This is a genomic window from Massilia litorea, from assembly GCF_015101885.1.
Taxonomy (GTDB): Bacteria; Pseudomonadota; Gammaproteobacteria; order Burkholderiales; family Burkholderiaceae_D; genus Telluria; species Telluria litorea.
Window position 1 is genome coordinate 2,734,220 of record NZ_CP062941.1, and the last position, 114,901, is coordinate 2,849,120.

Annotated in this window: 104 protein-coding genes and 1 tRNA gene (2 of these 105 cut by a window edge); 69 read left to right on the forward strand and 36 right to left on the reverse strand. The window is 65.0% G+C overall.

Annotated features, from left to right (window positions below; translation table 11 throughout):
• Positions 1-1,084, forward strand: the 3' portion of a protein-coding gene (locus tag LPB04_RS12180) for an outer membrane lipoprotein (protein WP_193684849.1). It extends 35 nt beyond the left edge of the window; 1,084 of the gene's 1,119 nt are visible here — the last part of the coding sequence; the start codon falls outside the window, past its left edge; the stop codon is at positions 1,082-1,084.
• Between the two features lie 79 nt (positions 1,085-1,163).
• On the opposite strand, the gene LPB04_RS12185 is transcribed toward LPB04_RS12180, so the two are convergent.
• The 3 genes from LPB04_RS12185 to LPB04_RS12195 form a co-directional block, all read right to left on the reverse strand.
• Complete coding sequence (locus LPB04_RS12185; protein WP_056332926.1) at positions 1,164-1,961, reverse strand: Crp/Fnr family transcriptional regulator; 798 nt, start codon at positions 1,959-1,961, stop codon at positions 1,164-1,166.
• A gap of 434 nt (positions 1,962-2,395) precedes the next feature.
• Positions 2,396-3,040, reverse strand: a complete 645-nt coding sequence (locus LPB04_RS12190) for a response regulator (protein ID WP_056332929.1) — start codon at positions 3,038-3,040, stop codon at positions 2,396-2,398.
• A gap of 78 nt (positions 3,041-3,118) precedes the next feature.
• Positions 3,119-3,586, reverse strand: a complete 468-nt coding sequence (locus tag LPB04_RS12195) for a universal stress protein (protein ID WP_193684850.1) — start codon at positions 3,584-3,586, stop codon at positions 3,119-3,121.
• A 386-nt stretch (positions 3,587-3,972) separates the two neighbouring features.
• On the opposite strand from LPB04_RS12195, the gene LPB04_RS12200 reads away from it, so the two are divergent.
• The 20 genes from LPB04_RS12200 to LPB04_RS12290 all read left to right on the forward strand — a co-directional run bounded on the left by LPB04_RS12200 (position 3,973) and on the right by LPB04_RS12290 (position 27,035).
• On the forward strand, positions 3,973-4,842 hold the full coding sequence (locus LPB04_RS12200) for a protein phosphatase CheZ (protein WP_193684851.1): 870 nt from the start codon (positions 3,973-3,975) through the stop codon (positions 4,840-4,842).
• Positions 4,842-6,719, forward strand: a complete 1,878-nt coding sequence (locus tag LPB04_RS12205) for a chemotaxis protein CheA (RefSeq protein ID WP_193684852.1) — start codon at positions 4,842-4,844, stop codon at positions 6,717-6,719. Before LPB04_RS12200 ends, LPB04_RS12205 begins: the two co-directional genes overlap by 1 nt.
• A gap of 231 nt (positions 6,720-6,950) precedes the next feature.
• Positions 6,951-8,351, forward strand: a complete 1,401-nt coding sequence (gene leuC, locus LPB04_RS12210; RefSeq protein ID WP_193684853.1) for a 3-isopropylmalate dehydratase large subunit — start codon at positions 6,951-6,953, stop codon at positions 8,349-8,351.
• 26 nt (positions 8,352-8,377) lie between these two features.
• A complete protein-coding gene (locus LPB04_RS24295) occupies positions 8,378-8,500 on the forward strand; it encodes a hypothetical protein (protein WP_267878188.1) in 123 nt (40 codons plus the stop codon).
• Positions 8,501-8,527: 27 nt separating this feature from the next.
• Positions 8,528-9,175 (forward strand): 3-isopropylmalate dehydratase small subunit, encoded by a 648-nt coding sequence (leuD, locus tag LPB04_RS12215; RefSeq protein WP_193684854.1) that lies wholly within the window; start codon positions 8,528-8,530, stop codon positions 9,173-9,175.
• Positions 9,176-9,191: 16 nt separating this feature from the next.
• Complete coding sequence (leuB, locus tag LPB04_RS12220) at positions 9,192-10,265, forward strand: 3-isopropylmalate dehydrogenase (protein ID WP_193684855.1); 1,074 nt, start codon at positions 9,192-9,194, stop codon at positions 10,263-10,265.
• Between the two features lie 25 nt (positions 10,266-10,290).
• The gene (gene asd / locus LPB04_RS12225) at positions 10,291-11,418 is read left to right on the forward strand and encodes an aspartate-semialdehyde dehydrogenase (protein WP_193684856.1); all 1,128 of its coding nucleotides are present in this window, start codon (positions 10,291-10,293) and stop codon (positions 11,416-11,418) included.
• Between the two features lie 449 nt (positions 11,419-11,867).
• On the forward strand, positions 11,868-14,900 hold the full coding sequence (locus LPB04_RS12230) for a FimV/HubP family polar landmark protein (RefSeq protein ID WP_227496386.1): 3,033 nt from the start codon (positions 11,868-11,870) through the stop codon (positions 14,898-14,900).
• Positions 14,897-15,697: a tRNA pseudouridine(38-40) synthase TruA gene (gene truA, locus LPB04_RS12235; protein WP_193684857.1), complete on the forward strand. Its 801-nt coding sequence runs from the start codon at positions 14,897-14,899 to the stop codon at positions 15,695-15,697. The genes LPB04_RS12230 and truA overlap by 4 nt, the downstream gene beginning before the upstream one ends.
• Positions 15,698-15,709: 12 nt before the next feature.
• Complete coding sequence (locus LPB04_RS12240) at positions 15,710-16,435, forward strand: phosphoribosylanthranilate isomerase (protein ID WP_193684858.1); 726 nt, start codon at positions 15,710-15,712, stop codon at positions 16,433-16,435.
• On the forward strand, positions 16,386-17,663 hold the full coding sequence (gene trpB, locus LPB04_RS12245; RefSeq protein WP_407943859.1) for a tryptophan synthase subunit beta: 1,278 nt from the start codon (positions 16,386-16,388) through the stop codon (positions 17,661-17,663). The genes LPB04_RS12240 and trpB overlap by 50 nt, the downstream gene beginning before the upstream one ends.
• A 51-nt stretch (positions 17,664-17,714) precedes the next feature.
• Entirely contained in the window at positions 17,715-18,512 is a 798-nt protein-coding gene (trpA, locus tag LPB04_RS12250) for a tryptophan synthase subunit alpha (RefSeq protein ID WP_193684859.1), read from the forward strand.
• 195 nt (positions 18,513-18,707) lie between these two features.
• Positions 18,708-19,580, forward strand: a complete 873-nt coding sequence (gene accD / locus LPB04_RS12255; protein WP_193684860.1) for an acetyl-CoA carboxylase, carboxyltransferase subunit beta — start codon at positions 18,708-18,710, stop codon at positions 19,578-19,580.
• Positions 19,581-19,663: 83 nt separating this feature from the next.
• Entirely contained in the window at positions 19,664-20,962 is a 1,299-nt protein-coding gene (gene folC / locus LPB04_RS12260; protein WP_193684861.1) for a bifunctional tetrahydrofolate synthase/dihydrofolate synthase, read from the forward strand.
• 11 nt (positions 20,963-20,973) lie between these two features.
• Positions 20,974-21,975, forward strand: coding sequence for an SPOR domain-containing protein (locus LPB04_RS12265; protein ID WP_193684862.1), 1,002 nt, complete (start codon positions 20,974-20,976; stop codon positions 21,973-21,975).
• A gap of 25 nt (positions 21,976-22,000) precedes the next feature.
• Entirely contained in the window at positions 22,001-22,489 is a 489-nt protein-coding gene (locus LPB04_RS12270) for a CvpA family protein (RefSeq protein ID WP_193688979.1), read from the forward strand.
• Positions 22,490-22,554: 65 nt separating this feature from the next.
• A complete protein-coding gene (purF, locus tag LPB04_RS12275) occupies positions 22,555-24,081 on the forward strand; it encodes an amidophosphoribosyltransferase (protein ID WP_193684863.1) in 1,527 nt (508 codons plus the stop codon).
• A 15-nt stretch (positions 24,082-24,096) separates the two neighbouring features.
• The gene (locus LPB04_RS12280; RefSeq protein ID WP_193684864.1) at positions 24,097-25,338 is read left to right on the forward strand and encodes a cystathionine gamma-synthase family protein; all 1,242 of its coding nucleotides are present in this window, start codon (positions 24,097-24,099) and stop codon (positions 25,336-25,338) included.
• 7 nt (positions 25,339-25,345) lie between these two features.
• The gene (locus tag LPB04_RS12285; protein WP_227496387.1) at positions 25,346-26,212 is read left to right on the forward strand and encodes a tetratricopeptide repeat protein; all 867 of its coding nucleotides are present in this window, start codon (positions 25,346-25,348) and stop codon (positions 26,210-26,212) included.
• Positions 26,213-26,240: 28 nt separating this feature from the next.
• Positions 26,241-27,035 (forward strand): SEL1-like repeat protein, encoded by a 795-nt coding sequence (locus LPB04_RS12290; RefSeq protein ID WP_227496388.1) that lies wholly within the window; start codon positions 26,241-26,243, stop codon positions 27,033-27,035.
• A 51-nt stretch (positions 27,036-27,086) separates the two neighbouring features.
• On the opposite strand, the gene lexA is transcribed toward LPB04_RS12290, so the two are convergent.
• Positions 27,087-27,722, reverse strand: coding sequence for a transcriptional repressor LexA (gene lexA, locus LPB04_RS12295; RefSeq protein WP_193684866.1), 636 nt, complete (start codon positions 27,720-27,722; stop codon positions 27,087-27,089).
• A gap of 231 nt (positions 27,723-27,953) precedes the next feature.
• Here lexA and rpsF point away from each other — a divergent pair, with 231 nt between their 5' ends.
• The 8 genes from rpsF (at position 27,954) to LPB04_RS12335 (ending at position 35,606) form a co-directional block, all read left to right on the forward strand.
• Positions 27,954-28,349, forward strand: coding sequence for a 30S ribosomal protein S6 (rpsF, locus tag LPB04_RS12300; RefSeq protein ID WP_193684867.1), 396 nt, complete (start codon positions 27,954-27,956; stop codon positions 28,347-28,349).
• Between the two features lie 30 nt (positions 28,350-28,379).
• On the forward strand, positions 28,380-28,673 hold the full coding sequence (gene priB / locus LPB04_RS12305; protein ID WP_193684868.1) for a primosomal replication protein N: 294 nt from the start codon (positions 28,380-28,382) through the stop codon (positions 28,671-28,673).
• Between the two features lie 35 nt (positions 28,674-28,708).
• Positions 28,709-28,999 (forward strand): 30S ribosomal protein S18, encoded by a 291-nt coding sequence (gene rpsR / locus LPB04_RS12310; protein WP_091874943.1) that lies wholly within the window; start codon positions 28,709-28,711, stop codon positions 28,997-28,999.
• A gap of 36 nt (positions 29,000-29,035) precedes the next feature.
• Positions 29,036-29,488, forward strand: a complete 453-nt coding sequence (gene rplI / locus LPB04_RS12315; protein ID WP_193684869.1) for a 50S ribosomal protein L9 — start codon at positions 29,036-29,038, stop codon at positions 29,486-29,488.
• Between the two features lie 116 nt (positions 29,489-29,604).
• Positions 29,605-30,990 (forward strand): replicative DNA helicase, encoded by a 1,386-nt coding sequence (locus tag LPB04_RS12320; RefSeq protein ID WP_056336142.1) that lies wholly within the window; start codon positions 29,605-29,607, stop codon positions 30,988-30,990.
• Positions 30,991-31,073: 83 nt separating this feature from the next.
• Positions 31,074-31,700 carry a DUF47 domain-containing protein gene (locus LPB04_RS12325; protein ID WP_193684870.1) on the forward strand — a complete coding sequence of 209 codons (627 nt, stop codon included), beginning with the start codon at positions 31,074-31,076 and terminating at the stop codon, positions 31,698-31,700.
• Positions 31,701-31,724: 24 nt separating this feature from the next.
• Positions 31,725-32,735: an inorganic phosphate transporter gene (locus LPB04_RS12330; RefSeq protein ID WP_193684871.1), complete on the forward strand. Its 1,011-nt coding sequence runs from the start codon at positions 31,725-31,727 to the stop codon at positions 32,733-32,735.
• A 123-nt stretch (positions 32,736-32,858) separates the two neighbouring features.
• Positions 32,859-35,606, forward strand: coding sequence for a bifunctional diguanylate cyclase/phosphodiesterase (locus LPB04_RS12335; protein WP_193684872.1), 2,748 nt, complete (start codon positions 32,859-32,861; stop codon positions 35,604-35,606).
• A gap of 131 nt (positions 35,607-35,737) precedes the next feature.
• Here the strand turns inward: LPB04_RS12335 and LPB04_RS12340 are convergent, their stop codons facing one another.
• The 3 genes from LPB04_RS12340 to LPB04_RS12350 form a co-directional block, all read right to left on the reverse strand.
• On the reverse strand, positions 35,738-37,519 hold the full coding sequence (locus LPB04_RS12340) for a PhoH family protein (protein ID WP_193684873.1): 1,782 nt from the start codon (positions 37,517-37,519) through the stop codon (positions 35,738-35,740).
• Between the two features lie 234 nt (positions 37,520-37,753).
• Positions 37,754-38,224, reverse strand: coding sequence for a peroxiredoxin (locus tag LPB04_RS12345; RefSeq protein ID WP_227496389.1), 471 nt, complete (start codon positions 38,222-38,224; stop codon positions 37,754-37,756).
• Between the two features lie 170 nt (positions 38,225-38,394).
• Positions 38,395-38,781 carry an Mth938-like domain-containing protein gene (locus LPB04_RS12350; RefSeq protein WP_193684875.1) on the reverse strand — a complete coding sequence of 129 codons (387 nt, stop codon included), beginning with the start codon at positions 38,779-38,781 and terminating at the stop codon, positions 38,395-38,397.
• Between the two features lie 179 nt (positions 38,782-38,960).
• Between LPB04_RS12350 and LPB04_RS12355 the strand changes: the two genes are divergently transcribed.
• Positions 38,961-40,187 carry a pyridoxal phosphate-dependent aminotransferase gene (locus LPB04_RS12355; protein WP_193684876.1) on the forward strand — a complete coding sequence of 409 codons (1,227 nt, stop codon included), beginning with the start codon at positions 38,961-38,963 and terminating at the stop codon, positions 40,185-40,187.
• 22 nt (positions 40,188-40,209) lie between these two features.
• Entirely contained in the window at positions 40,210-41,529 is a 1,320-nt protein-coding gene (locus LPB04_RS12360) for a homoserine dehydrogenase (RefSeq protein WP_193684877.1), read from the forward strand.
• On the opposite strand, the gene LPB04_RS12365 is transcribed toward LPB04_RS12360, so the two are convergent.
• On the reverse strand, positions 41,526-41,723 hold the full coding sequence (locus LPB04_RS12365; RefSeq protein ID WP_193684878.1) for a hypothetical protein: 198 nt from the start codon (positions 41,721-41,723) through the stop codon (positions 41,526-41,528). The genes LPB04_RS12360 and LPB04_RS12365 overlap by 4 nt on opposite strands.
• Before the next feature lie 212 nt (positions 41,724-41,935).
• On the opposite strand from LPB04_RS12365, the gene LPB04_RS12370 reads away from it, so the two are divergent.
• Positions 41,936-42,496 carry a hypothetical protein gene (locus LPB04_RS12370; RefSeq protein ID WP_193684879.1) on the forward strand — a complete coding sequence of 187 codons (561 nt, stop codon included), beginning with the start codon at positions 41,936-41,938 and terminating at the stop codon, positions 42,494-42,496.
• A gap of 89 nt (positions 42,497-42,585) precedes the next feature.
• On the opposite strand, the gene LPB04_RS12375 is transcribed toward LPB04_RS12370, so the two are convergent.
• Both LPB04_RS12375 and LPB04_RS12380 read right to left on the reverse strand, forming a co-directional pair.
• Positions 42,586-44,037: a sensor histidine kinase gene (locus LPB04_RS12375; RefSeq protein ID WP_193684880.1), complete on the reverse strand. Its 1,452-nt coding sequence runs from the start codon at positions 44,035-44,037 to the stop codon at positions 42,586-42,588.
• Positions 44,038-44,041: 4 nt separating this feature from the next.
• A complete protein-coding gene (locus tag LPB04_RS12380) occupies positions 44,042-44,734 on the reverse strand; it encodes a response regulator (RefSeq protein WP_193684881.1) in 693 nt (230 codons plus the stop codon).
• 169 nt (positions 44,735-44,903) lie between these two features.
• Here LPB04_RS12380 and LPB04_RS12385 point away from each other — a divergent pair, with 169 nt between their 5' ends.
• From LPB04_RS12385 to LPB04_RS12420, 8 genes are all read left to right on the forward strand, one after another.
• A complete protein-coding gene (locus LPB04_RS12385; RefSeq protein ID WP_193684882.1) occupies positions 44,904-45,965 on the forward strand; it encodes a porin in 1,062 nt (353 codons plus the stop codon).
• A 24-nt stretch (positions 45,966-45,989) separates the two neighbouring features.
• Entirely contained in the window at positions 45,990-46,937 is a 948-nt protein-coding gene (locus LPB04_RS12390) for a Bug family tripartite tricarboxylate transporter substrate binding protein (protein ID WP_193684883.1), read from the forward strand.
• A 27-nt stretch (positions 46,938-46,964) separates the two neighbouring features.
• Entirely contained in the window at positions 46,965-48,065 is a 1,101-nt protein-coding gene (locus LPB04_RS12395; protein ID WP_193684884.1) for an ABC transporter substrate-binding protein, read from the forward strand.
• Positions 48,066-48,146: 81 nt separating this feature from the next.
• The gene (locus LPB04_RS12400; protein ID WP_193684885.1) at positions 48,147-49,961 is read left to right on the forward strand and encodes an ABC transporter permease; all 1,815 of its coding nucleotides are present in this window, start codon (positions 48,147-48,149) and stop codon (positions 49,959-49,961) included.
• Between the two features lie 32 nt (positions 49,962-49,993).
• A complete protein-coding gene (locus LPB04_RS12405; protein WP_193684886.1) occupies positions 49,994-51,058 on the forward strand; it encodes an ABC transporter ATP-binding protein in 1,065 nt (354 codons plus the stop codon).
• Positions 51,059-51,060: 2 nt separating this feature from the next.
• Positions 51,061-52,101 carry an AbrB family transcriptional regulator gene (locus LPB04_RS12410; protein ID WP_227496391.1) on the forward strand — a complete coding sequence of 347 codons (1,041 nt, stop codon included), beginning with the start codon at positions 51,061-51,063 and terminating at the stop codon, positions 52,099-52,101.
• A gap of 176 nt (positions 52,102-52,277) precedes the next feature.
• Positions 52,278-54,164, forward strand: a complete 1,887-nt coding sequence (locus LPB04_RS12415) for an MFS transporter (RefSeq protein ID WP_193684888.1) — start codon at positions 52,278-52,280, stop codon at positions 54,162-54,164.
• A gap of 98 nt (positions 54,165-54,262) precedes the next feature.
• Positions 54,263-54,339, forward strand: a tRNA-Pro gene (locus LPB04_RS12420).
• A gap of 50 nt (positions 54,340-54,389) precedes the next feature.
• On the opposite strand, the gene LPB04_RS12425 is transcribed toward LPB04_RS12420, so the two are convergent.
• The 8 genes from LPB04_RS12425 to LPB04_RS12460 all read right to left on the reverse strand — a co-directional run bounded on the left by LPB04_RS12425 (position 54,390) and on the right by LPB04_RS12460 (position 63,252).
• Positions 54,390-55,502, reverse strand: a complete 1,113-nt coding sequence (locus LPB04_RS12425; RefSeq protein ID WP_193684889.1) for a glycosyltransferase family 9 protein — start codon at positions 55,500-55,502, stop codon at positions 54,390-54,392.
• The gene (locus tag LPB04_RS12430; protein ID WP_193684890.1) at positions 55,495-56,058 is read right to left on the reverse strand and encodes a D-glycero-alpha-D-manno-heptose-1,7-bisphosphate 7-phosphatase; all 564 of its coding nucleotides are present in this window, start codon (positions 56,056-56,058) and stop codon (positions 55,495-55,497) included. Before LPB04_RS12430 ends, LPB04_RS12425 begins: the two co-directional genes overlap by 8 nt.
• 1 nt (position 56,059) lies before the next feature.
• Positions 56,060-56,887 carry an SDR family oxidoreductase gene (locus LPB04_RS12435; protein ID WP_193684891.1) on the reverse strand — a complete coding sequence of 276 codons (828 nt, stop codon included), beginning with the start codon at positions 56,885-56,887 and terminating at the stop codon, positions 56,060-56,062.
• Positions 56,884-58,221, reverse strand: a complete 1,338-nt coding sequence (locus LPB04_RS12440; protein ID WP_193684892.1) for a glycosyltransferase — start codon at positions 58,219-58,221, stop codon at positions 56,884-56,886. The genes LPB04_RS12435 and LPB04_RS12440 overlap by 4 nt, the downstream gene beginning before the upstream one ends.
• Positions 58,218-59,186: a glycosyltransferase family 4 protein gene (locus tag LPB04_RS12445; RefSeq protein WP_193684893.1), complete on the reverse strand. Its 969-nt coding sequence runs from the start codon at positions 59,184-59,186 to the stop codon at positions 58,218-58,220. Before LPB04_RS12445 ends, LPB04_RS12440 begins: the two co-directional genes overlap by 4 nt.
• A 7-nt stretch (positions 59,187-59,193) precedes the next feature.
• Positions 59,194-60,213, reverse strand: coding sequence for a glycosyltransferase family 2 protein (locus LPB04_RS12450; protein WP_193684894.1), 1,020 nt, complete (start codon positions 60,211-60,213; stop codon positions 59,194-59,196).
• A gap of 46 nt (positions 60,214-60,259) precedes the next feature.
• Positions 60,260-62,035 carry an ABCB family ABC transporter ATP-binding protein/permease gene (locus LPB04_RS12455; RefSeq protein ID WP_193684895.1) on the reverse strand — a complete coding sequence of 592 codons (1,776 nt, stop codon included), beginning with the start codon at positions 62,033-62,035 and terminating at the stop codon, positions 60,260-60,262.
• A gap of 341 nt (positions 62,036-62,376) precedes the next feature.
• Positions 62,377-63,252, reverse strand: coding sequence for a hypothetical protein (locus tag LPB04_RS12460; protein WP_193684896.1), 876 nt, complete (start codon positions 63,250-63,252; stop codon positions 62,377-62,379).
• A gap of 345 nt (positions 63,253-63,597) precedes the next feature.
• Between LPB04_RS12460 and LPB04_RS12465 the strand changes: the two genes are divergently transcribed.
• The 5 genes from LPB04_RS12465 to LPB04_RS12485 all read left to right on the forward strand — a co-directional run bounded on the left by LPB04_RS12465 (position 63,598) and on the right by LPB04_RS12485 (position 67,329).
• Positions 63,598-63,888, forward strand: a complete 291-nt coding sequence (locus tag LPB04_RS12465) for a KGG domain-containing protein (RefSeq protein WP_056333040.1) — start codon at positions 63,598-63,600, stop codon at positions 63,886-63,888.
• Positions 63,889-64,086: 198 nt separating this feature from the next.
• A complete protein-coding gene (locus LPB04_RS12470; protein WP_193684897.1) occupies positions 64,087-64,449 on the forward strand; it encodes a hypothetical protein in 363 nt (120 codons plus the stop codon).
• A 121-nt stretch (positions 64,450-64,570) separates the two neighbouring features.
• Positions 64,571-65,692, forward strand: a complete 1,122-nt coding sequence (locus LPB04_RS12475) for a M14 family metallopeptidase (protein WP_193684898.1) — start codon at positions 64,571-64,573, stop codon at positions 65,690-65,692.
• A gap of 3 nt (positions 65,693-65,695) precedes the next feature.
• Positions 65,696-66,172: a CYTH domain-containing protein gene (locus LPB04_RS12480; protein WP_193684899.1), complete on the forward strand. Its 477-nt coding sequence runs from the start codon at positions 65,696-65,698 to the stop codon at positions 66,170-66,172.
• A complete protein-coding gene (locus tag LPB04_RS12485) occupies positions 66,169-67,329 on the forward strand; it encodes a serine hydrolase domain-containing protein (RefSeq protein ID WP_193684900.1) in 1,161 nt (386 codons plus the stop codon). Before LPB04_RS12480 ends, LPB04_RS12485 begins: the two co-directional genes overlap by 4 nt.
• Before the next feature lie 66 nt (positions 67,330-67,395).
• Here the strand turns inward: LPB04_RS12485 and LPB04_RS12490 are convergent, their stop codons facing one another.
• The gene (locus LPB04_RS12490; RefSeq protein ID WP_193684901.1) at positions 67,396-68,658 is read right to left on the reverse strand and encodes a DUF2863 family protein; all 1,263 of its coding nucleotides are present in this window, start codon (positions 68,656-68,658) and stop codon (positions 67,396-67,398) included.
• Positions 68,659-68,976: 318 nt separating this feature from the next.
• Here LPB04_RS12490 and LPB04_RS12495 point away from each other — a divergent pair, with 318 nt between their 5' ends.
• The 3 genes from LPB04_RS12495 (at position 68,977) to LPB04_RS12505 (ending at position 72,699) form a co-directional block, all read left to right on the forward strand.
• Positions 68,977-71,310 (forward strand): TonB-dependent receptor, encoded by a 2,334-nt coding sequence (locus LPB04_RS12495; protein WP_193684902.1) that lies wholly within the window; start codon positions 68,977-68,979, stop codon positions 71,308-71,310.
• A 95-nt stretch (positions 71,311-71,405) separates the two neighbouring features.
• On the forward strand, positions 71,406-72,086 hold the full coding sequence (locus tag LPB04_RS12500; protein WP_193684903.1) for a Fe2+-dependent dioxygenase: 681 nt from the start codon (positions 71,406-71,408) through the stop codon (positions 72,084-72,086).
• Positions 72,087-72,165: 79 nt separating this feature from the next.
• Positions 72,166-72,699 (forward strand): GNAT family N-acetyltransferase, encoded by a 534-nt coding sequence (locus LPB04_RS12505; RefSeq protein WP_193684904.1) that lies wholly within the window; start codon positions 72,166-72,168, stop codon positions 72,697-72,699.
• A 94-nt stretch (positions 72,700-72,793) separates the two neighbouring features.
• Here LPB04_RS12505 and acnA read toward each other — a convergent pair whose 3' ends face one another.
• The 4 genes from acnA to LPB04_RS12525 form a co-directional block, all read right to left on the reverse strand.
• Complete coding sequence (gene acnA / locus LPB04_RS12510; RefSeq protein WP_193684905.1) at positions 72,794-75,502, reverse strand: aconitate hydratase AcnA; 2,709 nt, start codon at positions 75,500-75,502, stop codon at positions 72,794-72,796.
• A 74-nt stretch (positions 75,503-75,576) separates the two neighbouring features.
• Complete coding sequence (locus tag LPB04_RS12515; protein WP_193684906.1) at positions 75,577-76,095, reverse strand: hypothetical protein; 519 nt, start codon at positions 76,093-76,095, stop codon at positions 75,577-75,579.
• Entirely contained in the window at positions 76,095-77,084 is a 990-nt protein-coding gene (locus LPB04_RS12520) for an HpcH/HpaI aldolase/citrate lyase family protein (protein WP_193688981.1), read from the reverse strand. The genes LPB04_RS12515 and LPB04_RS12520 overlap by 1 nt, the downstream gene beginning before the upstream one ends.
• Positions 77,085-77,217: 133 nt before the next feature.
• Positions 77,218-78,207, reverse strand: a complete 990-nt coding sequence (locus tag LPB04_RS12525) for a malate dehydrogenase (protein WP_193684907.1) — start codon at positions 78,205-78,207, stop codon at positions 77,218-77,220.
• A 261-nt stretch (positions 78,208-78,468) separates the two neighbouring features.
• Here LPB04_RS12525 and LPB04_RS12530 point away from each other — a divergent pair, with 261 nt between their 5' ends.
• The 8 genes from LPB04_RS12530 (at position 78,469) to rnk (ending at position 85,522) form a co-directional block, all read left to right on the forward strand.
• Positions 78,469-79,233, forward strand: coding sequence for a GntR family transcriptional regulator (locus LPB04_RS12530; protein ID WP_193684908.1), 765 nt, complete (start codon positions 78,469-78,471; stop codon positions 79,231-79,233).
• A gap of 213 nt (positions 79,234-79,446) precedes the next feature.
• Positions 79,447-79,872, forward strand: coding sequence for a succinate dehydrogenase, cytochrome b556 subunit (gene sdhC / locus LPB04_RS12535; RefSeq protein WP_193684909.1), 426 nt, complete (start codon positions 79,447-79,449; stop codon positions 79,870-79,872).
• 2 nt (positions 79,873-79,874) lie between these two features.
• On the forward strand, positions 79,875-80,243 hold the full coding sequence (sdhD, locus tag LPB04_RS12540; protein ID WP_193684910.1) for a succinate dehydrogenase, hydrophobic membrane anchor protein: 369 nt from the start codon (positions 79,875-79,877) through the stop codon (positions 80,241-80,243).
• A gap of 2 nt (positions 80,244-80,245) precedes the next feature.
• Positions 80,246-82,027 carry a succinate dehydrogenase flavoprotein subunit gene (gene sdhA / locus LPB04_RS12545; RefSeq protein ID WP_193684911.1) on the forward strand — a complete coding sequence of 594 codons (1,782 nt, stop codon included), beginning with the start codon at positions 80,246-80,248 and terminating at the stop codon, positions 82,025-82,027.
• A gap of 56 nt (positions 82,028-82,083) precedes the next feature.
• The gene (locus tag LPB04_RS12550) at positions 82,084-82,794 is read left to right on the forward strand and encodes a succinate dehydrogenase iron-sulfur subunit (RefSeq protein WP_193684912.1); all 711 of its coding nucleotides are present in this window, start codon (positions 82,084-82,086) and stop codon (positions 82,792-82,794) included.
• Between the two features lie 285 nt (positions 82,795-83,079).
• Complete coding sequence (locus LPB04_RS12555) at positions 83,080-83,358, forward strand: FAD assembly factor SdhE (protein ID WP_193684913.1); 279 nt, start codon at positions 83,080-83,082, stop codon at positions 83,356-83,358.
• 56 nt (positions 83,359-83,414) lie between these two features.
• A complete protein-coding gene (gltA, locus tag LPB04_RS12560) occupies positions 83,415-84,716 on the forward strand; it encodes a citrate synthase (protein WP_193684914.1) in 1,302 nt (433 codons plus the stop codon).
• Between the two features lie 398 nt (positions 84,717-85,114).
• Positions 85,115-85,522, forward strand: coding sequence for a nucleoside diphosphate kinase regulator (rnk, locus tag LPB04_RS12565; RefSeq protein WP_193684915.1), 408 nt, complete (start codon positions 85,115-85,117; stop codon positions 85,520-85,522).
• A gap of 8 nt (positions 85,523-85,530) precedes the next feature.
• On the opposite strand, the gene LPB04_RS12570 is transcribed toward rnk, so the two are convergent.
• Positions 85,531-85,908 (reverse strand): hypothetical protein, encoded by a 378-nt coding sequence (locus LPB04_RS12570; protein WP_193684916.1) that lies wholly within the window; start codon positions 85,906-85,908, stop codon positions 85,531-85,533.
• Positions 85,909-86,031: 123 nt separating this feature from the next.
• On the opposite strand from LPB04_RS12570, the gene LPB04_RS12575 reads away from it, so the two are divergent.
• On the forward strand, positions 86,032-86,526 hold the full coding sequence (locus tag LPB04_RS12575) for a nuclear transport factor 2 family protein (RefSeq protein ID WP_193684917.1): 495 nt from the start codon (positions 86,032-86,034) through the stop codon (positions 86,524-86,526).
• A gap of 46 nt (positions 86,527-86,572) precedes the next feature.
• On the forward strand, positions 86,573-87,493 hold the full coding sequence (gluQRS, locus tag LPB04_RS12580) for a tRNA glutamyl-Q(34) synthetase GluQRS (RefSeq protein ID WP_193684918.1): 921 nt from the start codon (positions 86,573-86,575) through the stop codon (positions 87,491-87,493).
• Here gluQRS and LPB04_RS12585 read toward each other — a convergent pair.
• The 10 genes from LPB04_RS12585 to LPB04_RS12630 form a co-directional block, all read right to left on the reverse strand.
• Entirely contained in the window at positions 87,471-87,932 is a 462-nt protein-coding gene (locus tag LPB04_RS12585; protein ID WP_193684919.1) for a DUF421 domain-containing protein, read from the reverse strand. The genes gluQRS and LPB04_RS12585 overlap by 23 nt on opposite strands.
• A gap of 75 nt (positions 87,933-88,007) precedes the next feature.
• Positions 88,008-88,448, reverse strand: coding sequence for a hypothetical protein (locus LPB04_RS12590; protein WP_193684920.1), 441 nt, complete (start codon positions 88,446-88,448; stop codon positions 88,008-88,010).
• A 91-nt stretch (positions 88,449-88,539) separates the two neighbouring features.
• Positions 88,540-89,205, reverse strand: coding sequence for a response regulator (locus LPB04_RS12595; RefSeq protein WP_193684921.1), 666 nt, complete (start codon positions 89,203-89,205; stop codon positions 88,540-88,542).
• The gene (locus LPB04_RS12600; protein ID WP_193684922.1) at positions 89,202-90,737 is read right to left on the reverse strand and encodes an ATP-binding protein; all 1,536 of its coding nucleotides are present in this window, start codon (positions 90,735-90,737) and stop codon (positions 89,202-89,204) included. Before LPB04_RS12600 ends, LPB04_RS12595 begins: the two co-directional genes overlap by 4 nt.
• 64 nt (positions 90,738-90,801) lie before the next feature.
• Positions 90,802-93,069 carry a catecholate siderophore receptor Fiu gene (locus tag LPB04_RS12605; protein WP_193684923.1) on the reverse strand — a complete coding sequence of 756 codons (2,268 nt, stop codon included), beginning with the start codon at positions 93,067-93,069 and terminating at the stop codon, positions 90,802-90,804.
• A gap of 347 nt (positions 93,070-93,416) precedes the next feature.
• Positions 93,417-94,754 carry a sulfite reductase subunit alpha gene (locus tag LPB04_RS12610; RefSeq protein ID WP_193684924.1) on the reverse strand — a complete coding sequence of 446 codons (1,338 nt, stop codon included), beginning with the start codon at positions 94,752-94,754 and terminating at the stop codon, positions 93,417-93,419.
• Positions 94,751-95,752 carry an FAD:protein FMN transferase gene (locus LPB04_RS12615; RefSeq protein ID WP_193688982.1) on the reverse strand — a complete coding sequence of 334 codons (1,002 nt, stop codon included), beginning with the start codon at positions 95,750-95,752 and terminating at the stop codon, positions 94,751-94,753. The genes LPB04_RS12610 and LPB04_RS12615 overlap by 4 nt, the downstream gene beginning before the upstream one ends.
• Before the next feature lie 20 nt (positions 95,753-95,772).
• Positions 95,773-96,615 carry a DUF4198 domain-containing protein gene (locus tag LPB04_RS12620; protein WP_193684925.1) on the reverse strand — a complete coding sequence of 281 codons (843 nt, stop codon included), beginning with the start codon at positions 96,613-96,615 and terminating at the stop codon, positions 95,773-95,775.
• 12 nt (positions 96,616-96,627) lie between these two features.
• Positions 96,628-97,140 (reverse strand): DUF2271 domain-containing protein, encoded by a 513-nt coding sequence (locus tag LPB04_RS12625; protein WP_193684926.1) that lies wholly within the window; start codon positions 97,138-97,140, stop codon positions 96,628-96,630.
• 31 nt (positions 97,141-97,171) lie between these two features.
• Positions 97,172-97,840 (reverse strand): PepSY-associated TM helix domain-containing protein, encoded by a 669-nt coding sequence (locus tag LPB04_RS12630; protein WP_193684927.1) that lies wholly within the window; start codon positions 97,838-97,840, stop codon positions 97,172-97,174.
• A gap of 291 nt (positions 97,841-98,131) precedes the next feature.
• On the opposite strand from LPB04_RS12630, the gene LPB04_RS12635 reads away from it, so the two are divergent.
• The 6 genes from LPB04_RS12635 (at position 98,132) to LPB04_RS12660 (ending at position 106,187) form a co-directional block, all read left to right on the forward strand.
• Positions 98,132-100,996 carry a 2-oxoglutarate dehydrogenase E1 component gene (locus LPB04_RS12635; protein WP_193684928.1) on the forward strand — a complete coding sequence of 955 codons (2,865 nt, stop codon included), beginning with the start codon at positions 98,132-98,134 and terminating at the stop codon, positions 100,994-100,996.
• Positions 100,997-101,090: 94 nt separating this feature from the next.
• On the forward strand, positions 101,091-102,347 hold the full coding sequence (gene odhB / locus LPB04_RS12640; protein WP_193684929.1) for a 2-oxoglutarate dehydrogenase complex dihydrolipoyllysine-residue succinyltransferase: 1,257 nt from the start codon (positions 101,091-101,093) through the stop codon (positions 102,345-102,347).
• A gap of 69 nt (positions 102,348-102,416) precedes the next feature.
• Positions 102,417-102,755 carry a PspC domain-containing protein gene (locus tag LPB04_RS12645; protein WP_193684930.1) on the forward strand — a complete coding sequence of 113 codons (339 nt, stop codon included), beginning with the start codon at positions 102,417-102,419 and terminating at the stop codon, positions 102,753-102,755.
• A gap of 15 nt (positions 102,756-102,770) precedes the next feature.
• Positions 102,771-104,204, forward strand: a complete 1,434-nt coding sequence (lpdA, locus tag LPB04_RS12650; RefSeq protein ID WP_193684931.1) for a dihydrolipoyl dehydrogenase — start codon at positions 102,771-102,773, stop codon at positions 104,202-104,204.
• Between the two features lie 170 nt (positions 104,205-104,374).
• Entirely contained in the window at positions 104,375-105,472 is a 1,098-nt protein-coding gene (gene zapE / locus LPB04_RS12655) for a cell division protein ZapE (RefSeq protein WP_193684932.1), read from the forward strand.
• Positions 105,473-105,494: 22 nt separating this feature from the next.
• Positions 105,495-106,187: a hypothetical protein gene (locus LPB04_RS12660; protein ID WP_193684933.1), complete on the forward strand. Its 693-nt coding sequence runs from the start codon at positions 105,495-105,497 to the stop codon at positions 106,185-106,187.
• Between the two features lie 113 nt (positions 106,188-106,300).
• Here LPB04_RS12660 and LPB04_RS12665 read toward each other — a convergent pair whose 3' ends face one another.
• On the reverse strand, positions 106,301-107,098 hold the full coding sequence (locus LPB04_RS12665; RefSeq protein WP_193684934.1) for a PP2C family protein-serine/threonine phosphatase: 798 nt from the start codon (positions 107,096-107,098) through the stop codon (positions 106,301-106,303).
• 208 nt (positions 107,099-107,306) lie between these two features.
• On the opposite strand from LPB04_RS12665, the gene LPB04_RS12670 reads away from it, so the two are divergent.
• Together LPB04_RS12670 and LPB04_RS12675 are read left to right on the forward strand one after the other, a co-directional pair.
• Positions 107,307-107,507 (forward strand): YdcH family protein, encoded by a 201-nt coding sequence (locus tag LPB04_RS12670; RefSeq protein ID WP_056333185.1) that lies wholly within the window; start codon positions 107,307-107,309, stop codon positions 107,505-107,507.
• 50 nt (positions 107,508-107,557) lie between these two features.
• Positions 107,558-109,588 (forward strand): ATP-dependent DNA helicase, encoded by a 2,031-nt coding sequence (locus LPB04_RS12675; RefSeq protein ID WP_193684935.1) that lies wholly within the window; start codon positions 107,558-107,560, stop codon positions 109,586-109,588.
• A gap of 177 nt (positions 109,589-109,765) precedes the next feature.
• Here LPB04_RS12675 and LPB04_RS12680 read toward each other — a convergent pair whose 3' ends face one another.
• Positions 109,766-110,740, reverse strand: a complete 975-nt coding sequence (locus tag LPB04_RS12680) for an NADPH:quinone oxidoreductase family protein (protein WP_193684936.1) — start codon at positions 110,738-110,740, stop codon at positions 109,766-109,768.
• 181 nt (positions 110,741-110,921) lie between these two features.
• Here LPB04_RS12680 and LPB04_RS12685 point away from each other — a divergent pair, with 181 nt between their 5' ends.
• The 3 genes from LPB04_RS12685 to surE all read left to right on the forward strand — a co-directional run.
• Positions 110,922-111,530, forward strand: a complete 609-nt coding sequence (locus tag LPB04_RS12685) for a toll/interleukin-1 receptor domain-containing protein (RefSeq protein ID WP_193684937.1) — start codon at positions 110,922-110,924, stop codon at positions 111,528-111,530.
• A gap of 7 nt (positions 111,531-111,537) precedes the next feature.
• A complete protein-coding gene (locus LPB04_RS12690; protein ID WP_193684938.1) occupies positions 111,538-114,207 on the forward strand; it encodes a tetratricopeptide repeat protein in 2,670 nt (889 codons plus the stop codon).
• A gap of 306 nt (positions 114,208-114,513) precedes the next feature.
• Positions 114,514-114,901: the 5' portion of a 5'/3'-nucleotidase SurE gene (gene surE, locus LPB04_RS12695; protein ID WP_193684939.1), read on the forward strand. The gene runs 350 nt beyond the window's last position; only the first 388 of its 738 coding nucleotides appear in the window; it begins with the start codon at positions 114,514-114,516; the stop codon falls past the right edge of the window.

Below are 114,901 nucleotides of genomic sequence, written 5' to 3' on the forward strand. Positions count from 1 at the left end.
CGCGCTGTTGCCGCTGTGCTCCCTGACGCTGGCGCCGACCGTGGCCCATGCCCAGCAGTATGAGCGGCAGGATCGCTCGGGTCCGGTCATCCGCGGCTTCAATGTCGAGGAAGTGCGACGCCTGGCGCCCGGCGTCGAGCTGCATTTCGACATGTACGGCACGCCCGGCGGCAATGCCGTGCTGCGCATCGACGGCGCCACGCGCAATCTGCACATGACGGAAACCGAACCGGGCCAGTATGTCGGTACCTACACCATCGGCACGCGCGACCGCATCACGAACAACAGCAGCGTGACCGCCAACCTGCGCGTGGGCAACCGCGTGGCGACCGACGTGCTGGCCGAATCGGTGGTGCGCAATGGCGCGCCGCGTCCGAACCGCCGTGGCGACCTGGCCGCCATGCCGCGCATCGAGCGTTTCGAAGTACGCGGCAGCGAGGACCTGAGTCCGGGCAATGACATCGGCTTTGTCGTGTTCGGTACCCCGGGTTCACGTGTCGAGCTCTCCATCGCCGGCGCGCGCGGCGTGTTCTTCCTGCCGGAAGTGCGCCCTGGCGAATATGCGGACGACTATACGATCCGCCGCGACGACCGCATCGCTCCCGACAGCCGTGTAACGGCAACCATCCGCTCCAACGGCCGCTACACCTCGCAGGTGCTGGGCCGTCCGCTGCTGTCCGCCGCGCCGCGCCAGGTCGCCGCCGCCAGCGCGCCGGTGGCGCCCGCACCCCGTACCGCACGTTACTGCACCAATTGCGCGACGGTGGAAGCGGTGAACGTGGTTGAAGTCAGCGGTGAGGGCAATTACCTCGGCACCGGGGTCGGCGCCGTGGTCGGCGGCCTGCTCGGCAACCAGGTCGGCGGCGGCGATGGCCGCAAGCTCGCCACCGTGGCCGGCGCTGTCGGTGGCGCAATGGTGGGACGCAACGTCGAACGCAACCAGCGCCGTACCCAGCGTTATGAAGTGGTGGTGCGCTATGCGGGCAACGGCGCGACCCAGACGCTGCAGTACGAGAACGATCCGGGCTTCCGCCAGGGCGACGCGGTGCGGGTCAACAATGGGGTGTTGTCGCGGGATCAATAAAGCAAGGACAAACGGCTCCGACATGCGATTGCACGTCGGAGCCGTTTTTCATTCGCCGGCTCAACCGGCATTCAAAGCATCAGGCCGTCGCCAGCACCTGATCGTCCCCGGCGGCATCGAGCTCGGCCTTTTGCTTGGCGCCGGCAGCCTTGGTGCGCGAGCGCGAGGGTGGCAGGCGGCGCAGGGTTTTCAGGGCTTCCGGATCCTTGATGCCGATGGTGCGCTGGTCGACCGTGATCAGGCCGATTTCGTTAAAGGCGGACAGGGTGCGGCTCACCGTTTCCAGCGTCAGGCCCAGGTAGCTGCCGATCTCGTGGCGCGTCATGCGCAAGTTGAACAGCTTGCTCGAGTAGCCCATGGCGGCGAAGCGGTCGGCCAGCGAGACCAGGAAGCGCGCCACGCGTGCCTCGGCGGAGAGGGCGCCGAGCATGCCGATCATGGCCTGCTCACGCACCAGCTCGCGGCTCATCACGCCGTACATCAGGTTTTCCAGCTCCATGTGCACCCGGCCCAGGGCGGTGAGTTTCTTGAACGGCAGCAGGATCAGGTCGCAGTCGGACAGGGCCACGGCCTCGGAAGCGTAGTGGCGGGTGTGGATGCCGTCGACGCCGAGCATGTCGCCCTTCATCGGGAAGCTCAGCACCTGTTCGTTGCCGAATTCGTCGATGAGGACGGTTTTCAGGAAGCCGGAGTTGACGATGTAGAGGGTGTCGAAGGCCTGGCCGATGGTGTGGACGCGTTGGCCGGTCTTGAATTGTACGTGCTGGAACAGTAACTCTTCGGAATTGATGGAGACGGCGGCCGGGATGTGGAGCAGGTCGCAGACTTCCTTGAGGTTGGACCACAGGCGGCCCTGGCGCTGGCGGCCTGCTTCCATTGGAGTGGAATGCATGGTCGACGAGGCGTTGCGTTGTTCTGGCGTTTGCTGGGACTGCATGCTTTTCTCCAGTGAAGAATTCGAGCTGGAGCGGCTGGTGGTGGGGTGCCGCTACCGGGTGCTTCAATAGGATTCATCAAGCGGCAGGCTTGGCTTACGGAGAAAAATTAGATCGCAAGCAAGTCGATACGCTGAATTCAGTATGCCAACACGAGTTCGGCATTGGTATCAGCAATGGCTGAATGTGTAGGTAGGAGTGGGGCTAGGACTGTAGGAATATTCTTACTGATACGGGGCGTCAGCGAGTGGGAGCCCTGGGACTGCGTTTGCGCCAGTGCCGGTAGGGCAGGGGAAGTGCGTGGCGCACATGGCACAAATTGGGGCATGACGCTGTCAAAAGTCTTTGGCCCGGAGCGAGCGCGCCGGGCCGGGCCTCAGGCCTTCAGCGGCGCCAGCAGGCGGTGCGCCACGGCGTACTGCACCATTTCGGACAGCGAGGTCATCCCCATCTTCTGCATGATGCGCGTTTTATGGGTGCTGACGGTCTTCACCGACAGGTGCAGGTTGTTGGCGATCTCGGTGATCGATTTGCCGCCGACCAGCAGCGAAAACACCTCGAATTCGCGATCCGACAGCTGCTTGTGCAGCAACTGCTCGTTCGGCGCCATGATGTTCAGGGCCAGCTGCTCGGCCACCTCGGTACTGATATACGGACGCCCCGAGGCCACCTTGCGGATCGCGCCCACCAGCTGGGTGCCCGCGCTCTCCTTGGTCAGATACCCCTGGGCGCCGGCACGGATCGCCCGCACCGCATATTGCTCTTCCTCGTGCATCGTGAGGATCAGGATCGCGAGCTTGGGCGCCTCGCTGCGCACCTGGCGGATCAGGTCGACGCCGCTGCGTCCGGGCATCGACAGGTCGAGCAGCAGCAGGTCGAATCCGCCCTGGCGCACCAGCGACAACACCTCGAAGCCGTTGGTGGCCTCGCCGACGATCTCGACGTCGAGCGCGCCGTCGAGGATGCGCTTGAGCCCCTCGCGCATGATCGTATGATCATCTGCAATGACGATTCTTATCATGACATCCCCCCGCGCCACGGGCGAACCGTGGCTGCTCTGTATAGTGCACGCCGCGCAGGCGGCGTGCCGGCGCCCGCATCAGGTCGCTGCAGGCTCGTGGATCAGCCGGTGCACCAGCACCGGCTTGGTCGTATGCGACAACACCTTATTCGTGACGCTGCCCAGCAGGATCTGGCCCCAGCCGCTGCGTCCGTGCGACCCCATGAAGATCAGGTCGCAGCCCTCCTGTTCGGCGATGTCGACGATTTTCAGGGCCGTGGCATCGGAAAAAGCGGTCATGCAGCTGTGTTTCAGCCCGGCGTCCGCGCATGAGCGCATGATCCTGCCCATGTAGTCTTCGCCGGTGCGCCGCATCTGGGCGATGTATTCGTCCTCGCTGGGATAAGAGGGCGGAATGATCTCGACATACACGGGGTACTGGTATTCCGGTGCGACGAACAGGGCCAGCACCTCGGCCCCCATCTGGTGCGCGAACTTGACGCCGGCACAGGCCGTGTGCTGGGACACGGCCGAGCCGTCGGTGGTGATCAGGATTTTCCGGTACATGATGAGCCCCCTCCATACGCCACGGTATTGTGGCTGCTACTTCGTGTTCCGGGCTTGCGATAGCGCAACCTGTTGACCTTGCTCAAACACGGGTTCGCCTCAGCCGGAACGCCTCGAAAAACGATGCACAATCGACGCGACCACAAAACAACACCTGACTTGTGAAAATATTCAGGAACCGCACGGTTTTATTGTCGCGGAATTAAGATTCCTTGTCCATTTCGTCGTATTGCTTTTTCCGAGATTTACCTACGGCAACTACGCTGCTAAACTGGTTCACTGAATTTTGGGGCTTCCAGCGACCGCATGACGCGCGCGGAAGTCCGCATCCACCGGACCGAAGCAAGCAGATTGCGACACATTCATATCATGGAGAAGCAGGAATTATGACCGACGCCGCCGACGATTTCGACGCATTATTCGAGGAAGTGGCAGCCCAGCGCGCCAGCGCGCCAGCCGCCGCCTCGGCTCCGGTTGCCGCCGCCGCGCCGGCACCTGCCGCCGCCGATGAGGACGACCTGGAAGCCCTGTTCGACCAGGTCGCCTCCAGCCAGCCGGCCGCTCCAGCCAGCGCATCCACCGCTGCCGTCGCCGCGCCTGCCGTGGCCAGCGTCGCCATGGCACCGGTTGCCGCCGGCGAAGGCGAGACCGACAAGAACATGTACGAGCGCCTGGGCGGCATCGTGCGCCTGCTGCACGACTCGCTGCGCGAACTCGGCTATGACCGCGCGCTGACCGAGGCATCCTCGCAGATCAACGATGCCCAGGACCGCCTGGAATACGTCGCCACGCTGACCGAGCAAGCCGCGAACAAGGTGTTGAACACCCTCGACGAAGGCATGCCGGCGCAAGACAAACTGTCGAAGCAGGCCCAGGACATGGAAGGCCGCTGGACGGCCCTGTTCGCAGGCAAGCTGAGCCTGGACGAGTTCAAGGCCCTGGCCGGCGACTCGCGCCAGTTCGCGCAGGCCGTGCTTGACGCGACCGAGGCCGAGAAAGCCCGCCTGCTGGAAATCATGATGGCCCAGGACTTCCAGGACATCACCGGCCAGCTGATCAAGAAAGTCGTCATGATCACCAAGACGGTCGAGAACGAACTGGCCCAACTGCTGCGCGACAACGCACCGCCGGAAACGCGCGCCAAGCTGGCCGAAAAGGAAACTGCACCAGTGCAGCTCATGTCCGGCCCGTCCGTGCCATCCGCGGCGCTGGACCAGGATAACGTCGACGACCTTCTTGCCGATCTGGGATTCTAATGGACGATATGCTCAAGGACTTCGTCGTCGAGGCGATGGATCTGGCAGTCAATGTTGAAGAGCACCTGCTGCGCCTCGAACGCGATCCGGAGAACAAGGAAACGCTGAATGCGGTGTTTCGTTCGTTCCACACGATCAAGGGCGGTGCCGGCTTCATGGGCCTGCCCGCGCTGGTCGCGGCCTGCCACCTGACCGAAAACCTGTTCGACGCGCTGCGCACCGGCGCCGCGCCGGTCACGCCGCTGTCGATCGAGGCCGCGCTGCAGGCCTCGGGCTTCGTCGCCGACCAGTTGAACGACCTGAACAACGGCGCGACGCCGGAACAGCTGGCGCCGATGCCGCAGGATCTCGAACGCATCCTCACCGATGCGATCGAAGGCAAGACGCAAGCGGCGCCGGTTGCAGCGCCGGCGCCGGCGGCCGCACCGGTGGCTGAAGTTGCAGCGCCTGCCGCGGCCCCGGCCGCCGGTGAAGACGGCCTCGACTGGCCTGCGATGTACAACGCCGTCGTGCCTGCCGGCTTCGCCATCGCGGCCGGGCCCGCCACCGCCGTGTCGGACAATGCCGCCGCCGCCGTCCAGCCGGTCTCCGCGCCGGCCGCGCAAGCCGAGACCGTCGCCGCACCGGCCGCCAAGGCGGGCTGGGACGGCGTCGACCGCCGCAGCGATGCCAAGGCCGCCGCAGCCGCGCCGGCCAAGGACGAAAGCATCCGTATCGATGCCGTGAAACTCGACGCGCTGCTGGAAGTGGCCGGCGAATCGGTGCAGGCCGCCAACCAGGCCGCCGTGCTGCTCGAGCGCCTGGCCCAGTTCAAGTTCGAAGGGCAGGCCGCCACCCTGATGGCCACGCTCACCGAAACGCTGGAACGCGCTTCCCGCTATTCGGCCGAACTGCAGCGCGCCACGCTGGCGACCCGCATGCAGCCTGTGGGCCGCCTGTTCCAGAAGTTCCCGCGCCTGGTGCGCGAACTGGCGAAAGACCTCGGCAAGGACGTCGAGCTGACCATCGAAGGCGCCGAGACCGAAGTTGACCGCGTCGTCGTGGACAGCCTGTACGATCCACTGGTGCACATGCTGCGCAACGCACTCGACCACGGCGTCGAGTCGCCGCAGGAGCGTGTCGCCGGCGGCAAGCCGGCCAAGGCTTTCATCCTGCTGAAAGCCTGGCAGGAAGCCAACAGCGTCATGATCGTGCTGCAGGACGACGGCAAGGGCATGGACCCGATCAAGCTGCGCCGCAAAGCCATCGACAAGGGCCTGATCGGCGAGAACGGCGCCCAGACCGACGAGGATGCGTATCAACTCGTGTTCCTGCCGGGCTTCTCGACGAAGGAAGTGGCATCGTCCGTCTCGGGCCGCGGCGTGGGCATGGACGTGGTCAAAACGGCGGTGGAAAAGAACCGCGGCGCGATCCGCATCGATTCCTCGCTCGGCCACGGCACCAAGTTCGCGATCCGCCTGCCGATTGAACTGTCGATCGTGCCGACCATGCTGGTCTCCACCTCGGGCGCCTCGCTGGCGCTGCCGATGGCGGTGGTCGAGCGTGTGGTCGAGCTGCCGGAGACCTTCTCGATGGTCGGCGGCGCCCCGGTGCTGAAGGACCAGGGCCGTCCGCTGCCGGTGCGCTCGCTGGCCGGCTCGCTCGGCTACGAGGAAGCCGTCGAGCGCGTCGGCATCGTCATCAATGCGCCACAGCCGTATATCCTGGCGGTGGAAGCGGTCGACGGCACGGCCGACCTGGTCATCAAGCCGATGACGGCGCTGACGGTGGAAGGCATCACCGGCACCGCGCGTTCGGCCGAGGGCGAGCTGGTGCTGGTCGTGGGCCTGTCCTTCCTGATGGACGGTTGCCGCAGCACGGTGCGCATGGCAGCATAAAGTGCACTGAACAAGTGAAAAAGGGCGGAGTCTGCCCTTGCAATAAAAGCCTGCGCATCCGATGTGCAGGCTTTTTTTATTCAGACATTCGGCGCGAAGGGCAAATCTTGTTTGTTTGAGGCGGTTGGTATTGGCAGAATGATGCAAAACGACCCCATTACTGCCGCAGTGCACAAATATGGCATAATCAAAATCCCCCACCCAAGCGGGTCGGTTCGACAGGACACTAGCATGTTAAAAACGCTCTACGACAAACTCTGGGAATCGCACGTCGTGCGTGCCGATGCCGACGGCACGACCGTGCTGTATATCGACCGCCACCTGGTGCACGAGGTGACCAGCCCGCAAGCCTTCGAGGGCCTGCGCGAAGCCCATCGCGGCCTGTGGCGCAACGCCGCCAATCTGGCCGTGGCCGACCACAACGTGCCGACCACCGACCGCCGCGAAGGCATCGCCGACCCGACCTCGCGCCTGCAGGTCGAGACCCTCGACGCCAACGCGAAGAGCTTCGGGCTTACCTACTTCAACATGAACGACAAGCGCCAGGGCATCGTCCACGTGATCGGGCCGGAGCAGGGCGCGACGCTCCCCGGCATGACCGTGGTCTGCGGCGACTCGCATACTTCCACCCACGGCGCCTTCGGCTGCCTGGCGCACGGCATCGGCACGTCCGAAGTCGAGCACGTGCTGGCGACGCAGACCCTGCTGGCCAAGAAATCGAAAGCGATGCTGGTGCAGGTCGACGGCGCATTGCCTGCCGGCGTCACCGCGAAGGACATCGTGCTGGCCGTGATCGGCAAGATCGGCACCGCCGGCGGTACGGGCTACGCCATCGAATTCGGCGGCTCGACGATCCGCTCGCTGTCGATGGAAGGACGCATGACGGTCTGTAACATGGCGATCGAAGCGGGCGCGCGCGCCGGCATGGTCGCCGTGGACGACACCACGATCGATTACGTCAAGGGCCGTCCGTTCTCCCCTAGCGGTCCGCACTGGGAGCAGGCGGTGTCCTACTGGCGCACGCTGCACACCGATCCGGGCGCGAAATTCGACATGGTCGTCACCCTCGACGCGACGCAGATCCGCCCGCAGGTCACCTGGGGCACCTCGCCCGAGATGGTCACCTCGATCGACGGCCGCGTGCCCGATCCGGACCAGGAAAAGGATGCAGTGCGCCGCGACGCGATGGAAAAGGCGCTGGTCTACATGGCCCTGACCCCGAACACCCCGATCGAGAACATCCGCATCGACAAGGTCTTCATCGGCTCCTGCACCAACTCGCGCATCGAAGACCTGCGCGAAGCGGCCAGCGTCGTGCGCGGCCGCCAGCGCGCCTCGAACGTGAAGCTGGCGATGGTCGTGCCGGGTTCCGGCCTGGTCAAGGAGCAGGCCGAGCGCGAAGGCCTGGACAAGATCTTCAAGGCCGCCGGCTTCGAATGGCGCGAGCCGGGCTGCTCGATGTGCCTGGCGATGAACGCCGACCGGCTGGAGCCGGGCGAACGATGCGCCTCGACCTCGAACCGCAATTTCGAAGGCCGGCAAGGGCAGGGCGGACGCACCCACCTGGTGTCGCCGGCCATGGCCGCCGCGGCCGGTATCGCGGGCCACTTCGTCGACGTGCGCGCACTCTAAATCAACAACCGAACCACGGATTCAACATGAAAAAAGCATTCGCCCTCTCCCTGATCGCCATCGTTCTCGCAGGCTGCAACACGATCTCCGGCATCGGCCGCGACGTGCAGAAGGTCGGCCAGGTCGTCACCGGCGCCGGCGGCAAGTAATTACCCAATCGCGAACCGGGACAGGACATGGATAAATTCACCGTACACGAAGGACTGGTGGCGCCGCTCGACCGCGCCAACGTCGACACCGACGCCATCATCCCGAAGCAGTTCCTGAAATCGATCCGGCGCACGGGCTTCGGCCCGAACCTGTTCGACGAGTGGCGCTATCTCGACCACGGCGAGCCGGGCCAGGACTGCACGAACCGTCCGCTCAACCCGGACTTCGTGCTGAACCAGCCGCGCTACCAGGGTGCATCGATCCTGCTGACCCGCAAGAACTTCGGCTGCGGCTCCTCGCGCGAACACGCGCCCTGGGCCCTGCAGCAGTACGGCTTCCGCGCCATCGTCGCGCCGAGCTTCGCCGACATCTTCTTCAATAACTGCTACAAGAGCGGCCTGCTGCCGATCGTCCTCACCGAAGCGCAGGTCGACCAGCTCTTCAACGAGGTCAAGGCGACCACCGGATTCAAACTCGTGGTCGACCTCGAGAACCAGGTGCTGCGCACGCCGGATGGACGCATCGGTTTCGAATTCGCGATCGACGACTTCCGCAAGTACTGCCTGTTGAACGGCCTGGACGACATCGGCCTGACCCTGCGCCACGCCGACGAGATCCGCGCCTTCGAAGAGCGCCACCTGGCGCGCCAGCCCTGGCTGGCCAACACCATCTAAGAAAAAGAAAACGCACATGTCGAAAATTGCAATCCTGCCGGGCGACGGCATCGGTCCCGAAATCACGGCGCAAGCCGTGCGCGTGCTGGACGCCCTCGGCGAATCCTTCGAGATGGAGCAGGCGGAAGTCGGCGGCGCCGGCTATGCCGCGCACGGCCATCCGCTGCCGGAATCGACCCTGAAACTGGCGAAGCAGGCCGACGCCGTGCTGTTCGGCGCGGTCGGCGACTACCAGTACGACACGCTCGAGCGCGCGCTGCGCCCGGAGCAGGCGATCCTCGGATTGCGCAAGGAACTCGGCCTGTTCGCCAACCTGCGTCCCGCGATCCTGTATCCGGAACTGGCCGGCGCCTCCACCCTGAAGCCGGAAGTGGTTTCCGGCCTCGACATCCTGATCATCCGCGAACTGACCGGCGACATCTATTTCGGCAAGCCGCGCGGCGTGCGCGAATGCCCGGACGGTCCCTTCAAGGGCCAGCGCGAAGGTTTCGATACGATGCGCTACGCCGAAGGCGAGATCCGTCGCATCGCGCACGTCGCCTTCCAGGCTGCGCGCAAGCGTGACAAGCGCGTCACCAGCGTCGACAAGGCCAACGTGCTCGAGACCTTCCAGTTCTGGCGCGACATCGTGACCGACGTGCACAAGGAATACCAGGACGTCGCCCTCGAACACATGTATGTCGATAACGCGGCGATGCAGCTGGTGCGCGCGCCGAAGAAATTCGACGTCATCGTCACCGGCAACATGTTCGGCGACATCCTGTCCGATGCGGCGGCGATGCTGACCGGCTCGATCGGCATGCTGCCGTCGGCTTCGCTCGACGCCAACAACAAAGGACTGTACGAGCCTTCGCACGGTTCGGCGCCGGACATCGCGGGCAAGGGCATCGCAAACCCGCTGGCGACGATCCTCTCGGCTGCGATGATGCTGCGTTTCTCGCTCGGCAAGCTTGAACAGGCCGACCGCATCGAGACCGCCGTCAAGACGGTCCTCAAGCAAGGATTGCGCACAGCGGATATATTCGAGGATGGCACGCAGCGTGTAAGTACGGAACAAATGGGCGACGCCGTGGTGCGGGCGCTCCGGTAATTTTGACAAAACGACGGGGAATAAAATGAAATTGGTAGGCCTGGTAGGTTGGCGCGGCATGGTGGGTTCGGTCCTGATGCAGCGCATGCAGGATGAGGGCGATTTCGACCACATCGAGCCGGTGTTCTTCACCACCTCGAACGCGGGTGGCGCGGCGCCGAAGATGGCGAAAAACGAAACCACGCTCAAGAGCGCGCACGACATCGCCGAGCTGTCGAAATGCGAGATCATCATCTCCTGCCAGGGCGGCGACTACACCAGCGACATCTTCCCGCAGCTGCGCGCCAGCGGCTGGAACGGCTACTGGATCGACGCCGCCTCGACGCTGCGCATGAACGACGACGCCGTCATCGTGCTCGATCCGGTCAACAAGGACGTGATCAAGAACGCGCTCTCGCGCGGCGTGAAGAACTACGTCGGCGGCAACTGCACCGTCTCCTGCATGCTGATGGGCCTGGGCGGCCTGTTCGAGCAGGGCCTGGTCGAGTGGATGACCTCCATGACCTACCAGGCAGCGTCCGGCGGCGGCGCCCAGCACATGCGCGAACTGCTGACCCAGTTCGGCACCATCAACGGCGCGGTGAAACCGCTGCTCGACGATCCGGCATCGGCCATCCTCGAGATCGACCGCACCGTGCTGGCGACCCAGCATGGCTTGACGGCTGAGGAGACGAAGCAGTTCGGCGTGCCGCTGGCCGGCAACCTGATCCCGTGGATCGACAAGGACCTGGGCAACGGCCAGTCGAAGGAAGAGTGGAAGGCCGGCGCCGAGACCAACAAGATCCTGGGCCGCGGCGAAGGTTTCGGTAGCTCGGCGATTCCTGTGGACGGCCTGTGCGTGCGCATCGGCGCGATGCGCTGCCACTCGCAGGCGCTGACCATCAAGATGACGAAGGACGTGCCGCTCGACGAAATCAACGACATCATCGCTTCGCACAACCAGTGGGTGAAGGTGGTGCCGAACACGCGCGAAGCGTCGATGCGCGACCTGTCGCCGGCAGCCGTCACCGGCAGCCTGACGATTCCGGTGGGGCGCCTGCGCAAGATGTCGATGGGGCCGGATTACCTGTCGGCCTTCACGGTCGGCGACCAGCTGCTGTGGGGCGCGGCTGAGCCGCTGCGCAGGATGCTGCGGATCGTGCTGGACAAGTAAGAACGAACGCCGCGATCTTCGCGGCGTTTTTGTAGGGGTCCTTGATGCCAATGGCATCAAGGACGGTTTCACCGGGCTCTCCGAGCCCACGCGGTGATACGCGCCGGCGAGATCGTCGAGCACGAAATCGGAGCCGGTACGTACCACCGCGTGGGCGGAGCCCACCCTACAGTTCTTGGTGATTCGACCAGACTCGTTAACGCCCCGATAATCAAGCATCGCAACAGTCGATATCGAAACATTATCGATCACTCATCCATCCCACAGAATCGCAAGCCTACGCCCCGCAGAGCTTGCATGCTCCAGTGCATGATGATATGTTGAGACTTCCGGGAAACCGTCCTTTCCCTCCTGCCAACCCTCTCGCATCCAACTCTATGCCACTGAACCGCCGCCCTCAGATCATGTCGTCCGCGTTGAAAACGCTTACCGCCGCGGTCGCCAGTGCAGTGCTTCTGTCTTCGGTGGCAAATGCGGCGGGACTGGGCAAGCTGACCGTCCTTTCGGCGCTGGGCCAGCCGCTGCGCGCCGAGATCGAACTGACCGCCGTCTCGAACGACGAAGCCGCCGGCCTGGTCGCGAAACTCGCGACGCCCGACGCCTACCGCGCCGCCAACGTCGAATTCAATCCGGCCCTGCTGTCGCTGCGTTTCGCCGTCGAGCAGCGCGGCGGGCGCCAGTTCGTGCGCATCACCTCGCCGCAGCCGCTGAACGAACCCTTCGTCGACCTGCTGCTGGAGCTGTCCTGGAATAATGGACGCCTGGTGCGCGAATACACCTTCCTGCTCGATCCGGCCGAACTGCGCGCCACCCAGTCGGCCCAGGTCGCACCGAGTGCGCCGGCGCCAGGCGCGCGTCCCGGCCGCGTTACCGGCATGGCGAACGTCGACAACGCCGCCCCGGGCGCCCGTCCGCAGCGCAGCGCGCGCGCCGAAGAGACGGCCGGCGAGCCGTCGGCACGGGGAGCAGCGGCCGATTCGCGCTACCGCGTCAAGGCCGGCGACACGCTCGGCCGCATCGCCGGCAAGCTGAAACCGGTCGACGTTTCGCTCGACATGATGCTGGTCGCCCTGTACCGCGCGAATCCGGACGCCTTCATCGGCAACAACATGAACCGCCTGAAGTCGGGCCAGATCCTGTCGGTGCCGGGCGCCGAGAGCCTGCGCGGCCTCGACGCCGGCGAAGCGCACGGCACGGTCGTCGCGCATGCGGCCGATTTCAATTCCTACCGCAGCAAGCTGGCCGGCCAGGTCGCTACCAGCGCCCCGGCGCGCGAGGCAGGGGCAGGGCAGAGCGCGACCGGCCGCATCACGGCCAAGGTCGAGGAACGCCCGACCGCCGCCAACGAATCGCAAGACCAGCTGCGCCTGTCGAAGGCGCTGCCGCCAAAATCCGCCACGGGCGCTGCCACTGCCGAAGACGTGGTGGCCAAGGAAAAGGAACTGGCGGAGGCGCAGACCCGCGTCAAGGAGCTGGAAAAGAACGTCAACGACCTCGAGAAGCTGATCACGGTCAAGAACCAGACCGGCGCCGCCGCCACCCAGCGCGCGGCCGATGCGCCGGTGTCGAAGCCGATCGTCCCGGCGGCGCCGACCGTCGTGGCCCAGGCCGATGCCCCGCCGAAGCCGGCACCGAAGATCAGGACCGCGCCGAAAGCGGTGACCCCGCCGGCACCGGCCGAGACCAGCCTCGCCGACACGCTGATGGACAACATCCTGTACCTGGGTGCGGGCGCCGCCGTGCTGCTGCTGGCCGCGCTCGGCATCTCGCAGCGCCGCAAGCAGAAGGTGGTCGTCCAGACCGTGTCCGACACGCCGACCATCCTCGGCAGCGCGGCCCAGCCGGCGCAGGCGATGTTTGCGCAGACGGGCGGGCAGAGCGTCGATACCCACGACAGCGTCTTCAATTCCAGCTTCGCGCCCTCGGCCAGCCAGCTCGACACGAATGAAGTGGACCCATTGGCCGAAGCCGAGCTGTATCTGGCCTATAACTTCGACACCCAGGCCGAGGACATCCTCAAGGAAGCGCTGCGCAACGATCCGTACCGCCATCCGGTGCGCCTGAAGCTGCTCGAGATCTACGCGGCACGCAAGGACGTGCGCGCCTTCGAGACCCAGGCTACCGAGCTCTACAGCCTGACGGGCGGCAAGGGCGACGAGTGGGCGCAAGCCGCCGCGCTCGGCCATACGCTCGATCCGAACAACCCGATGTACGCCCAGGGCGCGGCGGCCGCTGTGGTCGGCGCCGGTGCCGCCGTGGCCGGCGCAGGCCTGGCAGCCGCAGGCTCGAGCTCCACAATCGTTGCCGACGACGCCGGTCCGCAGACCATGCTGTCCCAGCAGCTCGAGCAAGCCTTCCGCAACCGCGGCGACGCCTCCGAGATCATCGAACCGGACGCGACCGTGGACGCCGTCACCGGCGCGCCGCTCGACACCGGCTTCAACCTCGACAGCTTCGGCCTCGACAACGATGCCACCGCGCTGCCGCAACTGGCTGAGACGTCCCCGGCTGCCGCCAAGGCGGAAGACAATTTGCTCGACTTCGACCTCGGCGGCCTGAGTTTCGAGCCGGTCGCCGCCACCGGCACCGACAACGCGGTGCACGACGACGCTACCGCCGTGCCCGACCTGCAGTTCGACATGGAACCGTTCGCGCCGCTCGATCCCCCAGCGGGCACCCCGGCCGTGACGGGCGAGAGCCTGGACGACCTGGCCTTCGACATGGATTTCGACGCCCCGGCCACTGCACAGACTGCTACGGCCGCGGTGGACGAGGACGACGCCTTCGTGCTCGACCTCAGCAAGAACGGCCCCAACACCGACATCGACATGGCGCAGCTGGCACGCGAGTTTGAATTGCCGCCGCTGCCGGAAGCGCCAGGCACGCCACCGGCCTCGGACCTGAAGGATCCCTTGTTCGACCTCGACGCCATGGACTTCGGCATGCTCGATGCCAACCCGTCCGCCCCGGTGACCCCGGTAGGCGAGCGCCAGGAGCCGGTCTTCGATTTCGGCTCGACCGACCTCGACCTGACGCCGCCGGCCGCGCCGGCAGCGCAGGAGTTTGCCGCCGCGCCCGAAGCGGCCAAGGACCCGCTGTTCGACCTTGACATGATGGACTTCGGCCAGCCCGCCGCTCCGGCAGCGCCGCAGGACGATCCGTTCGCCATGACCGACGTGCCGGCGATCCCGAACCCGGGCACCCCGGTGCCGCGCTTCGACATGTCGGGCCTCGACCTCGACCTGCCGGCCAACGATTTCACCCTGACCGAGCCTGAAGCGCCGGCCGCAAGCCCGGTCGATCATGCCCCGATGGAACTGACCGCCGCGCAAATGGAAATGGAAACCAAGCTGGACCTCGCGATCGCCTACCAGGAGATCGGCGACAAGGAAGGTGCGCGCGAATTGCTCGACGAAGTCATCAAGGGCGGCAACGTCGAACAGTCCAGCCGCGCCAGCACGATGCGCGCACAGTTGGCGTGAGGCGCATCGCACTCGGACTCCAGTACGTCGGCACCGGCTGGAATGGATACCAGAAACAGCCGAGCCGTGACACCATCCAGGATGCGCTCGAGATCGCCCTGGAGAAGTTTGCCCGCACCAAGCTGTCCACCACCTGCGCCGGCCGCACCGACGCCGGCGTCCACGCGGTCGAGCAGGTCGTGCACTTCGACACCGAACTCGACCGACCGATGCAAAGCTGGGTGCGCGGCACGAATACCTTCCTGCCCGATTCGGTGTCCGTGCGCTGGGCCGCCGAAGTCGCGCCTGGCCCAGATGGCCAGGAGTTCCACGCGCGCTATTCGGCACGCTCGCGCACCTATCATTACGTCCTGTACAACAACCCGAATCCGTCCTCGCTGCTGGCCGGCCGCGCCGGCTGGGTGTTTCGCCCGATCGACGTCGAGCGCATGCAGGCCGCCGCGCGCCACCTGATCGGCCTGCACGATTTTTCGTCTTTCCGCGCTTCCGGCTGCCAGGCGAATACGCCGGTCAAGGACATGCAGGAAATCCGGATCGAGCGGCGCGGCGACATCATCGTCTTCACCGTGCGCGCCAGTGCCTTCCTGCACCACATGGTGCGCAACCTGGTGGGTGCGCTGATCTATGTCGGCATCGGCCGCAACGAGCCGGACTGGATGGCCGAGGTGCTGGCCGCCCGCAACCGCGACGCTGCGGCGCCGACCTTCATGCCCGACGGCCTGTATTTCGCGAAAATCGATTACGATCCGAAGTGGGGATTGCCGCAGGAGCAGCTCTCTCCGCTCCCCTGGCTCTAAGGTTTTACGCACATGCACCGTACCCGAATCAAGATCTGCGGCATCACCCGCGAGGAAGACCTGCGCGCTGCCGTTGCCAGCGGCGCCGACGCCCTCGGCTTCGTCTTCTACCCGAAGAGCCCGCGCTACGTCACGCCCGAACGGTTCGCCGCGCTTGCCGCCGGGTTGCCGCCCTATGTCAGCTCGGTCGCGCTGTTCGTGAACGCCGGCCTGGAGGAGGTGCGGGCGGTCGTGGACGCGGCACCGGTGGCGCTGCTGCAGTTCCACGGCGACGAAACAATGGAAGAGTGTGCGCGCGTCGCCGACGCGGTGAAGCGGCCTTTCGTCCACGCCTACCGCGTCAGGCCGGACACGGCCCCTGCCGATTTGCTAGAATGCGAACTCGCATACCGCGCCGCCAGTCCCTGGTTCTCGGGCCTTCTGCTCGATACCTATGTGGATGCCTACGGCGGTGCTGGAAAGGTCTTCGATTGGTCTCTTATCCCAAAAGAGCTCGCGCCTCGGGTCGTTTTGAGTGGTGGCTTGAGCGTGCAAAACGCGACTGACGCAGTCGCACGCGTACGCCCCTGGGCCGTCGACATCAGCAGTGGTGTCGAGGCATCCAAGGGGATCAAGGACGCCCGCAAGATCGCGGATTTCATCGCCGCGGTGCGGGCAGCCGATGCCACCATTGAAAGCGAGCACCCCCATGAAAGCAGTACAGGAAGCAGCCCTGGAGAGCCAGGAAGCCACCCTTGAACGGTCGGTCAACGCCCTGTTCCAGACCACCGACTACCAATTCCCCGATGCCAAGGGCCATTTCGGCCCCTACGGCGGCAGTTTCGTCGCCGAGACGCTGACCCACGCATTGGCCGAACTGAACGAGGCCTACGCCCGTTATTCGCAGGACCCCGAATTCCTCGAAGAATTCCGCTACGAGCTGGCCCACTTCGTCGGCCGTCCTTCGCCCGTCTATCACGCCAGGCGCTGGTCGGAACTGGCCGGCGGCGCGCAGGTCTTCTTCAAGCGCGAAGACCTGAACCACACCGGCGCCCATAAAATCAACAACGTGATCGGCCAGGCCCTGCTGGCGCGCCGGATGGGCAAGCCGCGCATCATCGCCGAGACCGGCGCCGGCCAGCACGGCGTCGCAACCGCCACCATCTGCGCCCGCTTCGGCCTCGAATGCGTGGTCTACATGGGCGCCGAGGACGTCAAGCGCCAGGCCCAGAACGTATATCGGATGAAGCTGCTGGGCGCGACCGTCGTTCCGGTCGAGTCCGGCAGCAAGACCCTGAAGGACGCGCTCAACGAAGCGATGCGCGACTGGGTCACCAACATCGAAAATACCTTCTACATCATCGGCACCGTGGCCGGCCCGCACCCGTATCCGATGATGGTGCGCGATTTCCAGTCGGTAATCGGCGAGGAATGCCGCATCCAGATGCCGGAAATGACGGGCCGCCAGCCGGACTACGTGGTCGCCTGCATCGGCGGCGGCTCGAACGCGATGGGCATTTTCTATCCCTACATCGACGAAACCAATGTGAAACTGGTCGGCGTCGAGGCGGCGGGCGAGGGGCTCGATTCGGGCAAGCACTCGGCCTCGCTGACGGCCGGCTTCCCGGGCGTGCTGCACGGCAACCGCACTTATCTGCTGCAGGATGCCAACGGCCAGATCATCGAGACCCACTCGGTCTCGGCCGGCCTGGATTATCCGGGCGTCGGTCCGGAACACGCCTGGCTGAAGGATTCGGCGCGCGCCGAATACGTGTCGATCACGGACGACGAGGCGCTGGCGGCCTTCCACGACTGCTGCCGCATCGAGGGCATCATTCCGGCCCTGGAATCCTCGCACGCGATCGCCTACGCGTTCAAGCTGGCGGCGACGCTGCCGAAGGACAAGCTGATCCTGGTGAATCTGTCGGGACGGGGCGACAAGGACATGCACACGGTGGCGCAACGCATGGGGCTCGATTTCGGCTGATCCGGCCAGAGCCCCTGCATTCCACCCGAAAACTTCAAAGAAAGTAAAAGCATGTCCCGAATTGCAAGTACCTTCGCCGCCCTGCGCGAACAAAACAAGACCGGCCTCGTCACCTTCATCACCGCCGGCGACCCCGGCCCCGACCTCACCGTCCCGCTGATGCACGCCCTGGTGGCGGGCGGGGCCGACATTTTGGAACTGGGCGTGCCGTTTTCCGACCCGATGGCCGAAGGCCCGGTCATCCAGCGCGCCTGCGAGCGCGCCCTGAAATTCGGCATCGGCCTGAACGACGTCTTCAATTACGTGCGCCAGTTCCGCGAAAGCGATCCAAGCACCCCGGTGGTGCTGATGGGCTACGCCAATCCGATCGAACGCATCGGCCCGGATAACTTCATCCTCAAGGCGAAAGAAGCGGGTGCCGACGGCGCCATCGTCGTCGACTACCCGCCGGAAGAGTGCGAAGCCTTTGCCGACGCCATGCGCGCCAACGACCTCGACCTGATCTTCCTGCTGGCGCCGACGTCCACGCAGGAGCGCATCAGGCAGGTGGCGCGCTACGGCAGCGGCTTCAGCTATTACGTGTCCCTGAAGGGCGTCACCGGCGCCGGCAGCATCGATACCGAGGACGTGGCGCGCCGCGTGGCCGCGATCCGCGAGCACGTCAGCCTGCCGATCGGCGTCGGTTTCGGCATCCGCGACGCGCAGACGGCGAAGGCGGTGGCCTCGGTGGCGGACGCGGTCGTGATCGGCAGCCGCATCATCCAGGAGATCGAAAACGTGGGTCCCGAGGCTGCCGTGCCGGCGGTACAGGCCTTCGTGGCCGGGATCCGCACCGCGCTCGACAGTTGATGCCGGCAGGGTGGGCCGTGATGCCGGGGCTCCAGTTCTGCCGGGATTCGTGCTCACCCTGTTCGACGCATGGTGTATAACATGCCACGCGCGCCGGAATCGGTTGCCAAGAATTGACAGACAGGCAAGCGGTGACAAGCCCGGCGCTAGCGGCTACACTACGCCCCATTCAAGAATTGCCGCAAAGGAGAGAACATGAGTTGGTTGGAAAAACTGCTGCCCCCCCGAATCCAGCGCTCCGATGCCGCCAATCGCAAAACCATGCCCGAGGGCCTGTGGGTCAAGTGCCCGTCGTGCGAAGCGGTGCTGTACCGCGCCGACCTCGAGTCGAACCTGCACGTCTGCCCGAAGTGCGACCACCACATGCGCATCCGTGCGCGCGAGCGCCTTGACGGCCTGCTCGACGAAGGCGGCCGCTACGAGATCGGCCAGGAAGCCCTGCCGGTCGATACCCTGAAGTTCAAGGACAGCAAGAAGTATCCTGACCGACTCAAGCAAGCGATGGAAGCCACCGGGGAAACCGATGCGCTGATCGTGCAGGGCGGCTCGATCATGAGTTTGCCGGTCGTCGTGGCCTGCTTCGAATTCGAATTCATGGGCGGCTCGATGGGTTCCGTCGTCGGCGAGCGTTTCGTCCGCGGCGCCCAGATCGCCCTCGAACAGAAAGTGCCGTTCATCTGCATCACCGCCACCGGCGGCGCCCGCATGCAGGAAGGCCTGCTGTCGCTGCTGCAGATGGCCAAGACCACCGCCATGCTGACCAAGCTGTCGGAAAAGAAACTGCCGTTCATCAGCGTGCTGACCGATCCGACCATGGGCGGCGTGTCCGCTTCCTTCGCCTTCATGGGCGACGTCGTGATCGCCGAGCCGAAAGCGCTGATCGGTTTTGCCGGCCCGCGCGTGATCGAGAACACCGTGCGCGAAAAGCTGCCGGAAGGTTTCCAGCGCGCCGAATTCCTGGTGCAAAAGGGCGCCGTCGACATGATCGTCGACCGCCGCAAGATGCGCGAAGAAATCGCCCGCCTGCTGGCCTTGCTGCAGAACCAGCCGGCCGACGTCGTCGCTTGACCGGCCAGCGCGCCGCATAAGGTTTCCTACCGGCGATCTGATTCAGGTCGCCGGTTTTCGTTTCAACGTACTGAATTTTTTTAATGCCCATGCTTCCCACCACCTTGCCCGCGTGGCTGGCGCTCCTCGAAACGCGCCACGCCGAAACCCATATCGACATGGGCCTGGACCGCGTCCGCGCCGTCAAGGAGCGCATGAACCTGCAGTTCGGCTGTCCCGTCATCATGGTGGCCGGCACCAACGGCAAGGGTTCCACCTGCGCGATGCTGGAATCGGTCCTGCTGCATGCCGGCTACCGCGTCGGCCTCTACATCAAGCCGCACTTCCTGGACTTTAACGAGCGCGCCCGCATCAATGGCGAGATGGCGAGCGACGCCGTGCTGGTCGAGGCCTTCGGCTTCGTGGAAGACGCGCGCGGCGACATCGACCTGACCTATTTCGAATTCACGACCCTGGCGATCATGCACCTGATCTCGAAAGCCGGCGTGGACGTGGCAATCCTTGAAGTAGGCCTGGGCGGGCGCCTGGACGCCGTGAACGTGATCGACGCCGACGTCTCCATCGTCACCAGCATCGACATCGACCACGCGGCCTGGCTGGGCGACACGCGCGAGGAAATCGGTTTCGAGAAGGCCGGTATTTTCCGCGCCGGCAAGACGGCGATCTGCAGCGATCCGCTGGCGCCGCAATCGCTGATCCAGCACGCGGCCGACATCGGCGCCGACCTGTGGCTGATCGGGCGCGATTTCAACTACCAGGGCGACCAGCAGCAGTGGAGCTATGGCGGACGCACCCAGCGCCGCAACTCGCTGGCCTATCCGGCCCTGCGCGGCGCCAATCAATTGCTCAACGCCGCGGCGGCGCTGGCGGCACTCGAGGCGCTGCGCATGCAGCTGCCCTGCGGCGCCCAGGAAGTGCGCACCGGCCTCGCGCTGGTCGAGCTGCCGGGCCGCTTCCAGGTGCTGGCCGGCCGTCCGACCACGGTGCTGGACGTGGCCCACAATCCACACGCCTCGGCGACCCTGGCCCAGAACCTGGGCAACATGGGCTTTCACCGCTACACCTATGCCGTCTTCGGCATCATGGAAGACAAGGACATCGACGGCGTGCTGGCGCCGATGGCCGGCCTGATCGACCACTGGTGCCTGGCCGACCTGCCGTCGCCGCGTTCGGCGAAGGCTGCTGAACTGGCCGAAAAAGTCGCAGCGCTGCGTCCCGCCGGGGCGAAAGACGCCGATTTTTCGGTGACGACTTTCGCCGACCCGGCCGCAGCATTTGCTAATGCGGTGAGCCGTGCCGAAGAGAATGATAGAATTGTGGTCTTTGGCTCGTTCTACACCGTCGCCGGCGTGATGGCGGCTCGAAAAAACTCTCTTCACTGACATACAGACGCATGGGCTTGTTCTCGATTTTTGGTAAAAACAAGCAAGAAAGCGCCGCCCAGGACAGTGGCCGTTTTTCCCGCGACGATGACGATTTCGCCGAGCGCGCCCGCGCCAAGCGCGCGAGTCACGCCAACACCGCGAACGAAAGCGGGCAGGGCGGTTCGCGCCGCAGCCGCAGCGGTGGCGATCCGATGTTGCCGGAAAAAAAGCGCGCGCGGCGCCGCCTGGTAGGCGCAGTCGCCCTGGCGCTGGCCGCCGCCGTCGGCTTGCCGATGCTGCTTGATTCCGAGCCGCGCCCCCTGGGCGGCGACATCGCCATCCAGATTCCTTCGAAAGAAAAAGCGCCCGCGCTGCCGATGCCGGCGTCGCCGGTGCCGGCCGCCGACAGCGTCGACAAGGACGAGGAAATCATCGCGCCGCCGCCGCTTGCGCCATCGAAGCCGCGTCCTGCCGCCGTCGAGCCGCCTGCCGTGAAAACGGTGTCGACCGATAAGGAAACGGCGCGCGCGCGTAGCGAACCCGAACCCAAGCCGGTCAAGCCCGGGCCAAAGGTCGTCGAGCACAAGAGCGAACCGAAGCCGGTCGAACACAAGCCGGAGCCGAAGGCGGTCGAACGCAAGGTCGCCGAAAAAGCGATTGAAAAGCCGGCTGAAAAACCGGCCGTGAAAAAGCCGGAGGAGAAGCCGGCCACCCCGAAACCGAAAGACAGCGAAGCGGCCCGTGCGCTGGCGCTGCTTGAAGGCAAGCCAGCTTCGAAACCCGTCGAGAAACATGAGAAGGCCGAGGAGAAATCCGAGCGCTTCGTGGTGCAGGTGGCGGCCCTGGGGACCCAGGAAAAGGTCGACGAACTGCAGGCCCGCCTGCGTTCCGGCGGCATCAGCTCGTTTACCAAAAAGTCCGGCGCCCTGATCAAGGTGCAAGTCGGTCCATTCGGCAGCCGCGAAGAGGCCGACAGGACCAAGGCAAAGCTGGGCTCGCTGGGCCTGGGCGGTTTCCTGGTACCGATCTGATGCGCGTGGCCCGCACTTGCCGACTGTGACGATTTTCGATTACCTGGTCTTGTTCGTGCTGCTAGCCTCGGTCGTGATCAGCACCATGCGTGGTTTAGTGAAAGAAATCCTGTCCCTGACGGGCTGGATCGTCGCCTTTGTCGTCGCGAATGCGTATGGTGCGCGCCTCGCGACGCTGTTGCCGGGTATGATACCGGGCGATACGGCGCGCCTCATCGTGGCCTTCGTGGCCCTGTTCCTGGGCGTGCGCATCCTGATGGGCCTGCTGTCCCTGGCCATCGGCGCGCTGATCGACGCCGCCGGCCTGAGCCTGGCGGACCGCGGCCTGGGCGGCCTGTTCGGCCTGGCGCGCGGGATTGTAATCGTGCTGGCCGCCGTCATATTGTGTTCCATGACCGCCATTCCCCAACAAGCATTCTGGAAAGACGCGCTGTTGTCCCCCCTGGCCGAAGCCGGCGCGCGCACCGTCAAGCCCTTTCTCCCCGCTGCGCTGGCGCAGCACCTGAATTTTTGAACAGTCGTTTTGAAATCTTCGTTTTGCATTCTTCCGTAACAGCATTCAGTTCTTAGGAGCGCACCATGTGTGGCATCGTCGGCGTCGTCTCGCAAACCCCCGTCAACCAGTTGTTGTATGACGCATTGCTGCTGTTGCAGCACCGCGGCCAGGACGCGGCGGGCATTGCAACCAATCACAGCAGCATGTTCTCGATGTACAAGGCGAATGGCCTCGTGCGCGACGTGTTCCGCACCCGTAACATGCGTTCGCTGCAGGGCAATACCGGTATCGGCCACTGCCGCTACCCGACCGCCGGCTCGTCGAGCGAGGAAGAAGCGCAGCCCTTCTACGTGAACGCGCCCTTCGGCATCACCCTGGCCCACAACGGCAACCTGACCAACCAGGCCGAGCTGAAGGAGGCGCTGTTCCGCAACGACCGCCGCCACATCAATACCAATTCCGACTCGGAAGTGCTGCTCAACGTGCTGGCCCACGAGATCCAGGAAGCGGCCAACGGCTATTCGCTCGACGCCGAAGCCGTGTTCAAGGCGGTGGGGGTTGTGCACCGCCGCGTGCGCGGCGCTTATGCCGTCGTGGCCCAGATCGCCGGCCACGGCATGCTCGCCTTCCGCGACCCCTACGGCATCCGTCCGCTGTGCCTGGGCATGAACGAGGGCGAGAACGGCACCGAATACATGGTTGCCAGCGAATCGGTGGCCTTGGAGGGCATCGGTTTCCGCTTCGTGCGCGACATCGCCCCGGGTGAAGCCGTGTTCATCGGCGAGGATGGCGTGTTGCACGAGCGCCAGTGCGCCGAAAACCCGTCGCTCAATCCCTGCGCCTTCGAATACGTCTACCTGGCACGTCCGGATTCGGTGATCGACGGCGCCTCGGTCTACGCCACCCGCCTGAAGATGGGCGAATACCTGGCCGACAAGATCCGCAAGGAGATCCCGGTCGAGGACATCGACGTCGTGATGCCGATTCCCGATTCCTCGCGTCCGGCGGCGATCCAGCTGGCCCTGAAGCTCGGCGTCGAATACCGCGAAGGTTTCATTAAAAACCGCTACATCGGCCGTACCTTCATCATGCCTGGGCAAGGGATGCGCAAGAAATCCGTGCGCCAGAAACTGAACGCCATCGGCTCCGAGTTCAAGGGCAAGAACGTGCTGCTGGTCGACGATTCGATCGTGCGCGGCACCACCAGCCGCGAGATCGTGCAGATGGCGCGCGAAGCGGGCGCCCGCAAAGTGTTCTTCGCTTCGGCCGCGCCGCCGGTGCTGTTCCCGAACGTCTATGGCATCGACATGCCGACCCGCGACGAGCTGATCGCCTACGGCCGCACCGTCGAGGAAGTGTGCGAGGAGATCACCGCCGACCGCCTGGTCTACCAGGATATCGATGCCCTGAAGCGGTCGATCTCGGACGTGAATCCGGCGCTGACCAATTTCGAGGCCTCGTGCTTCGACGGCGTCTATGTGACCGGCGACGTGACCCCGGCCTACCTCGACAACCTGGAGACTGCGCGCCATAACGGCGGCAAGGGTGTCTCGCAGGAAGACGTGGTGCGTACCCAGCTGAACCTGAATCCAGCGGTCCCCGCCGAATAATTCACCTGCACTGCCATGAGCGAAAAAAAACACTACGGTTTCACGACTACGATCCTGCACAACGACCGCCGCAAGGCGATCGAGCAGGGCTCACTGCACAAACCCATCCACACCTCGGTCGCATTCGGCTATAACGATGCGCGCCAGCTAGCGTCCGTATTCCAGGGCAAGGAACCGGGCTTCCGCTACGGTCGCCAGGGCAACCCGACGGTGTCCGCGCTGGAAGACAAGATCACGAAGATGGAAGACGGGGTGTCGTCGCTGTGCTTCGGCACAGGCATGGCGGCCATCGGCGCGCTGTTCCAGGCGCTGCTGCGCGAAGGCGACCACATCGTCTCATCGAGCTTCCTGTTCGGGAACACCAACAGCCTGTGGCAGACGGTGGCGGGGCAGGGCGTCGAGGTCGATTTCGTCGACGCGACCGATGTGGCCAATGTCGAGGCGGTTCTGAAGGAAAATACGCGCTTGGTGTTCGTCGAGACCATCGCGAATCCGCGTACCCAGGTGGCGGACCTGGCCCGTATCGGCGAACTGTGCCGTGCGCGCGGCATCCTGTACGTGGTCGACAACACCATGACCACGCCGTATTTGTTCCGCCCGAAAGCGGTGGGGGCGGGGCTGGTCGTCAATTCGCTGACCAAGTCGATCGCCGGCCATGGCATCGCGCTCGGCGGCGCGCTGACCGACACCGGCCTGTTCGACTGGAGCGCCTTCCCGAATATCGCCGCCAACTTCCGCAAGCAGCCGCCCGCGGCCCAGGGCATGGCCCAGCTGCGCGCGAAGGCCCTGCGCGATTTCGGCGCCGCCCTCGGGCCGGAAGCGGCGCACCACATCGCGGTCGGCGCGGAAACGCTGGCCTTGCGCATGGAGCGCACCTGCGCGAATGCGCTGGCGCTGGCGCAGATGCTCGAAGCCGATGAACGGGTCTCGGCCGTCCACTATCCGGGCCTGCCCTCGCATCCGCAACACGGCCTCAGCACCGAGCTGTTCCGCGCCGCCGGATCGCTGCTCAGCTTCGAGCTGCGCGCGGATATCGATCCTTTCGATTACCTGAACCGCCTGAACCTGGCGATCCCCGCAAGCAACCTCGGCGACACGCGCACGCTGGTGATTCCGGTCGCGCACACGATTTTCTTCGAGATGGGTGCCGAGCGCCGTGCCAGCATGGGCATTGCCGAGTCGCTGATCCGGGTATCGGTGGGCATCGAGGATGCCGACGATTTGCTGGAGGATTTCCGCGTCGCACTGGACGTATGATGTAAAAATGCAACGCATGTGCACGCAGAATGCGTTGCCTTTAAAACATTACGGTTTTATGATCGGCCTACAATATTTCCGACAGGACGATTCCATGCGCCGTTATGTACTCTCCTTACTTTTCGTGTGCCTTAGTGCAAGCGCAGACGATCTCGCTGACGCGAATCGCCTGCTGGCAGCCAAGGATTATGCGAAGGCCCTGCCGCTGTTTACCAAGGCCGCGCGCGCCGGTAATTCCGAAGCCCAATTCCGCCTTGGCGAGATGTACTGGTATGGCGACGGTACGGCGCAAGATCTGAACGCTGCCCGCGAATGGATCGGCAAAGCCGCGGCGGCAGGCGTCCCCGACGCAAAGGAATCGCTGGCTATCCTCGAACGGCGCAAGACCCGCGAGAAGGAAATCGCTTACTGGATGAGCGAATATCGTGGTGAAGAGCTACGCTCGGGAAAATTCGCCTGCCCAGCGCCGGCGATTCCCGTCCTGTCGAAGACCAATGAGGAGATCGAGGCCACCCGCGCAGCTGTTGCAACATGGCAGACCTGCTACAACGGCTTCGTCAGTAACTTCAATTCCGCGATGCCACCGGGCAAAGTGATCCCGCAAGACGTCCTCGACATGATGAGCCCCGCGGAGTTCGAGCGCGTGCGTGCCCATATCGAGCCGACCTACCGCAAGATCATCCTCGATGCCCAAACACAAGCCGACGCGACGTTAGCCCAGCGCGACGCCTGGGAGAAGTCGACCCAGGCATTCGTGAAAGAGGAGAACCTGCGGCGCAAGCGTCAGCTGGAACTGGACACGATTCGGAACGTGCGCGACAACGAGATGCGTTTGCATGGAAGCACGAACACGCGCATCACGACCGGCAAGTGATCCTTTGAGTGGCGGCCCTTCTCGCAGTATGATGGGCCCTGCTCATTTCGTTACCGCCATGAAAAAACTTCTGTACGCTGCCTTCCTGTTTGTCAGCCTTCCCGCTGCTGCCGCCAACGATCTCGCTTCCGCCAACACGCTGTTCGAGCAGAAGCGCTATACGGAAGCCCTGACCTTGTACACCAGGCTGGCAAATGCCGGCAATGCCGATGCACAGCAACACCTGGGCCAGATGTACTGGTACGGCGAAGCCGGCGTCGTGGATGAGGCCAAGGCCCAGGCATGGTTCCGTAAAGCCGCTGCGAAAGGCAATGCGGTGGCGGCCAGCTCGCTCGTCGTCATGCAACAGCGCACGGAACGGCGGGCCGACATCGATTATTGGTTAAGCGGCTACGACGGTAGCGACTTGAAAACCGGGAAATATGCTTGTCCCGCACCGCGCATTCCCGCGATATCGAAGCAGAGCGACGAGATCGATCGCGTATCGGCAGCCATTGCAAGCTGGCAGAGCTGCTACAACGGTTTCGTGGAAAACCTGAATGCAGCCTCGCCGCTGGTAAAGCGCATTCCGGCAGACATCGTGAAGCTGATGAATGCCGCCGAGACGGAGCGCGCTCAAACCCATCTTACCCAGGTGCAGGAGAACCTGTCGGAAGAGGCGAAAGTCGCGGCCAAGCTGGTGCTGGCCGATGTCGCAGCCTGGCGTAGCGCGACAGGGGCCTATGTGAAGGAGCACAACGCCATCATCGAGGGCGGTCCTTCGGCCGAGCGCGCGCGCGACATCGAGGCGCGAAAGCACAACTATAGCCAGGCCAACAAATAACGCCGACGTTAAAAAAGCCGCGCCAGCGGCTTTTTTCATACCCAGCCGCGCTTAATGCCAGCTGCGCATCAATCCCACCGCCAGGCCCTCGAGCGCGAAATCGTCGCCCGGCTCCACGCGGATGACCTTGAAGTCCGGATTTTCCGGCAGCAGTTCGATGGTCTCGCCGGTCTTGCGGTAGCGCTTGACGGTGACGTCTTCGCCGATGCGGGCCACGACGATCTGGCCGTTCTTGGCGCTGTCGATCTTTTTGACGGCGAGGAAGTCGCCATCCATGATGCCGGCGTCGCGCATCGACCAGCCGCGCACCTTCAGCAGGAAATCGGGGCGCGCGCCGAACATGGCGGGGTCGACGTTGTAGGTGGCTTCGACGTGTTCCTGTGCCAGGATCGGCGAGCCCGCGGCGACGCGGCCGACCAGCGGCAGCGACATCAGCAGGGCGGCTGGTACGGTCGGCAGCGGATCGGGCAGGGAAGCGCCGATCAGGCGAATGCCGCGCGAGGTGCCCGAGACGATCTCGATCGCGCCTTTGCGGGCCAGGGCCTGCAGGTGTTCTTCAGCGGCGTTGGCCGATTTGAAGCCCAATTCTTTCGCGATCTCGGCACGGGTCGGCGGGAAGCCGGTGTTGTCGATCGCTTCCTTGATCAGTTCAAGGATCTGTTGTTGCCTTGCAGTGAGCTTGAGCATGGATCTGCCACAGGTTAATGATTCAGACTGTATTTTTGTACAGTATTTCGGCGAATGCAAGGGAAATCCTCATTTTTTAACATTTCCTGTCGAGCAAGGTGTCGCGCCGGGGCGACGCCGGCGGGAGATTGCGCCTTCATGCCATCCGCGTTATAATTGCCGGCTTTCCCTTCCCACACTCGTCTTGACGCCGAGGTGGGCATTTGTTTAAACGTCCTCAAGGAGTGTTGCATGCGTCATTATGAAATCGTTTTTATCGTCCACCCGGACCAAAGCGAGCAAGTCCCGGCGATGATCGAGCGTTACAAGGCCAGCGTCACCGCACGCGGCGGTAACATCCATCGCGTCGAAGACTGGGGCCGTCGTCAGATGGCTTACCAGATCCAGAAGCTGCCGAAGGCACACTACATCTGCATGAACATCGAGTGCGACAACGAGACCCTGGTCGAGCTGGAAACCGCATTCAAGTTCAATGATGCCGTGCTGCGTCACCTGACCGTGAAGATGAAGAAAGCTGAAACCGCTCCATCGCCAATGATGAAGTCGGTCCAGCGCGAAGACGCAGCCAAGAGCCACCGCGCAGAAGCCCCAGCGGCCGCTGCAGCCCCGGCCCCAGCTGCTGCCTAAATTTTTCTTGCCAGGAATCGTGAACTCGCAGTGAACCAGTTACAAGTCGTCGCGACGATTGCTGAACGCGACGTACTGCGCTATACCCCCGCCGGCGTGCCGGTCGTCTCGGCAATCCTGATGCACAGTTCGCAGCAGGTCGAGGCAGGGGTGGACAGGCTGGTCGAGTTCGAAATTGCCGCGTTCGCCGCGGGAGAAATTTCGGGCCGCTTCGCCAGCGCAGAACTGGGCGCCGCACACCAGTTTACGGGATTTTTGGCCAGGAAGAATCGCAACAGTAAAGCCCTGGTGTTTCACATCATTGATTTTAGTGCCGCCGCTTAAGACTAGCGGCCACCTTTTAGATACAGGAGCCTCAAATGGCATTCGGTAAAAAGTTCGACAAAAACAAGGCCAAAGAAAAACTCAAGCGCAAACAGCAGAACCCGCTGTTCAAGCGCAAGAAGTTCTGCCGCTTCACCGCTGCAAACGTGGAACAGGTCGATTACAAAGACGTCGACACCCTGAAGGACTTCGTCCAGGAAAACGGCAAGATCATGCCTGCACGTCTGACCGGCACCAAGGCGCACTACCAGCGCCAGGTCGACACCGCGATCAAGCGCGCACGCTACCTCGCGCTGCTGCCGTACACCGACCTGCACCACGGTTAATCCCGTCGTACAGATCAGAATATCCTGGAGAAAAATATGCAAGTTATCCTTTTGGAAAAAGTTGTTAACGTCGGCAACCTGGGCGACGTGGTCAAGGTCAAGGACGGTTACGCACGTAACTTCCTGATCCCGCAAAAGATGGCCCGCCGCGCCACCGAATCGGCCAAGGCCGAGTTCGAAGCCAAGCGCGCCGAGCTGGAAAAAGCTGCTGCTGAAAAGCTGAACGCTTCGCAAGCCCAAGGCGAAAAGCTGAACGGCATGACCATCAGCATCGCCCAGAAAGCCGGCGTCGACGGTCGTCTGTTCGGTTCGGTCACCAACTTCGACATCGCCGAAGCCCTGAGCAAGCAAGGTTTCGCAGTCGAAAAGGCGCAAGTGCGCCTGCCGACCGGCCCGCTGAAGACCACCGGCGAGCACCCGGTTGCCGTCGCGCTGCACACCGACGTCGTCGTGGAAATCACGATCGCTGTCGTGGGCGAAGCTGCCTAAGCACAGCACGCAGCACGCTGTTGTTTAAAAGAAAAAGCCGGGCTTGCCCGGCTTTTTTATTGCCAGATTCTCCCCAATTATTTCAGCGGTATGACGGAGGAGGTATAATGCCCGCCATGAATACCCCCGCAGATCCGCAGATCGAATCGCTGCGCATTCCCCCGCATTCCATCGAAGCAGAGCAGTCCGTCATCGGCGGCCTGCTGCGCGACAATGCGGCCTGGGACCGCATTGCCGACTTCATGCACGCGGACGACTTTTACCGCTATGACCACCGCATCATCTTCGAACAGATGGTGCGCCTGATTAACAGCGGCAAGCCGGCCGACGTGATCACCGTCTACGAGGCCATGGTCTCGCTCGGCAAGGCCGAGGACGTGGGCGGCCTGCAATACCTGAATGCGATGGCGCAGAACACGCCCTCCGCCGCCAACATCCGCCGCTACGCCGAGATCGTGCGCGACCGCGGCATCCTGCGCAAACTGATCACGGTCGCCGACGAAATTTCCGGCAATGCGTTCAATCCGCAAGGCAAGGAAGTCAAGCAGATGCTTGACGAGGCCGAATCGAAGATTTTCGCCATTGCCGAGTCCGGCGCCCGTGGCGCCCAGGGCTGGAATCCGATCCAGCCGCTGCTGACTCAGGTGGTCGAGCGCATCGACGAACTGTATTCGCGCGAAAACCAGGGCGAGATCACCGGCGTGCCGACCGGCTTCATCGACCTCGACCGCATGACCTCGGGCCTGCAGCCGGGCGACCTCGTCATCGTGGCCGGCCGTCCGTCGATGGGCAAGACCGCCTTCTCCGTGAACATCGGCGAGAACGTCGCCATCGAAGCGGGCCTGCCGGTGGCCGTGTTCTCGATGGAGATGGGCGGCGCCCAGCTGGCCATGCGTATGCTCGGTTCGGTCGGCCAGCTCGACCAGCACCGCCTGCGTACCGGCCGCCTGAACGACGAGGATTGGCCGCGCCTGACGCACGCCATCCAGAAGATGAACGACGCCCAGCTGTATATCGACGAGACGCCGGCGCTGAATCCGATCGAAATGCGCGCACGCGCGCGCCGCCTTGCCCGTCAGTGTGGCAAGCTCGGCCTGATCATTGTCGACTACCTGCAGCTGATGCAGGGCAGCCAGCCGGGCGACAACCGGGCGGCCGAGATCTCGGAGATCTCGCGTTCCCTGAAGGGCCTGGCGAAAGAACTGCATTGTCCCGTCATCGCGCTGTCGCAGCTGAACCGCTCGCTGGAACAGCGCCCCAACAAGCGTCCCGTGATGTCCGACTTGCGCGAATCGGGCGCAATCGAGCAGGATGCGGACGTGATCATTTTCCTGTATCGCGACGAGGTCTACAATCCCGACTCGCCCGATAAAGGTACCGCCGAGATCATCATCGGCAAGCAGCGTAACGGTCCGATCGGCGCGATCCGCCTGACCTGGATCGGCCAGTACACCAAGTTTGGTAACTACAGCGGTAACCTCGCCGTCTACCAGGGCGATTAAGCCGATATTGCGTTGCCGGCGCGTGCGAATAGGCCCGCGGCGGTTCCTCGCAGTCCCAAGAGTTTTTACACGGAGAACCTTTAATGTTTGGACGCCTCATGCCCACCGAGGGCAAGTTTTTTGATTTGTTTAACCAGCACGCTGCGCTGTGCGTGAAGGGTGCGCACGAGATGGTCGGCCTGATGGCCAACTTCGACGACCTGGAAAACCGCACGCATGCCGTCGAGAGCATCGAAAAGCAGGCGGACAAAGTTACCTACGCCACCGTCGACCTGCTGCACAAGACCTTCATCACCCCGATCGACCGCGACGACATCCACAAGCTCATCACGCGCATGGATGACATCCTCGACATGATGGAAGACGCGGCCCAGACCGTCTCCCTGTACGACCTGCACGCCGTCACCCCGGAAGCGAAGCGCCTGGCCGAGCTGTGCCTGGCCTGCTGCGAGAAGGTCCAGCAAGCCGTCGGCCTGCTGCACGACATGGGCAATGCCCAGAAGATCGTCGCCATCTGCGAAGAGATCGACCGTCTCGAATCGGACGCCGACCACGTGATGCGCGCCGCCATGAGCAAACTGTTCCGCGACGAGCCGGACGTGCGCAACCTGATCAAGATGAAGGCGATCTACGAGATCCTCGAGACCGTCACCGACCGCTGCGAAGACGTGGCGAACATCATCGAAGGCATCATCGTCGAAAACGCGTAACGCGCTCGTACAAGAAGAATAACTATGAATTCTCTTCACATCAGCATTTACGTGCTGGGTTTGCTGGTGCTGCTCGCACTGGTTTTCGACTTCATGAACGGTTTCCACGATTCGGCAAACGCGATCGCGACCGTCGTGTCGACCGGCGTGCTGAAACCGCAGTCGGCCGTGGCGATGGCAGCCTTCTTCAACTTCGTGGCGATTTTCGTCGTCAACATGAAGGTGGCGCAAACCATCGGCAAGGGCATCATCGACCCCAGCATCGTCGACCATTACGTGATCTTCGGCGCACTCGTCGGGGCCATCGTCTGGAACGTCATCACCTGGTATTACGGTATCCCGTCCTCCTCCTCGCACGCCCTGATCGGCGGCCTGGTCGGCGCCGCGGTGGCCAAGACCGGCACCGGCGCGCTGGTCTCGGCGGGCCTGATCAAGACCGTGGTGTTCATCGTCGTCGCACCGCTGCTCGGCTTCATCCTCGGCTCGATCATGATGCTGCTGGTCTCGTGGATCTTCGTGAAATCGACGCCGCGCAAAGTCGACGTCTGGTTCCGCCGCCTGCAGCTGATTTCCGCCGCCGGCTACTCGCTCGGCCACGGCGGCAATGACGCGCAAAAGACGATGGGCATCATCTGGATGCTGCTGATCGCCGCCGGCTACGTCAGCGTCAACGACGCCCATCCGCCGGCCTGGGTCATCATCTCCTGCTATGCGGCGATCAGCTTCGGAACGCTGTTCGGCGGCTGGCGCATCGTGAAAACCATGGGCCAGAAGATCACCAAGCTGAAACCGGTCGGCGGCTTCTGCGCCGAAACCGGCGGCGCGATGACGCTGCTGATGGCGAGCTTCTGGGGCGTCCCGGTCTCGACCACGCACACCATCACCGGCGCCATCGTCGGCGTGGGTTCCGCGCAAAAGGCCTCGGCCGTGCGCTGGGGCGTGGCCGGCAGCATCGTCTGGGCCTGGGTGTTCACGATTCCGGCGGCCGCCTTCATGTCCGCAGTCGCCTGGTGGATCGGTACCAAGATCATGTAATTGCGCATTCGCTTGCGACGAAGCCCGGCACCGCCGGGCTTTTTTCATGCACGCTGCATGGGCGGCCGCGTCTCTGATACTCTTTGATCCTGTCCGCGGCCGACACGCCGCGCTGGAGCGTACATGGCTCGGATCGAATCGCGTATCGACAAGGCATCGCCGTCCTCCACCCCGGCCGGTTCGGGTGCGCTCGGCTCGCTGCGCCCCTTTCTCGCCTTCCTGCGCGGGCGGCTCTTGCTGGTGCTGTTGTGGCCCGCGATCGCGCTCGCGGCCGGCGCCGCGTTGTGGGCCTGGGTGCTGTCCGACCTCGAGGGCGAGCGGCGTGACCGCCAGGCCGAGCTGGCGCAGCAGGTCGACGCCTACACCCGCAGCTATGCGATCCGCACGCGGCGCTCGATCGGCGACACCGACCGCGTCTTGTTGCTGCTGCGCCACGACTGGGCCGTCTCGGGCTATCGTGTCGACCTGGCCGGCACGATCGAGGCCGGCATTTTTTCGAAGCAGTATATCGGTGCGGTCGGATTGATCGGCCGCGACGGGATTGTACTGACCAGCTCGGACCCGGCTGCGCCAGGCACCTATGTGGGCGACAGGCCGTATTTCACCACGCAGCAGCACGCAAGCACCGATCGCCTGTACGTCGGCCCACCGATCGACAGCCGGCTCGCGCCGCAGGAGGTCATCGCGTTCTCGCGCCGGCTGCTCGCGCCTGACGGACGCTTCGACGGCATCGTGCTCCTCTCGGTGCTGCCGTCCTTCTTCACCCAGCACTACGCCGAGCCCATCCTGCGCGGCTACGGCTTCGTCGGCCTGCTCGGCAATGATGGCGTGATGCGGGCCAGCCGTAGCGGCAGCGTCGTCCACTCCTTCCACAAGCCCTTCCTGCTGGCGCCTGTGCCTTCCGATACCGCGCGCGGCGTGGCGCGGCTAGAGGGCCGGCGCTGGTTCGCCGACGGGCGCACGCGCGTCGTCGGCTGGGAGCGGATGCCCGACCTGGGGCTGATCGCACTCGTCGGCGTGGACGAGTACTCGGCCATGGAGGCGTTCCGGCACGACCGCGAGGAGGAGCTTCTGGGTGCCTGGTGGAACACCGCCTGGCTGATGCTGGCCGCACTGCTGGGCACCAGCTTCTACACCCACGCGAAGTGGAAGCAGCACCAGATCGAAACCATCCGCTCCAGCTACCGCCTGGCGACCGAAGACGCGGGCGAAGGCTTTTTCATCAACCGTCCGCTGCGCGACCCGCAGGGCAGGGTCCGTGATTTCCAGATCGTCGACTGCAACCAGCACGGGGCCGACATGTTCGGCAAGGCGTCGCGCCAGCTGATCGGCCACCGTTTATCGGAGTTCTACCAGGGCGAGCTCTTCGAGGAGGCCTGCGCGCGCCTGTGCGAGGCACTCGAGACGGGCCGCCAGGAAAGCGAGATCGAGGTCAGGCAGGGGCCGGACCGGCAACTGCAAGCGCAATGGATCCGTCACAAGGCGGTGCGCGCCGGCGAAGATGTTGCGCTCACGCTGCGCGACATCAGCCAGGCCAAGGCCCATATGACCGAGCTCGAGCGCAGGAGCAATTCGGACGAGCTGACCGGCCTGCCGAACCGCTACTGGATCCAGCAATACCTGCCGCAGGCGATCGAGCGCGCCCGGGTGGAGTCCCGCGGGCTGGCCGTGCTGTTCATCGACCTCGACGGTTTTAAAACCGTCAACGATGCGCTCGGCCACGCGGCCGGCGACGAGCTGCTGCGCACCGTCAGCAAGCGCCTGAAAATCGCGGTGCGCCCGCGCGACCACGTGGTGCGCCTGGGCGGCGACGAATTCGTGGTCGTGCTGGAACACGTGGGCGGCGTCGACGACGTCGAACACGTCGCCGGCCGGCTGCTCGCATCGTTCCGCGACGGCTTCCACCTGCAGCACGCGACCCATGTACTGAACGCCTCGATCGGGATCGCCCTGTTTCCGGAGCATGGCGACGATGCCGAAACCCTGCTCAAGCATGCGGACATCGCGATGTACTCCGTCAAGACCGAAGGGAAGGGCAGTTTCCGCTTCTTCGAATCGCGCTTTTTCGAGGCAATCCGCACTCGCCTGGAAACGGAAATGGAACTGCGCCGCGCGCTCGACCAGCACCAGTTCGTGGTGCATTACCAGCCGCGCGTGAACCTGGCCGCGGGCACGGCCTCGAGCATGGAGGCGCTGGTGCGCTGGGAGCGGCCGGGCAAGGGGCTGACCGGGCCCGACCGCTTCATCGGGCTGGCCGAGGAAACCGGCCTGATCGTGCGGCTGGGCGAACAGGTGCTCGACAGCGTCTGCGCCCAGCTGGCAACCTGGGCGCGCGAGGGGGTGGCGCTGGTGCCGGTATCGGTCAACGTTTCGCCGCTCCAGTTCAGCCAGTCCGACATCCTGGCGCTGTTCCGCAGCGCCAGCGCCCGCCATGGCATCGACCCGGCCCTGCTGGAAATCGAGGTGACCGAGTCGTCGATGATGCAGGAGGGGATCGGCTCCGTGGCGGTGTTCCGCCAGCTGCGCGAACTGGGGATCAAGCTCTGCATCGACGACTTCGGCACCGGCTACTCCTCGCTGTCCCAGCTGCAGAAGCTGCGTTTCGACGTCCTCAAGATCGACCGCGCCTTCGTGCTGCGCATCGAGCATCCGGAGGGCGACACCCTGATCGCCTCGATGATCGCGATGGCGCACGCGCTGGGCATGCGTGTGGTGGCGGAGGGTGTCGAGAACCGCAGGCAGATGCAGATGCTCAGGACGCTGGGATGCGACGAAGGGCAGGGATACTTCTTTTCGCGGCCGGTACCTGCCGGGGCGCGCCAGCCGGTGGGCGAGCGCGAGTTCCAGCCGGCGATTGCGCCGAAATCCTGAAACCGGATTCATATCGTTGGCCGATGCGTAACGTCGGGGTCCCAAGTCGAAACCAGGGCAGCGATGAATCGAGCGGGCGTAAAAAAACCTGCGGGCCTTTCGGCGCGCAGGTTTTGAGGAAGCGAAAAAAATTAAAGCACGTCGCTCGCGTGATCCGCCAGGCGCGAACGCTCGCCGCGCGCCAGGGTCACGTGACCGCTATGCGACCAGCCCTTGAAGCGGTCCACCACATAGGTCAGGCCACTGGATCCCTCGGTCAGGTAGGGCGTATCGATCTGCGCGATATTACCCAGACACAGGATCTTTGTGCCCGGACCGGCGCGCGTGACCAGGGTCTTGACCTGCTTCGGCGTCAGGTTCTGCGCCTCGTCGATGATCAGGAACTTGTTCACGAAGGTGCGGCCGCGCATGAAGTTGAGCGACTTGATCTTGATGCGCGAGCGGATCAGGTCCTGGGTCGCCGCACGGCCCCAGTCGCCGGCGTCGGTGTCGGACTTGTTCAGCACTTCGAGGTTGTCGTCGAAGGCGCCCATCCACGGCGACATCTTCTCTTCCTCGGTACCCGGCAGGAAGCCGATGTCTTCGCCGACCGGCACCGTCACGCGGGTGACGATGATCTCGTTGTAGAGCTTGGTTTCCAGCACTTGCGCCAGGCCCGCCGCCAGGGCCAGCAGGGTTTTACCGGTACCGGCCTGGCCCAGCAGGGTGACGAAATCGCACTCCGGATTCATGAGGAGGTTCAGCGCGAAGTTCTGCTCGCGGTTGCGCGCGGTGATGCCCCAGACGCTGTTCTTCGCATGGCTGAAATCGCGCAGCACCTGCAATACCGCGGTCTTGCCGTTGATTTCCTTGACCTGCGCGTAGAACGAGGTTTCGCCGGCGCCGGTCGGCTCGAGGTAGACGAACTGGTTCACCAGCAGGCTCGGGACGAACGGGCCGTTGACGCGGTAGAACGTGGTCGAATTGCCGTTCTTGTTTTCCTGCCAGGATTCCACGTTCTTGCTGTGCTTGTCCCAGAAATCGTCCGGCAGCTGGACGATGCCCGAGTACAGCAAATCGGTGTCTTCCAGCACGTGGTCGTTGAAATAGTCCTCGGCCGGCAGGCCCAGTGCGCGCGCCTTGATGCGCATGTTGATGTCTTTCGACACCAGCACGATGGCGCGCTCCGGCTGCTCGGCCGCCAGCGCTTTCACCACGCCCAGGATCTGGTTGTCGGCTTTCCCGACCGGCAGGCCTTCCGGCAGCAGGGGACCATTCTGCAGCCTGGTCTGGAAGAACAGGCGGCCTTTTGCATCCTTGTTGCCGAGCTTGGCCAGTTCGATGCCGGTCTCGATCGCGTCGTCGTCGACGTTGGCGATCAGGGCGTCCAGGGTGCGCGAGACCTGGCGGGCATTGCGCGCGACTTCCGACATGCCTTTTTTATGGTCGTCGAGTTCCTCGAGCGTCATCATCGGCAGGTAGACGTCGTGTTCCTCGAAACGGAACAGGCTGGTCGGGTCGTGCATCAGGACGTTGGTGTCGAGCACGAAGACCTTGGTGCTGCCGGATTTGTCGGCGCGGCGGCTGGTCGAGGACTTGACGTTGACTTCGACCGGCTTGTGCTTGGCTGGATGCGGCTCGGCGATATCGGTTTCCTTGAGCTTCGCGACGGTGCCGGTCTCGGCGCGCGCCGGCCAGGTTGCCGTTTCGCCTTGCGGGGTAGGCACCGCGGCCAGCGGCGCGGCCTTGCCCTTGCGGGCACGGGTGGACTTGGCGGCGGGGACGGCTTTGCCGCTGATCAGGTCTTCGACGGGATCGGCTTCGACCGGCGCTGCGGCAACGGCGCGCACGGGAGACTTGCCGGGTTGGGCTTTGGGGTATTCGTTTACCGGCAGCAGGGTGGCCGGTTTAGTGGGCATTTTTGGTAGTGGCATCAGGTTCTCAATCTAAAAAAGTGGAGGACGCCTTGCGCCAGGTGTCGTGGACACGCTGGCGGGCGGGAGATGCAACTTGGAAATAAAGTGGAATACAGGGAGCTACATTGAACTGCGGGGCCAGGGCCGTAGTGGCGTGGCAGGCAGCCGGATTGGAATGATGCTGAGGTGAAAACGGTTGACTCAAAATAACGGGGTTCGTCCAGCAAAGTTAGTTAACTGGAGCCACCCTTTTCAAGGCTGGCTCTTCACAAATTCCAGCACTTCATCGACGTGATCATTGACCTTCACGCCACGCCATTCTTTCACCAATCGGCCGGAAGCGTCAACGACAAACGTACTGCGCTCGACTCCCCGCACTTGTTTGCCATACATCATCTTATTTTTCATGACGCCGAACTGGTTGCACACCAGTTCGTCGGGATCGGAGATCAGTTCGAAAGGCAGGCCCAGCTTGGATTTGAAGCCCTCGTGCGAGCGCAGCGAATCGCGGCTGATGCCATAGACTTCGGTGCCGGCGGCCAGGAATGCATCGTGATGGTCGCGAAAGGCCATGCTCTCGGTGGTGCAGCCCGGCGTATTGTCCTTCGGGTAGAAATACAGCACCGTATATTTGGCCGGACGCCCGCCGAGCTGGAAGGTCTGGCCGCCGGTCATAGCGGCGGAAAAGTTCTCTACAGTTGCTGCGCTGGGGCTGACGGCCACGGGATTCTCCTGGACAGGTAAGGGCAGGATCGGACGCACCATCCTGCAACTCTCTCATCATAATCGGCCATCGAGGCGGATGCCACCCTGCCATGCCGATATGTTAATAGCTGCACCAATATGGGGCCGAAAGGCAACCATTCAATAGAGCAAACTTTTCCGCTTGGAAATTATGCGGCAGTGCCGCCTTCGATGATCAGGGCCAGCGTGACCTTGCGGCCTTCGCCCATCAGCACGTTATAGGTGCGGCAGGCGGCCTGGCTGTCCATCGACTCGACGCCGATGTGGCGCGCGGACAGGGCCGCGATCAGGCGTGGATGCACGAAGCGCTGGCGCTCGCCGGTGCCGAGGATGACGACGTCCGGTGCATCCGCAGCAATCTGCTCGAAGTGGGCCGCCTGCAGGTCCTCGAAACGGGTGACTTCCCACGGGCGGGGCGGGGTCTCCGGCATCACCAGCAGGCTGTAGTTGAAGCGCTGGGCATTGATTTCCACGCCCGAGGCATCGTAGCCGGTGACGGTCTGGTATTGTTGGGTGCTGTCGGAATGGAGTTTCATCGTTCGGTGACTGTTGGCGGGACGGCTTGCCATTGTAAGCTTTTCGTCCGGTATTCAGTAGAGCGTGCGCTCAGGGCCTGCCGGGCGGCCCCAAGGTTGCTTAAATCGGTGGCTTTCGGCAGAATGGTATTTTTCGCACTGCAACATGCGGGCAAACGTAGTTGAAAAAAGGTGACAATTTGCGACCGATTCTGAAATCGAACAAGCTCGACGACGTCTGCTACGAAATCCGCGGCCCGGCGCTGGAACAGGCGCGCCAGATGGAAGACGACGGCCACAAGATCATCAAGCTCAACATCGGCAACCTTGCCGTGTTCGGTTTCGATCCGCCGGACGAGATCATGCAGGACATGATCCGCAACATGCACGGCGCGGCCGGCTATACCGATTCGAAGGGCATGTTCGCGCCGCGCAAGGCGGTCATGCACTACACCCAGCAGAAGAAGATTGCCGGCGTCAAGATCGACGACATCTATCTCGGCAACGGCGCCTCGGAACTGATCGTGATGGCGATGCAGGGCCTGCTGAACAATGGCGACGAAGTGCTGGTGCCGGCGCCCGACTATCCACTGTGGACGGCGGCCGTCAGCCTGGCCGGCGGCGCGCCCGTGCACTACGTCTGCGACGAGCAGGCTGACTGGATGCCGGACATCGCCGACATGCGCAGGAAGATCACGCCGAACACGCGCGCGATCGTCGTCATCAACCCGAACAACCCGACCGGCGCCCTGTACCCGCGCGAGATCCTGCTCGAGATCGTCGAGCTGGCGCGCCAGCACAGCCTGATCATCTACGCCGACGAAATCTACGACAAGGTGCTGTACGACGGCCACCAGCACGATTCGATCGCCGCGCTGGCAGACGACGTGCTGTTCGTGACCCTGAACGGGCTGTCGAAGAACTACCGTTCCTGCGGCTACCGCGCCGGCTGGATGGTGATCTCGGGCGAGAAGCGCCATGCGAAGGACTATATCGAGGGCCTGAACATGCTGGCCTCGATGCGCCTGTGCGCGAACGCCCCCGGCCAGTTCGCGATCCAGACCGCGCTCGGCGGCTACCAGAGCATCGACGACCTGGTGCGGCCGGGCGGGCGCCTGCTCAAACAACGCGACCTCGCGTATAAACTGCTTACCGATATTCCGGGGGTGTCCTGCGTCAAGCCAAAAGCGGCGCTGTACATGTTCCCGCGCCTGGACCCGGCGATGTATCCGATCGCCGACGACCAGCAGTTCATTTGCGAACTGCTGGGCGAGGAAAAGGTTTTGCTGGTGCAGGGCACCGGCTTTAACTGGCATTCGCCGGATCACTTCCGGCTGGTGTTCCTGCCCAATTCCGACGACCTGACGGACGCCTGTGGCCGTATCGCCCGCTTCCTCGACGGTTACCGACGACGCCACGCGCGCTGACAACCCTTTACATCGATTGACCATGAAACCCATCAAAGTTGGCCTCCTCGGCATCGGCACCGTTGGTGCCGGCACCTTCAACGTGCTGCAACGCAACCAGGAAGACATTCGGCGCCGCGCCGGCCGCGGCATCGAAATCACCATGGTTGCCGCCCGCAACATTGAACGTGCCGCGCGTGTGACCAACGGCGCCTGCCAGATCGTCGACGATCCCTTCCTGGTCGTCGACAGCCCGGATGTCGACATCGTCGTCGAACTCATCGGCGGCTATGACTTGCCGCGCGAACTGGTGCTGCGGGCGATTGCCAACGGCAAGCACGTGGTCACGGCCAACAAGGCCTTGCTGGCCCTGCACGGCAACGAGATTTTCGCCGCCGCCCAGGACAAGGGCGTGATGGTGGCCTTCGAGGCGGCCGTCGCCGGGGGCGTCCCGATCATCAAGGCGCTGCGCGAGGGACTGACCGCGAACCGCATCGAGTCGGTGGCCGGCATCATCAACGGCACCACCAATTTCATCCTGTCCGAGATGCGCGACAAGGGCCTCGGTTTCGCCGAGGTGCTGAAAAAGGCGCAGGAACTCGGTTACGCCGAGGCCGACCCGACCTTCGACATCGAAGGCGTGGACGCGGCGCATAAACTCATGATCATGTCGGCGATTGCCTTCGGCATCCCGGTGCAGTTCGACAAGGCGTACGTCGAGGGCATCAGCGCGCTGCAGGCCGACGACATCCGCTACGCCGAGGAGCTCGGCTACCGCATCAAGCTGCTCGGCATCACGCGCCGCTCGACGGTCGACGGCGTCGAAGGCATCGAACTGCGCGTGCACCCGACCCTGATTCCGACCAGCCGCCTGATCGCCAACGTCGAAGGCGCGATGAACGCGGTGCTGGTCGAAGCCGACGCCGTCGGCTCGACCCTCTACTATGGCAAGGGCGCCGGTTCCGAGCCGACCGCATCCGCGGTGATCGCCGACCTGGTCGACGTCACCCGCCTGGCCACGGTCGACCCCTACTGCCGCGTGCCGCACCTGGCCTTCCAGCCGAACGAGATGACCGACGTGTCCATCCTGCCGATGGCCGACATCACGACCAGCTACTACCTGCGCGTGTATGTGAACGACCAGCTCGGCGTGATGGCGGACCTGACCCGCATCCTGGCCGACGCCGGCATCTCGATCGATGCCGTGCTGCAAAAGGGTAACCGCGGCGACGAACGCACCGACATCATCATGATCACCCACCAGACGCGCGAGAAGAAGGTCGATGCGGCCATCGAGCGCATCGAGGCACTGTCTTCGGTGGTCGGGAAGGTGATCCGGATCAGGCTCGAGACCCTGAGTTAAACGGTAGGGCCGCCCGCACAGGGCGGCTGCCTGCATTCGAGCAGGAAGTCGGTGGCGAATTCGTCGACGGTGGGCGGCACGCCGTCCTCGTCGTCGAGCGAAGCGGTGGTGAGGGCGAGCAGGTCGTGCTCGACGTCGTCGTAGAGCGCATCGGGTGCGCCGCGCAGGATGGAGGAGAGCTTGGGCGAATTCATCCGGGCATTCTACTCACGCTGCGCCGCACAAGGAGTGTGGCGTCAAGGCCGCTTGCGGTGTCTCAACCGTGATGATCGGCAAGGTTTCCGGTCCATAGAGGAGCAGATCCTATGTCAAGCTGATCCGGTAGCGTAATGGCGTTGCTATCCTGCAATAGACGCAGCATAAGTGGTGCTATACACTCGTCACTTTCCACGAGGAAACTAGTTCGATGCGCCACTTCCTGCTCACCTTGAGTATCTCTTCATTCGCCCTGTGTGCCCATGCTGCGCCAAGCTGTCCGCAGGACCTGCTTCAGCTTCAAAACGGGGCGGCTACCCTGGCCTTGATCAAGTCCTTTCAGCCCCTGGTCCTCGAACAGACGAAGGAAGACAGCTGCAAGCCCAAGGCAATCAGTCATGTCGCGCTGAGCGCCCCGCTGTGCCTGTTTGCCGGAGAGCTGCCTGCGGCCGCCCTCGGCTTTCAGGCCCTGGCGGCGGACGATCACCTGATCAGCGCCCTGTATTTGCTGGACTATACGCCCGAGTCGCATGCCCGCCTGTTGGCACTGCTGCGCAAGGACTACGAGGAGATCGCGCCCGCCGATTACCCCGGCCGTTTCGCCAAGATGCCGGTCCATCAGGAACTGACGGCGCTGTTCAAATCGAAGGCCGCGTATGTAGCCCTCGTCAAGCCAAGTAAGGGAATGCCAGGGAACTGGGTTTCCGGGGTCCAGTTTATCGACGCCACGCATCTGGCCATCGCGACCCGGGACCTGAATTCGTGCGACTAGGAGCGGCTTCCCCGATTCCAAATCTTAACGAATCAATGACTTACGCAGGCGACGAGTAAAAGTTTTTTCACGGGCTACACTGGCTCGTCTCAGGCCGCCGAGGGACGTGCCGCCGGCAGCGCCACCAGCACTTTCAGGCCGCCACCGTCCGCCGTCTCCAGGCTGACCGTACCCCGGTGCAGGGCCACGATGTCGCGCACGATCGCCAGCCCCAGTCCGGTGCCGCCGGGATTGATTTCCAGCGCCGCCGCAGCGCGGTAGAAGGGCGCGAACACCTTGTCGCGCTCGGCCTCCGGGACCCCGGGGCCGCTGTCGGCCACTTCCAGCACCACCTGATCCTCCTGCGGCGCCACCCGCAGCAGCACCGTGCCGCCGACCGGCGTGTAGCGGATCGCGTTGTCGACCAGGTTGCTCACCAGTTCGTGCAGCAGCAGCGCCTGGCCCTTGACCCAGGCCTCGTCGGGCGCGTCGAGCGAGAGGTCGATCGATTTCTGCACCGCCGGCAGGGCCAGTTCCAGCCCGACCTGGCGCACCACGTCGGGCAGCGCGACCGGCATCATCGCCGCGCTGTCGCCGCCGTGCTCGATGCGCGCCACGCTCAGGAGGCGGTTCGCCAGGTGCACGGTGGAGTCGGTGGTGGCGGCGATCGAGCGCACGATCTCGCGCATCGCCACCGGGTCGTTCTCGCGCAGCGCCAGTTCGGCCTGGGTTTTCAGGACGGTGAGCGGGGTGCGCAGCTGGTGCGAGGCGTCGGCGATGAAGCGGCGCTGGCCGGCGATCAGCTGCTGCAGCCGTCCCATCGCGCCGTTCATCGCGTCCACCAGGGGCCGCACCTCGCGGTGCACCAGCGCCTGGTCGACATTCGACAGGTCCGACAGCGGCCGCGTCTCGACCTCGTTCTTCAGGCGCATCAGCGGCTGCAGGACCAGGCGCACGGCGAACCAGACCAGGGTCGCCACCGCCAGCACCAGCACCGCCTGGCGCGCCAGGGTGTTCAGCAGGATGCGGCGCGACAGCGCGCGCCGCGCGTCGAGCGTCTCGCCGACCTGGATCAGCGCGATGCCGCGCATCGAATCGTCGTAGACCGGCTGCAGCAGGGCGGCGATGCGCACCGGCTCGCCGTTGTAGTCGGCCTGGTAGAAGCGCACCAGCGCGGGATACAGCTCGGAGCGGGGGACATTCGCCGGTACCGGCGGCAAATCGGCATAGCCCGACACGGTCTCGCCGCGCAGGCCCGTCACGCGGTAGAAGATGCGGCCCAGGGTGTCGGTCTCGAAGCTGTCGAGCGCCACATACGGCACGTCGGCCACCACCTTGCCGTCGCGGACCGAGACCCGCTCGGCAAGCGCGCGCGTGGACGCCAGCAGTGAGCGGTCGTAGGCGATGTCGGCCGCCTCCAGCGCATCGCGGTAGAGCGAGACCGAGTTGACCGCGACCAGCGCCAGCAGCGGCACCAGCAGCCAGCGCAGCAGCTGGCCGCGCAGGCTGCCGAGCGGCGCGTGGCCGCCGGCGAAGCGTTTCAAACCCGCGAACGCCGGCATCGGGTCAGGACGCGTTCTTCGGCTGCAGCAGGTAGCCGATGCCGCGCAGCGTGGCGATCGCGGCGCCGCCCTCCGGCCGCTTGTCGAGCTTCTTGCGCACCCGGTGGATGTAGAGCTCGATGGCGTCGATGTTGGCGTCGTCGTCGAGCGCGAACACCTCGTCGAACAGCTTTTCCTTCGACACCGCGCGACCCTGGCGTGCGATCAGGGTTTCCAGCACCGCGTGTTCGCGCGGCGTCAGCGCCAGCGGCTCGCCGCAATAGGTGAACATGCGCGTCACCGTGTCGAAGCTGAGCGCACCGCACTGGTGCACCAGCGCCTCGTTGCCGACGCTGCGCCGCAGCAGCGCCTTGACGCGCGCTTCCAGCTCAGCCAGTTCGAAGGGCTTGGGCAGGTAGTCGTCCGCGCCCAGGTTCAGTCCCTGCACCTTTTCCTCCAGCCCGCCGCGCGCGGTCAGGATCAGCACGGGCGTCTTGCCGCGCGCGCCGCCGCGTGCGCGCAGGCGGCGCAGCACGTCCAGCCCGTCCATCTTCGGCAGGGTCAGGTCGAGGATCACCAGCGCATAGTCCTGGGTGTGCAGGAGGGCGTCGGCATCGGCGCCGTTGGCGGCGCATTCGACGGTAAGGTTGGCGTCGCGCAGGGCTTTCGATACCCAGTGCGACAGCTCGACATGGTCTTCAACTAACAGTATTCGCATGGCGCCAAGTGTAAGCGCAAAGCGCGCGCGGCGGCCAGCATCTCGCTCATCCCGCCGCACATGCACCACGCATTGCACCAGGCTGGTGCCGGTTGAAAGCGAAATGAAAGGAAAGCGCACATATAGTGAACATGCAGGTCAAAAACATAACGACAATCTTGGAGATAGCATGAAAAAATCCGCGCTTTCGCTCGCCGTCCTGGCAGCGCTTTCCCTCGGTGGCACCGCCCACGCCCAAACCAGCGTCCAGGTCTATGGCCTGATCGACGCGGGCGTCGAGTACCTGAACCACGCCAACGCCGCCGGCGACAGCGTCGTGAAAGTGGTCTCGGGCGGGAAGAACACCTCGCGCTGGGGATTCCGCGGCAGCGAAGACCTGGGTAACGGCACCAAGGCCGTCTTCGGCCTCGAAGGCGGCATCCTGATGGACACCGGCGCCGCCGACGGCGCGCTGTTCAAGCGCCAGGCCTATGTCGGCCTGGAAGGCGCCTACGGCCGCGCCGTCATCGGCCGTTCGTTCACCACGGTCTACGACTTCGTCATCAAGTACGACCCGATGGGCTTCGCGCCGAACTACTCGTGGGCCACCTCGGGCGCCGCCACCGGCCCGTCGAAATACGGCATGACCACCGCCTTCGATAACCTCATCAAATACTCCGGCACCACCGGCGAATTCAGCTACGGCGCCACCATCGGCCTGGGCGAACAGCCGGGCAGCAGCGCCGACGCGCGCAAATATGCCGTCGCAACGGCCTGGAACCACGGTGGACTGGGCCTGATGGCTGCCTTCGAGCAGGTCAACGGCACCACGGTCGCCGCCACCGGCCGCCGCGACGAAAACCGCGTCTTCCACGTCGCCGGCACCTACAAGGCAGGCAACTTCCAGTACTTCGCCGCCATGCGCGGCTACAAGCTGGAAGCCGGCCGCGCAGCGACCGCGGACGTGCGCGCCGACACCTACTGGGGCGGCATCGTCGACACCATCGGCAAGGTCACCCTGACCGGCGCCGTCTACCACGTCAACGTCAAGAACGTGGCGGCCAATGCCGACGCCGATCCGACCATGTATGTCGCCCGCGGCATGTATGCGCTGTCCAAGCGTACCGACCTGTACCTGGCGGCGGCCCACGTGAACGGCAAGCACAACCAGCTGGTGGGCCTGTCGCGCGACGACGCCGGTTTCGGCACCTCGCAGACCGGCGTCACCGCAGGCATCCAGCACCGCTTCTAAACCTCCAGCCGCCCCGAGGCAGCCATGATGCGTACGTTCGTGACGCTGATCCTTGCCGCCTGCGCCCTCCCGGTGCAGGCGTTCGAGGCCGAGTGCATCGTTCCGTCGAAACCGGGCGGGGCGATGGACCTGACCTGCAAGCTGGCGCAAAAGGCCCTCGCCACGGCGGGCGGCCCGCGCGTCAGGCTGAGCTACATGCCGGGCGGAATCGGCGCCGTCGCCTGGCACACGCTGGTGTCGCAGCGGCGCGCGGAGCCGGACACGCTGGTCGCCTTTTCCGGCGGCTCGCTGCTCAATCTCGCGCAGGGCAAGTTCGGCAAGGCCAAGGCTGGCGACGTGCGCTGGGTCGCAGCCATCGGCGCCGACTACGGCATGATCGCCGTGCGCGCCGACTCGCCGTACCACACCCTGCGCGAACTGTTCGACGCCATCCGGAGCGATCCGCAGAAAGTGGTGATCGCCGTCTCGGGCACCATCGGCAGCCAGGACTGGGTCAAGATGGCGCTGCTGGCGCAGCATGCCGGTATCGACCCGAAGCGGCTGCGCTTCGTGGCCCTCGAGGGCGGCGGCGAAAGCTTCACCGCCATGGGCGCGGGCTTCGTGCAGGTGGTCTCGGGCGACGCCTCCGAGGCCGGGCTGTACGCAGGCGGGAACGTGCGCATCCTCGCGGTGCTGGCCGAGAAGCGCCTGCCCGGCGTACTGAAGGACGTGCCGACCGCGCGCGAGCAGGGCATCGACGTCGTCTGGCCCCTGATCCGCGGCGTATGGATGGGGCCGGCCGTATCGGACGCCGACTACCGCCGCTGGGTGGCCGCTTTCGAACGCATGGAAGCCGCGCCCGATTTTGCGCGCCTGCGGGCCGAGGCTGGCCTGTATCCGTTCTCGATGACCGGCGACGCCCTGACACGACACATCAAACAGGCAGTAACCGACTATAACCGGCAAGCCGAGCAATTCCACCTCGTGCGCTAGCCGGACCAGACCACCAAGGAGACACACATGAAAACCACGAAAACCCTGATCGCCGCCGCCATCGCCGCAACCACCGTCAGCTTCGCCATCCCGGCGCTGGCCCAGATGCCGGCCGGTTACCCGGCGGCCTACAAGCAGATCGTCGACGCGGCCAAGAAAGAAGGCAAGCTGGTGATCTACGGCGCGACCGACAGCAAGGCCGCGCAGCCCCTGATCAAGGACTTCAACGCGCTGTACCCGGGCATCACCGTCGAGTACAACGACATGAACTCGACCGAAGTCTACAACCGCTTCATCTCGGAAGTGGCGGCCGGCGGCGGTACCGCCGACGTCCTGTGGTCCTCGGCGATGGACCTGCAGATCAAGCTGGCCGCCGGCGGCTATGCGCTGCCTTACCACTCGGTCGAAGCAGGCAAGATCCCGGGCTGGGCGGTGTGGAAGGACATGGCCTACGGCACCACCTTCGAGCCGGCCGCGATCGTCTACAACAAGCGCCTGGTGAGCGAGGCCGAAGTGCCGAAGACGCACGCCGAATTCGCCAAGCTGATCGTGCAGCCGAAGTTCCAGGACAAGGTCACCAGCTACGACATCGAGAAGTCGGGCGTCGGCTTCATGTTCATGACCCAGGACGCACAGGACTACAAGGACTTCGCGGCCCTGCAGCAGGCCTTCGGCACCGCGAAACTGCGCGTGCAGTCCTCGACCGGCACCATGCTCGAGCGGATCTCGTCGGGTGAAAACCTGATCGGCTACAACGTGCTCGGCTCCTACGCCCTGGTACGCGCCAAGACCGACCCGTCGCTGGGCGTGGTGCTGCCGAAGGACTACACGCTGATCATGTCGCGCGTCCAGTTCATCAACAAGACCGCGAAGAACGTCAACGCCGCCAAGCTGTGGATGGATTACCTGCTGTCGCAGCGCGGCCAGACCATCATCGCCAACGACTCGAAACTGTTCGCGATCCGCAGCGACGTCAAGGGCGAGACCACCTCGACCGAACTGATCGAACAGGTTGGCGAGAAGAACATCAAGCCGATCCCGGTCGGTCCACAGGTGTTGCAATACCTGGAGCCTGCCAAGCGCATGGCCTTCCTGAAGAACTGGAAGGACACCGCCGGCAAGAAGTGATACAAGGGGAGGGCGGGCCGCGAGGCCCGTCTTCTCCCCGATTCTCTGCTTTGCCTGTTTCTTCTCTGATCGGATCTTCCCATGTCTACTGTCTCCCTGCCCGGCGCCCAAGCGACCCCGGACGGCGCCGCCGCATTGCCGGCCGCGCGCGGCAAGCGCCTGAACTGGCCGCGCGGCCTGGTCGTCGCGCTGACCGTCATCGCCGTCTTCGTCCCGCTGTTCCTCATTTTCTACCAGAGCGTCCTGACCGCGCCTTTCTTCATGCCGGATAAAGCGCTGGGCCTGGACGCGTTCCGCTTCATCTTCGACGATCCCGACTTCGTCGTCGCCTTCCGCAACGGCCTGATCCTGGCTGCCGGCCTGGCCGCGATCGCGGTTCCCCTCGGCGGCATCCTCGCCTTCCTGATGGTGCGCACCGACCTGCCGGGCCGCGGCTGGATCGCGCCGGTGCTGCTGGTGCCGATCTTCGTCTCGCCGATGGTGATGGGCTTCGGCTACGTGGTCTCGATGGGACCGGTGGGCTTCTATTCGGTCTGGATGAAAAACCTGATCGGCTTCGTGCCCTGGAACGTGTATTCCTTCGCCAGCATCGTCGTCATCGCCGGCCTGACCCACGTGCCGCACGTGTATCTCTACGCCTCCTCGGCCCTGAAGAGCCTGGGTTCCGACGTCGAGGAAGCGGCGCGCGTCTCGGGCGCCTCGCCGCTGCAGGTGATGATCAACGTCTCGCTGCCGATGATCATGCCGGCCCTGGCCTATGCCGGCGTGCTGGTGTTCTTCCTCGGCTTCGAGGTGTTCGGCCTGGTGCTGGTGCTGGGCGATCCGGAAGGCCACCTGGTGCTGCCGACCTACCTGTACAAGCTGACCAACAAACTCGGTACGCCTTCCTACCACCTGATGGCCGCCGTCGCCGTCTGCCTGGTGGCGGTGACGATGCCGCTGGTGATGCTGCAGCGCCGCCTGCTCAAATCCGCCAACAAATACGTCTCGATCAAGGGCAAGGGCGCACGCCAGAAGCCGATGGCCCTGGGCCGCTGGAAGTGGCTGGCGCTGGCGCTGCTGGCCAGCTGGGTGGCGATCACGGTCGTGCTGCCGCTGACCGGCATCGTGCTGCGCTCGTTTGTCCAGTACTGGGGCGAGGGCGTGCACCTGGCCGATGTGCTGACCCTGCAGCACTTCCGCGACATCTGGGAACAGCCTTCGCTGATGCGCGGCATCCTGAATACGGTGCTGATCGGCGTGATCGGCGGCGCGCTGGCCGTGGTCTGCTACACCGCCATCGCGCTGGCCATGCACAGGAAGCCCGACGGCATCACCCGCCTGCTCGACTACAGCGTGCTGGTGCCGCGTGCGATTCCGGGCCTGCTGGCCGGCCTCTCCTTCCTGTGGGTCTTCCTGTTCGTGCCGAGCTGGCTCGACGGCCTGCTGCACATGATGGACAACCCGGTGGCCGCCTGGCTGTCGGAACACCTGATTCCGCAACTGCGCGCATTGCGCTCGACGATCTTCGCGCTGTGGCTGGCCTACTCGGTGGTCTGGCTGGCCTACGGCATGCGCCTGATCTCGACCGCGCTGCTGCAGGTCGGACCGGAACTGGAAGAAGCGGCACGCGCCGTCGGCGCCAGCCGCGGCCGCGTCACCCGCGACGTCACGCTCCCGCTGATCAAGTACGGCGTGCTGGGCGGCTGGCTGATGGTGTTCCTGATCTTCGAACGCGAATACTCGACCGGCGTGTACCTGCTCTCGCCGGGCACCGAAGTGATCGGCGCGATGCTGGTGTCGCTGTGGGCCGGCGGTTCGACCGACCTGGTGGCGGCGCTCTCGTTCATCAACATCACGCTGGTCGCGATCGGCCTGGGCATTGCGCTGCGCTTCGGCGTCAAGCTGCACAATTAAGTTGTAAAATTAACTATATACGAGACATGACCATGAACGTTTTGACCGTCAACGACCTGCACCTCGACTACGGCAGCGGCGCCAGCGCGAACCCGATCCTGAAGGGGGTGTCGATGCACCTGAAACGCGGCGAAGTGGTGGCCCTGCTGGGCCCTTCGGGCAGCGGCAAGACCACGCTGCTGCGTGCCGTCGCCGGCCTGGAAAGCCCGCGCCAGGGCACGATCGACATCGGCGAACGGCGCGTGTTCGATGGCGCCCGCAACCACGAGCAGCCGGCCGAAGAGCGCAACCTGGGCCTGGTGTTCCAGTCCTATGCGCTGTGGCCGCACAAGACCGTGTTCGACAACGTCGCCTACGGCCTCAAGCTGCGCAAGACCGGCAAGGCCGAGATCGAGGCCAAGGTCAACGAAGTGCTGACCCAGCTCGGCCTCGGCCACCTCGGCAAGCGCTACCCGCACGAACTGTCGGGCGGCCAGCAGCAGCGCGTGGCGATCGCCCGGGCCCTGGTCTACAACCCGCCGGTGATCCTGCTCGACGAACCGCTCTCGAACCTGGACGCCAAGCTGCGCGAGGAAGCGCGCGTCTTCCTGCGCGAGCTGATCCTGCGCCTGAACCTGTCGGCGCTGATGGTGACCCACGACCAGAACGAGGCGATGGCGATCGCCGACCGCATCCTGCTTCTGAATAACGGCAGGATCGAGCAGGAAGGCACGCCGCAGAGCATGTACGAAACGCCGGACACCCTGTTCACCGCCGAATTCATGGGCAGTAACAACCGCCTGCCGGCCAAGGTCATCAAGCGCAACGGCGGGAGCGTGGAGCTCAAGATCGAGGGCATCGACCTGCACGGCAGCGCGCGCGGCGCCAACGTCGGCACCGACGTGTCGACCCTGATCCGGGTGGAAGACGTCAAGATCAGCCGCGAGCGCGTCGGCAACGGCGTGCAGCTGCCGCTGGTGACGAGCATGTACCTGGGCGACCGCTGGGAATGCCTGTTCAAGGCCGGCGACACCAGCGTGCGCGCCTACTCGCGCCAGCGCGTCGATCCGGGTGCCTACTGGCTCGAGATGCCGCCGGAGAAGCTCTGGGTATTCTGACCTTGAAGGTGTGGCGCAGCTTCGGCCCGGCATTGCTGCTGGCGCTGGCGGCTGCGCAGTTGTGCCTCTGGCTCGACACGCCGCTGCCGTGGATGATCGGGCCGCTGCTCTCGACAGCTTGTGCCTGCATGCTCGGCGCGCGCCTCGGTGCCCCGGTGCAGGCGCGCGAAGCCGGGCAGTGGGCGATCGGCACCACGCTCGGCCTGTATTTCAGCGCGCCGGTGCTGGCGGTGCTGGCCCGTTACGCGGGCTGGATCGTGCTCGCCGTGGCCTTTGCCATCCTGCTCGGCGTGGCCGGCGGCTGGATGCTGCGGCGCCTCTCCGGCACCGACGGCACCACGGCCTTCTTCGCGATGGCCGTCGGCGGCGCGTCCGAAATGGCGGTGCAGGGCGAACGCCACGGCGCACTGGTCGACCGCGTCGCCGCCGCGCATAGCCTGCGCATCATGATGGTGGTCGTTACCATTCCCTTCGCGCTGCGCTGGTGGAGCACCCATGGCAACGCTCCTGGCCACGACCTGTTCGTGCCCCTTGCGAGTGTGGTCAGCTATCCTGGGCTGGCCGTGCTGGTGCTGCTGACCAGCATCGGCGCGCTGCTGCTGAAACGCCTCGGCATACCGAACGCCTGGGTGATCGGCCCGTTGATGCTGGCGATGATGTTGACCGCCTCCGGCATCCAGTTGTCGCGCCTTCCCGAATGGATGGTCCGTGGCGGCCAGCTGCTGATCGGCGTGTCGCTCGGCACCCGCTTCACCCGGACCTTCGTCCACACCGCGCCGCGCTACCTGGCCAGCGTCGCCGCCTGTACCGTCGTCATGCTGCTGCTGGCGGCGGGCTTCGCGCTGGCGCTGGCACAGCTGGCCGGCATCCATCCCGGTACCGCCATCCTCGCGTCTTCCCCGGGCGGGATCGCCGAGATGTCGCTTACCGCACGCGTGCTGCACCTGGGCGTGCCGATCGTTACCGCCTTCCACGTCACGCGCATGGTGACGGTGGTGCTGGCGATCGGGCCCTTGTTCCGCCTGTTTGACCGCCTGCGCTAAGCACTTGCTCGACATCAAAAAGACTCGATACGCTGGCCTGACGGCATCGCCTGGCGATACCTGGAAGGCTAGTATCGCTACTGTATTGCTTCTCGGTAAATAGCTATATCCAAGCCCGGCCGGGTGTTGTAGATTACATACCGCCTGGCACCACCGCCTGCTTAACGAGACCTTGCATGAGCCAATCGAGCCAATTTTCCCTGTTGTCGCAACGCCGGTTTGCGCCGTTCTTCTGGACCCAGTTCCTCGGCGCCTTCAACGACAACCTGTTCAAGACCGCCTTGCTGGTGGCCCTGACCTATGACGCGCTGTCCTGGACCACGATCGCACCGGGCCTGCTGAACAACCTGATTCCCGGCCTGTTCATCCTGCCCTATGTGCTGTTTTCCGCCACCGCCGGCCAGATCGCAGACAAGGTCGAGAAGGGGAAACTGGCGCGCTTCGTCAAGCTGCTAGAGGTCGGCATCATGCTGGTCGCCTGCCTCGGCTGGATGACGCATACCCTGTGGCTGCTGATCGCGGCCGTGGTCGGCATGGGCGTGCATTCGACCCTGTTCGGGCCGGTGAAATACGCCTACCTGCCGCAGCACCTGAAACCGGAGGAACTGGTCGGCGGCAATGGCGTGATCGAGATGGGTACGTTCGTGGGCATCCTGCTGGGAGAGGTGGCCGGCGCCCTGCTGGTCGCCCACAAACCCTTCGGCATCGAACTTGTCGCGGGCGCCAGCCTGCTGATGGCGCTGCTGGGCCTGGCGGCCAGCTGGCGCATCCCGGCGTCCCCGGCGCCCGCGCCGGAACTGAAGATCAACCATAATTTCCTTACCGAATCGGTGCGCAACCTGCGCTTCTCGAGCCAGAACCGCACGGTATTCCTGTCGATGCTCGGCAATTCGTGGTTCTGGTTCTACGGCGCCCTGGTGCTGTCGCAGTTTCCCGTGTATGCCAAGGATTACCTGCACGGCGACCACAGCGTCTTCGTGCTGCTGCTGACCGTGTTTTCGCTGGGCATCGGCATCGGTTCACTGCTGTGCGAAAAGCTCTCCGGACGCAAGGTCGAGATCGGCCTCGTGCCCTTCGGTTCGATCGGCCTGTCGCTGTTCGGCATCGACCTGTATTTCGCCAGCCTGGCCTACACGAATACGGCGACCGTCGATGCCTTTGCGCTGCTGGCGCTGCCCGGCAGCCTGCGCATCCTGGCCGACCTGGTGCTGATCGGCGTGTTCGGCGGCTTTTTCATCGTGCCGCTGTTTGCGCTGATCCAGACCCGCTGCGACCCGAAACACGTTTCGCGCACGATTGCCGGCATGAACATCCTGAACGCGCTGTTCATGGTCGCGGCCGCCGGCGTGGCGATCGTCCTGCTGGGGCAGGGCTTCTCGATTCCGCAAATGTTCCTCGTCACGGCCCTGCTGAACGCGCTGGTCGCCATCTACATCTTCTCGCTGGTGCCTGAATTCCTGATGCGCTTCCTGGCCTGGCTCCTGATCCACACGATCCACCGCGTGGCCACCGTCGACGTCGAGCGCATCCCCGACGAGGGGCCGGCGGTGCTGGTCTGCAACCACGTCAGCTATGTCGACGCCATCGTCATCGGCGCCGCCAGCCCGCGCCCGATCCGCTTCGTGATGGACCACCGCATCTTTAACATGCCGCTGCTGGGCTGGATCTTCCGTACCGCGAAGGCGATCCCGATCGCCCCGGCCAAGGAAGACCCCTTCCTGATGGAGCGCGCCTTCATCGACATCGCCGAGGCCCTGCACCAGGGCGACCTGGTCTGCATCTTCCCCGAAGGTAAGCTGACCTCGACCGGCGAGATCAACGAATTCCGCGGCGGGGTCGCGAAAATCGTCGAGCGCAGCAAGGTGCCGGTGATTCCGATGGCCCTGCGCGGACTCTGGGGCAGCGTGTTCACCCGCGATCCGGGCAACCTGTTCGAGCGCTCCTTCGCGCGCGGCTGGCGTTCGAAACTGGCCCTGGCTGTCGGCGTGCCGGTGGCGCCGCAGGAAGCGACGCCGGAATACCTGTACGAGCAGGTCCGGGTGCTGCGCGGGGAGTGGAAATAGGGACCATTTGATCCGGATCCTGCGCAGGCCGGAAACTTGCTATTGGCATCACAAAAACCTGACAAAATTTCTGGCTCGGGTATAATTGCGGGCTAAGTCGGGGCGTAGCGCAGCCTGGTAGCGTACGTGCATGGGGTGCACGGGGTCGGAGGTTCGAATCCTCTCGCCCCGACCAAGAGAATCAATCGGAAAGGCCAGTCTTCGGACTGGCCTTTTTCGTTTTGGTTACCCTGGCGCCAGCTCCCTGTTCCTGTATTTCTCGGTCTGCCTGAGCAGGCTGCAGACCGCATCGGCCACCTCGCTCGGCGCCAGTTTTTCCATGCAATCGTGATGCCCTTCGGGACAGACGCTGCGGTGGCAGTTGCGGCAGGCGACGTCGTGGTTCAGCACGCGGCTGGGCACGCGCCAGGGTGTGTGCTGCAAATTGGTCAGCGCATACAGGTCGACCACCGGCGTGCCGACCGCGGCCGCGATGTGAGCAGGGCCCGTGTTGTTGCTGACCACGAGCGAAGCCTGCGCCAGCAGGGCGCCCAGTTCGCCGATGCCGAGCTGGCCCGCCAGCGACAGGACGCGGGCGCCGGGCGGGACGCCGATGGCGTCGATCAGCGCCATTTCATGGGCGCCGCCGGTCAGCACCAGCGGACAGCCGATGCGCTCGCTTAAGTTCTGGATCAGGGTCTTCCAGTGACGCTGCGGATAGCGCCTTGCCGGGGCGCTGGCGCCGGGATGCAGCGCCAGCCAGCGCTCTCCCGGATCGATGCCGGCCAGGCGCAGGCGCTCACGCACGGCAGCCGTGTCCTGCGCAGTGGGAAGGAAGGACAGCCGTTCGTCCGCGATCTCGGCGCCGAGGTGGCGCACCAGGTCGAGCTGGCGCTGCACCTCATGGCGCATCATGGCGCCCGGTTCGGGGTCGGCGATCCAGTCGGTCAGCAGCTGGTAGGGCTTTTCGCGGCAATAGGCCGCGCGCAGGGGAATCCCGGCCAGCTGGCACAGCAGGGCCGCGGGCAGGGCGCTCTGGCTGTAGCAGGTAAAAATGACGGCGCCGTCGAAGCGGTGCGCGGCCAGCCGGGCGATCCAGTCGAGGTGCAGCGCCGGCGGATCGGCCGCGCTGCTCTTCATCCAAGGCGCTTCATAGGCGAGCACGGCGTCGACGTCCGGCAGGTGCGGGCCAAGCGCGGCACCGGCCGGCGAAGTCAGCAGGGTCAGCCGCCGCTCGGGGCATTGCGCGCGCAGGGCGCGCATCGCCGGCGTGCACATCAGCACGTCGCCGAGCGAATCGAGCCGCACGCACAGCAGGTGGGCCGCGTCGTTCCAGTGTTTAGTGTTGGACCTAAGCATGGTCGTCGTGGCCGGCGATCAGGACGGCGGCCGCGTACAGGTCGGGCGCCATGCGGGTGGGGATGCGGCGCGGTCCGAGCCGCCATTCGGTTTCGTTGCCGTTGTCGAGCAGGACGGTGCGGCAGCCGGCGCGGTTGCCCGCCTCGACATCGTGCAGGATGTCGCCGATCATCCAGGAAGCGCGCAGGTCGATGCCGTGCTCGGCGGCCGCCTTGAGCAGCAGGCCGGGGAGGGGCTTGCGGCAATGGCAGGCGATGGAATAGGGCGCGATCGTGCCGCGCGGATCGTGTGGGCAGTAATAAAAGCCGTCGAGGCTGAGGTTTTCGCGAAACAGCAGGTCGGCCAGGCGGTCGGACACCAGACCCATTGCGTCTTCCGGGAAGCGCCCCAGGGCAATGCCTCCCTGGTTGCTGACGACGAAAAAGCGATAGTCGAGCCGGGCGAGCAGGCGCAGGGCAGGGCCGGCTCCGCTGCTGAGCCGGATGCGGCGCGGTTCCACGTTGTAGGGCACGTTGTCGACCAGCGTGCCGTCCTTGTCGAGAAAGATCGCTTTCATGTCAGGGCCAGGACGTTTCGCGCATCGGCAGCACGGTCAGTTCGGCGATGACGGTCTCGCGCGGCATGAGCAGCACCGAGCGGATGGCCTCGGCCACGGTCAGCGGGTCCTGCAGGGCGGACGGATCGAGTTCGGGAAAACGGTCGAGCAGGAAGGGCGTGCGCATGCCGCCGGCCACCACGGCGGTGACCCGGATGCCGTGCGCGCGCAGTTCCGCATGCAGCGCATGCGACAGGCCGAGCAGGCCCCATTTGCTGGCGTGGTAGGCCGCCGCGTTCGGCCAGGCGCGCTTGGCCGCTGTCGAGGTCACGTTCACGATGTGGCCGCCGCCCGCCTGGCGCATGTGCGCGGCCGCCTGCCTGGACAGCAGGAAGGGGCCGTTCAGGTTGGTGCCGATGACGCGCAGCCAGTCTTCCTCGCGCAGCTCGTCGATCGGCGCGGTGACGTCGGTACCGGCGTTGTTGATCAGGACATCGAGCCGGCCCATGGCCTCGACCGCCTCGGCGACGGCATGCCGCGCCTGATCCGGATCGGCGACGTCGAAGCCGATGGTGTGCACGCGCGTACCGCCGGCGCGCAGCCGCGCGGCGGCCGGTTCGAGCGCGCCCGTGCGGATGTCGGTGGCGACGATGTCGGCCCCGGCATGTGCGAGCACCTCGGCCAGCGCGGCACCGAGCCCGCTGGCGGCGCCCGTGATGAAGACGGTCTTGCCGCGCAGGCCGGTGCTGCCGTCCTGCGCTGTCCGCACCTGCGGCGCTCCCTGCGCCTGCTGTGCTTCTTGCTGAGCCTTCTGCTGCGCCTTCTGCTGTGGATCGTGCGACGGGTTCATGTTCGCTCCTGGAGAGAGGTGATGCCGGACGCGGTGTTGCTCCGGACTTCGTCGAGTACTGCCGCATACACGGCGGCGGCCTGCTGCGCGACGGCGCGCCAGGTGTAGTGGCGATACGCACGCTGCAGGCCCGCCTCGCCCATGCGCGTCGCCCGTTCCGGATCGGCGTGCAGCATGGCCAGGCGCTCGGCCAGCGCCCGCGGGTCGCGCGAGGGAACCAGGAAGCCGGTCAGGCCGTCGACCACGGTGCTCTTGATGCCGCCCACTTCGGAACCGATCACGGGACGGGCGCAGGCCATTGCTTCGACCGGGGTGATGCCGAAGGGCTCATACCAGGGGGTGGTGACGAAGACGTCGGCGGCGCCGTACCACAGGCGCAGGGCCGCGCGCGGCTGCTGGCCGACGAAGCGCACGTGGTCCCTGACGCCGAGCTGGTGCGCAAGCGCACGCAGCCGGCCAAGCTCCGGGTCTTCGCCGCCCTCGGGGCCCGCCTGGCCGCCGCCGACGACGAGCAATTCGGCATCGACCGCATGCCGTTCGCGCAGCAATGCGAGGCCCTGGATCACGGTGTCGACGCCTTTGCGCGGCACCATGCGCCCGAGCTGGAGCACGATGAACCGCCCTGGTGCCAGGTCAAGGCGTGCCCGTGCCGCCGCGCGCGGGATCCGCCACAGCTCGCCGGGATCGAAGCCGCAGGGCGCGACCGTGATCCGGCCGGGCGCGGCCCCGTAGAGCTGTTCCATGTCGAGCCGGTCCTGTGCGCATTCGGCAATGATGCGGTCGGCCTGGCGCATCAGGGCCGTCTCGATCCGGGTACGCTCGGGCGGGAAGGCATCGAGCGCGCCCTGGGCCAGGCGGCGCACCTGTCCCAGCGCATGGAAGGTGATCACATACGGAATGCCGAGCGCGAGCTTGAGCTGCTGGGCGACCATGCCCGACATGAAAAAGTTCGCGTGGGCGATGTCGTAGGCTTGCGGTTGGCGCCGCGCGAAGCGGGTCACGAAGCGGGCGAAATGGGGCATGTAGCGCAGCAGCTGCTCCTTCGGCACATAGTGCGCGGGACCGGCCGGCACGTGGATCACGCGGACCTTGTCGCACAGTTCCACCGCCTGATTCTGGCCGGGCGCGTCGCGCCGCGTGAACACGTCGACGCGGGCGCCTGCCAGCGCCAGTTCGCGCGCCAGGTTGGCCACATAGACGTTCTGGCCGCCGCAGTCGACGCTGCCCGGCGCGGCGAGCGGCGAAGCGTGCTCGCTGATGAGGGCGATGCGTCCCGGCGGGGTGCCGGCCGGGGTGCTGACGTTTGTGCCTGCGGGCTCTTCGTTCAACTTCATGGGACGCTCCCGCCGCCCGCGGTACCGGTAACGTGGCGGAAGGCGGCGTCCCAGTCGGCGCTGAAGCGCTCGATCGAAAAGCGCTCCTGGGCACGGCGCCGCGCGGCCTGGCCCAGGTCGCGCGCCAGCGAGGGGCTGCGCAGCAGCTCGCGCATGCAGTCGAACAGGCGCTCGACGCGGGTGTCGATGAAACCGTTGGCGCCATCGTCGATCACGGTTGCCATCTCGGCCGTGGCGAGCGCCACCACCGGCATGCCGACCATCATCGCTTCGATGACGGCGAGGCCCAGGCTGGAGTAACGGATCGGACTGAACAGGAAGCGGTAGCGCGCGGCAAATCCCGGCAGCTGCGCATGCTGCACTTCGCCGATGCCGTCCAGCTCTTCGGCCGCCATGCCGACCAGGTCGAGCGGCAGCTGGCTGCGCGCCTGCAGGAACAGGTCGGGCCCCATGCGCCGGCCGCGCCGGCCGAGGTGGTTGCTGATGACCAGGCCGCGTTCGAGGGCGCCGAGGTAGCGCACCGACTCGGGGACCAGCACGCCGTGCTCGATCACGCGCGTGGGCGTGCGTCGGTTGTCCCACATCAGCGCGTTGAAGGGCGTGACGTGCACCAGCAGCACGTTCGGATCGTCGACCAGGTGGGGCGTATCGGTGGGGTGGGCGCGCGGCGGATCGTGCTCGAGGTAGATGCGCGGCAGGGCGCGCTGGGCGGCCGTGAGGAAGAGGAACTGGTCTTCTTCCCATTGATGGTCGTCCTGGAACAGGATGCAGTCGAATTCCTGCGCGTGCGCCGCCTCGACCGGCAGGTCGTGCACGTTGTCGCCCCAGGGAAAGTGGCCGGCGCGCCCGCCATAGCCGGGCGGGCGGCCGGGCTTGCAGACGACGAAGAAGTCGTGCGGCACCTGCGACAGGTAGTACAGGTAGCTGCCGTGGGTATGCCAGGTCAGGATCTTGAGTCGGCGCATGTGAGCCTCAGGTGAAACGGACGCGGTAGCGGATGGCCCCGGCCAGGCGCCAGAACACGGACAAGGGCGGTATCAGGGCCGAGGTGAGGACGACGTCGGCGATGTGCGACGCGGTGTGGGCCGTGCCGCGCAGGCGCTGCAGGCACAGCCGCGTCGTGAGCGCCAGCCAGGCCAGGCCGGCAAGGAGTGCGAGGGTGCCCGCGCCGGCGAGCAGGGCGCCGAACGCGACGACGAGCGCGGCCACGGCGAAATAATGGTCCCAGGGCGGCGTGGCCGCGATGCGTTCGCGGTACAGCCGCGGGTGCTTCTTGTAGAGCAGGGCGTCGAACACGGCCTCGCGTGTGCGGCCCAGGCTGGCGCCCCAGGGCGCCGGGAGCACCGGCTGCACCACCAGCGCCTCGGGCACGCTGACGATGCGCGCGCCCAGCGCCAGCAGGCGGAAGTGGAGGTCGGCGTCGCAATGGCCGGCCTGCTCGAAGCGTTCGTCGAAGCCGTCGAGCGACTCGAGCAGCTGTTTGCGGCAAAAGCAGTTGGCGACGCAGAAGGCGTCGATGGCGGCGTGGCGCGCGGCGCGCTGGGCCTCGGTCTCGCGCCCGGGCAGGGGCGCACGTGGGGAAAAGTCCAGCCGGCCGCACAGCACGTCGACCTCGTCGCCGAAGGCGGCCAGGCCCTGCGCCAGCCAGGAGCACGAGGGTACGGTGTCCTCGCCGGTAAAGGCGATGATCGGCGCCCGGGCGCTGCGCCAGCCGAGATTGCGTGCGGCGGCCGGGCCGTGCGTGTTGGAATTGGGCAGGTAGACCAGCCGCGGGCCGCGCTCGAGGGTACGTGCGCGCCAGCCGGCCACCAGGTGCAGGGTATTATGGCTGGGCTCGTCGTCGACGACGATGACCTCGAAGGCCGTGCCGGGCAGGCTCTGGCGGGTGAGCGCGTCGAGGCAGCGGTCGAGCAAGTCCATGCGCCCGCAGGTGGGCACCACGACCGAGATGAGGATCGCGCTGCTGGCTGTCGTTGACTCCCTTCCTGGCATGATCCGCTCCGCTCAGTTCCGCTCGGTTCCAGTCTCGGTTCCAATATTAATGAGGCGTTTCCTTGTCCATCCGCTGCTGCAACAGCCACAGCCGCGCATACATGCCCCGCCGCCGCAACAGCTCGGCATGGCTGCCCTGCTCGACGATGCGGCCCCGGTCCATGACCACGATCAGGTGGGCGTTGACGACCGTCGAGAGGCGGTGCGCGATGATGAGAGTGGTTCGATTGCGCGACAAACGGTCGAGTTCCTGCGTGATGGCGTGCTCTGAATCTGAATCAAGGGCCGACGTTGCTTCGTCGAAAATCAGGATCGGCGGATCCTTGAGGATGGCGCGCGCGATCGCGATGCGCTGCTTCTCGCCGCCGGAGATGTTCACGCCCCGTTCGCCCACCGGCGTCTCGTACTTCAGGGGCAGGGCCGCGATCAGTTCGTGCAGCTGGGCGGCGCGGCAGGCGGCGACTACCTCGCCATGGGTACTGCCGAGCCGGCCGTAGGCGATATTGCTGCCGATCGTGTCGTTGAACAGGGCCGTGTCCTGCGGCACGACGCCGATCGCCGCGCGCACGCTGGCGGCGGCGACTTGCCGGATATCCTGGCCGTCGATGAGGATGCGCCCGCTTCCCGGGTCGTAATAGCGCAGCAGCAGGCGCGCCAGGGTCGACTTGCCCGAGCCGCTGCGCCCGACCACGGCCACCGTGGTCCCGGCGGCGATATGCAGGTTGACGTCGACGAGCACCGGCCGCCCGGGGTCGTAATGGAAGTGGACATGCTCGAACACGATGTCGCCCGCGCCGACGCGCAGCGCCGGCGCATCGGGCGGATCGCGGATTTCGGGACGCTCGCGCAGCAGCGCGAACAGGCGCTCGGCATTGACCCAGGCGTCGCGCGCCTCGCGGTAAACGAAGCCGAGGGCGTTCAGGGGCAGGCAGACCTGCAGGGCATAGGCATTGATCAGCACCAGGTCGCCCACGCTCATGCGGCGCGCCATGACGGCCTGGCCGGCCAACACCATGATGGCGGCCACGCCCAGTGCGATGAGGGCACTCTGGCCGACGTGCAGCGTGAACAGCGCGCGCTGGTTGGCCGCGCCGGCCGCGCGCCAGTCGTCCATGATGATGGAGAAGCGGTGCGCCTCGAAGGCTTCGTTGGTGAAGTACTTGACGGTGTCGTAGTTGATCAGGCTGTCGGCCAGCTGGCCCTTGGCGCGCGAGTCGAGCTTGTTGACGCGGCGCTGGTAGACCACGCGACGCGCGGTGAACACCAGGGTAAAGCCGGCGTAGACGAGGAAGGTCACCAGGATGATGGCGGCAAACCCCACCTCGTAGCGGTTGAGCATGATGGCCAGCACCAGGCCGATCTCGACCATGGTCGGCACGATGGTGAACAGGCCGACCCCCAGCAGGAAGGCGATGCCGCTGGTGCCGCGGTCGATGTCGGGCAACAGGCTGCCGAGTTTTCGTTGGGCGTGAAAACGCGGCCCGAGCGCATGCAGGTGGGCAAAGGTCTTTTGCGCATAGGCCGAGACCGCCGTCAGGGTGACCCGCACGAACAGCAGGTCGCGCCATTCGTTGAACAGGGTCGAGGAAAAGCGCAGCAGGGCGTAGCCAATGAGAAGGTAGAGCGGCAGGCGCGCCGGCAGGGTGCTGCCCGAGAAGGCGTCGATGATGCGCTTGAGCAGTAGCGGCACGGCCACGGTGGCCAGCTTGGCCACCAGCAGCAGGACGACGGCGGCGACGGTGCGCCAGCGATGGCGGGCAAGCACCTGCCACAGCTCGGCGCCGATTCGCGTCTGACTTGTCGTGTCGTCCACAGCTTCCATCGTCCAGTCCCCGAAGACCTCCGGTGTTGGACCGGCGTGGCAGGATTCGGGTCAGGCGGGATTGCTGTGATGGGTCAAATACGGTCGCGTTATTTCTGGGACCCCGGCGTGGCCCCGGTCTGCCAAGGATGAGAGGGCAGGACGCAGGTCCTCCCGCTGGCCGGAAAACTTTGCAAAGTATTGCTCAGTATTTGTAGGAATGGTCTTATAGCCGACTTGGCGGCGAAGATGCTGTCGGCAGGCCGGGCGGCCCAAAAAGATGCCTGCATGGCGCAGGCGTGCGAATGCCCGGCGGTCGTGGCGCACCGCCGGGACTGCTTCGACTAGTCCGACAAAAGCGCTCAGCCGCGCGAGAAACCGGTGTCGTCGTCCATCTTGCGGTCGCCCGCCAGGCGGTTTGCGCCGGCCGGGCTCTTCGGATAGCCGCCGGCGGCGTCGTTCGATTCGTGCACGCCGTTCGGGTCCTGATTCATGCTGCCGCCCGGCTTCCAGCCCGGGTTTTCGCTCGTCGGCCCCGAGTTGCCCGGGCTGCGCGGGAGACCGCCGATGGTGTCGTTCGACTGGTGCGTTCCGGTGGGATCTTCGGTGCCCGCCTCACGACCGTTTTCGCCGGTTTGCGAGCCGGCGCGGTCGGTGCTTTGCTGTGCTCCCTGCGAGCCGGATTGTCCCGAGGCGCGCTGGCTGTTCTGTCCGCCCCCGCTCGATTGCATCGATTGCCCCACGCCATGATGGTGGCCGAGCGAGCCGCCCTGCAGTTCGGGCTGGCGCGGATCCTGCGGATTCATGCGTGCGGCTGCCTGGGTGTTGCCCGCATGCTGGCCTTCGTGATGGAGGAGGGAGGTGCCGGAATCAAGCGGACGGCGTCCCACCGGCTGCTCCAGTTCGCCCCAGGCGGCGGAGTGCTGTTCCATCTGGCGCTGGTGGCTGTCGGTGATGCCCTGCTGCGGGCCGCTGCCGCCGCTCTGCTGGGTTTGCATCGAGCCGCCCGGCAAATCCCAGCGGCTGCTGTCTTCAGCAAATTGTCCCGGACCCATGCCGCTTTGCTGGGTGCTCATCTGGTCGACGCCCTGGCGCCCCTGCTGCTGCGCGGCGCCTTGCGGGTAGGTATGGTCGAGCGGCGCGTCGGGCGAGGTCTTGCCCTTGGCATTCTTGTTCCACTTCTCGTTGCCGCCGTTATTCGTCTGGTTGTTCATTTCGCTGCGTTGATTCGCATCCATGTCTTTTCCTTTCAAATTTTGCTGGCCTGGCGCGTCAGACAGGTGCCTGCCGACGCTGACTATCCTGCCATCATGCGCGCCTCCGCACGGTTCCAGTATAGGAAGACGCATCGGTAGTGTGTAGGACAATAACTGATGGGGAAAGTGATCAAAAGCACGCTATTTCGTAAGTGCATTTTCTGTCGCCTGTAGTCCTACAAAGTCATCTGAAAATGTCCTATACCCTCATCTAATTCGCATGCCTACTATGAATTCGACATTCGCTCATCGGCGTCAATTGATGGGCGAGGGTTAAGCCTGCCGCAGGACGCGGCGGTTTTATAAGTGAACAGGGAGAACACGATCATGGCTTCGAGTAACCAAGGCAACAAGCAAGGCGGTAACCAGTCCAACAGCCAGAGTGCTGGCGGCACCCGTAATCGCGGTTTCGCATCGATGGATCCACAGCGCCAGCGCGAAATCGCCAGCCAGGGCGGCAAGGCAGCCCATCAGAAAGGCACTGCGCACGAATTCACCTCCGAGGAAGCACGCCGCGCCGGCAGCATGAGCCACGGCAACCGTCAATCGGCAAGCGCCGGTTCGGGCAGCAGCTCGCGCAGCTCCTCGAAGAGCGGCGGCCGCAGCTCGAAAGAGTAAGGCCAGACCACGACGCCGTGCCGGCTGCCGGTGGTGGCCGGCACGGGACGTCAGGACGAATATGCACGGGGAGCGTCAAGCTCCCCGTTTTCTTGCCAAAGCCACACATGGATGGGGTAGAATCGCTGCGCCTTTTTAACTATCCAGAGGAATCCCGTCGTGAAAGAAGCGGTCATTCGTGAAGTCAAGAGCATGTCCATGTCGTGCGATCGCGTCGGCAATTCGCTGCTCGCCAAGTTCTCCACGCAAGGCGCCGGCGATATCTGCCTGCATATCCCGGCCTCGATCGTCTTCTGGCTGCTGAAACATATGCCGGTCAACCAGGATCCGAACCTGCAAGCGCCACCGGCGCCGCCCGAAATCACCCAGCAGGACTGGCATAATCCGAACAATCCGCGCGCCTTGACGCTCAATTGCCGCGAACTGCCGGGCAAGCTGCGCATGGCGTTCAACCTCGACCGGACGCCGAACCTGGTGCTCGTCCTCAACCGCAGCAACGTCGAGCTGATGCGCCAGATCATGGGCATGTACAGCCGCGAGCTGATCGACCTCGACGCGTAAGCGGCGCCCCGTCGCGACGCCCGTGTCCTCTGCCCGCGCAGAGGAGTGCGGCGTCAAATCCGGGCATTGAATCCGGTATCATCATCCTTCACTTTGCGAACAGGCCAACAAAGGATCCGCCATGCCTATCAAAATCAGCCAGCATTTCGATTCCGGCGCCATCGAGGTGGTCGCCGCGGAGCACGCGAAACAGATCGACCTGAACCTGCGCCGCGACAACAATGCGGACATTCACCAGTGGTTCCACTTCCGCCTGCAGGGCGCGCGTGGCCAGGCCTGCACGATCCGTTTCCTGAATGCCGGCCAGGCAACCTATCCGAAGGGTTTCGAGGGCTACCAGGTCGCCGCGAGCTATGACACCGAGAACTGGTTCCGCGTGCCGACCAGCTTCGACGGCCAGGTCATGACGGTCAACCACACGCCTGAACTCGACAGCATCTACTACGCCTATTTCGAGCCCTACACCTGGGAGCGCCACCTGCGCCTGCTGGGCGAAGTGGCGGAAAACCCGATCGCGCGCGTGCACGACATCGGCACCACGGTCGACGGCCGCGACATGAACCTGGTGGTGATCGGTAATCCGGCCGCCGAGAAAAAGATCTGGGTCATCGCGCGCCAGCACCCGGGTGAAACGATGGCCGAATGGTTTGTCGAAGGCTTGATGGATGCATTGCTCGACGACGCCAACCCGATCGCGCGCAAGCTGTTGCAGCGCGCCGTGTTCTACATCGTGCCGAACATGAATCCGGACGGCTCGGTGCGCGGCAACCTGCGCACCAACGCCGCCGGCGCCAACCTGAACCGCGAGTGGATGACGCCTTCCCTGGAGCGCAGCCCGGAAGTGCTGTGCGTGAAGAACAAGATCCATGAAACCGGTGTCGACATGTTCTTCGACATCCACGGCGACGAGGCCCTGCCGTACAACTTCGTGGCCGGCAACGAAATGCTGGCCGATTTCACGCCCGAGCGCGAAGCGCGCCAGAAGGCCTTCGTGGCCCAGTACATGGCGGCCAGCCCCGACTTCCAGAACGTGTATGGCTATGCGGCCAGCAAGTACAACGAAGAACTGCTGACCCTGGCCTCGAAATACGTCGGCCACACTTTCAAATGCCTGTCGCTGACGCTGGAGATGCCGTTCAAGGACAATGCCGACCTGCCCAACAGCTACACCGGCTGGAACGGTGCGCGCAGTGCGGCCCTGGGTGCGGCGATCCTGCAGCCGATCCTGCAATCGCTGGATTAATCAGTGGGCGTAGAGATCGAACGCAAGTTCCTGGTGGCCAGCGATGGCTGGCGAGAGCTGGGCGAACCGGTGCTGCTGCGCCAGGGCTATCTCAGCCTCGACCCGGCGCGCGTGGTGCGCGTCCGGATCGAGGGCGACAAGGCTTTTCTCACGATCAAAGGCAAGAGCCAGGGCGCCACACGCGGCGAATGGGAATATCCGATTCCCCTCGCCGAGGCATCCGAGCTGCTGGACAGGCTGTGCCAGCCACCACTGATCGAGAAATATCGCCGACGTATCCTGGCCGGCGCCCACACCTGGGAAGTCGACGAATTCCTCGGCGCCAATGCCGGGCTGGTCGTGGCCGAGATCGAGCTGGCCAGCGAAGACGAGCCTTTCGACAGGCCGGACTGGCTGGGAGCTGAAGTCACGCACGACGCCCGCTATTTCAATTCCAACCTGATTCGCCACCCGTATTCCTCGTGGAAGGTCCCCGCATGACCCGCATGACCCGGCGCAGTTCGCTTTTCCTCGGCATGGCAGCCTTGCTGGCAAGCGCCGGCCTCCATGCCGCCCAGCCCGCTGCACAGCCCGCAAGCTATTTCCCGCCGGCCGGAGAATGGGCGCGCAAGGCGCCCGCCGAGCTCGGCATGGACGCGGCGGCGCTGGCGGCCGCCCTCCAGTACGCGCAAGGCCATGAAACCGAACGCGCCGTCGACTTTTCCGACCAGGAAGCGACCTTCGGCAGCCGTCTCGGTTCGATGCCGACGCGCCGCGCGCACACGAATGGCGTCGTCATCTACAAGGGCTATGTCGTGGCCGAGTTCGGCGATACGAACTTTGTCGACCCGACCTATTCGGTTGCGAAAAGCATGCTGTCGACCCTGGCCGGCGTGGCCCGGCGCGACGGACGCATAGGCAAGCTGGACGAGCCGGTTGCCAGGCGCGTGAACGATGGCGGCTATGCGTCGGCCCAGAACGCGCCGATCACGTGGAAACACCACTTGCAGCAGGAAAGCGAGTGGCAAGGCAGCATGTGGGGCAAGAATGCCGATTTCATCGGCAAGGAGCAGTTCGGGGCGGGCGAGCGCAAGCCGCGCACGCCGGGCGCCCCAGGGACCTATTATGAATACAACGACGTACGCATCAACCGCTTCGCACTGTCGCTGCTGCGCGTGTTCGACAAGCCGCTGCCTGAAGTGTTCCAGGAGCAGGTGATGGACGTCATCGGCGCCTCGACCACCTGGAAGTGGGTGCCTTACACGAACAGTTATGTCGAACTGAACGGCAAGCAGGTGCCCTCGGTGAGCGGCGGCACGCGCTGGGGCGGCGGCATGTGGATCAATTCCTGGGACATGGCGCGCTTCGGCTACCTGTGGCTGCGTGGCGGCGCCTGGAACGGGCGCCAGGTGGTGCCGGCCGGGTATGTGAAGGAAGCCCTGACCCCGAGCGAGCACGGGCCGGACTACGGCTACCTGTGGTGGCTCAATACCAAGGGCAAGACCCTGCCGGGCCTGCCCACGAATGCCTTCGCCGCCCTGGGCGCGGGCAGCAACACGATCCTGGTGTCGCCGGACCACGACCTGGTGATCGTCTGGCGCTGGCATGGCGGCAATGTCGCCGAGTTCGGCAAGCGGGTGATCGCGGCGATACGGTGATTTCCGGCTATCGATAAAAAAACGGCGCTCGAAGCGCCGTTTTTCATGGATGCCTGACAGGCACGATCAGTGGAAGTGCTCGGTTCCCGTGGGCGTATCTTCCGGCATCTCGGCATGCACCAGCTCTCCGGTCGGATCGGCGAACAGCGGCGCGCCGCAGTCGTCGCAATACTCGGCGACATACAGCTCGTTGATGCGTTTGATGTGGGTGATGCCCGCTTCGTTCAGGTGGGCGATGATCTCGTTGATCGGGGTCAGCGGTGCCGGCAGCAAGCCGCCCGCGCCCGGTCCCTCCATCGGCGTGCCTTCCTCGTCTTCCTGGCCATACAGTGGCCAGACGATGCCGTACACGACTTCGGCGCTCTGGCGCAGGGTAAAGCCGACGCGGTATTCGTCGATCTGGCCGTCGGCCGCTTCTTCGCCGAAGCCGGCGATCACGGCGCGCAGGTCCGAAGCTTCCAGGTCGAGCGTGTTGGTCAGATAGTGCACGGCGGCGCGGATCGAGATCGGGCGGATCGCCTTGTCGGCTTCGCGGCAGGCCACGTAATACGCTTCCGGCAGCAGCAGTTCGACGCCGCAGCCCGGCAGCAGGCGCGCCACGTTCGCGGTTGCCTGCTCGCGCCAGGCGGTGAGGGCGTTCGCGCGTTCCTTTTCGAAATCGATCTGGTGCTGCGCTTCCTGCCAGCGGAACAGCGGGGCGCCGACCGGGGCCACGATCGTCACCAGCAGGTAGCGGGTGTCGGCCAGGAAGGGTGCCGTTTCCGGCGCGCGGACCGCCGGCTTGATGCTCGCGCCCTTGTGCGCGGCCTGGGCCAGCTTGTGGGTCAGCGCATAGGTTTCGGCATGGGTGCGCGGCAACTGGTCGATCGCGTACAGCGTCGGCGCCATGGCCATCTGCGTGCCTTCGGCCAGCAGGTGGGCCGAGAAATGTGCGGACAGCGTGCTGAGCAAGTCCGCCGGGATCGTGCCCGAGCCGATCGAAAAACGCGTCCAGGCCAGGATCGGCGCCGCCACCAGCAAGGCCTGCCAGGTGACCTCGGCGCCATCGTTGGCCTGCTCGACCATCGTCGACGATTCGCTGACGGCCTCGACGCCATCCATCAGCACATCGTAGCCGGCAAGGTCGTCCTTGAACAGGGCGTTGAGTGCGGCGTCGATGCTTTCCTGGTGATTGGTCTTGAGCAGTTTCTGCAGCTGCGAGTCCAATTGGCGCTCCCAAGTGCGTTCTTCGACGCGGCTGGCAGACTGCACGATGGCCTGGGCAATGCTGGAGAGACGCTGGCTTTCTGCGGAAAGTTTATTTGATGGATCTTTGGAGGGACGACGCATAGCGCTGAAGAGTCTCTTGTAAATAGGTGAGGATCGAAAGGGCAGGATCGAACTGCGAGGGGCCATGATAAACCCTTATCCCCGGTATTGTAGTTGATTCGGCCACATGCCATGAACACAACGGGCGGGGTGGCCCTTGCAGCGGATGTGGTGTGCAGCTGACACTCGCGCTTGCCGCAGTGCATTGCCTCGATGGGCTGCCCATCAATACTTGCCAAATCCGTCAATAGAAATCATAATGCGAATCGTTCTCATTTCTTCTCCGGTTTCGCCAGACGCAGTTTCGCCACCGGAGGGGCAAACTTACCAGCGATGACCATGACCACGACAGCAAGCCCAGCAGTGCAGAGCGCCACCTCCTTCATCCGCAGCCGCAAGCACCCACGCGCCGCCGCGCCCGTGCTGACCGGTTCCGCGCTCGCCGTGCTGGCGACGCTGGCCTCGCCCCTGGCGCATGCCGACAGCGGCAACGACGAGATCGAGCAACCGGTCGCCAAGGTCGAAGTCACCGGCACCGCGCGCCGCGACGTCCAGGCCCCGGTCGCTTCGAGCTCGGACAAGTTCACGGCCGCGCTGCTCGATACGCCGAAGTCGGTCTCCGTCATCGGCCAGGAAGTGATCTCGCAAACGGCAGCCGTCTCGCTGACGGACGCGCTGCGTTCGGTGCCGGGCATCACCATCGGCGCGGGCGAGGGCGGCAACCCGGTGGGCGACAACGTTTTTATCCGCGGCTACAACGCCCAGACCGACACCTATGTCGACGGCATCCGCGACTCGGGTTCGCAGTCGCGCGAAATCTTCAACCTGGAACAGATCGAAGTCGTGAAGGGTCCGAACTCGGCCTACGGCGGACGTTCCTCGGCCGGCGGCGGCATCAACCTGGTCAGCAAGTCGGCCCAGCTGGACAATTTCAATAACGCCAGCGTCGGCATCGGCACCGACAAATACCGCCGCGTCACCGGCGACATCAACCGCACGCTGGGCCAGAACGCCGCCTTCCGCCTGAACGTGATGGCGCACGAAGCGGACGTGGCCGGACGCGACGTCGTCGGCGGGGACCGCTGGGGCATCGCACCGACGATCACCTTCGGCCTGACCGGGCCGACCAAGGCCATCCTCAGCTACTACCACATGCAGTCGAGCGAGATCCCGGACACCGGCATCCCGTTCAACAACCCGTTCACCACCGGCCCCAACGTCGCGAAAAACGGCAACGGCACGCCGTTCACTGTCGATCGCGAAACCTTCTACGGCCTGGCCAACCGCGACTTCCGCGACACCAGAACCGACATCGGCACGATCGACCTGCGCCACGATTTCGGCAATAACCTGGTGCTGCGCAACGTCACCCGCTATGGCAAGAGCAAGAACGACTTCGTCTGGACCCAGCCCGACGATTCGAAGGGCAACACGGTCCTCTACGGCACCGTCTGGCGCCGCGCCAACACCCGCGTCACCGACACGGAAACGATGGCGAACGCCACCAGCCTGACCGGCAAGCTGACGACCGGCACGATCAAGCACAGCTTCAACACCGGCGTGGAAATCAGCCGCGAGTCGACCGAGCGCAGCAGCTACCTGTTCACGCCGGGCACCAACAATCCGCTGACCAAAACCTTCACCTGCCCGACCTCGGGCGCTGAAACGCTCTACAACTGCGCGCCCCTGAACAACCCGAATCCCTACGACCCGTGGGTAACCACGCGCAGCGTCTCGCCGGCGCTGACAAACGTGAAGACCAACACCCGCGCCGTCTATGGGTTCGACACCATCGAATTCAATCCGCAGTGGATGCTCAACGTCGGCGTGCGCTGGGATGAGTTCAGGACCGCGCTCGACACTGCGGCCGGCCCGACCACGGCCGCCACCCGCGCCCACGTCGATACCGATTTCACGACCTACCAGGCCGGCCTCGTCTACAAGCCAAGCGCCAACGGCAGCATCTATGTGTCGTACGCCACTTCGGCCACGCCGCCGGGCAACGATGGCGGCGACGGCCTCGACGCGCTGACGGTCGCCGTGCAGAACCTGCAGCCGCAGGAAAGCAAGAATTTCGAACTCGGCACCAAGTGGGAAGTGCTGAACAGCCGCCTGTCGCTGAACGCCGCCATCTTCCAGAGCAAGATGAACAATGCTCGCGTGACCGCGCCGGACGGGACCAGCCAGAACGTCGGCCGCAAGGAACTGAAGGGCCTGGAACTGGGCTTCTCGGGCAAGCTGACCAATGCCTGGCAAGTGTTCGGTGGTTATACCTACTTGGACGGCGTCGTGGCGGACAACGGCTACCTGAACGTCGGCACCACGGCCGCACCGAGCTATGTCGTGTCGCCGTATAACGGCAACGTGTTCCCGACCACGCCGAAGCACAGCGCCTCGCTCTGGACCTCGTACGCTTTCAACAAGAGTTTCAGCGCCGGCATCGGCATGAACTATGTCGACAAGGTCTACGCCAACATCAACAACACGAAATACGCGCCGAGCTACACCCGCTTCGATGCGATGGCCAGCTATAACCTGAACAAGAACGTGTCGTTCCAGCTGAACATCCAGAACCTGGGCGACAAGCTGTATTTCGACCGCGTGTCCTCGCCGCACTATGCCGGCGTGGGTGCGGGACGCTCGGCGAGCCTGACGGCGAACCTGAAGTTTTAAGGAAACGCGGCCCAGCCGCTCTCCTGGCCAAGTTTCACCCGGCCCTCCCTGCTTGAAGCGGGGAGGGTCGTGTTTTTTGCGGAAGGGTAAGCACCATGATGCTCCATATCCCTGGCGTACTGAGCCAGGAACAGGTCGCGCAGATGCGCCAGCGGTTGCGCGAGACCGACTGGATCGACGGCCGCGCCAGCGTCGGACCACAGGGCGCGCAAGTCAAACGCAACCGCCAGCTTGCCGAGGCTTCGCCGCTGGCGCTGGAACTCGGCCAGATCGTCAGCGCCGCGCTGATGGCCAACCCGCTGTTCTTTTCCAGCGTCCTGCCGCTGCGCATCCTGGCGCCGTACTTCAACAGCTACGCCGGCGGGGAGCATTACGGCCTGCACGTCGACGGCGCCATCCGCGCCCAGCGTCCCGGCCTGCCGGCGATCCGGGCCGACGTCTCGACCACCGTGTTCCTGAGCGAACCCGACGAGTACGAGGGCGGCGAGCTGGTCGTCGTGGATGCCTACGGCACCCATGAGGTCAAATTGCCGGCGGGCGACGCCATCGTCTATCCCTCGGGCAGCCTGCACCAGGTGCTGCCGGTGACGACAGGCGAGCGTATCGCGTCCTTCCTCTGGACCCAGAGCATGGTGCGCGAGGACAGCAAGCGCGCGCTGCTGTTCGAGCTCGACACGAATATCCAGAAGCTGCGCGCGGCGCACGGCGAGTCCGAGGCCACGGTCGGGCTGACCGGGCATTATCACAACCTGCTCAGGATGTGGGCGGAGGTCTGAGCCGAAGGGGGAGGGGCCTCTTGTTGCTTCGATAACCGATCCATGCGAGCATGCCCGGATCCAACCAGGAGCCATCCGCATGCCGCAGCCCATCCTCGTGCCGCTCACCCTTGCCGACGCTGCATCGCTGTTCGATTTCGAAACGGAGAACCGCGCGTTTTTCGAAGCGACGATCAATGCGCGGCCTGCGTCCTACTATTCCCCGGAGGGCGTGGCCGAGGCGATCGCGGAAGCGTGCACGGACGCGGACGGGGACCTCGGCTACCAGTTCCTGCTGAAGGAAGAAGACGGCCGCATCGTCGCGCGGGCCAACCTGAGTGCCGTGAAACGCGCGCATTTCCAGTCGGCCGTGCTCGGCTACCGGGTGGCGCAAGCGGCCTGCGGCAAGGGTTATGCGAGCGAGGCGGTGCGCCAGGTGCTGGGCATCGCTTTCGGCGAGCTGGGACTGGCGCGCATCGAGGCCGACGTGCGCATCGACAACGCCGCATCGGCGCGCGTGCTGTTGCGCAATGGGTTCGTCCAGTTCGGGCATTCGCGGCGCAGCTTCGAGATGAAAGGCGTGTGGTACGACCGGCTGCATTTCGAATGCCATGCGCCATGCGCCGCCACGTAGGGTGGCATCGCAGTTAATTAAAAAGGGCTGGAACCCGTCAAGGTTCCAGCCCTTTTTGTCATCCGCAGCCCGCCGTGAAGCGGGCTTAGGACAATTACGCAGCCAGCAGCTGGCGCAGCACGAACGGCAGGATGCCGCCATGCTTGTAGTAGTCGACTTCGATCGGCGTGTCGATACGCAGCAGGACCTGCACTTCCTTGGTCTCGCCGTTTTCACGGTGGATGACCAGGGTAGCCAGCTGTTGCGGCTTGATCTCGCCTTCCAGGCCCTTCAGGTCGAAGGTTTCCTTGCCGGTGATGCCAAGCGTTTCGACGCTGTCGGTGCCGATGAACTGCAGCGGCAGCACGCCCATGCCGACCAGGTTCGAGCGGTGGATGCGCTCGTACGAACGCACGACCACGGCCTTCACGCCCAGCAGCTGGGTGCCCTTGGCTGCCCAGTCGCGCGAGGAGCCGGTGCCGTACTCTTCGCCGCCGAAGATCATGGTCGGGGTGCCTTCGGCCACGTACTTCATGGCCGCGTCGTAGATCGACAGCTGTTCGCCGCTCGGCTGGTGGATCGTGATGCCGCCTTCGACTGCCGAACCGTCGGCCTTCGGCGGGATCATCTTGTTCTTGATACGCACGTTGGCGAAGGTGCCGCGCATCATGATCTCGTGGTTGCCGCGGCGCGAGCCGTAGGAGTTGAAGTCGGCCTTGAGCACGCCGTGATCCTTCAGCCACTTGCCCGCTGGGCCGTCTTCCTTGATGGAGCCGGCTGGCGAGATGTGGTCGGTCGTGATCGAGTCGCCGAACACGCCCAGCGCACGGGCGCCGGTGACGCCGGTGGCGGCTGCTTTCGGGGTCATCTCGAAGTCGGCGAAGAACGGCGGCTCGGCGATGTAGGTCGACTCAGGCCAGTTGTACACCTGGCCTTCGGTGGTGGAGACGCGCTCCCACAGTTCGCCCGGGTTGCCCTTGACGTCGGCGTAGTTCTTCTTGAACACTTCCGAGTTCATCGCGAAGCGCATCAGCGCGCCGACTTCCTGGCTCGACGGCCAGATGTCGCCCAGGTAGACGTCGACACCGTTGGTGTCCTTGCCGACCGGTTCGGTCATCAGGTCGCGCGTCATGTTGCCGGCGATCGCGTAAGCGACGACCAGCGGTGGCGAGGCCAGGAAGTTCGAACGGATGTTCGGGTGGATACGTGCTTCGAAGTTACGGTTGCCCGACAGGACGGCCGAGGCAACGATGTCGTTCTGGACGATCGCGGCGTTCAGTTCCGGGGTCAGGTCGCCGGCATTGCCGATGCAGGTGGTGCAGCCGTAGGCGGTCACGCCGAAGCCCAGCTTTTCCAGGTAAGGCAGCAGGCCGGCGGCGGTCAGGTACTCGGTCACGACGCGCGAGCCAGGGGCTAGCGAGGACTTGATGTGCGGCGCGACGGTCAGGCCGCGCTCGACGGCTTTCTTGGCCAGCAGGCCGGCGGCCAGCAGCACGCTCGGGTTCGAGGTGTTGGTGCACGAGGTGATCGCGGCGATCAGGACGTCGCCGTTCTTCACGCGCACGCCGTTGGTCGTCTCGTAGAGCTTGTGCAGGTCGTCCGGGTTCTTGTTGAAGCCGTTTTCGGTGGTTGGCTTGCTGAACAGTTCGGTGAAGTTGTTCTTCACGTTGCCCAGTTCGATACGGTCCTGAGGGCGCTTCGGGCCAGCCAGCGACGGGGTCACGGTCGACAGGTCGAGCGAGACGGTGCGGGTGTAGTCGATGTCGCCGGCTTTCGGGATGCCGTACAGGCCCTGCGCCTTGAAGTAGTTCTGGAAGGCGGTGATTTCTTCTTCGGTACGGCCGGTGCCGCGGAAGTAGTCGACGGTGGCGTCGTCCACCGGGAAGAAGCCCATCGTTGCGCCGTATTCCGGTGCCATGTTGGCGATGGTCGCGCGGTCGGTGGTCGACAGCGAGGCGGTGCCTTCGCCGAAGAACTCGACGAACTTGCCGACGACTTTTTCCTTGCGCAGCAGTTCGGTGATGGTCAGCACCAGGTCGGTCGCGGTGCAGCCTTCGCGCAGCGAACCGGTCAGGTGAACGCCGATGACGTCCGGGGTCAGGAAATAGACCGGCTGGCCCAGCATGCCGGCTTCGGCTTCGATGCCGCCCACGCCCCAGCCGACGACGCCGACGCCGTTGATCATGGTGGTGTGCGAGTCGGTGCCGACCAGGGTGTCAGGGTAGTAGGTGTCGCCTTGCTTCATGACGCCGCGTGCCAGGTACTCGAGGTTGACCTGGTGGACGATGCCGAAGCCCGGAGGCACGACGCCGAAGGTGTCGAAAGCCTGCATGCCCCACTTCATGAACTGGTAGCGCTCGTTGTTGCGCTGGAATTCCAGTTTCATGTTCAGGTCGAGCGCGTTCGGCTCGCGGAAGTGGTCGATGGTGACCGAGTGGTCGACGACCAGGTCGACCGGCACCAGCGGCTCGATCTTCTTCGGATCGGCGCCGGTCTTGGCGGCGACGTTGCGCATCGCGGCCAGGTCGGCCAGCAGCGGCACGCCGGTGAAGTCCTGCAGCACGACGCGGGCAACGACGAAAGGAATCTCGTCGGTGCGCTCGGCGGTCGCGCCCCAGCTTGCCAGCTGGCGAACGTGTTCTTCGGTGACCTTCTTGCCGTCGCAGTTACGCAGCACGGATTCGAGGACGATACGGATCGACACCGGCAGGCGCGACAGGTTCACGCCCAGGCTTTCGCCCAGCGCCGGCAGCGAGTAGAACTGGCCGGACTGGCCCGCGCTCAGCGGGAAGTCCTTCAGCGTGTTCAGGGTGTTGCGGGACATAAGCTCTCCTTCAGTGGGTTTCTTGTTATTGCTTCAATATACGAATATCGGGCAACGGGTAGGACGCCGCAGCGTCAGCTCTTCTTCAGTTCCGAAGCGGCGGCCACGACCGGCTTGGCCTGTTCGGCGTTCTTGCATTCGTTGGCCAGCTGGCGGTTCAGCCTCGAGTCGAGCAGGATGCCCTTCGAAGGAATGCCGATCCAGATCAGGCGGAAATTGGTGTTCTCGAAACGCATCGCGCCGGTGGTCGTGCCGACGCGTTCCAGGCGGTGCAGGCGCTTCTTCCAGCGCAGGGCGATGTGCGAATCGTCGCCTTCGTTGGTATAGATCGTGACCTTGTTGTTCAGCTCGCAGCTGTACTCGGTGACCTTGGTGTCGGTGATGTCCGGTTCGGCTTCATCGGCCGGGGCCCAGTTGTCCTCGGCGGCGGCAGCTGCCTGCTTCGATTTCGGGGACGATTTCCTGGCCTTCAGGACGTCTTCGGCCTTCGGATGGTTTTTCTCGGGAGCTGCGAACGCGGGAGCGCTGCACAGACTAAAAGCCGCGAACGCGAAAGCGCCGGCGGCGAACAGGTGTTGAAGGGAGGTGGCCATTAGTGGATTTCCGTTGAGTTGACGATTGCCGCCGCGGATTCGGGCAGCGCCAGGCCGGCCAGCTTCGCGCGCTGCAAAACGGTCCAATAATATCGGTAGCTGGCGCGGTCGTGCAAGCGCCCATGTTGAGCGATCGGACCCCAGTTCACCGCCATCGCTTCCTGCAAAATGTTGGTGGCTTCGTTGACTTCCGAAAGACGGGGCGTAAACGCCTTGACGATCGGTTTGATCTGGTCCGGATGGATGCTCCACATGCGCGTAAAACCGAATTCGGCGCCGGCGCGTTGTGCATCGTTTGCCACAACTGCGCTGTCCTTGATTTCGGTCGTCACATTATGCGAGGCCACCTTGCCGTGCGCATGACATGCCGCAACCATCTCCAGCTTGGCGCGGACAACCAGGGGGTGCGTAAACTGTCCCGGCGTACGCATCGCGGCGGCCGGGATCGCACCGAAGTGCGAGGAAACGAAATCCATGATGCCGAAGGAAAGGCACTCGACCTGGGGCAGGGCGGCAATGTCGTAGGCTTCGTGCAGGGCGCCGTGGGTCTCGATCAGCACGTGCACGGGGAGCGCTGCGCGGCCGTTCGGCACGGCGACGCGGTTAATGATCTCTAATGCGCGGCGCACGTCGTCCAGGCCGTTCGGCTTGGGCAGCACGACATAGGCGAGCTTGCCGGCTGCGGCGCCGACGATCGTGACGACGTCCTGGACGAAATGCGGGCTGTCGATGTCGTGCAGGCGCACGCCGATACGCTCAAAACGGTTGTCGGAGCTAGCGATGAGCGAGGCAACGAGCTGGGCGTGCGCGGCTTCGTTGCCGGCGGCGGCGCCGTCCTCGCAGTCGAAGGTGATGTCGAAGACGGGACCAAGCTCTTGTTGCAGGGCCATCGACTTGCGCATCAGCTTCTCCGAGCCGCAATAGTGATCGCAGGCGGGGAGGAGGAGCGGCTGGCGTTTGCCCTGGAATAAAACCTCGGAAGGATGCATGTGGGGTTCGCTGGAAGTGGCGGATGCGGCGGAAGAAACGGATGAAGACGAAGAAACCGCCGCGTCGCTTTCGGCAACACGGCGGGTTCGGCGAACTGGCGGCTTGGCCGGATCCATGTTCGCCAAATGCGGCTTAGGCCAGCAGGTGGGCCACGCCTTCACGCTCTTCGGTCAGTTCCTTCAGCGTGAGGTCGATGCGCTCTTGCGAGAACTGGTCGATTTCCAGGCCTTGCACGATCTTGTACTCGCCGTTTTCGACGGTGACCGGGAAGCCGAACATGGTGTCCTTCGGAATGCCGTAGGAGCCGTCCGATGGGATGCCCATCGTGGTCCACTTGCCGGCGGTACCGAGGTGCCAGTCGTGCATGTGGTCGATGGCGGCGTTGGCAGCCGAAGCAGCCGACGATGCGCCGCGGGCTTCGATGATGGCGGCGCCGCGCTTGCCGACGGTCGGCAGGAAGGTGTCGCGGTTCCAGACGTCGTCGTTGATCGCGTCCTTGACCGACTGGCCATCGACGGTGGCGAAGCGGTAGTCGGCGTACATCGTCGGCGAGTGGTTGCCCCAGACGGCCATCTTCTCGATCGAACCGACCGGCTTGCCCAGCTTGGAAGCGACTTGCGACAGGGCGCGGTTGTGGTCCAGGCGCAGCATGGCGGTGAAGTTCTTGGCCGGCAGGTTAGGAGCCGATTTCATCGCGATGTAGGCGTTGGTGTTGGCTGGGTTGCCGACGACCAGCACTTTGACGTCGCGCGAAGCGACGGCGTCGAGCGCCTTGCCCTGCACCGTGAAGATCTGTGCGTTGGCTTCCAGCAGGTCCTTGCGTTCCATGCCAGGGCCGCGCGGGCGTGCACCGACGAGGAGAGCGAAGTCGGCATCCTTGAATGCGGTCATCGGGTCCGAGTGCGCGGTCATGCCGGCCAGCAGCGGGAATGCGCAGTCGTCGATTTCCATCATCACGCCCTTGAGCGCCTTCTGTGCCTTTTCGTTGTCGATCTCGAGCAGCTGCAGGATGACCGGCTGGTCTTTGCCCAGCATGTCGCCGTTAGCGATGCGGAACAGCAGCGAGTAGCCGATCTGGCCGGCGGCGCCGGTAACGGCAACACGCATTGGGGTTTTAGCCATGATGAATCTCCAAAAGTGGGAATGAAAACGGTCGAAGCCGAGGATACGCCTGTTCGGGAAAACTGCAATAAAAGTGCAATGATACCAAAACGGACATGAATCCTTCCGGGCGCGCGGCACAAGGACGGCCGCCCGATCGACCGCGAGTGTAGTCCTCGCCCGTTACCCCTGTCAATCCATATCATATGTCTTATATAAGACACATATCATACGGGAAGTACACTGGACGGAAGGGGCAGTTTTGTGGTGAAATCGTGGTCTATGAATTCCGTCCCGACTAACCCCTCCGGCGAGGGCCCAGGCAGTGCCTCCCCCTCGTTCCGGCCCCTGTATCAGCAAATCAAGGCGCTGATCACGCAGAGCCTGCAATCCGGGGAGTGGAAGCCGGGCGAACTGATGCCGAGCGAAGTCGAGCTCGCCGTGCGCTTCAAGGTCAGCCAGGGCACGGTGCGCAAGGCCATCGACGAGCTGGCGGCCGAGAACCTGGTGGTGCGCCGGCAGGGGAAGGGCACCTTCGTTGCCACTCACCACGAAGAGCGCGCCCACTTCCGTTTCCTGAAATTGATGCCCGACGAGGGCGCTCCCCGTCCTCACGAAAACCGGTACCTCGAAGTGCGGCGCATCCGTGCGCCGGCCGAGGTCGCGCGCCTGCTCGAGCTCAAATCCGGCGACGCGGTCGTCTACATCAAGCGCGTGATGTCCTTCGACGCGGTCCCGATCATCCTCGAGGAGCTGTGGCTGCCGGGGCAGCTGTTCAAGGGACTGACGGCCGAACGTCTGGTCGAGTACAAGGGTCCAATGTACGGCTTGTTCGAATCCGAGTTCGGCACACGCATGATCCGCGCGACCGAGAAGATCCGGGCAATCGGCGCCGACGGCGCGGCGGCCGAGGTGCTGAACGTGGCCGAAGGGACGCCGCTGCTGTGCGCGGACCGGGTGTCGTTCACGTATGGAGACCGGCCGGTGGAGCTGCGGCGCGGCCTGTACCTGACGGCGCAGCATCATTACCAGAACGAGTTGTCGTGACGTGGATGGGCGGTTTTACCGCCCATCGTGCAACAAGCGGCCGTCAGCACGTTTGTGGCTATGCGTTTAAAATATGTTGTTAGTAAGAAAGCGCCAAACAAAACCCGGTTCCGCGTTTGTCTCGCAAATTTCGGGCATCGCATCTTGGTGCGACGCAAAAAATCGGCGAAAATTAAGGGTTAATCACATTTTGTCAGTTAAGGGAGGTGTTGTATGTCCGAAGCCGTGAGAGAGGCCACAAAAAAAGGACGGCCGGAGTTCCGTAATATCCACATTACGGATATCACTACGAAGTACAAGATGCCGCCATCGGCGATCGTCTCGATCCTGCACCGCGTGAGCGGCTTCGGGATTTTCCTGATGCTGCCTTTCCTGCTGTACCTGCTCCAGGAAAGCCTGCGTTCGGAAATCTCGTATTACCACTTCGGCGGCATCGTCGACAACGTCTTCACCAAGATCATCCTGCTGGGTCTGTCGTGGGCGTACCTGCACCACTTCACCGCCGGCGTGCGCCACCTGTTCATGGACAACCACATGGCCCTGGACAAGGACGCAGCGCAGAAGACCGCCCGCTGGGTGCTGGTCATCAGCCTGGCCCTGACCGTCGTCGTCGCCCTGAAACTGTTCGGAGTATTCTAACCATGGCAAGCAAGAATAATATCGGCCAGCGCCGCCTCGTCGTCGGCGCGCACTACGGCGTCAAGGACTGGCTGGCGCAGCGCGTCACCGCGATCGTGATGGTGGTCTACACCCTGATCCTGCTCGGCACCTTCCTGACTGCACAGAATTTCACCTATGAAGGCTGGGCGGCCCTGTTCTCGCGCCAGTGGTTCAAGCTCTTCTCCCTCGTCACTTTCCTCGGCCTGTACTACCACGTCTGGGTCGGTATCCGTGACATCTGGATGGACTACGTCAAAAATGCCGGCATCAAGCTGGCCTTGCAGTTTGCTACGGTGCTCTGGCTGCTGGCCTGCGCCGCCTGGACTGTGCAAATTCTCTGGAGTGTGTAATCGTGGCAGCAATTAAAACTGCAATCCCTTCCCGCCGCTTCGACGCGGTCATCGTCGGCGCCGGCGGTTCCGGCATGCGCGCATCCCTGCAGCTGGCGGAAGCCGGCCTGAACGTGGCCGTGCTGTCGAAAGTCTTCCCGACCCGCTCGCACACCGTGGCGGCGCAGGGCGGCATCGGCGCCTCCCTCGGCAACATGAGCGAGGACGACTGGTACTGGCACATGTTCGACACCGTCAAGGGTGGCGACTACCTGGGCGACCAGGATGCGATCGAATTCATGTGCCGCGAAGCACCAAAGGTCGTCTACGAGCTGGAACACTTCGGCATGCCGTTCGACCGCAACCCTGACGGCACCATTTACCAGCGTCCGTTCGGCGGCCACACCGCCAACTTCGGCGAGAAGCCGGTCCAGCGCGCCTGCGCCGCGGCCGACCGTACCGGCCACGCGCTGCTGCACACCCTGTACCAGCGTAACGTCCGTGCCCGTACCCACTTCTTCGTCGAGTGGATGGCCCTCGACCTGGTGCGCGATGCCGACGGCGACGTCATCGGCGTGGTGGCCCTGGAAATGGAAACCGGCGACGTGATGATCCTGGAAGCGAAGACCACCATCTTCGCCACCGGCGGCGCCGGCCGTATCTTCGCCGCATCGACCAACGCCTTCATCAACACCGGCGACGGCATGGGCATGGCGGCACGCGCCGGCCTGCCGCTGCAGGACATGGAGTTCTGGCAGTTCCACCCGACCGGCGTGTCCGGCGCGGGCGTGCTGATCACGGAAGGCGTCCGCGGTGAGGGCGGTATCCTGATCAACTCGAACGGCGAACGCTTCATGGAGCGCTATGCGCCGACCCTGAAGGACCTGGCGCCGCGCGACTTCGTCTCGCGTTCGATGGACCAGGAAATCAAGGAAGGCCGCGGCTGCGGTCCGAACAAGGACCACGTGCTGCTGGACCTGCGCCACATCGGCGCCGATACCATCAAGAAGCGCCTGCCTTCGATCCTGGAAATCGGCCACAAGTTCGCCAACGTCGACGCCACCAAGGAACCGATTCCGGTCGTGCCGACGATTCACTACCAGATGGGCGGCATTCCGACCAACATCCACGGCCAGGTCGTTACCCCTGATATCGTGAATGGCGGCCAGAAAGTCGTGAACGGCCTGTACGCCATCGGCGAATGCGCCTGCGTCTCGGTCCACGGCGCGAACCGCCTGGGCACCAACTCGCTGCTCGACCTGCTGGTCTTCGGCCGCGCCGCCGGCAACCACGTGGTCGCCTCGAACCTGAAGCAGAAGTCGAACAAGGCCCTGCCGAAGGACGCCGCCGACTTCGCCCTCGACCGCCTGAACCGCCTCGAAACCTCGACCGGCTCGGAAAAAGTGCAGGGCGTCGCCAACGACATCCGCGCCACGATGCAGAAATACTGCGGCGTGTTCCGTACCGACGAGCTGCTGACCCAGGGCGTCAAGGAAATCATGGTCCTCGACGAGCGCCGCAAGCACGTGTCGTACAAGGACAAGTCGCAGGTCTTCAACATGGCCCGCGTCGAAGCCCTGGAACTGGACAACCTGATCGAGACCGCGAAAGCGACCATCGTTTCGGCCCAGGCGCGCAAGGAATCGCGCGGCGCCCACGCCCACAGCGACTACGAGCAGCGCGACGACGCGAACTGGATGAAGCACACCCTGTTCTACTCGGAAGGCAACCGCCTCGAGTACAAGGAAGTGGTGCAGAAGCCGCTGACGGTCGACACCTTCAAGCCGAAGGCACGTACTTTCTAAGAACGAACTTCAGGGCAGGAGCACATGCTCCTGTCCGTTATGAATATAGGTAAAACATGGCACGCACAGTCCAACTGAAGATCTACCGCTACGATCCGGACAAGGATTCGAAGCCTTACATGCAAGACATCACCGTCGAACTGAAAGACACCGACAAGATGCTGCTCGACGCACTGCAGCGCATCAAGTCGGACGTCGACGATTCGCTGTCGCTGCGCCGCTCGTGCCGCGAAGGCGTCTGCGGTTCCGACGCGATGAACATCAACGGCAAGAACGGCCTGGCCTGCACCACCAACCTGAACGAACTGACCCAGCCGATCGTGCTGCGTCCGCTGCCGGGCCTGCCGGTCGTGCGCGACCTGATCGTCGACATGACCCAGTTCTTCAAGCAGTACCACTCGGTCAAGCCCTACCTGATCAACGACTCGATCAAGCCCGAGAAAGAGCGCCTGCAGTATCCGGAAGAGCGCGAAGAGCTCGACGGCCTGTACGAGTGCATCCTGTGCGCCTGCTGCTCGACCTCGTGCCCGTCGTTCTGGTGGAATCCGGACAAGTTCGTCGGCCCGGCCGGCCTGCTGCAGGCCTACCGCTTCATCGCCGACTCGCGCGACGAAGCCACCGCCGAGCGCCTGGACAACCTGGAAGACCCGTACCGCCTGTTCCGCTGCCACTCGATCATGAATTGCACGGACGTCTGCCCGAAGGGTCTGAATCCGAACAAGGCCATCGGCAAGATCAAGGAATTGCTGGTCCGCCGCGCGATCTGAGTTGGTCCTTTGCGGCCGGCGCTGTATGGCCGGCCGTGTAAACGCGTGGGCACAAGTGCCCACCCTACAAACCCGACGCATACCTGTAGGGTGGGCGGGTTTCCCGCCCACGCGTTCAACCTGCCGGTGATCATTCGCGCGACCGTTTGGTAGGGTGGGCGCCCTGTGCCCACCGCTGTAAAATGCCCGCACTGCATCCCAAGTATTGCCATCAATACAGTAGAAGTACCGTACTGCCGATTCCCGGCAGCCGGAGTATAGTGTTGACCGACAACGGACTCTAGAGTGAATACGCAGCAAAACGCGCATCAATCCGACCCCGCCAACCGGGCCCGCCTGCGCTGGCGCGCACGCCGTGGATTGCTCGAAAACGACCTGATCCTCACGCGCTTCCTTGATGCGCATGAAGCAGACCTGAGCGATGACGACGTCGATGCGCTGACCCGCTTGCTGGACCTGGCGGACAATCCGCTGATGGACCTGCTGCTCGGACGCGCCGAGCCCGAAGGCGATGTCGACCTGCCGCATGTGCGCGCCCTGCTGGCGCGCCTGCGCCAAGCGTAAGCGAAACCCGGTTTCGTTTTATATTTTGTAGATTCCACTCCCAAGAAGGAAGTGCCATGAATATCTCTGATACCAAAGCCACCCTGTCGTTCTCGGACGGCAGCCCATCGGTTGACATGCCGATTTACAAGGGCACGATCGGCCCGGACGTCATCGACATCCGCAAGCTGTACGGCCAGACCGGCAAGTTCACCTACGATCCGGGCTTCATGTCGACGGCGGCGTGCAACTCGAGCATCACCTACATTGACGGCGACAAGGGCGAGCTGCTGTACCGCGGCTACCCGATCGAGCAGCTGGCCGAGAACTGCGACTTCCTGGAAACCTGCTACCTGCTGCTGAATGGCGAACTGCCGAACGCAGAGCAGAAGGCCACGTTCGACGAGACCGTGACCAAGCACACGATGATCCACGAGCAGATGAACTTCTTCTTCCGTGGCTTCCGTCGCGACGCGCACCCGATGTCGGTGCTGGTCGGCACCGTCGGCGCGCTGGCCTCGTTCTACCACGACTCGCTCGACATCAACGACGCCAAGCAGCGCGAGATCTCGGCGATCCGCCTGATCGCCAAGCTGCCGACCCTGGTCGCGATGGCCTATAAGTACTCGGTCGGCCAGCCGTTCATGTACCCACGCAACGACCTGTCGTACAGCGCCAACTTCATGCACATGATGTTCGCCAACCCGTGCGAAGAGTACAAGGTCAACGACGTGCTGGTGCGCGCCCTGGACCGCATCCTGATCCTGCACGCCGACCACGAGCAGAACGCATCGACCTCGACCGTCCGCCTGGCCGGTTCGTCGGGCGCGAACCCGTTCGCCTGTATCGCTGCCGGTATCGCCTGCCTGTGGGGCCCTGCCCACGGCGGCGCCAACGAAGCGGCCCTGACCATGCTGAAGGAAATCGGCTCGGTCGAGAACATCCCAGCCTTCATCGAGAAGGTCAAGGACAAGAACTCGGGCGTCAAGCTGATGGGCTTCGGTCACCGCGTGTACAAGAACTTCGACCCGCGTGCAAAACTGATGCGCGAAACCTGCCACGAAGTGCTGGAAGAGCTGGGCCTGCAGGAAGACCCGCTGTTCAAGCTGGCGATGGAACTGGAACGCATCGCGCTGGAAGACGAATACTTCGTGTCGCGCAAGCTGTACCCGAACGTCGACTTCTACTCGGGTATCGTGCAGTCGGCCCTGGGCATCCCGGTCTCGCTGTTCACCGGTATCTTCGCGATGGCCCGTACCATCGGCTGGATCGCGCAGTGGAACGAGATGATCGCCGATCCGGAGCAGAAGATCGGCCGTCCACGCCAGCTGTTCGTCGGTTCGCCGGTGCGCGAAGTGCCGCCGATCGACAAGCGTTAATTCGGTTTAGATCGTTTCGGGAAAGCGGGCTGCGGCCCGCTTTTTTTGTTTGTGGCGCTATACTGGAGCCGTGTCCGTCGCATGCGTTGCGGCGTGCATGGGTACGACCGCGTGGGCGGAGCCCACCCGACGTTTTATTGCAGCAAGCGACTATATCCGGCCATGAATCCATTCAGCTACGAAAAGGCTTGTGGTTCACCCCTGAACGAGGGAGGTCGCGTCGCGTCCATGCGTGTCATTTGCACGCCAGCGGCGTGCGTGCGAGATCTCGCCTGGCTCTCCCTGGCTCGGTGAGGAAATCCGGCCGGCATCCGCCTTCCGTCCTCCCGAGCCTCCTCCACTGCATCGACCTTCTCCGCATGACGCGGAGCGTTTTCCTTTTGTATATGGAGTACCACATGAGACCACCTATCGTCGTATCCTCGCTCGACATGGAGCGCCTGGAACACCTGCTCGATTCGCTTCCCGCCGCCCAGGCCGGAACGCGGGCGGCCCTGCTGGAAGAACTGGCCAGGGCCGAGCTGGTCGAGCCGGCAGAGATGCCGGCCGACGTCGTCACGATGAATTCGCGCGTGCGCTTCGTGCTCGACCACGGCCCCGAAGAATTCGACATGGCGCTCGCTTACCCGAAGGACGTCAAGGGCGCGCCCGACAAGCTGTCGGTGCTGACGCCGGTCGGCAATGCGCTGTTGGGACTGAAAGTGGGCGACAGCATAGCCTGGACGCGGCCGGACGGCGGGCGCTTCGAGGTGACGGTGCGCGAGATCGTCTACCAGCCCGAACGCGCGGGCGAACTGCACCGCTAGGCAGGCGCTCAGCGGCAGACGCCGCGCAGCCTGGCGACTGCGATGAAGGGCAGGGCAATAAAACCCGACAGGAAAAAGGTCGGCTGGTTTTTCAGCCCTTCGGAATGCAGGCAGTCCGGCAGGCGGGCGGCGGCAAAGTCTTTTGAAAACGATCGATAGGGCGTCGCGCTGAGCGAGTCGGCTTCCTGCCGGCGCGGCCTGGGATCGTTCTCGTCCGCTGTCGCTGCGATCGCCGTGCGGATCGTTTCTTTATCCAGGCGCGCCCGCAGCGGCAGCGCTCCCGCCTGCGCGGGCGGGGCAAGCGAGGGGCCTGGAGGCAAGGGCTTCGCCGGTTCGGCGCGGACGGCAGGCGCAAGGCAGAGCACGCAGATGAGCAGGAGTCGCATAAATCGCCGGCAAGAAGTAATGTTGCCAAATATATACCTGAGCTGAAAAAGTTTGGCAATTTGTACACTTGGTTACATACGGCTGTGTAGAATGTGATTTTCCAGTCAACAATCGGCATCCACATGAAACGTTTGTTGCTCGCTTGTTCCCTGTTGCTGTGCGCGCTCGTCGCCCAGGCCGATCCCGGCCTCAAGAAACAGGTCAACGCCTTCGTCGACCGCTGGCACGACGACGCGGCGCATGCCCGCATGGCCTATTTCGACAAGATCGCGAAGGATGGCGTCTACATCGGGACCGACAAGACCGAGCACTGGCGTCGCGACGCGTTCAAGGCCTGGGCGCGGCCCTATTTCAAGCGCAAGAAGGCATGGGCCTTCAAGGCCCAGCGCCGTAACGTCTATTCGTCGGAAGATGGATCGATGATCTGGTTCGACGAGCTGCTCGACACCCAGATGGGCGTCTGCCAGGCGAGCGGCGTCATGCGCCGCAAGGGCAGCAGTTTCGAGATCGTGCATTACCAGTTGTCGATGGCCGTGCCGAACGAGGTCGGCCGCCAGGTCACCCGCCTGATCCGCGACTTCGAAGAGAAGGACGGCTGGAAGGGCCGCCCGCGATAGGACCCTGTGGTATCGTGTTGCCCCGTCCAGGCAACTCCTTTACACCGTGAGTAATCCCTACGTTGGGCGTTTCGCCCCATCGCCCACCGGGCCCCTGCACGCCGGTTCGCTGGTTGCAGCCGTCGCCAGTCATCTCGATGCCCGCGCCCACGGGGGCGAGTGGCTGGTGCGCATCGAGGACATCGACGAAGGGCGCAGCGTGCCTGGGGCCGACACGGCCATCCTTGCGCTGCTCGATTCGCTCGGCATGCATTCCGACCGCGAGGTCGTGTGGCAAAGCCGGCGCAAGGCGCTGTACGCGGCGGCCGCCGAACGGCTCGGGGCATATGCCTACCCCTGCGGCTGCAACCGCCGCGAAATCCTCGACTCGCGCCTGGGCGTCGCGCCCGACGGCGCGGCCATCTATCCCGGCACCTGCCGCCACGGCCTGGCGGCCGGGCGATCCATGCGCAGCCTGCGCCTGCGCGTGCCGGACTCACCCATGGATGCCATCAGCTTTGTCGACCGCTTTGCCGGCTTGAGAACCCAGCACCTGGCGCATGAATCCGGCGACTTCGTCCTGAAACGCGCGGACGGCTACTGGGCCTACCAGCTGGCGGTGGTGGTCGACGACGCCGAGCAGGGCGTGACCGACATCGTGCGCGGCGCCGACCTGATCGATTCGACGGCGCGCCAGATTTACCTGCAGCGCCTGCTGGGCGTGCCGACGCCGCGCTACCTGCACGTGCCCGTCGTGCGCAACGCCAACGGCGAAAAGCTCTCCAAGCAGACCGGCGCGCTGGCCGTGCTGCCGGGCGACGAAGCGGCGGGCGTCAAGGCCTTGCTCGATGCCGCGCGCTTCCTCGGGCTGCCGCTTGCCGGCACGCGGCCCGCCACGCTGGCCGGTTTCTGGGCGGCGGCGATTCCCGCCTGGTCGGCGCTGCTGGCCGAGCGCGAGCTGTCGATTACTTCTTCTTCTGGATCGTGATTTCGCCATCGGCCTCGAGGAAGGCGCATTCCATGTCTTCCCGCTTGCAGTCGGCCGAGCGCAGCGACTGTTCGAGGTCGGACTCCGTGATGCGGCAGCGCTTGACGACCTTGTCGAAGAACTGGCCGTCGCGCCCGATCAGCACCGCCGTGCCGTCGAGCATGACCGACGCCCGTTTGCTGTTGGCCGACAGCCAGGCCACGGCGGTGTTCAGGGCGATCAGGGTGGCGGCAATGATCAGGCCGCCGCTCAGCGAATTATCGCCGCCGGACAGGGAATTCGAGACGGCTTCCGACAGCAGCATCACCACCAGCAAATCGAAAGGCGTGAACTGGCCGACCGTGCGCCGGCCCGAGACGCGCACCATCAACAGCAGTGCCAGGTAGACGACCGCGCCGCGTACGATAAATTCCCACCACGCCAAATCCATATCGAACATAGCCGCCCCGACGATTGATTGCTGATGAGCAGATTCTAATCATTTTGCCAACAGGGTGCCGTCCGCCAGAAACGCTTAATCCGCCTTTCGGTAGCTGCGCAGCTGGAACACCATGCGCCCGTCGACCCGTTCGCACAGGCCGCGCATGGTTTCGCCCGGCCCGAGCGTCCAGGTCAGGCTGCTGCCGTTCGCCTTGCCGGCACAGGCGGCGTGCGCCGCGGCCGGGATCTCGGGCAGGGGCGGCGGCGCCGGCGGGGCGGGTGGGGCCGGCATGGCGGGCGGTGCGGGCGGCGTCGGAGGGACGGGCGGGATCGGCGCATAGGCCAGGTCGCCGTCGGCATGCGGCGCAGGCGGGGCCGGCGGGGCAGGGGGAGTCGGCGGCGCCGGTGGGGCGGGCGGGGCGGCGCAGGGTCCGCTTTTTGCGGGCTTGCAGTCGATCCGGACGGCGGCCTCGCTGCTGCCGGCGGCCAGCAGCAGGGCAGTCGGGACGATAAGGAAGATGGCGCGTGGGTGCATGTCGTTCTCCTTGCGGTGTTCGTTTCGGGCGCGCGTAATGGTGGCGCCGATGACCTCATCTTGCGCCGCGAATGTGGAGACAAAATGGAGTTCAGTACTCGAAGCGGTAGCCGAGGCCATAGATCGAGCGGATCGGTTCGAATCCGGGCGCGGCGGCGTCGATCTTGCGCCGCAGGTTCTTGATATGGCTGTCGATCGCGCGGTCGGTCGCATCCAGCTTGTCCTGGCATGCCAGTTCGAGCAGCCGGGCGCGCGAAAACACCTGGCCGGGCCGCGCGGCAAGGGCCGCCAGCAGGTCGAATTCGGTGCGCGTCAGCTCCAGCGCCTGGCCGCGTACGCTGGCGCGGCGGGCGGCCGCGTCGATTGCCAGCGCTGCCGCCGGCGCAGGGGCTGTGGCGCCGCTGCGGCGCAGGATCGCCTTGACGCGCGCCACCAGTTCGCGCGGGCTGAAGGGTTTGCACAGGTAGTCGTCGGCGCCCAGCTCGAGGCCGAGCAGGCGGTCGATCTCCTCGACCCGCGCCGTCACCATCACGATCGGCACCTCGGAAAAGGCCCGCACCTCGCGGCACAGCGCCAGGCCGTCGAGGCCGGGCAGCATCAGGTCGAGCACGACCAGCGCCGGCACCCTTGCGCGGATCGCAGACAGGGCATCGAGGCCGTCGGCAAAGACCGTGGCATCGAAGCCGGCGGCGCGCAGGTAATCGGCGACCAGGGCGGCCAGCTCGGGCTCGTCCTCAACGATATAAACAGTATTCATTCAACCCGCCGAAATGACAGCGTGGCGCGCAGGCCGCCGAGCGGCGAGTGGGCGAAACGCAGTTCGCCCCCTTGCGCTTCGACCAGGCGCAGGCAGAGCGCCAGTCCGAGCCCGGCGCCGCCGCCCGCACGGCTGCGCGAGGCATCGACCCGGTAGAAACGCTCGCCGAGGTGCGCGAGTGCCGCCTCCGGCACGCCCGGTGTGCTGTCGTCGATGACCAGTTCGAAGCGTCCCTCGGCCACCCGCGCCGAGAGTGCCACGCGGCCGGGCGTGCCCGTATAACGCAGGCTGTTTTCGAACAGGTTGCGCAGCACTTGCCGCATGCGGTCCGCGTCCGCAAGCACCTCGGATTGCGGCGGCGCGTTCCCGGTCTCCAGGGTCAGCCCGGCCGCCTTGAAACGGTCCGTGAACGACTGCGCTTCCTCACATGCCAGCCCCCACAGGTCGAGCGGTTCGCGCCGGCAGTCGAGGGCGCCGACGTCGGCGCGCGCCAGCGCATACAGTTCATCGATCAGTTTCGACAGGGCCAGCACCTGGCGCAGCATCGCCGCCACGTGGCCAGGGTCGGCGCTGCGCACGCCGTCCTGCAGCGCTTCGAGCTGGGCGCGCAGCACGGCCAGGGGCGTGCGCAGTTCGTGCGAGGTGTCGGCTACCCATTGGCGGCGCGCAGATTCCGCGCCTTCCAGGCGGGCGGCGAGGACGTTGAAGTGGCCGGCCAGCTCGCCCAGCTCGTCGCTGCGGTCGTCCTTCAGCCGGGTGTCGAAACGGCCGTCGGCCAGCGCCCGTGCTCCTTGCGCCAGGCGCCCGATCGGACGCCGGAAGTGGCTGGCCAGCAGGGTCGCGGCGAGGGCGCTGAGCAGGACGCCGGCCGCGGCGATCGGCCACAGGCTGGCGCCGAGCTGCTGGAGGAAGGCGTAGGCGAGGGCGTCGGTGGGCCGCGCCGTGCGCGCCACCGCCAGGAAGCCGACCGTGCGGCCGTCGACCAGGATCGGACGCCTCGCCAGCGGTAGCGCACCCGGCGGCCTGCCGGCGAGCACGCGACCGGCGGCGTCGAACAGAGTGATGCGCGACTGGAGGGACGCCGCCTCGGCAGGTTCGGATGCTTCGTGCAGGGGTGGCGGCGGCAGCGGCGGCAGGGGAGGGGCCGGCGGCGCCGGCGGAGCGGGAGCCGCAACCGCGGCAACGGGAGCGGACGGCACCGCAGGCACGGCGGGCACGGCGCGCACCGGTGCCGCCGGCGCAGGCGCCGCAGGCAGGGCACGCGCTTCGCGCTCTGCCTGCAGCCGCGCCAGTTCGCGCGTGATCCAGTCGCGCCGGGCGCCGGCCGGGACGAAGCGCCAGTCGCCGTGCTGCGCGTAGCGCCGGGCGAGGTCGTTCGACAGTTCTTCCAGGCGATCCAGTTCGATCTGGACCGCGTAGTCCCCGAAGCTCTCCAGCACGTTCTGGCGCAGCAGGAAGACGGCGCTCGCGGCCACCGCCAGGATGGCCAGCAGGACCGAGAGGAACAGGCGAAGGCCGATCGATATCTTCAAGGGAGACCTGGAGGAAGTGGCAGCTTGCCATTCTAGGCCAAGCTGCCCTCCTGGTCATCCATTCTCAGAAACGCAGGTTCGCCGTCAAGCTGGCCGAGCGCGGCGTGCCCGGTGTGTAGCGGTAGCCGCTCTTGTTGATGCTGGCGATATAGCGCTCGTCGCCGAGGTTGTAGACGTTCAGGCGGATGTCCAGGTTGCGGTTGACCTGGTACGAGGCCATCGCGTCGAACACCCAGTACGAATCGGTGTACGCGGGCGTGCCGATGGCGCCATCAAGTCCGCGCAGCAGGCGGTCGCTGTAGCGCGCGCCGCCGCCCAGCTTCAGGCCGAAGGGCAGCTCGTACGAGGTCCAGAGCGTGAGCGCATTTTTCGGCGTGTAGGCGAGGTGGTTTTCGCCGAGCGCGGTCGTGAGCTTGCCGGCTTTTACGCTGGTGTCCATGTACAGGTAGCCGGCGCTGACCAGCCAGTTGCGCGCCAGTTCGCCGGTTGCGCCCAGTTCCACGCCCTGCACGCGCTTCCTGCCGGTCTGGTAGTACTTCAGGTCGACCGGGTCCTGCTCGACTTCGTTCTTCACTTCGGTGCGGAACAGGGCCGCGCTCAGGGCGAGCTTCGCCTTGAACAGATCGAGCTTGCCGCCGATCTCGGTGGTCACGGTTTCCTGCGGATCGTAGATCGGGTTCTGCGCGTTGTTGAGGTTACCCGAGACCGTGAAACCGGAACCCGGCGGCAGCTTCGAGCTGGCGGCCATCGCATAGATGCTGCTGTTCGCCGTCGGCTTGTAGAGCGCCGAAAGCTTGCCGTTGACCAGGGAGTCGCCGACCGTGAAATGGGTCGGCACCAGTACATTGTTGGTGAGTGCGACCACGGTGTAGTCACCATTGAAATGGTCGAGGCGCAGGCCGCCGTTGAAGATCCAGCGCTCGCCGAACTTGATGGTGTCGAAGGCGTACAGACTTTGCGTGTCGATCGTGCCCTCGTTGTAGGCGCCGGTGCGCTTCGGCGCCAGGCCGGTGACGGGCGCCGCCGCATCCGGACGGTACAGGTTCGCGGCGGGGAGCAGGCCCAGACCCGTCAGGCCGTAGGCAAGCTGGCGCTCGTTGGTCAGTTCGAGGCCCGTCACCAGCGTGTGGCGCAGGCCGCCGGTGCCGAACTCCGAAGTGAGGGCGCTCTGGTTGGTGAGAATGCGGTTTTCCTGGTCCTTCACGGTGCGGGTGTTGCGCACCAGGGTCCACGTCGACGGATCGGCTGGGTTGGGCGTGGCCAGGTTGGCGCTCGATCCCATGAAGGCGCTGAGCAGGTAGTCCTGGCTGGTGCGGCCGTAGCGCGTGATGTTGTGCAGCCTGAAGCCGGGCGCGAAGTCGTGCTCGATGCGCACGGTCGCCATGTCCGCCTTGATCTTGTCGTAGTCGCCGGTCGAGCCGTAGAAGTTCTGCGGATCGACCGGTACGGCGCCGCCGATGAAGGGACGGGAACGGTCCGGGCTGGTGTAGCCGGGCAGGCCGACGGTCGGCACGCCGCCATCGGGGATGTTGTCCTGGTCGACGTGCAGGTAATCGAGCACCACGCGTGTCGGGCCATTCAGGCCGAAGCCGAGGCTCGGGGCGATGGCCCAGCGCTTATCGGTGACCACGTCGCGCGCCGGCCGGCCGGCGTCCTGCGCCATCGCATTCAGGCGCAGGGCGATGCCGCGGTCGGCATCCAGTACTTTGTTGGCATCGAGCGTGACACGCTTCTGCGAGGCGCTGCCGACCGTCGCCGAACCCGACACCGCGTCTTCCATGTTCGCTTTTTTCGAGACCAGGTTGACCGAACCGGTCGGGGCGCCGCGGCCGCTGTCGGTGCCGGCCGGGCCTTTCACGACATCGATCTGCTCGAGGTTGAAGACGTCGCGCGAGACCGAGCCGACGTCGCGCACGCCATCGACAAAGATGCTGCCCGAGGTATCGAAGCCGCGCATGAAGATCGCGTCGCCGGTGTTCGTGTTGCCGTTCTCGCCGAGGAAGAAGGCGCCCACGCCCGGGGTGTTGCGCAGCGCTTCGGTCAGGGTGAGGGCGCCTTGCTGCTCGATCAGTTCCTTCTTGATGACCTGCACCGACTGGGCGGTGTCGACCAGCTTCTCGGTGTACTTCGGCGAGGACGCACGCTCGGCCTTGAAATCGTTTTCCTGGCGGCCGACGACTTCGACTTTCGAGACCGGCATGGCGTCGTCGAGGGCGGGTGGCGAGGCCTCGCCGGCCTGCGCGGCGAGCGGGAGCAGCATCGTCGCCAGGGCGGCGCTCATCTGGTGCTGGAATCGGCTGGGGGCGTGCTTGCGGCTGGTGATCGGGTGCATGGTCTTCCTGTTTTCTCTCGTTGGAGGACGCCCGCGAAAGCAGGGCGCTTCTTGTTGGGTTGACCAGCATTTTAGATAGGGCTTCACGATTTGTAAACGAGAATCGTTATCATTCGCGTTTTCATTTGAGGTGCTGATGCACCGTAGGGTGGGCTCTTGAGCCCACGCGTTACGCACGGCTGCCGGTCGAAACACCGAACGTATTCCGCACGCTCTGCAACGCGTGGGCTCAAGAGCCCGGTGAACCCGTCGTTGAGGCCATTAGCCTCAACGACCCCATACGGTGCACTACGGATTCGGGCGTAAAAAAAGCCACCGCGTGGGTGGCTGTCAGCATGCGCGGTGCGTTAGTACACGTCGCGCCGATATCTGCCCTGCGCCGCAAGTTCATCCAGTGCATCCGCTCCCAGCGCAGCCGCCAGCGCCTCGTGCACCCCGCTCGCCATCCCCTGCAAACTGCCGCAGACATACACCGCCGCGCCGCGTGCGATCCAGGCGCGTACTTCGGCCGCCTGCTCGGCCAGCACGTGCTGCACATAGCGCGCCTCGGCGCCGTCGCGCGAGAAGGCGGTGTCGAGGCGCGCCAGGCGGCCCGCGTCGCGCCAGCGTTCGAGTTCGTCACGGCAGAGGAAGTCGGCCCGCGCATTGCGCTCCCCGAAGACGAGCCAGTTGTCGGCCACGCCGGCGTCGATGCGCGCTTTCAGGTGGGCGCGCAGGCCGGCGAGGCCGGTGCCGTTGCCGACCAAAATCAACGGACGGGCGGCGTTGTCGCCGAGGCGGAAGCGCGCATGAGCGCGGATGCGCAGGGAGATGGTGTCGCTGCCGCTCGCCTCCAGGCACAGCCAGCCCGAGGCCGCACCAAGGCTGCCATCGGCATGACCTTGCAGGCGCACCAGCAGTTCGATGCGTCCTTCGCCCGGAACCGAGGCAATCGAGTATTCGCGCGGCAGGTCCGGGTCGCGCGGAGCACGGATCTGCACCAGGTCGCCGGCTTCCCAATCCGGCAATGCCCCCTCGGCGGGGATCAGGGCGATGCGGTACAGGGGCGCGCCGGCGCTGCCTTCGTTGAGCAGCGTGCGCTCGAGGATGCGCCACTGGCCATAGGCCGGTGCTTCCCAGTCCGGCAAATCGCTGGTGCCGGCCAGGTGGCTGAGCTGGTGCTGCCAGCCCGCGATGGCCTCGGCGTTGCCGCGGTCGACGTCGATGCGCGCGAACAGGGGCGTGGCGCCGCGCGCCGTGAGCCATCCATCGAGCGCGCGGCCGAAGCCGCAGAAGTGGGTGTAGCTGCTGTCGCCCAGCGCGAGCACGGCATAGTGCAGCTGCGACAGGTCGGCGCCGCCGGCCATCGTGACGCCGGCGAAGCGCGCGGCGGCATCGGGCGAATCGCCTTCGCCGTAGGTGCTGGCGATGAAGAGGGCGCGCGTGGTGCCGGCGAGGGTGCCGGCGTCGAGGTCCTCGATGCTCAGGGCGCGCGCCGACAGGCCGCCGGTGGCGAGCGTGGCCGCGGTCTGTCGGGCCAGGTATTCGGCGTTGCCGGTCTGGCTGGCGTAGACCACCAGCCAGTCGGCGTCGCCGTCCGGGACCGCAGGCGTCGCCCTGCGCAGCATGGCCGCGCACAGTCCGCCCCAGGCGGCCACCAGTGCGAGGGCGCTGCCCCAGCGCACGGGATCGAGCGTGAGCATCATTGCAGCAGCGCCCGGTAAGCCGTCGTCGTGCGCTCTTCGAGACCGCCGCGACGGCGCAGCAGCAGGCGCGCGGCGAGACCGCGTTCCTCGGCAAAGGCCAGCCCAGCCTCGGGGCCGAGCACGGTGATCGTCGTCGACAGCGCATCGGCCGCCATGCAGCTCGGATGCAGGACGGTGCAGGAGGCGACCTCGTTTGAGACCGGATAGCCGCTGCGCGGATCGAGCGTGTGCGCAGCGCGCAGCGCGCCATGCTGGAAATAGCGGCGGTAATCACCCGAGGTGGCGATCGACAAACCGTGCAAGGCGGCGACCGTGGCCGGACTGTCCACACCGGGCACGCCTTCGAGCGTCACCCACCAGGGCTGGCCGTCGGGCTTCATGCCGGCACCGCGCAGTTCGCCGCCGATCTCGACCAGGTAATGGCGCACGCCGTGCTGTTCCAGGCACCAGGCCAGGCGGTCGACCGCATAGCCCTTGGCCACAGAGGAGAAATCGAGGAGGGCGCCGCCCGGCTGCAGCAGGCGTGCACCGGCACGGTCGAAAACCGGATGGAGAGACGCGCGCTGCGCCAGCGTGGCCTGCACCGCGTCGGGCGCGGGCGCATAAAAACCCGGCTGGTTGTAGCGCCGCTCGGGACCGAAGCCCCACAGGTTGACCAGCGCGCCGGAGAAAGGATCGTAGGCGCCGCCGCTGTCGGCAGCTACCTGCAGCGCGTAGTCGAGCACGTCGACAAATCGCGGCGGCAGCGCATGCCAGCTGCCGCTTGGTGCGCGGTTGTAGCGGCCCAGGATGGAATCGGGTTCCCAGTGGCTCATCTCGCCGACGATGCCGTCGAGTTCCCGCTGCATCTGCTCGCCGAGATTGCTGCGCACCCCGGCAGGGACGAGCAGGTGCGCCGACCAGCTCGTTCCCATCGTCGACCCGGCGGCGTCAGACAGGACGCTGCCGCCAGGGGGCGCGGCGGGATCGATGGCGAGGGGAACGAGGACCTGGCGCAAGGGAGTACTCAAAGGCGCGCTTACTCCGGCAGGGCTTCGAGCGTGGCCGTGTAGGCGTAGCGCTTGCTCTCGGCCGGGCCGTTGTCCGGAGCAGGACCCTTGCCCGGATTCGGCGGATAGGCCGCGTTCATCCAGTACATGTTTGCGGCTGGCAGCTTGAAGCTGGCCTCGCCTTTGGCGTCCGTGGTGAGGCGGATTTCGCCGGCCACGCCACGGTAGCGCACGCCGCCCGGCACCAGGGAAAACGGCAGGTTCGGCAGCGGTTTGCCGTCGAGCAGGAAGCGCACGCGCATCGTCTCGTTGGCGCGCAGGTCGTTCGGATGGGTCAGCGGGACCATCTCCAGGCCTGCATTCGTCGGCTTGAGGGCCGCATCATTCGTTTTATGCGCGGTGACGAAGGTTTCGATGCGCTGGTGGGTGACGGTCTTGCGCACGTCCTGCGCGCCGGCCGGCAGCTGTTTCGCAAAATCGGCCTCGCTGCCGCGGAAGCGTTTGACGTCCTCGCCGACCTTGTAGCTGCCCATCACGTTGGTGCTGACCAGGGCGATGCGGTAGGTGCCTTCCTTCGGGAGCGGCAGGTCGATCGAGGAACGCAGTTTCCCCGTCACGGCGGCAGGGCCGGCCGCAGTCGTCCCGTCCGGCGCGGTGACGGTCACGCCGTCCATCCGCAGTGGCATGTGGTCGAAGTCGAACAGGCCTTCCGAGACTGCGCCGTCGATCGTGACCCAGGCTTCCTTGGTCTCGACGATGGTCGAGGTCGGGAGCATCCAGGGGCGGTGGGCGCTGGCAACGCCGGCGGTAGCGAGCAGGATCAGGCCGAGTACGCCATGCTTGACGAATGAACTGTGGAGCGAGTTTTGCATGATGGCTTTCTCTTATTGGATGTTGATCGACACGGCGCCGAGTTCTTCCTTGCCGTTGGCCGTGGCCGCGACCTTGCCCTTGGCCGGCAGGCTGAACGGCACGCGCACCAGTTCGCGTCCGCCCGCTTCACGCGCCGCTTCGATGACGAGCTTGTAGTCGCCGGCCGGCAGCTTGTCGATGCCGGTCTTCGCCGGGCCGAAGCTCAGCGTGTGGGTGCCGGCGGCACGGGTCGCGCCGGAGACGCCGTCGATCGGCAGCGTGGTTTCGCGGCCCGCTTTGCGCCACCAGGTGCGCATGTCCTTCACCCATTTCTCGCCGGCGTTGTCCTTCTTCTTGACGTCGTAGAGCACAGCCAGGGTCGAGGCGACGGCGCCGTCGGCCTTTTCGATCCACATCGCGACATAGGGCTTGTGGTACTCGGCCACGTTCAGCTGCGGCAGTTCGAACTTCACCGACAGGTCGGCGGCCACGGCGCCGCCCGAAATCAGGGGCAGGGTCAGGGCGAGCGAGGGAGACAGTTTCATGCAAATGCCTTCTGTATTAATAGATGCGAGATTAGTGAACGAACAAGAGTGCGAGAACGGCCGGCAGGACGATGCCGAAGCCGATCACGGGCCAGGTCGAGGGCCGGTTGCCGGCGTGGATCTTCATGATCAGGAAACCGGTGATGCAGAACACGAGGCAGGCAAGGGCGAAGAGGTCGATGAACCAGCTCCACACGGGGCCGGTATTCCGGCCCTTGTGCATGTCGTTGAGCCAGGAAATGGCGCCGCGGCTGGTAAGTTCGTATTCGGCCTTGCCGTCGAGGCTGACGCGCAGCCAGGCATCGCCGCCCGGACGGGGCAGGGCGATATACGCGTCTTCCTCGCTCCATTCGGCGGAGCGGCCGCGCAGGTCGACCGGGAAGGCTGCGTTCGCCCATTCGGCGAGCTGGGCCGGCACCGGCGCCTCGCCGTCGACGTGCTGTTCGGCATACACGCGCAGTGCAGGAAGCAGCGCCGCCGGCACCACAGACTTGATGCGCGTGACGTCCGGCTTCGATTCGATCTGCGCCGCATGGTTCAGCGTGAAGCCGGTGATGCTAAAAAGCAACATCGCCGTCAGGCAAATCGCCGAGCTGATCCAGTGCCACTGATGCAAGGTCCTCAGCCACAACGAGCGCCGTGCGCCGGGCAGGGCAGCAGGAGCTGCTTCGGTCGAGCGCGGCGGGTTCTGGACAGACATGCAAGCTTCCTGTTGAGTACACAACGCAAATGATAACTATTATCATTTAGGTGGTCAACAAAATTCAGTCCAGCTCTTATGCGTGCCGTATGTTGCGTTACAATACCCCGGCTATTGCGGAGCGTCATAAAAATGCTCAGCAATAACATGGGGCCGAAGAAACTTCTGTCCCATCTGTCCTTCCCCCACAACTTGATGTAGTAAGTGCGATCCGCTAACCGGTCAGGCCGTGTCGCGGAAGGTTAGATTAACCCGCCAAACTCGCGAAGCGCGAAGAAAAGGTGAGCAAGAATGATGCAACAACAAACTGCGAACTCGTACCTGTTCGGCGGTAATGCGCCGTACGTGGAAGAGTTATACGAAGCCTACCTGAACAATCCTGGCTCGGTCCCGGACAACTGGCGCGCCTATTTCGACAGCATGCAGAACGTGCCTGCAGTCGACGGCAGTGCCCGTCCCGACGTGATCCACTCGTCAGTGATCGCCTCCTTCGCCGAACGCGCGAAGCATGGCCCGATCCGCACCGTCACCGCCACCGCCGGCGAAGCCGACCCGGAAATGGCACGCAAGCGCGTCGCCGCGACCCAGCTGGTCGCCGCCTACCGCAACCTCGGCTTGCGCTGGGCCAACCTGGATCCGCTGCAGCGCCAGGAACGTCCGCCCATCCCTGAACTCGATCCGGCCTTCTACGGTTTCACCGATGCCGACCTGGACACCAAGTTCAACATCAGCAATACCTATTTCGGCGGCGAGAACGCATCCCTGCGCGACTTGCTGCAAATGCTGCGTGACACCTACTGCCGCTCGATCGGCGCAGAGTTCATGTACGTCAGCGACCCGACCGAAAAGCGCTGGATCCAGGAGCGCCTCGAGTCGATCCGTTCGACCCCGACCTTCACGGCCGAGAAGAAGCGCCACATCCTCGACCGCCTGACCGCGGCCGAAGGCCTGGAACGCTACCTCCACACCAAATACGTCGGCGCCAAGCGCTTCTCGCTCGAAGGCGGCGAGTCCTTCATCGCCTCGATGGACGAGACCATCCAGCGCGCCGGCGAAAAGGGCGTCCAGGAAATCGTCATCGGCATGGCCCACCGCGGCCGCCTGAACGTCCTGGTCAACACCCTGGGCAAGGCGCCATCGGAACTGTTCGAAGAATTCGAAGGCAAGCACGCCGACGACCTGCCGTCGGGCGACGTGAAATACCACCAGGGCTTCTCGAGCGACGTCTCGACCCCGGGCGGCCCGGTCCACCTGTCGCTGGCCTTCAACCCGTCCCACCTCGAGATCGTCAACCCGGTCGTCGAAGGTTCGGTCAAGGCCCGCATGGAACGTCGCGGCGACCGCAAGGGCAAGACAGTGCTGCCGATCCTGGTGCACGGCGACGCCGCATTCGCCGGCCAGGGCGTGGTCATGGAAACCCTGAACCTGGCGCAAACCCGCGGCTACGGCACGGGCGGCACGATGCACATCGTCATCAACAACCAGATCGGCTTCACCACCTCCGACCCGCGCGACGCCCGTTCGACGCTGTACTGCTCGGACGTCGTGAAGATGATCGAAGCGCCGGTCCTGCACGTCAATGCGGACGACCCTGAAGCGGTCGTGCTGGCTACCCAGATCGCGATGGACTACCGCGTCGAGTTCGGCAAGGACATCGTCGTCGACATCATCTGCTACCGCAAACTGGGCCACAACGAGCAGGACACGCCTGCGCTGACCCAGCCGCTGATGTACAAGAAGATCGCCAAGCACCCGGGCACCCGCAAGCTGTACGCGGAGAAGCTCGCTGCCCAGGGCACGATCGCGGCCGACGAAGGCGACAAGATGGTTGCCGCCTTCCGCGACGCGATGGACGCCGGCAAGCACACGGTCGATCCGGTCCTGACCAACTACAAGAACCAGTTCGCCGTCGACTGGGCGCCGTTCCTGAACAAGAAGTGGACCGACGCGGCCGATACCGCCGTGCCGCTGGCGGAACTGAAACGCCTGGCCGAGCGCATCACCAAGGTGCCTGAAGGTTTCAAACCACATTCGCTGGTCGAAAAAGTGCTGGCCGACCGCGCCGCCATGGGCCGCGGCGAACTGAACCTGGACTGGGGCATGGGCGAACACCTGGCCTACGCGACGCTGCTGTCGTCCGGCTATGCGATCCGCCTGTCGGGCCAGGACGCCGGCCGCGGCACCTTCGTGCACCGCCACGCCGTGCTGCACGACCAGAACCGCGAGCGCTGGGACCAGGGCATCTACCTGCCGCTGGCCAACGTGTCGGAAAACCAGGCACAGTTCACGGTCATCGACTCGGTGCTGTCGGAAGAAGCGGTCCTCGGCTTCGAGTACGGCTATTCGACCGCCGAACCGAACACGCTGACCATCTGGGAAGCCCAGTTCGGCGACTTCGTCAACGGTGCCCAGGTCGTGATCGACCAGTTCATCGCTTCGGGCGAAGTGAAGTGGGGCCGCGCCTCGGGTCTCGTCATGATGCTGCCGCACGGCTATGAAGGCCAGGGTCCGGAGCACTCGTCGGGCCGTATCGAGCGCTTCCTGCAGCTGTGCGCGGACAACAACATGCAAGTCGTCCAGCCGACCACCGCCGCGCAGATCTTCCACCTGCTGCGCCGCCAGATGGTGCGCCAGTTCCGCAAGCCGCTGGTCATCTTCACGCCGAAATCGCTGCTGCGTAACAAGGATGCCGGTTCGTCGCTGACCGAGCTGACCAAGGGCGGTTTCCAGACCGTGATCGGCGAGACCGACGAGAAGATCGAAGCGTCGAAGGTCAAGCGCGTGATCGTCTGCTCGGGCAAGGTCTATTACGACCTGGTCAACGCACGCAAGACGCGCGGCGTGAACGATGTCGCGATCATCCGCATGGAACAGATGTACCCGTTCCCGCACAAGTCGTTCGGCGCCGAACTGAAGAAGTTCAGCAACGCGACCGAAGTGGTGTGGGCACAGGACGAGCCGCAGAACCAGGGCCCGTGGTTCCAGATCCAGCACAACATTTTCGAAAACATGGACGAAGGTCAGCGCCTGGCATATGCCGGCCGTCCGGCCTCGGCGGCTCCGGCTGTCGGCTACTCGGACAAGCACGTGGCGCAGCAGAAGGAACTGCTGGACACGGCGTTCTCGAAGCTCAAGGGTTTCATCCTGACCAAATAAGTCCACACCGCAAACCGGTCGCCCCAAGGCGGCCGGTTTGTTTAACGTGTGTAACGTGTTTTCAAAATCACAGAATAATTTAACGGAGTTTTACATGGCACAAATCGAAGTCAAGGTCCCGCAACTGTCGGAATCGGTCGCTGAAGCGACCCTGCTGTCGTGGCACAAGAAGGTCGGCGAGCCTATCGGCCGCGACGAAAACATGATCGACATCGAAACCGACAAGGTGGTCCTTGAACTGCCGGCGCCAAGCGCTGGCGTGATCGTGCAACTGCTGAAGGCCGACGGCGCCACCGTCGTCGCCGGCGAAGTCATCGCCGTCATCGACACCGACGCCTCGGCGCAAGTCTCCCCGCTGGAAGTGAAAGCCGTACCGTCGGCCGCGCCGAACGCAGCGATCTCGACGCCAGCCGCTGCTCCTGCCGCCACCGGTGGCGCGATGTCCGGTGTCGCCATGCCGGCCGCTGCCAAGATCCTGGCCGACAACAACATGAACGCCGCCGGCATCGACGGCTCGGGCCGCGACGGCCGCGTGACCAAGGGCGACGCCCTGGCCGCAGTCGCCAACAAGCCTGCCGCCGCTCCAGCACCGGCACCAGCCGCCAAGCCGGCGCTTCAACAGGTCGCCGCACCGGTCGCGAACCTGGGCGACCGCGCCGAAGAGCGCGTGCCGATGAGCCGCCTGCGCGCCCGTATCGCCGAGCGCCTGCTGCAATCGCAGTCGACCAACGCCATCCTGACGACCTTCAACGAAGTCAACATGGCACCGGTGATGGACCTGCGCGCCAAGTACAAGGACAAGTTCGAGAAAGAGCACGGCGTCAAGCTGGGCTTCATGTCCTTCTTCGTCAAGGCCGCCGTTGCCGCACTGAAGAAGTACCCGATCCTGAACGCCTCGGTCGACGGTAACGACATCGTCTACCACGGCTACTTCGACATCGGTATCGCCGTCGGTTCGCCGCGCGGCCTGGTGGTGCCGATCCTGCGCAACGCCGACCAGATGTCGATCGCCGAGATCGAGAAGAAGATCGGCGAATTCGGCCAGAAAGCCAAGGAAGGCAAGCTGACCCTGGAAGACCTGTCGGGCGGTACCTTCTCGATCTCGAACGGCGGTACCTTCGGCTCGATGCTGTCGACCCCGATCATCAACCCGCCACAGTCGGCGATCCTGGGCGTGCACGCGACCAAGGACCGTGCCGTCGTCGAAAACGGCCAGATCGTCATCCGTCCGATGAACTACCTGGCGATGTCCTACGACCACCGCATCATCGACGGCCGCGAAGCCGTGCTGGGCCTGGTTGCGATGAAGGATGCGCTGGAAGATCCGGCGCGCCTGCTGCTGGACCTGTAATCTCTCTGTAACGGCCCGGACACGCAGGCCAGCGCTTGCGTGTCCGCCGAACCCTAGTGGAGGACTGCCATGATCTCCGATGAAATCCGGCGTCTGCACGAGCTGCACCAGGCCGGCGCATTGACGGCCGCCGAGTTTGAACAGGCCAAGGCGCGGGTACTGTCCGGCGCTGCCCCCGGCAGCGAAAAGGTCAGCCTGAACAAGGGCGACGGCACGCTCGCCGGCGACTTCAATGCGCTGCGGCGCTCGCGGGTGGACCGCTGGCTCGGTGGCGTCTGCGGCGGCCTGGCCCTTGCGACCAACATCGACGCCTGGGTCTGGCGCCTCCTGTTCGCGCTGTTCACCATCACCTTCGGGTTCGGGGCCGTGATTTATCTGCTGATGTGGATTTTTGTCCCAGAAGAATAAATAAGGAAGCTATTCATGAGTAACGAGAAACAATTCGACGTCGTCGTCATCGGCGGCGGCCCTGGCGGCTATATCGCTGCCATCCGCGCAGCCCAGCTCGGCTTCAAGACGGCCTGTATCGACGAGTGGAGCAACGCGGCAGGCAAGCCGGCTCCAGGCGGCACCTGCACCAACGTCGGCTGCATCCCGTCGAAAGCGCTGCTGCAATCGTCGGAACACTTCGAGCACGCCGGCCACGCCTTCGCCGAGCACGGCATCAATGTCGCCGGCCTGGAACTGAACCTGCCGCAAATGCTCAAGCGCAAGGACACCATCGTCAAGCAGAACAACGACGGCATCCTGTTCCTGTTCAAGAAGAACAAGGTCACCTTCTTCCACGGCCGCGGCGCCTTCGCCGGCAAGGCCGAAGGCGGCTACACCATCAACGTGACCGGTCCAACGACTGACACGCTGACGGCGAAGAACGTCGTCGTCGCCACCGGCTCGAACGCACGCCAGCTGCCGGGCGCGGAATTCGACGAGAAGCTGATCCTGTCGAACACCGGCGCCCTGGCCATCGATGCGGTTCCATCGAAGCTGGGCGTGATCGGCGCCGGCGTCATCGGCCTGGAAATGGGTTCGGTATGGCGCCGCGTCGGTGCCGACGTCACCGTGCTGGAAGGCCTGCCGACCTTCCTGGGCGCCGTCGACGAGCAGATCGCCAAGGAAGCCCACAAGCTGTTCACCAAGCAGGGCCTGAAAATCAACCTGGGTTGCAAGATCGGCGCGATCACCAAGGGCGAGAATAATGTCACGGTGCAGTACGCCGATTCGACCGGCGCCGAGCAGACCGCGACCTTCGACCGCCTGATCATCTCGATCGGGCGCGTGCCGAACACGATCGGCCTGAACGGCGAATCCGTCGGCCTGCAGCTGGACGAGCGCGGCTTTGTGGTCGTTGACGACGAATGCCGCACCAGCCTGCCGGGCGTGTGGGCAGTCGGCGACGTCGTGCGCGGCCCGATGCTGGCGCACAAAGCCGAGGAAGAGGGCGTTGCCGTTGCCGAGCGCATCGCCGGCCAGCACGGCCACGTCAACTTCAACACGATTCCATGGGTGATCTACACCTCGCCGGAAATCGCGTGGGTCGGCAAGACCGAGCAGCAGCTGAAGGCCGAAGGCGTCGCGTACAAAGCCGGCACCTTCCCGTTCATGGCCAACGGCCGTGCGCGCGCGCTGGGCGATACCTCGGGCATGGTGAAATTCCTGGCCGACGCCACCACCGACGAAATCCTGGGCGTGCACATCGTGGGCCCGGTCGCTTCGGAACTGATCTCGGAAGCCGTCGTCGCGATGGAATTCAAGGCCTCGTCGGAAGACATCGCCCGCATCTGCCACGCGCACCCGTCGCTGTCGGAAGCCGTCAAGGAAGCCGCGCTGGCGGTCGACAAGCGTTCGCTGAATTTCTAGTAGGGTGGGCATGCCCACGCGGAACTTCGCATCACGATAGCCCCCGTAGGGTGGGCGGGTTCCCCGCCCACGCGTTCAAATTACGTATTCCAGCCCGCTCCTTGGCTTGCGTATGTGCGTTGAACGCGTGGGCGGGAGACCCGCCCACCCTACGTTTATATGTGTAACTTATGAACGTCCAAGAGTACTACCAGCACGCCCTCACCGAGCGCGGCTTCAAGTCCGATCCGGCCCAGCAGGCCGCGGTCGACCGCCTCCAGCAGGCGTACGACGACTGGGTCCAGTACAAGGCCCAGCGGTCGTCCGCTTTCAAGCGTCTCATCAACCGTCCGGACGTGCCGCGCGGCGTCTACATGTGGGGCGGGGTAGGGCGCGGCAAGTCCTTCCTGATGGACAGCTTCTATTCGGTGGTCCCGGTGGTGCGCAAGACGCGCCTGCACTTCCACGAATTCATGCGCGCCGTGCACGGCCAGCTCGATGAACTGAAAGGCGTCGCCGATCCGCTCGACGAAGTGGCGAAACGCATCGCGCGCAAATACCGCCTGATCTGCTTCGACGAATTCCACGTCTCCGACATCGCCGACGCGATGATCCTGTATAACCTGCTGACCGCGCTGTTCAACAACGGCGTCAGCTTCGTGATGACCTCGAACTACGAGCCGTCGACGCTGTATCCGGATGGCCTGCACCGCGACCGCATGCTGCCGACCATCGCGCTCCTCAAGGAAAAACTCGACATCCTGAACGTCGACGCCGGCAACGACTACCGCAAGCGCGCCATGGAACAGGTGCAGGCCTACTACACGCCGCTCAATGCGGCATCGGACCACGCACTGCGCGAAGCCTATTCGAAAGTCGCCGACACCGCCGACGAAAGCCCGATCGTCCACATCGAGAAGCGCGAGATCCGCGCGCTGCGCCATGCGGGCGGCGTGATCTGGTTCGATTTCGCGACCCTGTGCGGCGGGCCGCGTTCGCAGAACGACTACCTGGAACTGGCCACGCGTTTCCACACCGTGATCCTGTCCGGGATTCCCGCCATGTCGGCAGGCCAGTCGTCTGAGGCGCGCCGCTTCACCTGGCTGATCGACGTGTTCTACGACCACAAGGTCAAGCTGATCATGTCGGCGGCGGTGGAGCCGGAGCAGCTCTACACGCAGGGCATGCTGGCGAACGAATTCCACCGCACCGTCTCGCGTATCATTGAAATGCAGTCGCGCGAGTACATGCTCGCCGAACGGCGCGGCGCGGCCGACGCCATCGCCTGACCGCTCGAACCCGAGGAAGAAGATGACGAAATCACAGTCCCTGTTGCGCCATGGCGGCGCAGTGTTGATGTTCAGCCTGCTGGCCGCCTGCGCCGGCCAGCGCCCCGCACCGGTGAGCAAGGCCGTCGCGCCGACCACCTCGGTGGCACAGGCCGACGAGCGCCTGGCGGCAGTGGCGGCCGAGCGTGCCGCGATCGGAGCGCGCTATACTGCGCGCGAGGCGGTCTGCTACGACAAATTCTTCGTGAATAACTGTCTGGACGAGGCCAAGGAACTACGCCGCATGGCGCTGGCCGAGCAGCGCATGATCGAGGTCGAAGCCGAACACTTCAAGCGCAAGAACACGGTCGAGCAGCGCGACAAGGCGATCGCGGAAGCCGAAGCGAAGTTCCAGGCCGAGGAGGCGAGCGCCGCCGCCCAGCCGCCGGTGGCGCCAAAGACGCTCACACCGGTGCCGCCCCCGCGCGCATCGACGGTACCGGGCCGCATCGCCCGCCGCAACGCGCGCGCCGCCCAGGAGGCCGCTGCGGAACCGGCGAATGCCGCGACGCGTGCTGCAAATGCGGCCGCTTTCGAGGAAAGGCGCCGCAAGTCCGAAGAGCGCCAGCGCGACGTCGCCCGCCGCAAGGCCGAACGCGAAGCCAAGCGCGCCGCGGAAAAGGCCAGGAAGGAAAAGGCGGAGGCCGAACAGCAGGCACCTGCCCCATCACGTTGACCGCAGCGTAACGTACGGGGTCATTGATGCTAATGGCATCAATGACGGGTTCACCGGGCATGCCCGATGAAGCCGTGGGCGAGGCCATTGGCCTCGCCCACCCCTACGACCGTTCACTCCCGCGCCGCCACCCCAAACACTCCTGTCCCCTCCGGCAAGGCCTTCACCAGCTTCACAATCGCCATCGAGCAATTCCCACCCTTGCCCTGCGACCGTTCCCGCGCCTTGCTGATCAGCATCTCCGACGCCTGACGCGGCGTCGACCTCGCCAGCGCCGCCCCCAGTTCCGCATCGGTAAAGAAATGCCACAAGCCGTCCGAGCAGAGCAGGAACTGATCGCCCGGCGCCATCCCCATCTGCCAGCCCACCGTCACGAACGGTTCCTTGCGGCTATTACCCAGCACATTGAGCAGCAGCTTCGAGCGGCGGTGGTTGCGCGCCGCGTCGAGCGGCAATTTGTCGAGGGAGACCAGGTGCTCGATATACGCCTCGTCGTTCGTGCGCAGCACCGGATCGCCGTTTTCGAAACGGTACAGGCGCGAGTCGCCCACATGGGCCCAGACCGCCTCGCCGTGCGGGGAGAGCAGCAGGCCGACGAAACTGGCGTGCGCTTCCTCGCCGGTGGTGACGGCGTTCATCTTGATGACGAGGTGGGTTTCCTGCACGATGTCGCGCAGCAGCTGGGCCAGGCGCTCGGGATTGGGCGTGTCGCTCGGCTTGAAGCTGTCGAATACCTGTTTGGCCGTGTGGAGCACCTGTTCGGCGCCGGCGGCGCTGTTGATGCCGTCGGACAGCACGGCCAGCACGTGGCCCGGCGCACGCGCACCCGTCAGCATGGCGACCCGGTCGTTCTGGCGCGGGCGGTTGCCGATGTGCTGTGCGGTTCCGGCCTCGATCTTGAAGAGATTCATAAACTTTGATGCTTTCCGTGGCTCAGAAGCCAATCTTTGTTGGCGGCAACGTCGCTCTGGATTAAACTATGCACCGAGATGCCGTCGCGTTGCAAGCCGTAAGCGTTAATCTGCAATGCGAATTCGGCATGCCCAGCGCCTGCCTGCGGCGCCCGCTTGCGGTCCCCGCCGCCCCGCCTTGTTGAAAAACTCGTTTGGAACCGCCATCATGACCGATGTCCAAGACATCCAGCGCCGCATTATTGAACTCGACGTCGAACACCGCGACCTGGACGCAGTCATTGCCATGCTGACCGCCGATGGCCATGCCGACCAGCTCCAGCTGCGCCGCCTGAAAAAGCGTAAACTGCAGCTGAAAGACCATATCACCCTGCTGAAAATGCAACTCGTGCCGGACGTGCCGGCCTGATTGCTTTTCGGCCTCCGGATTCAAGCTCCGCATTTAAAAAAGCACTCATTTTGACCGATCAATTACCTGCGCCCGGCGCCGCCGACGGCGCACCTGCCGACTATTCGCCCCAAGAACCGGCCGGTAAATACGATGCCGAGCTCGACCGCCTGTTCGGGGTCGGCGGCCCGCTCGCGCCCGCCGTCGGCACCTTCAAACCGCGCCAGTCGCAGACCGAGATGGCAAAGGCCATCGCCAGCGCGATCGACGGCCAGAAGGTCCTGATGGCCGAGGCCGGCACCGGCACCGGCAAGACCTTCGCCTACCTGGTCCCGGCGCTGCTCTGGGGCGGCAAGACCATCGTCTCGACCGGTACCAAGAACCTGCAGGACCAGCTGTTCCTGCGCGATATCCCGACCATCCGCCAGGCGCTGAAGGCGCCGGTGTCGGTGGCGCTGCTCAAGGGCCGCTCGAACTACGTCTGCCACTTCCACCTGGAGCGCACGCTGCAGAACGGGCGCCTGACCTCGCGCGACGACGTCGGCCACCTGCGCGAGATCTCGCGCTTCATCAAGATGACCAATTCCGGCGACAAGGCGGAACTGGCCAAGGTGCCGGAAAACGCCTCGGTGTGGAACCTGGTGACCTCCACCCGCGACACCTGCATGGGCGCCGAGTGCCAGTACTACCAGGATTGCTTCGTCATGAAGGCGCGCAGGGAAGCCCAGCAGGCGGACGTGGTCGTGGTCAACCACCACCTGTTCTTCGCCGACGTGGCCTTGAAGGATACCGGCGTCGCCGAGCTGCTGCCGTCGGCCAACACCATCATCTTCGACGAGGCGCACCAGCTGCCCGATACCGCGACCCTGTTCTTCGGCCAGTCGATCTCGACCTCGCAAGTGCTGGAACTGTGCCGCGACGTGCTGGCCGAGGGCCTGGCCCATGCGCGCGGCGGTCCGGACTGGGCCAAGGTCGTCACCGTCGTCGAAAAGGCCGCGCGCGACCTGCGCCTGACCTTCCCGGAAGGCGGCACGCGTCTGTCGCTGCCGCAGGTGCCGCCGACTTCGAATTTCTTCCCGGCGCTGGACAAGCTGAAGGAAGAACTCGATGGCCTGATCGACGTGCTGGAAGACCAGGCCGAGCGCGCCGAAACGCTGGAAGCCTGCCGCGTGCGCGCGGTCGAGCTGAAGGCGGCCTACGACGCCTGGAAGGCCGATCCGAAGGCCAAGGTGCCCGAGGGCGAGCAGGCCGTGCTCTGGGTCGAGGCCTTCAACTCCTCGCTGCAGCTGCACAAGACCCCGCTGTCGATCGCGCCGATCTTCCAGAACCAGCGCGAAGGCACGCCGCGCAGCTGGATCTTTACCTCGGCGACGCTGGCCGTCAAAAACGATTTCAAGCATTTCGCCGACCAGATGGGGCTGACGGGCGAACCGGCGCTGACTTGGCCGAGCCCCTTCAATTATGGCGAGCAGGGCGTGCTGTACGTGCCGACCGGCCTGCCGGAACCGAACTCGATGGGCTACACGGATGCCGTGGTCGACTGCGCGCTGCCGGTGATCGAGGCGGCGGGCGGGCGCACCTTCTTCCTGTGCACGACGATCCGCGCCGTGAACCGCGTCGCCGAGCGCCTGCGCACCGAATTCGCCGAACGGGGGCTGGAGTTCCCGCTGTTCGTGCAGGGTGAGCGTGGACGTACCGAACTGCTCGACTCGTTCCGGAATGCGGGTAACGCGGTGCTGGTGGGGAGCCAGAGTTTCTGGGAAGGCGTCGACGTGCGCGGCGATGCGCTGTCGCTCGTCATCATCGACAAGCTGCCCTTCGCCCCGCCGGACGATCCGGTGCTGGCCGCGCGCATCGAGGTGATGGAAAAGCAGGGCATGAACGGCTTCATGCACCACCAGCTGCCGGAGGCGATCATCACCCTGAAGCAGGGCGCCGGACGCCTGATCCGCGACGTCGACGACCGCGGCGTGCTGATGATTTGCGACCCGCGCCTGATCAGCAAGCCGTATGGGCGGCGTATCTGGCAGAGTCTGCCGCCGTTCAAGCGGACCAGGGTGCAGGAAGAGGTGCTGGCCTTCTTCAAGCCGGCTGCGGAATAATCCTGACGGGCTGCTTGTTGGCCGCTTGAACGCGTGGGCGGGCGACCCGCCCACCCTACCGCCGGCCTCGGAATAATCGGCCGGTTTCGCTCTGACCCGCAGGGTGGGCGGGTTTCCCGCCCACGCGGTGATCGTTGGCAGCGAGATCATCCGGCGCGATAGCGGAGCCGTTATCGGTCACGGCACGATGACAACCTTGCCCGTCACCTTGCGCTCGGCCATGTCGTTCAAAGCCTGCGCCGTCTCGCCAAGCGCATAACGCTTCGACACCAGCGGCTTCAATTTACCTTCCGCCATCCAGCCCAGCATCTCGCGCATCGCCGCCAGGTTCTTCTGCGGCTCGCGGCGCGCAAAATCTCCCCAGAACACGCCGACCACCGAGGCGCTTTTCAGCAGCATCAGGTTCCACGGCAGCTTCGGGATCTCGCCAGCCGCAAAGCCGATCACGAGATGGCGTCCCCGGTACGCGATCGAACGCAGGGCCGGCTCGCTGTACGGACCGCCGACCGGGTCGTAGATCACGTCCGGACCGCGGCCAGCGGTGGCCGCCTTGATTGCCTCGCGCAGGTCTTCCCTGGTGTAGTCGATCAGGACGTCGGCGCCATGCTGGCGGCAGACTTCCAGCTTCTCCGCGCTGGACGCCGCCGCGATCACGCGTGCGCCGAGCGCCTTGCCGATCTCGATCGCCGCCAGTCCCACGCCGCCGGCCGCGCCCAGCACCAGCATCGTCTCGCCCGCCTTCAGCTGGCCGCGGTCGACCACCGCATGGTGCGAGGTGCCATAGGTGAGGGTGATCGCGGCGGCGGTGTCGAAATCCATCCCGGGCGGCATCGGCATCAGGGCGGCTGCCGGTGCGATCGCCTGCTGGGCGAAGGCGCCGGTCTGGGTGAAGCCGATCACCTGGTCGCCGACGGCGACGTTGCTGACGCCCGCGCCGAGGGCGCGCACCACGCCGGCGAACTCATTGCCGGGCGTGAAGGGCAGGGGCGGCTTCACCTGGTATTTGCCCTGTACCGTCAGTACGTCGGGAAAGTTGACCCCGGCCGCGCGCACGTCGATGGCGACTTCGCCCGGGCCCGGCACCAGGTCGGGCAGGTCCTGCAGTTCGAGGCTGTCGGGCGGGCCCCAGGCCTTGCATACGATTGCTTTCATGCTGTCTCCTCCTGTTGGTTATTGGTTATCCATTCAGTTGATTATGCCTCAGGGAACGCTAACGCTGGCATTGACCCCGCGAGGCGGACGCGTTTGTGCGCCCGCAAAATGATGAGGGAACGCGGCGCTAGAGTGATGGATGCGCATGCGGCCCAGCAGCGTCTTGACTGGAGGAATGGCAATGGCGATACGGTACGGCTGTTTCTTCAGCTACGCCCACGGGCGACACGATTTGATGAAGCGCTTCAAGAGCGCGCTGGCCGACGCATTGCGCTGCTACCTCGAACCCTATTTCGACAATGAGGACGAGCTCTTCGTCGACACCGAGCAGCTCGGCGGCGGCGATGACCTCGACGGCAAGATCGCGCGCGCGATGTGCGAGAGCGTCTGCATGATCCTCATCTACACGCCGAAATACGAGGCGCACCCGTACACGCGGCGCGAATACGCGGCGATGCGCCAGATCGAGGCCGAGCGCAGCCAGTGGTACACGCTGCCCAGCCACCTGATCATTCCGGTCATCATGACCCAGCACCCGGACCGGCTGCCGCCGCAGATCGCGTCCTCGACCTTCTATGTGGATTTTTCGCATTTCACGATGGCCACGGCCGACCTGAAATCGAACCCGGATTTTCTACCCGATATCGGCAAGATGGTGAAGCGGATCGCCACCCACTACCAGTACCAGAAAATGACCATGCCCCCCGGGCATGACTGCAACCAATTCGTGCTCCCCGATGTCCCACCGGAGTGGCGTGCCGTCCCGGATCTCACCTTCCCCAAAAAATGAGGAGCTCATGGAAATCAACCGTTTGACGCTGCCGCCGATCGGCGGCCCCGGCGAAGTCACCACCTTCTATTCCTTCGAAAGCGGCGCCGCGCGCAGCATCGCACTGGCCGACAGCGCCGTGCTGCTGGCCGGACGCCAGAATGCGACCACCCCGGTCCTGATGATCGACTGGGACACCGAGGCGCCGGGCCTGCACCACCTGTTCCCGACCCGCGACGAGCGCTACGAACAGGCGCACGCCGACGAGGGCCGGGGCGTGGGCCGGGGCGTGGGACCAGGCGCGGGCGGGGGCGGCCCCAGCGGCCGGCACGGAGGCGCGCGCGGCGAGGCGGGACGCGCCGAGGCATCGCGGCCCGGCCTGGCGCGGCCCGGCCTGCTCGAATACTTCGAAGCCTGCCGCGAGCAGTTGAAAACGCTCGGACGGACAGGGGGCGACGACCACGAGGAACGCGCGCGCCTGGTGCTCGAGGCGATCGATTGGGAAGCCCATGTCGAACGCGTCGACCAGAGCCGCACCCTGTACCTGATGCGGGCCGGCTGCTTCGACGACAGCTTCGGCGAGCGCGCCGACCGCATGGACTGGGACGGCCTGTTCGCGGCCTGCCCGGCCTTGTTCCGCGCCTTCGCCGCGCACCTGACGCGCCACTTCCGCCACGTGCTGATCGACTGCCGCGGCGGGCGTTCGGCCGCGGTGAGCGTCTGCACCACGCTGCTGCCCGACCGCCTGGTCGGCCTGTTCACGCCGAACGGGCGCAGCCTCGAGGGCCTGGCCGGCGTCGTCACGCGCGCCATCGAGTACCGCTGCAGCCATGAAGAGGCCCAGCGTCCGCTACTGGTGTATCCGGTGCCCTGCGGCGTCGACGGCGTCGACGCCGAGCGCCGCCTGCTGTGGCGCCGCGGCGACCTGCACAAGGGCGTGGCCGGCTACCAGCCGCGTCTCGAACAGCTGCTGCGCAACTGCTACGGCATGGCGCAGGTCTCGCTCGACAGCTACCTCGACGAAGTCCAGCTGCACGGTGCGCTGGCCTGCGGCGCGGCCCTGCATGTCGGCGCGCTGCCCGAACGCGATGGCGACCGCCTGTCGCAGACGCGCGCGATCGAGGCGCTGCTCGGCTGGGCTGCGGCGGGGCGCTTTCCGTGGCAGTCGCGCCTCGAGATCGAGTTGCTCGACGCCGTCGAGGCGGCGCGCGCACGGTTGGCGGCGAACGAGCGCCGTGAGGATGCAGCGGGCCATGAGGGTCACGCCGGCGGGCATGCCGCCTTCGATCCGAACGCGGTGCTGCTGGCGCGCGAGCTGCTGCGCCTGGGCGAGCTGTACCTGCACGCAGGACGCCTGCCGGGCGCCTGCGACTGCTTCGCCGAGAGCACCACGCTGCGCCAGCGCCTGCTGGGCGACGCGCATGCCGACACCCGCGCCAGCCGCGCGGCGCTGGCCGCCGCCCTGCGCGACAGCGGCCGGCTGCCCGAGGCGCGCCAGCAGTACGAGGCGCTGGTCGAGCACTGCGCCGGCGCGGCCGGGTTCGACGATCCGGAAACCCTGGCCGCGCGCTCGGGCCTGGCCGCGACGCTCGCGCGCCAGGAAGAATTCGGCGCCGCGCTCGGCCTGCACGATGCCGTCCTCGATGCCTGCGAACGCCTGTACGGCCCGGACCAGATCGCCACCCTCGATGCCGTCGCTGCCCAGGCCCGGACACTGGCCCTGCAGGGCGAGTATTCGCGGGCGCGCATGCTCTACGAGCAGGTGCTCGAAGGACGCCAGCGCATGCTCGGCACCGAACATGAAGACACGCTGCGCTGCACCCAGCAGCTGGCCACGCTGCTGCGCGACATGGGCGACCTCGGCAACGCGCGCAAGCTGCAGGAGAGCGTGGTGCGCGTGCGCGAGCGCCAGGCCGGGATGGACGCCGCGGTCACCTTGCAGGCACGCGAGGCCCTGGCCGAGATCTTTGCCGCCCAGGGCGATCTCGGCGCGGTGCGCGACATGCAGCAGTCGCTTGCCGTGGCGCGCGAGCAGCGCCTCGGCTCCGAACATCCGGATACCCTGGGGGTGCTGCTGCGGCTGGCCTCGACCTTGAGCCAGCAGGGCGAGCTGGAAGAAGCGCGCCGCCTGCAGCAGCACGTGGTCAGCCTGCACGAACGCCTGCGCGGCATGGACGACCACGAAACCCTGCGCAGCAAGCAGATGCTGGCCCAGACCCTGTCGAGCCAGGGGCACAGCGTCGCCGCGCGCCGGCTCGAGCAGAGCGTGGAGGAGGGCGGCAATCGCCTGCTGCAGCTGCGCGCGATGTCGGCAGGGGCCCATGACAGCCCGGCCGGCTTGCCGGGCGCGAGTTTGCCCGGCACCCGCGATCCGGGCGGCGGGCGGGCCCCGGACGGGCGCGCCAGCTCCGGCCCGGCGGGGCAGGAGCCGCTCGAACACAAGCTCGGGCAATTGCACAAGCTGGTCGAGGGAGGACGGGCACGCGAGGCGCGCCAGCTCGCCGACAGCCTGCGCGAAATCATCCTGCGGCCCTCGGTCGCCCAGCCGCTGCGGCGGCGCGGGGTGGCGCTGATCAAGCAGGTGTACCAGGACGATAACGACAAGGATGCGCTGCTCGCCTTTGCCGAGGACGAGGTGGCCTCGCTCGAAGGCGCGCTGATCGAGGCCGCGGGCGGGCGGCCGCTGGCGATGCGCTGACGTGTGTGCCGACAGGTATAAAATTGAAAATAGCGCGGCATGGCGTACTTACAACGCAATGCCGCTACGCCAGTAATAAAATGAAAACCGCGGGGCGTGCGTAGTTCCAGAGCAACGCCGCTACGCCGTAATAAAAATGAAAACCGCGGGGCGTAGCGTAGTTGCAGTGCAACGCCGCTACGCCGTAATAAAAATGAAAACCGCGGGGCGTAGCGTAGTTGCAGTGCAACGCCGCTACGCCCCGCAGCCCAGAATTTATCTGCCCCGGATGCGTGTTCAAAGCGTTGCTTCAGGTAAAATCGCTGGATGCGAATTCTTATCAGTAACGACGACGGCTATCTCGCCCCTGGTATCAACGCCCTGGCGGAAGCCCTGGCGAGCATCGCCGAAATCATCGTGGTCGCGCCCGACAGCAACCGCTCGGGCGCGTCGAACTCGCTGTCGCTCGACCGTCCGCTGACGGTGACCCGTGCCGCCAATGGTTTCTATTTTGTCAACGGCACGCCCACCGACTGCGTCCACATCGCGCTGACCGGCATGGGCGACGCCTTGCCCGACCTGGTCGTCTCCGGCATCAACAATGGCCAGAACATGGGCGACGACACCCTGTATTCGGGCACCGTCGCCGCCGCCACCGAAGCCTATCTGTTCGGGATCCCGGCGATCGCCTTTTCCCAAGTCCACCACGGCTGGG

Bases quoted from the DNA above. Each gene is read 5' to 3' on its own strand.
- LPB04_RS12185 (WP_056332926.1), bottom strand. From the start codon at position 1,961: ATGGAAGCAGGCCGCCAGCGCCAGGGCCGCCTGTGGTCCAACCTCAAG.
- LPB04_RS12190 (WP_056332929.1), bottom strand. From the start codon at position 3,040: ATGATAAGAATCGTCATTGCAGATGATCATACGATCATGCGCGAGGGG.
- LPB04_RS12195 (WP_193684850.1), bottom strand. From the start codon at position 3,586: ATGTACCGGAAAATCCTGATCACCACCGACGGCTCGGCCGTGTCCCAG.
- LPB04_RS12200 (WP_193684851.1), top strand. From the start codon at position 3,973: ATGACCGACGCCGCCGACGATTTCGACGCATTATTCGAGGAAGTGGCA.
- LPB04_RS12205 (WP_193684852.1), top strand. From the start codon at position 4,842: ATGGACGATATGCTCAAGGACTTCGTCGTCGAGGCGATGGATCTGGCA.
- leuC (WP_193684853.1), top strand. From the start codon at position 6,951: ATGTTAAAAACGCTCTACGACAAACTCTGGGAATCGCACGTCGTGCGT.
- LPB04_RS24295 (WP_267878188.1), top strand. From the start codon at position 8,378: ATGAAAAAAGCATTCGCCCTCTCCCTGATCGCCATCGTTCTCGCAGGC.
- leuD (WP_193684854.1), top strand. From the start codon at position 8,528: ATGGATAAATTCACCGTACACGAAGGACTGGTGGCGCCGCTCGACCGC.
- leuB (WP_193684855.1), top strand. From the start codon at position 9,192: ATGTCGAAAATTGCAATCCTGCCGGGCGACGGCATCGGTCCCGAAATC.
- asd (WP_193684856.1), top strand. From the start codon at position 10,291: ATGAAATTGGTAGGCCTGGTAGGTTGGCGCGGCATGGTGGGTTCGGTC.
- LPB04_RS12240 (WP_193684858.1), top strand. From the start codon at position 15,710: ATGCACCGTACCCGAATCAAGATCTGCGGCATCACCCGCGAGGAAGAC.
- trpB (WP_407943859.1), top strand. From the start codon at position 16,386: ATGAAAGCAGTACAGGAAGCAGCCCTGGAGAGCCAGGAAGCCACCCTT.
- trpA (WP_193684859.1), top strand. From the start codon at position 17,715: ATGTCCCGAATTGCAAGTACCTTCGCCGCCCTGCGCGAACAAAACAAG.
- accD (WP_193684860.1), top strand. From the start codon at position 18,708: ATGAGTTGGTTGGAAAAACTGCTGCCCCCCCGAATCCAGCGCTCCGAT.
- folC (WP_193684861.1), top strand. From the start codon at position 19,664: ATGCCCATGCTTCCCACCACCTTGCCCGCGTGGCTGGCGCTCCTCGAA.
- LPB04_RS12265 (WP_193684862.1), top strand. From the start codon at position 20,974: ATGGGCTTGTTCTCGATTTTTGGTAAAAACAAGCAAGAAAGCGCCGCC.
- purF (WP_193684863.1), top strand. From the start codon at position 22,555: ATGTGTGGCATCGTCGGCGTCGTCTCGCAAACCCCCGTCAACCAGTTG.
- LPB04_RS12280 (WP_193684864.1), top strand. From the start codon at position 24,097: ATGAGCGAAAAAAAACACTACGGTTTCACGACTACGATCCTGCACAAC.
- LPB04_RS12285 (WP_227496387.1), top strand. From the start codon at position 25,346: ATGCAACGCATGTGCACGCAGAATGCGTTGCCTTTAAAACATTACGGT.
- LPB04_RS12290 (WP_227496388.1), top strand. From the start codon at position 26,241: ATGATGGGCCCTGCTCATTTCGTTACCGCCATGAAAAAACTTCTGTAC.
- lexA (WP_193684866.1), bottom strand. From the start codon at position 27,722: ATGCTCAAGCTCACTGCAAGGCAACAACAGATCCTTGAACTGATCAAG.
- rpsF (WP_193684867.1), top strand. From the start codon at position 27,954: ATGCGTCATTATGAAATCGTTTTTATCGTCCACCCGGACCAAAGCGAG.
- rpsR (WP_091874943.1), top strand. From the start codon at position 28,709: ATGGCATTCGGTAAAAAGTTCGACAAAAACAAGGCCAAAGAAAAACTC.
- rplI (WP_193684869.1), top strand. From the start codon at position 29,036: ATGCAAGTTATCCTTTTGGAAAAAGTTGTTAACGTCGGCAACCTGGGC.
- LPB04_RS12320 (WP_056336142.1), top strand. From the start codon at position 29,605: ATGAATACCCCCGCAGATCCGCAGATCGAATCGCTGCGCATTCCCCCG.
- LPB04_RS12325 (WP_193684870.1), top strand. From the start codon at position 31,074: ATGTTTGGACGCCTCATGCCCACCGAGGGCAAGTTTTTTGATTTGTTT.
- LPB04_RS12330 (WP_193684871.1), top strand. From the start codon at position 31,725: ATGAATTCTCTTCACATCAGCATTTACGTGCTGGGTTTGCTGGTGCTG.
- LPB04_RS12335 (WP_193684872.1), top strand. From the start codon at position 32,859: ATGGCTCGGATCGAATCGCGTATCGACAAGGCATCGCCGTCCTCCACC.
- LPB04_RS12340 (WP_193684873.1), bottom strand. From the start codon at position 37,519: ATGCCACTACCAAAAATGCCCACTAAACCGGCCACCCTGCTGCCGGTA.
- LPB04_RS12350 (WP_193684875.1), bottom strand. From the start codon at position 38,781: ATGAAACTCCATTCCGACAGCACCCAACAATACCAGACCGTCACCGGC.
- LPB04_RS12360 (WP_193684877.1), top strand. From the start codon at position 40,210: ATGAAACCCATCAAAGTTGGCCTCCTCGGCATCGGCACCGTTGGTGCC.
- LPB04_RS12365 (WP_193684878.1), bottom strand. From the start codon at position 41,723: ATGAATTCGCCCAAGCTCTCCTCCATCCTGCGCGGCGCACCCGATGCG.
- LPB04_RS12370 (WP_193684879.1), top strand. From the start codon at position 41,936: ATGCGCCACTTCCTGCTCACCTTGAGTATCTCTTCATTCGCCCTGTGT.
- LPB04_RS12375 (WP_193684880.1), bottom strand. From the start codon at position 44,037: ATGCCGGCGTTCGCGGGTTTGAAACGCTTCGCCGGCGGCCACGCGCCG.
- LPB04_RS12380 (WP_193684881.1), bottom strand. From the start codon at position 44,734: ATGCGAATACTGTTAGTTGAAGACCATGTCGAGCTGTCGCACTGGGTA.
- LPB04_RS12385 (WP_193684882.1), top strand. From the start codon at position 44,904: ATGAAAAAATCCGCGCTTTCGCTCGCCGTCCTGGCAGCGCTTTCCCTC.
- LPB04_RS12390 (WP_193684883.1), top strand. From the start codon at position 45,990: ATGATGCGTACGTTCGTGACGCTGATCCTTGCCGCCTGCGCCCTCCCG.
- LPB04_RS12395 (WP_193684884.1), top strand. From the start codon at position 46,965: ATGAAAACCACGAAAACCCTGATCGCCGCCGCCATCGCCGCAACCACC.
- LPB04_RS12400 (WP_193684885.1), top strand. From the start codon at position 48,147: ATGTCTACTGTCTCCCTGCCCGGCGCCCAAGCGACCCCGGACGGCGCC.
- LPB04_RS12405 (WP_193684886.1), top strand. From the start codon at position 49,994: ATGAACGTTTTGACCGTCAACGACCTGCACCTCGACTACGGCAGCGGC.
- LPB04_RS12415 (WP_193684888.1), top strand. From the start codon at position 52,278: ATGAGCCAATCGAGCCAATTTTCCCTGTTGTCGCAACGCCGGTTTGCG.
- LPB04_RS12425 (WP_193684889.1), bottom strand. From the start codon at position 55,502: ATGCTTAGGTCCAACACTAAACACTGGAACGACGCGGCCCACCTGCTG.
- LPB04_RS12430 (WP_193684890.1), bottom strand. From the start codon at position 56,058: ATGAAAGCGATCTTTCTCGACAAGGACGGCACGCTGGTCGACAACGTG.
- LPB04_RS12435 (WP_193684891.1), bottom strand. From the start codon at position 56,887: ATGAACCCGTCGCACGATCCACAGCAGAAGGCGCAGCAGAAGGCTCAG.
- LPB04_RS12440 (WP_193684892.1), bottom strand. From the start codon at position 58,221: ATGAAGTTGAACGAAGAGCCCGCAGGCACAAACGTCAGCACCCCGGCC.
- LPB04_RS12445 (WP_193684893.1), bottom strand. From the start codon at position 59,186: ATGCGCCGACTCAAGATCCTGACCTGGCATACCCACGGCAGCTACCTG.
- LPB04_RS12450 (WP_193684894.1), bottom strand. From the start codon at position 60,213: ATGCCAGGAAGGGAGTCAACGACAGCCAGCAGCGCGATCCTCATCTCG.
- LPB04_RS12455 (WP_193684895.1), bottom strand. From the start codon at position 62,035: ATGGAAGCTGTGGACGACACGACAAGTCAGACGCGAATCGGCGCCGAG.
- LPB04_RS12460 (WP_193684896.1), bottom strand. From the start codon at position 63,252: ATGGATGCGAATCAACGCAGCGAAATGAACAACCAGACGAATAACGGC.
- LPB04_RS12465 (WP_056333040.1), top strand. From the start codon at position 63,598: ATGGCTTCGAGTAACCAAGGCAACAAGCAAGGCGGTAACCAGTCCAAC.
- LPB04_RS12470 (WP_193684897.1), top strand. From the start codon at position 64,087: ATGTCGTGCGATCGCGTCGGCAATTCGCTGCTCGCCAAGTTCTCCACG.
- LPB04_RS12475 (WP_193684898.1), top strand. From the start codon at position 64,571: ATGCCTATCAAAATCAGCCAGCATTTCGATTCCGGCGCCATCGAGGTG.
- LPB04_RS12485 (WP_193684900.1), top strand. From the start codon at position 66,169: ATGACCCGCATGACCCGGCGCAGTTCGCTTTTCCTCGGCATGGCAGCC.
- LPB04_RS12490 (WP_193684901.1), bottom strand. From the start codon at position 68,658: ATGCGTCGTCCCTCCAAAGATCCATCAAATAAACTTTCCGCAGAAAGC.
- LPB04_RS12495 (WP_193684902.1), top strand. From the start codon at position 68,977: ATGACCACGACAGCAAGCCCAGCAGTGCAGAGCGCCACCTCCTTCATC.
- LPB04_RS12500 (WP_193684903.1), top strand. From the start codon at position 71,406: ATGATGCTCCATATCCCTGGCGTACTGAGCCAGGAACAGGTCGCGCAG.
- LPB04_RS12505 (WP_193684904.1), top strand. From the start codon at position 72,166: ATGCCGCAGCCCATCCTCGTGCCGCTCACCCTTGCCGACGCTGCATCG.
- acnA (WP_193684905.1), bottom strand. From the start codon at position 75,502: ATGTCCCGCAACACCCTGAACACGCTGAAGGACTTCCCGCTGAGCGCG.
- LPB04_RS12515 (WP_193684906.1), bottom strand. From the start codon at position 76,095: ATGGCCACCTCCCTTCAACACCTGTTCGCCGCCGGCGCTTTCGCGTTC.
- LPB04_RS12520 (WP_193688981.1), bottom strand. From the start codon at position 77,084: ATGCATCCTTCCGAGGTTTTATTCCAGGGCAAACGCCAGCCGCTCCTC.
- LPB04_RS12525 (WP_193684907.1), bottom strand. From the start codon at position 78,207: ATGGCTAAAACCCCAATGCGTGTTGCCGTTACCGGCGCCGCCGGCCAG.
- LPB04_RS12530 (WP_193684908.1), top strand. From the start codon at position 78,469: ATGAATTCCGTCCCGACTAACCCCTCCGGCGAGGGCCCAGGCAGTGCC.
- sdhC (WP_193684909.1), top strand. From the start codon at position 79,447: ATGTCCGAAGCCGTGAGAGAGGCCACAAAAAAAGGACGGCCGGAGTTC.
- sdhD (WP_193684910.1), top strand. From the start codon at position 79,875: ATGGCAAGCAAGAATAATATCGGCCAGCGCCGCCTCGTCGTCGGCGCG.
- LPB04_RS12550 (WP_193684912.1), top strand. From the start codon at position 82,084: ATGGCACGCACAGTCCAACTGAAGATCTACCGCTACGATCCGGACAAG.
- gltA (WP_193684914.1), top strand. From the start codon at position 83,415: ATGAATATCTCTGATACCAAAGCCACCCTGTCGTTCTCGGACGGCAGC.
- rnk (WP_193684915.1), top strand. From the start codon at position 85,115: ATGAGACCACCTATCGTCGTATCCTCGCTCGACATGGAGCGCCTGGAA.
- LPB04_RS12570 (WP_193684916.1), bottom strand. From the start codon at position 85,908: ATGCGACTCCTGCTCATCTGCGTGCTCTGCCTTGCGCCTGCCGTCCGC.
- LPB04_RS12575 (WP_193684917.1), top strand. From the start codon at position 86,032: ATGAAACGTTTGTTGCTCGCTTGTTCCCTGTTGCTGTGCGCGCTCGTC.
- LPB04_RS12585 (WP_193684919.1), bottom strand. From the start codon at position 87,932: ATGTTCGATATGGATTTGGCGTGGTGGGAATTTATCGTACGCGGCGCG.
- LPB04_RS12590 (WP_193684920.1), bottom strand. From the start codon at position 88,448: ATGCACCCACGCGCCATCTTCCTTATCGTCCCGACTGCCCTGCTGCTG.
- LPB04_RS12595 (WP_193684921.1), bottom strand. From the start codon at position 89,205: ATGAATACTGTTTATATCGTTGAGGACGAGCCCGAGCTGGCCGCCCTG.
- LPB04_RS12605 (WP_193684923.1), bottom strand. From the start codon at position 93,069: ATGCACCCGATCACCAGCCGCAAGCACGCCCCCAGCCGATTCCAGCAC.
- LPB04_RS12610 (WP_193684924.1), bottom strand. From the start codon at position 94,754: ATGATGCTCACGCTCGATCCCGTGCGCTGGGGCAGCGCCCTCGCACTG.
- LPB04_RS12620 (WP_193684925.1), bottom strand. From the start codon at position 96,615: ATGCAAAACTCGCTCCACAGTTCATTCGTCAAGCATGGCGTACTCGGC.
- LPB04_RS12625 (WP_193684926.1), bottom strand. From the start codon at position 97,140: ATGAAACTGTCTCCCTCGCTCGCCCTGACCCTGCCCCTGATTTCGGGC.
- LPB04_RS12630 (WP_193684927.1), bottom strand. From the start codon at position 97,840: ATGTCTGTCCAGAACCCGCCGCGCTCGACCGAAGCAGCTCCTGCTGCC.
- LPB04_RS12635 (WP_193684928.1), top strand. From the start codon at position 98,132: ATGATGCAACAACAAACTGCGAACTCGTACCTGTTCGGCGGTAATGCG.
- odhB (WP_193684929.1), top strand. From the start codon at position 101,091: ATGGCACAAATCGAAGTCAAGGTCCCGCAACTGTCGGAATCGGTCGCT.
- LPB04_RS12645 (WP_193684930.1), top strand. From the start codon at position 102,417: ATGATCTCCGATGAAATCCGGCGTCTGCACGAGCTGCACCAGGCCGGC.
- lpdA (WP_193684931.1), top strand. From the start codon at position 102,771: ATGAGTAACGAGAAACAATTCGACGTCGTCGTCATCGGCGGCGGCCCT.
- zapE (WP_193684932.1), top strand. From the start codon at position 104,375: ATGAACGTCCAAGAGTACTACCAGCACGCCCTCACCGAGCGCGGCTTC.
- LPB04_RS12660 (WP_193684933.1), top strand. From the start codon at position 105,495: ATGACGAAATCACAGTCCCTGTTGCGCCATGGCGGCGCAGTGTTGATG.
- LPB04_RS12665 (WP_193684934.1), bottom strand. From the start codon at position 107,098: ATGAATCTCTTCAAGATCGAGGCCGGAACCGCACAGCACATCGGCAAC.
- LPB04_RS12670 (WP_056333185.1), top strand. From the start codon at position 107,307: ATGACCGATGTCCAAGACATCCAGCGCCGCATTATTGAACTCGACGTC.
- LPB04_RS12680 (WP_193684936.1), bottom strand. From the start codon at position 110,740: ATGAAAGCAATCGTATGCAAGGCCTGGGGCCCGCCCGACAGCCTCGAA.
- LPB04_RS12685 (WP_193684937.1), top strand. From the start codon at position 110,922: ATGGCGATACGGTACGGCTGTTTCTTCAGCTACGCCCACGGGCGACAC.
- LPB04_RS12690 (WP_193684938.1), top strand. From the start codon at position 111,538: ATGGAAATCAACCGTTTGACGCTGCCGCCGATCGGCGGCCCCGGCGAA.